Source organism: Nostoc sp. DSM 114161 (assembly GCF_052692665.1).
Genome location: NZ_CP195141.1, coordinates 4,156,872 through 4,272,214 on the forward strand (window position 1 = coordinate 4,156,872; position 115,343 = coordinate 4,272,214).

General features: G+C 41.3%; 90 protein-coding genes, 1 tRNA gene and 4 pseudogenes (1 of these 95 only partly in view). 63 read left to right on the forward strand and 32 right to left on the reverse strand.

Features of this window, described 5'->3' with window-relative positions:
- Positions 1-320 precede the first annotated feature (320 nt).
- Entirely contained in the window at positions 321-1,475 is a 1,155-nt protein-coding gene (locus tag NSTC745_RS18055; protein WP_445638371.1) for a glycosyltransferase, read from the forward strand.
- 200 nt (positions 1,476-1,675) lie between these two features.
- Here NSTC745_RS18055 and NSTC745_RS18060 read toward each other — a convergent pair whose 3' ends face one another.
- Positions 1,676-2,962 carry a hypothetical protein gene (locus NSTC745_RS18060; protein WP_445638372.1) on the reverse strand — a complete coding sequence of 429 codons (1,287 nt, stop codon included), beginning with the start codon at positions 2,960-2,962 and terminating at the stop codon, positions 1,676-1,678.
- Between the two features lie 39 nt (positions 2,963-3,001).
- Positions 3,002-4,828: a fatty acyl-AMP ligase gene (locus tag NSTC745_RS18065; protein ID WP_445638373.1), complete on the reverse strand. Its 1,827-nt coding sequence runs from the start codon at positions 4,826-4,828 to the stop codon at positions 3,002-3,004.
- 161 nt (positions 4,829-4,989) lie between these two features.
- On the opposite strand from NSTC745_RS18065, the gene NSTC745_RS18070 reads away from it, so the two are divergent.
- Together NSTC745_RS18070 and NSTC745_RS18075 are read left to right on the forward strand one after the other, a co-directional pair.
- Entirely contained in the window at positions 4,990-5,505 is a 516-nt protein-coding gene (locus NSTC745_RS18070) for a sterol desaturase family protein (protein WP_445638374.1), read from the forward strand.
- 76 nt (positions 5,506-5,581) lie between these two features.
- On the forward strand, positions 5,582-5,800 hold the full coding sequence (locus tag NSTC745_RS18075; RefSeq protein WP_445638375.1) for an IS4/Tn5 family transposase DNA-binding protein: 219 nt from the start codon (positions 5,582-5,584) through the stop codon (positions 5,798-5,800).
- A 31-nt stretch (positions 5,801-5,831) separates the two neighbouring features.
- Here NSTC745_RS18075 and NSTC745_RS18080 read toward each other — a convergent pair whose 3' ends face one another.
- From NSTC745_RS18080 to cheB, 3 genes and pseudogenes are all read right to left on the reverse strand, one after another.
- The gene (locus NSTC745_RS18080; RefSeq protein WP_445638376.1) at positions 5,832-5,963 is read right to left on the reverse strand and encodes a hypothetical protein; all 132 of its coding nucleotides are present in this window, start codon (positions 5,961-5,963) and stop codon (positions 5,832-5,834) included.
- A gap of 47 nt (positions 5,964-6,010) precedes the next feature.
- Entirely contained in the window at positions 6,011-6,427 is a 417-nt protein-coding gene (locus tag NSTC745_RS18085; protein ID WP_445638377.1) for a response regulator, read from the reverse strand.
- Positions 6,428-6,456: 29 nt separating this feature from the next.
- Positions 6,457-7,345, reverse strand: a pseudogene (gene cheB / locus NSTC745_RS18090) (chemotaxis-specific protein-glutamate methyltransferase CheB).
- Positions 7,346-7,650: 305 nt separating this feature from the next.
- On the opposite strand from cheB, the gene NSTC745_RS18095 reads away from it, so the two are divergent.
- Positions 7,651-7,785 (forward strand): hypothetical protein, encoded by a 135-nt coding sequence (locus NSTC745_RS18095; protein WP_445638378.1) that lies wholly within the window; start codon positions 7,651-7,653, stop codon positions 7,783-7,785.
- A gap of 44 nt (positions 7,786-7,829) precedes the next feature.
- Here the strand turns inward: NSTC745_RS18095 and NSTC745_RS18100 are convergent, their stop codons facing one another.
- From NSTC745_RS18100 to NSTC745_RS18115, 4 genes are all read right to left on the reverse strand, one after another.
- Positions 7,830-8,597: an SDR family NAD(P)-dependent oxidoreductase gene (locus tag NSTC745_RS18100; RefSeq protein WP_445638379.1), complete on the reverse strand. Its 768-nt coding sequence runs from the start codon at positions 8,595-8,597 to the stop codon at positions 7,830-7,832.
- A gap of 521 nt (positions 8,598-9,118) precedes the next feature.
- Positions 9,119-9,805, reverse strand: a complete 687-nt coding sequence (locus NSTC745_RS18105) for a DUF6745 domain-containing protein (protein WP_445638380.1) — start codon at positions 9,803-9,805, stop codon at positions 9,119-9,121.
- 11 nt (positions 9,806-9,816) lie between these two features.
- On the reverse strand, positions 9,817-10,164 hold the full coding sequence (locus tag NSTC745_RS18110; protein ID WP_445638381.1) for a hypothetical protein: 348 nt from the start codon (positions 10,162-10,164) through the stop codon (positions 9,817-9,819).
- A gap of 53 nt (positions 10,165-10,217) precedes the next feature.
- Positions 10,218-11,303, reverse strand: coding sequence for a RuBisCO accumulation factor 1 (locus NSTC745_RS18115; RefSeq protein ID WP_445638382.1), 1,086 nt, complete (start codon positions 11,301-11,303; stop codon positions 10,218-10,220).
- A 282-nt stretch (positions 11,304-11,585) separates the two neighbouring features.
- Here NSTC745_RS18115 and NSTC745_RS18120 point away from each other — a divergent pair, with 282 nt between their 5' ends.
- From NSTC745_RS18120 to NSTC745_RS18135, 4 genes are all read left to right on the forward strand, one after another.
- A complete protein-coding gene (locus NSTC745_RS18120) occupies positions 11,586-12,542 on the forward strand; it encodes a response regulator (protein ID WP_445638383.1) in 957 nt (318 codons plus the stop codon).
- Between the two features lie 117 nt (positions 12,543-12,659).
- Complete coding sequence (ubiE, locus tag NSTC745_RS18125) at positions 12,660-13,355, forward strand: bifunctional demethylmenaquinone methyltransferase/2-methoxy-6-polyprenyl-1,4-benzoquinol methylase UbiE (protein WP_445638384.1); 696 nt, start codon at positions 12,660-12,662, stop codon at positions 13,353-13,355.
- 123 nt (positions 13,356-13,478) lie between these two features.
- Complete coding sequence (locus NSTC745_RS18130; protein WP_445638385.1) at positions 13,479-14,714, forward strand: DUF445 domain-containing protein; 1,236 nt, start codon at positions 13,479-13,481, stop codon at positions 14,712-14,714.
- A gap of 377 nt (positions 14,715-15,091) precedes the next feature.
- The gene (locus tag NSTC745_RS18135; protein ID WP_445638386.1) at positions 15,092-16,987 is read left to right on the forward strand and encodes an aspartate kinase; all 1,896 of its coding nucleotides are present in this window, start codon (positions 15,092-15,094) and stop codon (positions 16,985-16,987) included.
- A 182-nt stretch (positions 16,988-17,169) separates the two neighbouring features.
- On the opposite strand, the gene NSTC745_RS18140 is transcribed toward NSTC745_RS18135, so the two are convergent.
- A complete protein-coding gene (locus tag NSTC745_RS18140) occupies positions 17,170-18,048 on the reverse strand; it encodes a hypothetical protein (protein WP_445638387.1) in 879 nt (292 codons plus the stop codon).
- A 376-nt stretch (positions 18,049-18,424) separates the two neighbouring features.
- On the opposite strand from NSTC745_RS18140, the gene NSTC745_RS18145 reads away from it, so the two are divergent.
- The 5 genes from NSTC745_RS18145 (at position 18,425) to NSTC745_RS18165 (ending at position 25,977) form a co-directional block, all read left to right on the forward strand.
- Positions 18,425-20,491, forward strand: a complete 2,067-nt coding sequence (locus tag NSTC745_RS18145) for a tetratricopeptide repeat protein (RefSeq protein ID WP_445638388.1) — start codon at positions 18,425-18,427, stop codon at positions 20,489-20,491.
- A gap of 765 nt (positions 20,492-21,256) precedes the next feature.
- Positions 21,257-22,639, forward strand: a complete 1,383-nt coding sequence (hemN, locus tag NSTC745_RS18150) for an oxygen-independent coproporphyrinogen III oxidase (protein ID WP_445638389.1) — start codon at positions 21,257-21,259, stop codon at positions 22,637-22,639.
- Positions 22,640-23,129: 490 nt separating this feature from the next.
- Positions 23,130-23,408, forward strand: a complete 279-nt coding sequence (locus NSTC745_RS18155; protein WP_096539000.1) for a GlsB/YeaQ/YmgE family stress response membrane protein — start codon at positions 23,130-23,132, stop codon at positions 23,406-23,408.
- Positions 23,409-23,582: 174 nt separating this feature from the next.
- A complete protein-coding gene (locus NSTC745_RS18160) occupies positions 23,583-24,272 on the forward strand; it encodes a manganese catalase family protein (protein WP_445638390.1) in 690 nt (229 codons plus the stop codon).
- 964 nt (positions 24,273-25,236) lie between these two features.
- Positions 25,237-25,977 carry a DUF3891 family protein gene (locus NSTC745_RS18165; RefSeq protein WP_445638391.1) on the forward strand — a complete coding sequence of 247 codons (741 nt, stop codon included), beginning with the start codon at positions 25,237-25,239 and terminating at the stop codon, positions 25,975-25,977.
- Positions 25,978-26,175: 198 nt separating this feature from the next.
- Here NSTC745_RS18165 and psaK read toward each other — a convergent pair whose 3' ends face one another.
- A complete protein-coding gene (gene psaK, locus NSTC745_RS18170; protein ID WP_445638392.1) occupies positions 26,176-26,436 on the reverse strand; it encodes a photosystem I reaction center subunit PsaK in 261 nt (86 codons plus the stop codon).
- A 600-nt stretch (positions 26,437-27,036) separates the two neighbouring features.
- On the opposite strand from psaK, the gene NSTC745_RS18175 reads away from it, so the two are divergent.
- The 5 genes from NSTC745_RS18175 to NSTC745_RS18195 all read left to right on the forward strand — a co-directional run bounded on the left by NSTC745_RS18175 (position 27,037) and on the right by NSTC745_RS18195 (position 31,395).
- Positions 27,037-27,477: a SufE family protein gene (locus NSTC745_RS18175; RefSeq protein ID WP_445638393.1), complete on the forward strand. Its 441-nt coding sequence runs from the start codon at positions 27,037-27,039 to the stop codon at positions 27,475-27,477.
- 117 nt (positions 27,478-27,594) lie between these two features.
- Positions 27,595-28,509: an alpha/beta fold hydrolase gene (locus NSTC745_RS18180; protein ID WP_445638394.1), complete on the forward strand. Its 915-nt coding sequence runs from the start codon at positions 27,595-27,597 to the stop codon at positions 28,507-28,509.
- A 387-nt stretch (positions 28,510-28,896) separates the two neighbouring features.
- Complete coding sequence (locus NSTC745_RS18185; RefSeq protein WP_445638395.1) at positions 28,897-29,868, forward strand: CobW family GTP-binding protein; 972 nt, start codon at positions 28,897-28,899, stop codon at positions 29,866-29,868.
- A gap of 89 nt (positions 29,869-29,957) precedes the next feature.
- Positions 29,958-31,001, forward strand: coding sequence for a WD40 repeat domain-containing protein (locus tag NSTC745_RS18190; RefSeq protein ID WP_445638396.1), 1,044 nt, complete (start codon positions 29,958-29,960; stop codon positions 30,999-31,001).
- 124 nt (positions 31,002-31,125) lie between these two features.
- On the forward strand, positions 31,126-31,395 hold the full coding sequence (locus tag NSTC745_RS18195) for a hypothetical protein (RefSeq protein ID WP_445638397.1): 270 nt from the start codon (positions 31,126-31,128) through the stop codon (positions 31,393-31,395).
- A gap of 346 nt (positions 31,396-31,741) precedes the next feature.
- On the opposite strand, the gene NSTC745_RS18200 is transcribed toward NSTC745_RS18195, so the two are convergent.
- Positions 31,742-31,828 (reverse strand) — tRNA-Ser (locus tag NSTC745_RS18200).
- A 104-nt stretch (positions 31,829-31,932) separates the two neighbouring features.
- Here NSTC745_RS18200 and NSTC745_RS18205 point away from each other — a divergent pair.
- From NSTC745_RS18205 to NSTC745_RS18250, 10 genes are all read left to right on the forward strand, one after another.
- Positions 31,933-32,301, forward strand: coding sequence for a 2Fe-2S iron-sulfur cluster-binding protein (locus tag NSTC745_RS18205; RefSeq protein ID WP_445638398.1), 369 nt, complete (start codon positions 31,933-31,935; stop codon positions 32,299-32,301).
- 51 nt (positions 32,302-32,352) lie between these two features.
- Positions 32,353-32,898 carry a thermonuclease family protein gene (locus tag NSTC745_RS18210; protein ID WP_445638399.1) on the forward strand — a complete coding sequence of 182 codons (546 nt, stop codon included), beginning with the start codon at positions 32,353-32,355 and terminating at the stop codon, positions 32,896-32,898.
- 245 nt (positions 32,899-33,143) lie between these two features.
- Entirely contained in the window at positions 33,144-33,956 is an 813-nt protein-coding gene (locus NSTC745_RS18215; protein ID WP_445638400.1) for an inositol monophosphatase family protein, read from the forward strand.
- Positions 33,957-34,117: 161 nt separating this feature from the next.
- Positions 34,118-35,077 carry a J domain-containing protein gene (locus tag NSTC745_RS18220; protein ID WP_445638401.1) on the forward strand — a complete coding sequence of 320 codons (960 nt, stop codon included), beginning with the start codon at positions 34,118-34,120 and terminating at the stop codon, positions 35,075-35,077.
- Positions 35,077-36,288: an ATP phosphoribosyltransferase regulatory subunit gene (locus NSTC745_RS18225; RefSeq protein ID WP_445638402.1), complete on the forward strand. Its 1,212-nt coding sequence runs from the start codon at positions 35,077-35,079 to the stop codon at positions 36,286-36,288. Before NSTC745_RS18220 ends, NSTC745_RS18225 begins: the two co-directional genes overlap by 1 nt.
- A 25-nt stretch (positions 36,289-36,313) precedes the next feature.
- Positions 36,314-36,535 carry a hypothetical protein gene (locus tag NSTC745_RS18230; protein ID WP_445638403.1) on the forward strand — a complete coding sequence of 74 codons (222 nt, stop codon included), beginning with the start codon at positions 36,314-36,316 and terminating at the stop codon, positions 36,533-36,535.
- A 14-nt stretch (positions 36,536-36,549) separates the two neighbouring features.
- Positions 36,550-36,777 (forward strand): indolepyruvate ferredoxin oxidoreductase subunit alpha, encoded by a 228-nt coding sequence (locus NSTC745_RS18235; protein WP_445638404.1) that lies wholly within the window; start codon positions 36,550-36,552, stop codon positions 36,775-36,777.
- 104 nt (positions 36,778-36,881) lie between these two features.
- Entirely contained in the window at positions 36,882-37,610 is a 729-nt protein-coding gene (locus NSTC745_RS18240) for an ABC transporter ATP-binding protein (RefSeq protein WP_445638405.1), read from the forward strand.
- A 156-nt stretch (positions 37,611-37,766) separates the two neighbouring features.
- The gene (locus tag NSTC745_RS18245) at positions 37,767-38,234 is read left to right on the forward strand and encodes a putative molybdenum carrier protein (RefSeq protein WP_445638406.1); all 468 of its coding nucleotides are present in this window, start codon (positions 37,767-37,769) and stop codon (positions 38,232-38,234) included.
- A 201-nt stretch (positions 38,235-38,435) separates the two neighbouring features.
- The gene (locus tag NSTC745_RS18250; protein ID WP_445638407.1) at positions 38,436-39,158 is read left to right on the forward strand and encodes a carbonic anhydrase; all 723 of its coding nucleotides are present in this window, start codon (positions 38,436-38,438) and stop codon (positions 39,156-39,158) included.
- Positions 39,159-39,357: 199 nt separating this feature from the next.
- Here NSTC745_RS18250 and NSTC745_RS18255 read toward each other — a convergent pair whose 3' ends face one another.
- A complete protein-coding gene (locus NSTC745_RS18255; RefSeq protein ID WP_445638408.1) occupies positions 39,358-39,609 on the reverse strand; it encodes a hypothetical protein in 252 nt (83 codons plus the stop codon).
- 406 nt (positions 39,610-40,015) lie between these two features.
- Here NSTC745_RS18255 and NSTC745_RS18260 point away from each other — a divergent pair, with 406 nt between their 5' ends.
- The 3 genes from NSTC745_RS18260 to NSTC745_RS18270 all read left to right on the forward strand — a co-directional run bounded on the left by NSTC745_RS18260 (position 40,016) and on the right by NSTC745_RS18270 (position 43,500).
- Complete coding sequence (locus tag NSTC745_RS18260) at positions 40,016-41,524, forward strand: UbiD family decarboxylase (protein WP_445638409.1); 1,509 nt, start codon at positions 40,016-40,018, stop codon at positions 41,522-41,524.
- Between the two features lie 511 nt (positions 41,525-42,035).
- Positions 42,036-42,572 (forward strand): SH3 domain-containing protein, encoded by a 537-nt coding sequence (locus NSTC745_RS18265; protein ID WP_445638410.1) that lies wholly within the window; start codon positions 42,036-42,038, stop codon positions 42,570-42,572.
- Positions 42,573-42,684: 112 nt separating this feature from the next.
- On the forward strand, positions 42,685-43,500 hold the full coding sequence (locus NSTC745_RS18270; protein ID WP_445638411.1) for a DUF4058 family protein: 816 nt from the start codon (positions 42,685-42,687) through the stop codon (positions 43,498-43,500).
- A gap of 131 nt (positions 43,501-43,631) precedes the next feature.
- On the opposite strand, the gene NSTC745_RS18275 is transcribed toward NSTC745_RS18270, so the two are convergent.
- A complete protein-coding gene (locus NSTC745_RS18275; RefSeq protein WP_445638412.1) occupies positions 43,632-44,090 on the reverse strand; it encodes an endonuclease domain-containing protein in 459 nt (152 codons plus the stop codon).
- Between the two features lie 519 nt (positions 44,091-44,609).
- Here NSTC745_RS18275 and NSTC745_RS18280 point away from each other — a divergent pair.
- The 3 genes from NSTC745_RS18280 (at position 44,610) to NSTC745_RS18290 (ending at position 50,153) form a co-directional block, all read left to right on the forward strand.
- Positions 44,610-46,250 (forward strand): tetratricopeptide repeat protein, encoded by a 1,641-nt coding sequence (locus NSTC745_RS18280; protein ID WP_445638413.1) that lies wholly within the window; start codon positions 44,610-44,612, stop codon positions 46,248-46,250.
- Positions 46,251-46,561: 311 nt separating this feature from the next.
- Positions 46,562-48,544 carry a heavy metal translocating P-type ATPase gene (locus NSTC745_RS18285; protein WP_445638414.1) on the forward strand — a complete coding sequence of 661 codons (1,983 nt, stop codon included), beginning with the start codon at positions 46,562-46,564 and terminating at the stop codon, positions 48,542-48,544.
- 928 nt (positions 48,545-49,472) lie between these two features.
- Positions 49,473-50,153 carry a hypothetical protein gene (locus NSTC745_RS18290; RefSeq protein WP_445638415.1) on the forward strand — a complete coding sequence of 227 codons (681 nt, stop codon included), beginning with the start codon at positions 49,473-49,475 and terminating at the stop codon, positions 50,151-50,153.
- A gap of 203 nt (positions 50,154-50,356) precedes the next feature.
- On the opposite strand, the gene NSTC745_RS18295 is transcribed toward NSTC745_RS18290, so the two are convergent.
- Entirely contained in the window at positions 50,357-53,257 is a 2,901-nt protein-coding gene (locus NSTC745_RS18295; RefSeq protein WP_445638416.1) for an NHLP bacteriocin export ABC transporter permease/ATPase subunit, read from the reverse strand.
- 7 nt (positions 53,258-53,264) lie between these two features.
- Positions 53,265-55,592 (reverse strand): NHLP family bacteriocin export ABC transporter peptidase/permease/ATPase subunit, encoded by a 2,328-nt coding sequence (locus NSTC745_RS18300; protein WP_445638417.1) that lies wholly within the window; start codon positions 55,590-55,592, stop codon positions 53,265-53,267.
- A 63-nt stretch (positions 55,593-55,655) separates the two neighbouring features.
- Between NSTC745_RS18300 and NSTC745_RS18305 the strand changes: the two genes are divergently transcribed.
- Positions 55,656-55,967, forward strand: coding sequence for a hypothetical protein (locus NSTC745_RS18305; protein ID WP_445638418.1), 312 nt, complete (start codon positions 55,656-55,658; stop codon positions 55,965-55,967).
- Here NSTC745_RS18305 and NSTC745_RS18310 read toward each other — a convergent pair.
- Together NSTC745_RS18310 and NSTC745_RS18315 are read right to left on the reverse strand one after the other, a co-directional pair.
- Positions 55,964-57,403: an NHLP bacteriocin system secretion protein gene (locus tag NSTC745_RS18310; protein WP_445638419.1), complete on the reverse strand. Its 1,440-nt coding sequence runs from the start codon at positions 57,401-57,403 to the stop codon at positions 55,964-55,966. The two genes, NSTC745_RS18305 and NSTC745_RS18310, sit on opposite strands and share 4 nt — an antisense overlap.
- A 273-nt stretch (positions 57,404-57,676) precedes the next feature.
- Positions 57,677-62,389 (reverse strand): amino acid adenylation domain-containing protein, encoded by a 4,713-nt coding sequence (locus tag NSTC745_RS18315; RefSeq protein ID WP_445638420.1) that lies wholly within the window; start codon positions 62,387-62,389, stop codon positions 57,677-57,679.
- 170 nt (positions 62,390-62,559) lie between these two features.
- Between NSTC745_RS18315 and NSTC745_RS18320 the strand changes: the two genes are divergently transcribed.
- A complete protein-coding gene (locus NSTC745_RS18320; protein WP_445638421.1) occupies positions 62,560-63,666 on the forward strand; it encodes an alpha/beta fold hydrolase in 1,107 nt (368 codons plus the stop codon).
- 493 nt (positions 63,667-64,159) lie between these two features.
- On the opposite strand, the gene NSTC745_RS18325 is transcribed toward NSTC745_RS18320, so the two are convergent.
- The 3 genes and pseudogenes from NSTC745_RS18325 to NSTC745_RS18335 all read right to left on the reverse strand — a co-directional run bounded on the left by NSTC745_RS18325 (position 64,160) and on the right by NSTC745_RS18335 (position 73,729).
- Positions 64,160-65,692, reverse strand: coding sequence for a glycosyltransferase (locus NSTC745_RS18325; protein ID WP_445638422.1), 1,533 nt, complete (start codon positions 65,690-65,692; stop codon positions 64,160-64,162).
- A gap of 392 nt (positions 65,693-66,084) precedes the next feature.
- Positions 66,085-69,360 (reverse strand): annotated as a pseudogene (locus tag NSTC745_RS18330) (non-ribosomal peptide synthetase); the annotation flags it as partial.
- 256 nt (positions 69,361-69,616) lie between these two features.
- Positions 69,617-73,729: a non-ribosomal peptide synthetase gene (locus tag NSTC745_RS18335; RefSeq protein WP_445638423.1), complete on the reverse strand. Its 4,113-nt coding sequence runs from the start codon at positions 73,727-73,729 to the stop codon at positions 69,617-69,619.
- Positions 73,730-73,916: 187 nt separating this feature from the next.
- Between NSTC745_RS18335 and NSTC745_RS18340 the strand changes: the two genes are divergently transcribed.
- The 4 genes from NSTC745_RS18340 (at position 73,917) to NSTC745_RS18355 (ending at position 77,990) form a co-directional block, all read left to right on the forward strand.
- Positions 73,917-74,114, forward strand: a complete 198-nt coding sequence (locus NSTC745_RS18340; protein ID WP_445638424.1) for a hypothetical protein — start codon at positions 73,917-73,919, stop codon at positions 74,112-74,114.
- Positions 74,115-74,518: 404 nt separating this feature from the next.
- A complete protein-coding gene (locus NSTC745_RS18345; RefSeq protein WP_445638425.1) occupies positions 74,519-75,031 on the forward strand; it encodes a GNAT family N-acetyltransferase in 513 nt (170 codons plus the stop codon).
- Between the two features lie 571 nt (positions 75,032-75,602).
- A complete protein-coding gene (locus NSTC745_RS18350) occupies positions 75,603-76,418 on the forward strand; it encodes an SGNH/GDSL hydrolase family protein (protein WP_445638426.1) in 816 nt (271 codons plus the stop codon).
- Between the two features lie 213 nt (positions 76,419-76,631).
- The gene (locus NSTC745_RS18355; protein WP_445638427.1) at positions 76,632-77,990 is read left to right on the forward strand and encodes a TrpB-like pyridoxal phosphate-dependent enzyme; all 1,359 of its coding nucleotides are present in this window, start codon (positions 76,632-76,634) and stop codon (positions 77,988-77,990) included.
- Positions 77,991-78,074: 84 nt separating this feature from the next.
- Here NSTC745_RS18355 and NSTC745_RS18360 read toward each other — a convergent pair whose 3' ends face one another.
- Complete coding sequence (locus NSTC745_RS18360) at positions 78,075-80,348, reverse strand: glycoside hydrolase family 10 protein (RefSeq protein WP_445638428.1); 2,274 nt, start codon at positions 80,346-80,348, stop codon at positions 78,075-78,077.
- Between the two features lie 246 nt (positions 80,349-80,594).
- Between NSTC745_RS18360 and NSTC745_RS18365 the strand changes: the two genes are divergently transcribed.
- From NSTC745_RS18365 to NSTC745_RS18390, 6 genes and pseudogenes are all read left to right on the forward strand, one after another.
- Entirely contained in the window at positions 80,595-81,053 is a 459-nt protein-coding gene (locus NSTC745_RS18365; protein WP_445638429.1) for a DUF3592 domain-containing protein, read from the forward strand.
- A 189-nt stretch (positions 81,054-81,242) separates the two neighbouring features.
- The gene (locus NSTC745_RS18370) at positions 81,243-82,781 is read left to right on the forward strand and encodes an FAD-binding oxidoreductase (protein ID WP_445638430.1); all 1,539 of its coding nucleotides are present in this window, start codon (positions 81,243-81,245) and stop codon (positions 82,779-82,781) included.
- Positions 82,782-82,951: 170 nt separating this feature from the next.
- Complete coding sequence (locus tag NSTC745_RS18375) at positions 82,952-83,659, forward strand: actin-binding WH2 domain-containing protein (protein ID WP_445638431.1); 708 nt, start codon at positions 82,952-82,954, stop codon at positions 83,657-83,659.
- A gap of 96 nt (positions 83,660-83,755) precedes the next feature.
- Positions 83,756-84,463, forward strand: coding sequence for an actin-binding WH2 domain-containing protein (locus NSTC745_RS18380; RefSeq protein ID WP_445638432.1), 708 nt, complete (start codon positions 83,756-83,758; stop codon positions 84,461-84,463).
- Between the two features lie 363 nt (positions 84,464-84,826).
- Positions 84,827-86,493, forward strand: a pseudogene (locus NSTC745_RS18385) (IS1634 family transposase).
- Positions 86,494-86,728: 235 nt separating this feature from the next.
- Positions 86,729-86,998 (forward strand): annotated as a pseudogene (locus NSTC745_RS18390) (transposase); the annotation flags it as partial.
- A gap of 82 nt (positions 86,999-87,080) precedes the next feature.
- Here NSTC745_RS18390 and NSTC745_RS18395 read toward each other — a convergent pair.
- The 3 genes from NSTC745_RS18395 to NSTC745_RS18405 form a co-directional block, all read right to left on the reverse strand.
- Positions 87,081-88,928: a vWA domain-containing protein gene (locus NSTC745_RS18395; protein ID WP_445638433.1), complete on the reverse strand. Its 1,848-nt coding sequence runs from the start codon at positions 88,926-88,928 to the stop codon at positions 87,081-87,083.
- 307 nt (positions 88,929-89,235) lie between these two features.
- The gene (locus NSTC745_RS18400; protein ID WP_445638434.1) at positions 89,236-89,817 is read right to left on the reverse strand and encodes a hypothetical protein; all 582 of its coding nucleotides are present in this window, start codon (positions 89,815-89,817) and stop codon (positions 89,236-89,238) included.
- A gap of 285 nt (positions 89,818-90,102) precedes the next feature.
- Entirely contained in the window at positions 90,103-90,651 is a 549-nt protein-coding gene (locus tag NSTC745_RS18405) for a pentapeptide repeat-containing protein (protein ID WP_445638435.1), read from the reverse strand.
- A gap of 445 nt (positions 90,652-91,096) precedes the next feature.
- Between NSTC745_RS18405 and NSTC745_RS18410 the strand changes: the two genes are divergently transcribed.
- Entirely contained in the window at positions 91,097-93,574 is a 2,478-nt protein-coding gene (locus NSTC745_RS18410) for an ATP-dependent helicase (protein WP_445638637.1), read from the forward strand.
- 305 nt (positions 93,575-93,879) lie between these two features.
- On the opposite strand, the gene recN is transcribed toward NSTC745_RS18410, so the two are convergent.
- Entirely contained in the window at positions 93,880-95,628 is a 1,749-nt protein-coding gene (gene recN / locus NSTC745_RS18415) for a DNA repair protein RecN (RefSeq protein WP_445638436.1), read from the reverse strand.
- Between the two features lie 430 nt (positions 95,629-96,058).
- Between recN and NSTC745_RS18420 the strand changes: the two genes are divergently transcribed.
- Together NSTC745_RS18420 and NSTC745_RS18425 are read left to right on the forward strand one after the other, a co-directional pair.
- Positions 96,059-98,053, forward strand: a complete 1,995-nt coding sequence (locus NSTC745_RS18420; RefSeq protein ID WP_445638437.1) for an ABC1 kinase family protein — start codon at positions 96,059-96,061, stop codon at positions 98,051-98,053.
- Positions 98,054-98,072: 19 nt separating this feature from the next.
- Positions 98,073-98,249, forward strand: coding sequence for a DUF6887 family protein (locus NSTC745_RS18425; protein ID WP_445638438.1), 177 nt, complete (start codon positions 98,073-98,075; stop codon positions 98,247-98,249).
- A 357-nt stretch (positions 98,250-98,606) separates the two neighbouring features.
- On the opposite strand, the gene NSTC745_RS18430 is transcribed toward NSTC745_RS18425, so the two are convergent.
- Positions 98,607-99,041, reverse strand: coding sequence for a hypothetical protein (locus NSTC745_RS18430; protein WP_445638439.1), 435 nt, complete (start codon positions 99,039-99,041; stop codon positions 98,607-98,609).
- A 188-nt stretch (positions 99,042-99,229) separates the two neighbouring features.
- Positions 99,230-102,217 (reverse strand): valine--tRNA ligase, encoded by a 2,988-nt coding sequence (locus NSTC745_RS18435; RefSeq protein ID WP_445638440.1) that lies wholly within the window; start codon positions 102,215-102,217, stop codon positions 99,230-99,232.
- A gap of 58 nt (positions 102,218-102,275) precedes the next feature.
- Here NSTC745_RS18435 and NSTC745_RS18440 point away from each other — a divergent pair, with 58 nt between their 5' ends.
- The 10 genes from NSTC745_RS18440 to NSTC745_RS18485 all read left to right on the forward strand — a co-directional run bounded on the left by NSTC745_RS18440 (position 102,276) and on the right by NSTC745_RS18485 (position 109,123).
- Positions 102,276-102,698: a GxxExxY protein gene (locus NSTC745_RS18440; RefSeq protein WP_445638441.1), complete on the forward strand. Its 423-nt coding sequence runs from the start codon at positions 102,276-102,278 to the stop codon at positions 102,696-102,698.
- Between the two features lie 40 nt (positions 102,699-102,738).
- Positions 102,739-104,004 carry an MFS transporter gene (locus tag NSTC745_RS18445; RefSeq protein WP_445638442.1) on the forward strand — a complete coding sequence of 422 codons (1,266 nt, stop codon included), beginning with the start codon at positions 102,739-102,741 and terminating at the stop codon, positions 104,002-104,004.
- Between the two features lie 14 nt (positions 104,005-104,018).
- Positions 104,019-104,981, forward strand: coding sequence for an N-acetylglucosamine kinase (locus NSTC745_RS18450; protein WP_445638443.1), 963 nt, complete (start codon positions 104,019-104,021; stop codon positions 104,979-104,981).
- A 348-nt stretch (positions 104,982-105,329) separates the two neighbouring features.
- Positions 105,330-105,818 (forward strand): hypothetical protein, encoded by a 489-nt coding sequence (locus tag NSTC745_RS18455; protein ID WP_445638444.1) that lies wholly within the window; start codon positions 105,330-105,332, stop codon positions 105,816-105,818.
- Positions 105,819-106,007: 189 nt separating this feature from the next.
- Entirely contained in the window at positions 106,008-106,757 is a 750-nt protein-coding gene (locus tag NSTC745_RS18460; protein WP_445638638.1) for an McrB family protein, read from the forward strand.
- Positions 106,748-107,803: an McrC family protein gene (locus NSTC745_RS18465; protein ID WP_445638445.1), complete on the forward strand. Its 1,056-nt coding sequence runs from the start codon at positions 106,748-106,750 to the stop codon at positions 107,801-107,803. Before NSTC745_RS18460 ends, NSTC745_RS18465 begins: the two co-directional genes overlap by 10 nt.
- A gap of 37 nt (positions 107,804-107,840) precedes the next feature.
- The gene (locus NSTC745_RS18470; RefSeq protein WP_445632650.1) at positions 107,841-108,044 is read left to right on the forward strand and encodes a hypothetical protein; all 204 of its coding nucleotides are present in this window, start codon (positions 107,841-107,843) and stop codon (positions 108,042-108,044) included.
- A gap of 19 nt (positions 108,045-108,063) precedes the next feature.
- A complete protein-coding gene (locus NSTC745_RS18475; RefSeq protein WP_445632651.1) occupies positions 108,064-108,336 on the forward strand; it encodes a winged helix-turn-helix domain-containing protein in 273 nt (90 codons plus the stop codon).
- A gap of 52 nt (positions 108,337-108,388) precedes the next feature.
- Positions 108,389-108,925 (forward strand): IS630 family transposase, encoded by a 537-nt coding sequence (locus tag NSTC745_RS18480; RefSeq protein WP_445632652.1) that lies wholly within the window; start codon positions 108,389-108,391, stop codon positions 108,923-108,925.
- 66 nt (positions 108,926-108,991) lie between these two features.
- Positions 108,992-109,123 carry a hypothetical protein gene (locus tag NSTC745_RS18485; RefSeq protein ID WP_445638446.1) on the forward strand — a complete coding sequence of 44 codons (132 nt, stop codon included), beginning with the start codon at positions 108,992-108,994 and terminating at the stop codon, positions 109,121-109,123.
- A 296-nt stretch (positions 109,124-109,419) separates the two neighbouring features.
- Here NSTC745_RS18485 and NSTC745_RS18490 read toward each other — a convergent pair whose 3' ends face one another.
- The gene (locus tag NSTC745_RS18490) at positions 109,420-110,730 is read right to left on the reverse strand and encodes an FGGY-family carbohydrate kinase (RefSeq protein WP_445638447.1); all 1,311 of its coding nucleotides are present in this window, start codon (positions 110,728-110,730) and stop codon (positions 109,420-109,422) included.
- Positions 110,731-110,887: 157 nt separating this feature from the next.
- Between NSTC745_RS18490 and psaM the strand changes: the two genes are divergently transcribed.
- Both psaM and NSTC745_RS18500 read left to right on the forward strand, forming a co-directional pair.
- Positions 110,888-111,019, forward strand: coding sequence for a photosystem I reaction center subunit XII (gene psaM, locus NSTC745_RS18495; protein WP_096538979.1), 132 nt, complete (start codon positions 110,888-110,890; stop codon positions 111,017-111,019).
- Between the two features lie 358 nt (positions 111,020-111,377).
- The gene (locus tag NSTC745_RS18500; RefSeq protein WP_445638448.1) at positions 111,378-111,788 is read left to right on the forward strand and encodes a slr1601 family putative cell division protein; all 411 of its coding nucleotides are present in this window, start codon (positions 111,378-111,380) and stop codon (positions 111,786-111,788) included.
- Between the two features lie 167 nt (positions 111,789-111,955).
- On the opposite strand, the gene NSTC745_RS18505 is transcribed toward NSTC745_RS18500, so the two are convergent.
- Complete coding sequence (locus NSTC745_RS18505; protein ID WP_445638449.1) at positions 111,956-112,678, reverse strand: tetratricopeptide repeat protein; 723 nt, start codon at positions 112,676-112,678, stop codon at positions 111,956-111,958.
- A 632-nt stretch (positions 112,679-113,310) separates the two neighbouring features.
- On the opposite strand from NSTC745_RS18505, the gene NSTC745_RS18510 reads away from it, so the two are divergent.
- Both NSTC745_RS18510 and NSTC745_RS18515 read left to right on the forward strand, forming a co-directional pair.
- Positions 113,311-113,775, forward strand: coding sequence for a hypothetical protein (locus NSTC745_RS18510; protein WP_445638450.1), 465 nt, complete (start codon positions 113,311-113,313; stop codon positions 113,773-113,775).
- A 6-nt stretch (positions 113,776-113,781) separates the two neighbouring features.
- Positions 113,782-114,339, forward strand: a complete 558-nt coding sequence (locus NSTC745_RS18515) for a glutathione S-transferase family protein (protein WP_445638451.1) — start codon at positions 113,782-113,784, stop codon at positions 114,337-114,339.
- Positions 114,340-114,523: 184 nt separating this feature from the next.
- On the opposite strand, the gene NSTC745_RS18520 is transcribed toward NSTC745_RS18515, so the two are convergent.
- Together NSTC745_RS18520 and NSTC745_RS18525 are read right to left on the reverse strand one after the other, a co-directional pair.
- Entirely contained in the window at positions 114,524-115,015 is a 492-nt protein-coding gene (locus NSTC745_RS18520; protein WP_445638452.1) for a YajQ family cyclic di-GMP-binding protein, read from the reverse strand.
- A 158-nt stretch (positions 115,016-115,173) separates the two neighbouring features.
- Positions 115,174-115,343 carry the end of an MAPEG family protein gene (locus tag NSTC745_RS18525; protein WP_096538973.1) on the reverse strand. 226 nt of this gene lie beyond the right edge of the window, so only the last 170 of its 396 coding nucleotides appear in the window; the start codon falls outside the window, past its right edge; its stop codon occupies positions 115,174-115,176.

Genomic DNA, 115,343 nt, shown 5'->3' on the forward strand with positions numbered 1-115,343 from the left:
TAATCGTAGGGGCACAACATGTTGTGCCCCTACTTCATTTAGCTGAAATAGGCTGTAATATCAGGTTCGGTTAAACACTTATGATATCTGTAGGTTGGGTTGAACGGCAGTGAAACCCAACATGAATCTAGATAAGCGTGTTGGGTTGAGGAACGAAACCCAACCTACATTGATAAATTTTATTATAAGTAATCACCCGAACTTGATATAACTTTTTAACAGGAAATGATATAACATTCTGAATAATTCTAAATATCATCCTTTAAAATTCACCCTGACTTTCACATCATAAATTACGCCAATACCAAATCCTGATAATTATGAGTGATGAAAAAACTTTTTCGTTGCATATTTTTACACTCAATGCTGGTGGAGGTCACTACGCCACCCTCAAAGCTTTAAGTGCGATCGCTATTCAACAAAAACGACCTTGGCAAATTACTGTTACAGATATTGGCGAATTATCAGAATCGATAGATCCCTATAAAAAGCTGTTCGGTTCTGATGGTAATGAACTCTATAACGAAATGATTGGTACAGATTGGACATGGCTACATCCAGTGATGATGTTTTTTGATAAATTCTTCATTCGGCTGTTGCATCCCATTGGGGTAAAATTGGGCGAACAACATTGGCGAAAGCAAACTCCCCCCGATTTAGTGATTTCTTTAATTCCCCTCTATAACTTACCAATTTGGGAGAGTCTGCAACGAGTTAAACCTAACACGCCAATGGTTACAATCATGACTGACTTTGCAGATATTCCACCGCATTTTTGGGTAGAACCAAAGATTCAAAGTTACTTGATTTGTGGAACCGATCGCGCCATTAACCAAGCGCGTTCTTTAGGTGTTTCAGAAGAATACATTGTACAAACTTCAGGAATGATTGTACATCCCCGTTTCTATCAACCGATGTCAGTAGATCGCCACATTGAAAGAGAGCGTTTAGGATTAGAAAAAGACCGATTAACGGGAATCGTTTTGTTTGGGGCGAAAGGTTCTGCAACAATGCTTGATATTGCTAAGTCCTTAGATTGTATTAGCGATCGCGTGCAGTTAATTTTTCTGTGCGGTTCCAATCAAAAACTTGCACAAGCATTGCAAGAACGCCCAACTAAGTTACGCCAACACGTGCAAGATTTTACTGATGAAGTGCCATATTTCATGAGTTTGGCTGATTTTTTTATTGGCAAACCAGGGCCTATGAGTATTAGTGAAGCGATGGTGATGAATTTGCCTGTCATTGTCGAACGCAATTCTTCAACACTTATGACTGAAAAATACAATGCTGAGTGGATATTAGAAAAACAAGTCGGTATGGCAATTAATAGCTTCCGCAATATTGCTTCAGCTGTGGAAGAACTTTTGAACCCTGAAAATTTGCTTCGCTATAAGGCGAATGTTGCGGCTATTCAAAATCAAGCTGTATTTGAAATTCCTGATATTTTACAACGTATTCTTGACACAAAATAAAAATTATTGTTATTAAAAATTTGTTTAATTCTGGTGATAAATTTGGTGTCAACTTAAGCTCAAACGCTTATCCCACATACGTTTTACCCCACCCCCAACCCCTCCCCTTAGCAAGGGCAGGGGAGGTTTTGCCTCAGCAAAGCCGGGGTGGGGTGCAATAACTGTGGAAATCATAACTAATTATGCGGACATGATATTATCTAAGCTTCAAGCGATCGCAATAATATTCTACGCAAATTTTCCTTTTGTTCTTCAAAGGTAGATGGATAGTTTTTCAGTAATGCATTAATTCGATTTTGGTATTGTTCTTTTTCTGCTAATAACCGCTTTATTTTCAACTTCAAATCTTGGCCATTTGTAAAGCATTCACCCAATTGATATTTCTCGATAAAGCTGATGGTTCCGCGGTCGTTAGCTGCTGCTTGTTTGGTAAGTAGCAATGGGGTGCGGGCTAGCATTGATTCTAATAAAACGCCTGCTGAAGGACGAGCTAAAATGATATCTACAGCAGACATCCATTCATGGAGATTATCTACAAAACCTAGCGATCGCACTTTACCATTTTGCTGTTGTTCGGCTATCTGCTCAACTTTAACTCGCAGTTTTTCATCTCGCCCACAAGCCACAACTATAACTAAAGAGTCTAAAAATAAGCTTTGTAAATATTTGAGATATTTTGTACAAAAATTCCCGCCAAAGCTGCCGCTGATGATGAGAATACAGGAATCTGTAGGGGATAGTTCAAAGCGATCGCGCAGTTGTTTTTGTTCTCTAATTTGAAAATGCTTTGCTTCCCGCAACGGGCCAATTACCTCGCAACGAGCCTGATTTTGAGGTTGATAATCTCTATCTATATTTCGATAAATTCGATTTTTTTGGTAGCAAATCACAAAATCATAAAAATATTTACCAATAAACCTAATTTGCTCGGATAATTTGCTGGAACAGGTTAATTCATCAGCCCAATAGGTAAGTGTGAATGGAAAACTTTGTACGGCGTTCGCAGTCTCGTGAAAATAGCAAATATGGATAGCATTTGCTGAAACTAAATCTATAAAAACAGCTAAATCTGTAATTACAAGAAAAAAGGGAATTTGCTTTTCCTTAGCCCAACTACCCAAGGATTTGCCAGCAGTATCCGCAGTACAAATGAGAATATTTGGTGCAATTTTGTCTAAAGTTTGGTGCATAGCTGCAACTGAGCTAACCTCACCGATGGGCAACAAAATAAACCGCATCAGATAATTAATTAGTACATCTGCCACATAAATCAAGTTATGAGCAATTAAAAAATTCCACGCACTAACCCAGGTTTTTGTTAATAGTTCGCTCACTGGATCTTGCAATAATTCAGTTATGGTGTATGTGAGAATTTCAAAATCAGAATTTTGTAAAATCTCATTGGCGAGAATATTAGCCATAACTTCATGACCCATTCCCGATCGCTCGTAGACAATTAAAATTTTAATTTTGGTAGCATCAGACATGAAGGTGCCCGGTTGAATTATGAATTATGAATTCTGCAATCAATCTTCTTCGATTCCTGGCAAACTAGTTAAATCGGTGGGATCTAATCGTTCGGAGGCAGGGCAGATCCATTGTTCAATCAAGGGTAGTGTCCCTGTTAAAAACTTGTCTCGACTGCGACGGCGTTGGACTTTGCCGCTGAAGGTTTTGGGCAAAGTAGCAGGTTTTAATAGAGCGATCGCATAAACTTCAACTAAATGCTGCATCAACATAGCTTGCCGAATAGCAGCAATTATCTCTGCAATCTGTTCGGAATTCAATGTGCGGAGGGCGTGGCGATCGATTTCTTGGACAATTACTAGTCTTTCTACTCCTTCCACATTTACGGAAAAAGCGGCGCTAGCATTGGCTGATAATGCCGGATGGCTGTTTTCTGAAGTTTGCTCTAACAATTGAGGATAAAAATTGCGTCCCCAAAAAATCATGATGTCTTTGAAACGACCAGTAATAAACAATTGGTCGTTGTGAATAAAACCTAAATCGCCAGTTCTTAGAAAAGGCCCATCGCCACTATCTGACAAATAAGCCTGGAATGTTTGCTCGGTTTCTTGGGGCCGATGCCAATAACTACGACTCAGCCCCAGCCCTTGTACCCAAATTTCGCCGACACCATCAGGCAAACAAGGAGTCAGAGTCTGGGGATTGACAATTATCGCGCGGTTTCCCGGCCACGGATGACCGCAACTCACCACCATTCGCGCTCTACTTTGTCCTTGTACCATCACAACTCGATTTTCTGACAAAGCTTGCTCATCTACAAACTGAATCGCTGATGGCTTTTTAAAAGCACCTCCAGAAATCCACAAAGTTGCTTCCGCCATCCCATAAGAAGGATAAAATACCTCTTCTCGAAAGCCATAAGGTGCAAATAAAGCCGTAAATTGTTCCAGAGTTTCAGGCCGTATAGGTTCTGCCCCATTGCCAGCGATTTCCCAACTACTCAAATCCAAATCTGGTATTTGTTCTGGTTTTACTCTGTGGATGCAGAGATCGTACATAAAATTAGGGCCGCCAGTGATGGTTGCTCTGTAGGTTGAGATTGCCTTGAGCCAACGACTGGGGTTTTGAAACACTGCTACTGGTGTCATTAAAGCAGCATGGCCTCCAGAATAAAGGGTTTGCATAATGGCAGCAACTAAACCCATATCATGAGTTAAAGGCAGCCAATTCACTGCCCGAAATTCCAAATGAGGAAATTTGCGTTGAAAATTGGCGCAGTTTTCTAACACATTGCTGTGGGTAATTGTGACTGCTTTGGGAATGCCTGTAGAACCAGAAGTGTATTGAAAATAAGCGATCGCATCGTCATCGATTTCTCGTTTCTCCCAGTTGCAGGCGTCATTCAAGTTAATTCCATCGCTGGCTATCCAAGACAAATTTTTGTTTTCTGCCGCATAATTTGGCGATTGAGTCAACCACTCTGACCATGAATTTTCTAACTTATTTACCAGTGCGCTAGTTGTGAGAGCAAAACTCACTTGACATTCTTGGACGCGAAAGCCAAAATCTGCCCATTCTTCGGCATTTTGAGGCGGTCTTGTGGGTATGGCGATCGCCCCAGCATAAAAGCAGCCAAACAAAGCTGCAACAAACTCCAGACAAGCTTTGAAAGGATAAACTAATAAAATGCGGTCGCCAACTGAAGTAACAGATTCGAGACTAGCAGCAATAGCACGAGCTTGTCGATCTAAGTCTTGATAGGTAAGGAAACCGGACTCAATTTCTCCATCTTTGAGAAAAGTGAAAGCTCGATCGCCTGGTTGTTTTTCGGCGCGATCGGCGAGAAGATCTATGAGAGATTTGAACGAAGAGGATAACACTGTCACAAAAATCTTATGATAAAGTGCAGAGCAAAATAATAATAATCGATTGCGATCGCACTCCTAAATGATTTGTGAAAAAATCTATTGCCTATTGCCTATTACCTGCCTCCACGACTATTTCGGAATGATATGGGTGTTTAAAGAAAGAAAATTCTGTAAAAAATATGTTGATTAATATTACACAAATCATAACCGCTTTGATAGCAGGCTTTCTGGTAGCCAGTCTAGGCGAATACTGGAGTCATCGCCTGATGCATAAATTCCCTAAAACTTGCCAATTTCACGTCGATCACCATGCAGACGGAACAGGACAGGGTGTAGTGAAAGAACTTCGAGATTATGTCCTTGGCGGTTTGCCGATACTATTGTTGACGATTTTAGTTCTCGACCGAATTGGGGCAAACTCGTACATTCAAATTAGTTGGGTAATTGGATGTTTAAGTTATGCCGTATTTGCAGCTTACGCCCATCAACTTCAACACGATAATCCCAAACTATGTTTCTGGTTAACTATGCCAGTTCACTATGTTCATCACGAACATCACCAATGGCATCACAACTTTGGTATTGGTGTTGACTGGTGGGATCGAATTTTTAGAACCTATAAACTTGTGAATTGGCAGACTGAGAGCCAGTTGCACCCTGAGGAGCGTGGATATTTACAAATCCGTTGGTGGTGATAGGAGGCAGGGGATTAAAGGGCTTGTCATTACCAACATCTTTTAAAGTGGAATTGGGGTGTAATAAAGTCAGAGTATGAAGTTAGAAAATTACACAGACCTCAATGCTTGGGCAGTTGAGCAATGGGGAGATGCCGAATTAGGGGATACTCGTCGTACACAAAGAGCGATCGCTATTGGTGCAGCCATAGCTGCTAACCCGCAAGCATCGCGTTGCTCCCCCTCTCTGAGCTGCCCGGAGTGCTTCAGTATGCAGACGGGCAATGTTTGCCAGTTCTCTAATAGTCCGCTCTAACCGCGCGATCGCCAAACACAAAAATAATTACTTACTTCTCAGTAAAACGCCAAACACCATCCCATTTCTCTAGAATATTATCTGATTGTAAAAGATAATTCACTCGACTCAGATATAAATCAGCAGTTTTGTCAGCAGAATTGACGCTTAAAACTTTTGACAAATAAACTTTTGCCTGTTCAAAATTTCCTTTATGATTTCTGCTTTAAATCAAGCCTCTGCTTCTTGTCGTTTGAGAAAGTTAATATAAGCTTTGGAATGGTAACGAATGCGAGCTATCAATTCTAGTGCGTTTGGCAGTTTTACCAAGTAGTCATTTGCCCCTAATTCAAATGCTTTAGCTTTAATAGTTGGTTCTTCTTTACTAGAAAGAACAATCAGGGGAATATTGACAGTGATAGCATCTTGGCAACGCAGAATTTTTACTAATAGTAAACCTTCCATCTGCGGCATTACTAAGTCTTGAACAATGACTGTAGGCTGACATTCTTTCACGAATTTGAGCGACTTCGTGGGGTCGTTACAGTAGTGAAAAATGATATCATCTTCCGGTTTTAGCATTCGCTGAATAGCTTCACAGATGATGGATTGATCGTCTATTAATAAAACTATAATTTTTTCTTCCATAGAAGGTAATACAAATTCAAACCCATGTATTATTTACTAGCAAAAGTTTGTAATAAATTCGCTCTTATAGATTCCAAAGATAATACCTGAACAGCAGCATTCAATTCTATAGCAGCTTTGGGCATTCCATAAACAATACAACTTTCTTGATTTTGGGCAATAGTATGCCAACCTTGGAGTTTTAAGGCATTTAATCCTTCTGCACCATCTTTACCCATCCCTGTTAGTAAAATTGCCGTTCCTTTTTTTTCCCAATTGAGCAAGACTGTGAAAAAATACATCTACAGAAGGACGATAAGGGTAATCAATAGGATTTTTAGTATAAGCTAAAGTTAAATCTGGTTTTAAACAAAGATGATCGTTGGTTCCTGCTACTAAAACTGTGCCTTTTTGTAAGCGATCGCCTACTACTGCTAATCTTACAGGTAAAGGTGTTTGTTGGTTTAACCAATCGGCAAAACCGCTAGAAAAATGGCTATCAACGTGCTGAATAATCGCAATAGCAGCATTAAAATTAGTAGGCAGTTTTGATAAAATCGTAGCTAATGCTTTTGGGCCACCAGTTGAAGCACCAATCGCTACTAATTGCGTGGATGTAAATAGTTTATTTTGATGTTCTAACTTGATGTCACTGGCTGGAGAACTATTTTTAGTTAATTTGGCGATTCTCGCTATTTTATCTAGTAATTTGTCACTCATTTCTAAAAAATTGTCTGTATCCATCACCGGAATATCAGCAACATCTAAAGCACCATAACCCATTGCTGCATAAACTTGAGAAATATTATCTTCTGTACTTCTAGTGACAATGAGAATTGCTGTAGGGGAATATTTCATAATATGCTGGGTTGCTTCTACCCCATCCATCACAGGCATTAGCAAACCCATTAATATTAGATTGGGCATTTTTTCTGACATTTTGTAATGGCTTCTTGACCATTATTGGCAGTCCAAATTAATTGATATTTAGGTACATTTTGGATGATACGCCGTAGTGTATTTAGAGCATTTGTTGTATCATTAACAATGGCAATTTTCATAGATTAGCTAATAGAGAATATACAAGCTTCGAGCAAATTTCTATCGTTATAACAAAATATATTACTTCTTATACCAATTCTGGATGAAGATGCGCCAAACTATAGAACCCATTTGAGATCTAAGAAGCAGGGTGGTTTCATACAAAGAGAGAAAAAAACTCCTTCATCCTGACAATGTTAGCTATGAGTGGTCGAGTCAGGATGAGGGAAATTGCCCGTTGGACAGGGGAACGCGGTAGCTATCGGACAATGGGGAAATTTTTTTCTACAGGCATTGAACCGCTACTAGCTCCTGTGATGACGATGACTTTGTTTTGAACGTTTAACATGTTTATTTTCCTTTCTATTCAAATTGCTACAAGTTAAAGAAACATCCCACCAGAGACTTCTATTCTTTGACCATTCACCCATCTGTTTCCTTCAGATAGCAAAGCGGCGATCGCACCTCCAATATCATCAGGTAATCCGACACGACCCAAGGCAGTTTGCGAAGCAATGAAGTTGTTAATTTCTGGATTGTCACGCACAGCACCATCAGCAAAATCCGTTTCAATCGCGCCAGGGGCTACCACATTCACGGCAATTTGTCTTTGACCAAGTTCCTTTGCTAGATATCGGGTTAAAACTTCTACAGCCCCCTTCATGGTTGCATAAGCCGCATAGCCCGGCAGAGAAAAACGGGCAAGACCAGAAGAAATATTCACAATCCTTCCTCCATCGTTGAGCAAAGGCAGAAGTTTCTGTGTCAGGAAGAAAACACCTTTGACATGAATATTCATTAATCGGTCAAAATCTTCCTCAGTTGTATCTGCAAAAGAGGCATAAATACCAATACCCGCATTATTAATCAGGAAATCAAAATGCTCTGTCTGCCATTTGTTTTGGAGTACTTGTTTGACTTGCTCTACAAAACCATCAAAGGCTTTAATGTTTGAAGTATCGAGTTGCAGTGCAAAAGCTTTACCACCAATTTCTTCAATGGAAGATACGACACTTTTGGCTGACTCTTCGTTGTTATGATACGTCAAGATGATACCAATCCCCATTCTCGCCAGAGCCAAAGCAATATTTTTGCCAAGACCTCTGCTTGCTCCTGTAACTAATGCGATTTTTGTCTGAGTTTGCATCATTGCCTTATTTTTTGATTATTTCCTCGAACTGCGTTCATAATATGATTGAAAACCAAAGTTTTAAATGCACAAAAATTGTATATTATTGCCTAATCCTCCAAAATCATAATCAGCGAATGAGCAAATCACTCCAAAAGCCAGTATGGTAACCAAGATACTCCAGCACACCATTATCTCAACGAATGCCAACAACTAGTAGCATTACTAGAGAAGCACACCAATAGCAAAGGAAACGGTATCCATAAAACACAGATAAATCAGCTGGAATTTGTGCGAGAATCTTCTGCTCCCACTTCTTGAATCGAAAATATCAATTATTATCTGTACTAAGTTCTATATCTCATAATCCGTAAGGTATGCACTGAGCTAACAAGTCCCCTTGCTGTTAAATGCTGAGAAATCAGCGGCATAACGACCCCAAACTCAGCAAAGGCAAAGGCGGGTAGTGACGCCTAACTATTTATTGGATTGATTTTTCCAAGAAACTATCTTGCAATATTTCAAAAAATCCAAAATTGATATTACGCCTCGATCGCCGGATTATAATCATTTGGATTATCAAAACCTGCAACCCAAGCAGCGGCTTGATGACAAGTTTGCATATATGGGGGAACGCGTAGGATATGAGTGTGTCCGGTAGATGGACAGCTGACTTTCAACACCATAAATGGCTCGTCATCCTCAAAAGGAATGCAGATAAGTTGACGTTCTCCACCCGCATCTCTATCTCGATGACGGACTAAGCCTCCTACTTGCTGCAAAAATCTCTCGTAGCCCAGCCGCTCAATCAGTACGCGGCGTAACTCAACGTTCTCTGTGTTGAGAATATCTTGCCCAGTTATGGAGTCAGATGCAAAAGCAATGGCATCACTCACCTGCACGCCTCGCCAGCGCAAGACGAAACCATGCCCTTCAGGTAAACTGGTAATTCCACTCCCAGCTAACTCAATCCAATGGGTGACATGGAGGCCTTTGGCAAGGGTCGTAAGGTTCGCGCAATCGCTAATATCCAGACTTTCACAGGTGAGATTTTCGGGTAAATCGTAAAGTTCCAACGCACCGCTTAAATCCAGATGACCTAAAACCCGCATTCCATCCCATGCGCGATGCTCAAGGATGAGCTTTCTTGCACTTTGGGCTGATACAGGCTCGTGGCTTTGCTGTGGACGCTGCTTAACTGGTCTATTCGGCACGCGCCCATTTGACATTATCTTCAGCATTAGTCCGCAACCTCTACGTAAGCTTCAGGGCGGTATTCACGTTGTCTCCAAACGCGGTAAAGCCCTTGGGGTAATTCGATCGCCCGATGTTCTTCATGAACTAAGGTAGCAGTTGGTTCTTTAACCTCAAGAAAAAGGTCGTTACCATTTACCCACAACTGAACAGCATGGGATTGGGATTGCTGAATGCGATGGCTGTGTCCTGTGAGTTCACCATGAGCCAAAGTCGCACCTACACTTTTTTGAGCGCCTACTGGTAAGCTAGCAATTCTTCTGAGCAGAACGTCACCATGTCTGTAGAGCATACCAGCTTGGTTAGTTTGGGTGTTATTACGGTTATTTACCATACCCTTATTATACAAGAATTTGGCCATTAGTTCTTTGCTAATGACCAATGACTTTATTCGTCAATTTGCCATGAATCTTTCGTTAATTCTTCATCGAGAATTTTCTTAGGACGCACAATAATAATGATTCTTCCTAGTAGAGGAATTTCTGGCTCCGTTTCAAACCATTGAAAATCTAATTCACCAGCATTTTCAACGACAAAGTAGTTGGAAGCATCCCATTGTCGCTGGGCGCGATCTACTACTACTAGTACTGATTCTATCCGAGTTTGGGGTTGGTTAGATAAGCGATCGCTAGAAGCTAATATCGCGACTGGATCTTCTGCTGCTAACAGTACTTGCCAACCCGGTAACGGCACCCAAGCTTGTTCGCCAGCAAACTTGACCATGCGAAATGGTTCAATTTCGGTAATTACGGGCACAGCCTGTAAATCTTGTCCTGATAATGGCAACTCGCCTACCACTGGCACCATTCGAGGCAATTGTTCTTCTGATTCCAAGCGATAAAAGGGTAAAATTGGAGCCGGACGCTTGGGAACGGTGGTAAAATCAGTCAGTAATTGTTCGATTTGTTTCCTGGCTGCTGGTGTGTGAGCGAAACGCAAACCTTTGGCTATTAAGCGCGATCGCTCCTGTAAATCTGAGTTTTGCCGTGCTAGTTTCCAACTTTGATAGGCAACTGCATCCCCAGGATGATTAGAAAATCCTTCTGGCAAAGTACGCAAATAAGAAAATTCTTTAACTGCTTTGGCAACTTCCCGCGCTTCATCAGCATCGAGTTTGTGAACGTAGATCAGTTCGGCTGCTGTGGCGCGTTCTTCTTGGGTGAGCAAACGTAATTCGTATAAAATATCACTACCACGCGTGCTGTAGTGCGATCGCGTGGCTTCGGAAGCTCCAAATTTTTCTAAAGAATTGTAAACTTGAGAACCAACAATCACCTGATTTTGTTGAATCGGCTCAAATCCAGTGGCTTCAAAAATTTCTTGGGGATTGTAGCCAGTTTTCTGCAAGGAGGCGATCGCTGTTCCCCATTCCACCCAGTTACCTTGCTTTTGCCTCAACTTTTGCAGTAATTGTGCTGCATCGTCGTTGGTAGTATTTTCGGAATTCTGAGTGTTGGGCGGTAGATCAGTCATAAATCGGTGTGTGAGCTTCAACTTGAGAGGTTGATTAATACCTCATGAGCAAGTTTTATTCTAATCTATGAACTGCCCACAGCTAATGTATTGGGTTTATTTGTGCTCAGTTCAACGCCATCGCCAAGATATTTCAGCCAGCAATTTTTCTCGTGCTGAACAATTAAATGTGTCTAAAAATATGATTTTACTCCGTAATAACCCATGACAAAATACTGCTCTTCTCGATTAAGCTTGGTATGGAATATAACAAGATAACCAAATATTTAAGGAAAATATCTTATGGATAATCCTAGCCTCGAAATTGAGAAAATCCAGTATCAAGTGATGACTCTTGAACGACCCAAAAAACTGAAAATTCTCGTGGTTGACGATGAGCCAGATAATCTCGATCTGCTTTATCGCACTTTTCGACGCGATTTTAATGTTTTGAAAGCTGATAGTGGGGTAAACGCCCTCCAAGTTTTGGCAGCGGAAGGCGAGGTAGCTGTGATTATCTCCGATCAACGGATGCCAGAAATGAAAGGAACTGAATTTCTTAGCAAGACGGTACCTCAGTTTCCCGATACAGTCAGGATAATTCTCACGGGATTTACTGATATTGAAGACTTGGTAGAAGCGATTAATGCCGGACAAGTCTACAAATATATTACCAAGCCTTGGGACCCAGGAGAACTCAAAGCGGTAGTCCAAAGAGCAGCCGAAACCTACGACTTGCTCAAGCAGCGTACAGAAGAGTTACGCCGCGCCCACGCTCAAATGGCACTGCTGAGTGTTTTGGTGCAGGTGACTCAAGCAGCTTCTAGCTTAGAAGAAACTCTTAGCCCAATTGCTAGAGCTTTTTCTGAAACTTTTGGTACCCAAGGCTGTATTCTACAACTTATAGATGGACATAATCTGAGTGCAAGTCAAGGAAATTACAGCGATACAAGGACAGTAGAAAATTGGCTTTCCCAAGACCCGCTCACCCAAGAAGCGATCGCCACAGGAAAAATCCAACTTTCCTTGAATATACCGAAAGACAGCAAATTAAATGATGCTGTTCACTACCAAAACTCAGGAGTGCAAGCACATTTAGTGATGCCGATTAGCTACCGGAATCAACTTTTGGGCGTATTATCACTACAGTGGAAACAACCGTGCATTTTGCGAGAAGATGAATTAAAGCTGATTGATTTATCAACGCAACTGGTAGCGATCGCTCTAACTAGTAGTCGCTGTCATCAAAGCATTGTGTAGTTGTCATTAGTCATTAGTCATTAGTCATTAGTCATTTGTGAAAACTAATCTCCAGTGCCCAATGCCCAATGCCCAATGCCCAATGCCCAATTCCCCATGCCCCATGCCCCATACCCAATGACTAACGAAATTCAGTCCATTTTTAACCGCATTGCTCCAGTTTATGACCAGTTGAACGATTGGTTGAGCCTGGGACAACACCGAATCTGGAAAGAAATGGCAGTGAAATGGAGTGCGGCTAAATCTGGTGATACTGCACTTGATTTGTGTTGCGGTAGCGGTGATTTAGCTTTACGTTTGGCTCGGCGCGTGGGAGCAACAGGACAAGTCTATGGAGTGGACTTTTCACCAAACCTGCTAGAAACTGCTAAAGAACGCTCGCAAAAGCAGTACCCCCGACCTGTTATCGCCTGGGTGGAAGCTGACGTGCTAAATTTGCCCTTCGACGATAATCAATTTGACGCCGCAACAATGGGCTATGGTTTAAGAAATGTTAAAGATATTTCCCGCAGTCTGCAAGAGTTATACCGTGTCCTAAAGCCGGGTGCTAAAGCTGCGATTTTAGACTTTCATCGACCGAGTAATCCTCAGCTACGCGGTTTTCAGCAGTGGTATCTAGACAATTTTGTCGTGCCGGTTGCTGATTATTTGGGCTTAAAGGAAGAATATGCTTACATCAGTCCCAGCTTAGACCGCTTTCCCATTGGCAAAAAGCAAGTAGAGTTAGCTCATCAAGTTGGTTTTGGGGCTGCCACACACTACCCCATTGCGAACGGTATGATGGGAGTGCTAGTAGTCAAGAAAAATGACTGAAGAGTTAGGAATTAAAACTTATGAATTATGAGTAATGATAAATTCTCATTGACAACTTATCATTCCTAACTCTTAATTCTTAACTCCTAACTCGTCACTCCTAAATCCCAAATCCAAAATCCTGTGGACTGGTCTCATCTTTGGCTTTATGTGTCTCCCCCTATACTGGGTGGAATTATCGGCTATTTCACGAATGATATAGCGATCAAAATGTTATTCCGTCCCTACCGAGCAATTTATATTGCTGGACGAAGAGTACCCTTCACCCCTGGATTAATTCCCCGCAACCAGGAACGTCTGGCTCTGAACATTTCTAATACAATCATGGGGTCGTTACTAACGCCAGAGGAATTACAAAATCTGGCGCGGCGTCTGTTACAAACAGAACGCGTACAAGGAGCAATTCTTTGGTTGTTGCGGCTGGCGATCGAACAAGTCAAAACAGATAAAAACCAGAAAAGTGCTAAAATTGTAGCGGGAATTTTGCGGGATTTATTAGGAGAATCCTTGCCAAGATTGTTGAAGGTTCTATCTCGGCGAGAAGACTTTTTAGAAGCGCAGATCAATCAAGTTTTTGACCAGATATTGCTGGAATTTCAATTGACTGAAGAACAAGCCACGCGGCTTGCTGATTGGTTATTGCAAGTGGTTTTACCGCCAGATGTATTGCGCCAAGCAATAGTTGATTTTTTGACCGATCGCACAATTCAAATTATTGATGAAGGCTTTCGAGAAAAAACCAGTGGTACTTACTGGGTAGTGGCAAATTTGTTTGGTTTACGTAATACTCTGACGCGACTCAGGACTTTTTGTTTAGATGAAAAAGAAGCCACCAATACTCGTTTGCAGGAATTAACTCAAGATTTGCAAATGCGCGAGCGCATTCGCAAATTATTGCAAAATTTATCATTACAAAACTTGCCGATTGGAACAGTCCGCCAGCTACGAAAGACAACACGCGAAAGCGTGCGTCATTACTTACAAACTAGTGGCAGCGATCTACTACAAGGATTAACTGATTCTGTGAATTGGGAAAATATTGCTGTAGTATTGTTAAACCGCTTGAGTACTTCACCTGTTGTCAATACTTCTTTAGAAGTGATGAGTCAAGAATTGGCTTTTATTTTAGAGAAGTATTTGGAAAAAGATTTAGAGGCAATTGTCGCACAAGTAATTCCAATTTTGTCGATAGATCAAGTGATAGTCGATCGTGTAAAATCAACTTCGCCGGCTGATTTAGAAGCTGCGATCGAAGGAATTGTCAAAAATGAATTGCAAGCAATTGTGAGTTTAGGTGGGATTTTGGGTTTAGTTGTCGGACTATTTCAAACAGGGTTTTTATTATTTAGTCAATTTTAATTTGGAAAAGGGAGTGGGGAGTAGTTAACTGTTGACTGTTAACCCCGAACAGGTAAGGGCGTTGGGGCGTCTTTCATTCCATCCATCGAAGGTATAGGGTGAAAGATGCCTTTTTATAAAAAATTTCTGACAAAATATCAATTTCAGATTTTTTGTGTCAATTGATTCTGATAAGTTAGTAAAGTAAATAAGCTATTACGCTTTAAAATTGCACAGTTACTCATAAGGTTCGTTGACTGTTGACACTTAACAGTCAACAGCCTACATGAAAAGATGTGCGGCTTTAGATGTAAGGGCAGCTTATTATAATACTTTCAAAGCTTCCTAACCCGGCGGGGGCGTTGAGCAAAACAGACACAATTGATTGGCTAAAAGTTATGGCGCTCATAGTTCAGAAATATGGTGGTACATCTGTCGGTTCAGTCGAACGCATTCAGGCTGTTGCACAGCGCGTTTATAAAACTGTCAAAGCTGGAAACTCCCTGGTTGTAGTGGTTTCAGCAATGGGCAAAACCACTGATGGACTCGTCAAACTAGCTAATGAAATTTCGCCAAATCCTAACCGCCGGGAAATGGATATGCTGCTTTCCACTGGCGAACAAGTCACCATTGCCTTACTCAGCATGGCGTTGCAGGAACTCGGACAACCAGCAATTTCTATGACTGGCGCTCAGGTAGGAATTGTTACTGAAGCCGAACACAGCCGCGCTCGGATTTTGCATATTGAAACTAGTCGCTTAACTCGCCACATCAAAGCAGGAAAAGTGGTTGTTGTAGCTGGCTTTCAAGGTATATCCAGCACCGGAGAAATGGAAATCACAACTTTGGGACGTGGTGGTTCGGACACTTCAGCGGTAGCTTTGGCAGCAGCATTACAGGCAAATTTTTGTGAAATTTATACAGATGTTCCAGGGATTTTAACTACAGACCCGCGCTTAGTTCCCGAAGCTCAGTTGATGGATGCCATCACCTGCAATGAAATGCTGGAACTAGCTAGCTTGGGAGCAAAAGTGTTGCATCCCCGTGCTGTGGAAATTGCTCGTAACTACGGCGTTCCCCTCGTAGTCAGATCTAGCTGGACGGATGACCCAGGTACTTGGGTTACCTCTGCCAAATCCCAAGGGCGATCGCTAATTAATCTAGAAATTGCCCGTCCAGTCGATGCTGTAGAATTTGATACTAATCAAGCAAAGGTCGCTTTATTGCGCGTTCCCGATAAGCCAGGTGTAGCAGCGAGGTTATTTGGCGAAATTTCCCGTCAAAAAGTAGATGTAGATTTGATTATTCAGTCAATTCATGAAGGTAATAGTAATGACATTGCCTTTACAGTGACAACACCGATTTTGAAACGAGCCGAAGCAGTAGCAGCAGCGATCGCCCCAGCCCTGAGAAGTCCATTCAATCCCAAATCTGACGAAGCCGAGGTAATGGTAGAACATAACATCGCCAAAGTTAGCATCGCAGGCGCAGGTATGATTGGGCGTCCCGGTGTAGCTGCGAAGATGTTCGCCACCTTAGCCGAAGCGGGCGTAAATATACAGATGATTTCCACCAGCGAGGTGAAAGTCAGCTGCGTAGTAGATGCAGCCGAATGCGATCGCGCCGTTACCGCACTGAGTAAAGCATTTGAAATTGAAGCAGGGGAGCAGGGGAGTAGGGGAGCAGAGGAGCAGGGGAGCAGGGGAGCAGAGGAGCAGGGGAGCAGGGGAGCAGAGGAGAGGACTTCCCCTCTGCCCCTGTACCCCTCTGCCCCTCTGCCAAATTGTCCTCCCGTTCGTGGTGTCGCCCTAGACTTGAACCAAGCGCGTCTGGCGATTCGCCAATTACCAGACCGACCGGGGATGGCGGCAAAGTTGTTTGGATTATTAGCACAACACAATATCAGTGTTGATATGATTATCCAGTCTCAACGTTGTAGGGTAATTGATGGTATTCCCAGGCGGGATATTGCCTTTACTGTCTCCCGGATGGATGGCGAAAATGCAAAACAGCTGCTCACCGAAGTAGCAGCAGAATTAGGATGGGGCGAAGTTGTTTTGGATAGTGCGATCGCTAAAGTAAGTATTGTCGGTACAGGTATGGTAGGACAACCAGGTGTTGCCGCTAAAATGTTTGAAGCCTTAGCCCAACAACAAATAAATATTCAGATGATTGCGACTTCAGAGATCAAAATTAGCTGTGTCGTGGCACAAGACCAAGGTGTTAAAGCTTTACAAGCTATTCATAGCGCCTTTGGACTAGCTGGCACTGAAAAATTTGTTGTGCCAGCGTAATCCAACGTGAATTCGATGTATCGGATTTTGACCTCACCCCCAGCCCCTCTCCTTCAAGGAGAGGGGAGCAAAAAGCCCGATTTTTCGTTACTCCTCCCTCTCCTCGAAGGAGAGGGAGGCTGGGTAGGTGAGGTTTTTATAATTCACGTTAATTAATGCTTCTCTGACTTTTTCAGCAAGACTTATTTATTTTTCGCTTGCCATCTTTCCATCATGGCTATGATTTCGGAGATTTCCCGTTCGCCACGCCAAACTAAATCAAGTTTTTTGAGTTGTTCGAGACTGATACCGCCATCCTCCTCAGTAATTCGGTGATATTCTGTATCTCCCATTGCTGCTAATAGATGTTGAAAAACGATCGGTTCATCAAACTGAGGATTTTCTTCCGGATCGTTGAGAATTAGCATTGCTCGTTCTTCGGGCAATCCTTGGAGGGTGCTTAGTATAAATCGTGTGGGAAAGTCTGCATCTTCAAGTTGAGGATGACGCGACACTAACCCAGCCACTAGTACTCCTAGATAAGCCGCTGCTTGAGAATTGCTTAATACCTGAATTTGTTGGATAGCAATTTCAGTTAAATTACTAAAAAATGTACACCCTAATTGCTGTTCAATAGCAATGATTCGATCTTGGCTTGCTAAAGGTTCTAACTGTGCTTCAAACAAAAATTTACGTTGCTCTGGCACTTGGGACAGTAAAATTTCCTTGGCGCGATCGCTCATCAAAAGTCTGCCATCAGAACCAAAGCTAAAGTCTTTACCTGGTTCTAAACCGCCATTTAAAAGAATTTGAAAAACGTTAGTTTGGGCTTTTTCTTGCATCTGTTCGTATTGCGCTTGCCCAAGAAAAATTCGACAAAACCAACGGTGAGTGTCAGAGTCGCATTCAAGCATTACCTGGTTAACTATCAAATTAGTTAACTTTTCTGTTCCCACAACTTTTTGCCAGTCTACAATCAAGCTACTAACAGTAGCTACATCGCGACGGTTCAGCGCCTCGATTAATTGGCGCTTTACAGTGGCCGCTAGGTCTTTCTTCTGCCCAAATCTGTTGATTTTCAATCTTCTAGACGCAGATATGTATCATTCGCTGCGCTATTTTTATCGCATTTGGGGATCGAGTGTCATGGGTGGGATTGCTGAAGAATAGGGATCAAAATAACCTGTTAATATTCTCAATCTTTGTTCCAAGTCTCATTTTATGCATACATCTTACTTAAGTCGGGTACTATATAACCGTATATATTTAGTCACATCTTACCCAAAAAGAAAAATATTAGTAGCAATAAGCAGTATTAGCTAATTAATCGGACTTATAAATGGGATTTTGCTATGATTATTTTTATTTTCAGAAATTTTTATATTTTAAAATTACCAGTAATAACACCTACACTATAATCAAATAAAATATTAGACTATAAGACTATATTTGATATTGATGGATAGTCATTTCCTAGATAGACGCTACCGAATACTAAAAGTTCTCAATGATGGGGAAAAGGCAAAAACGTATCTCGCAGAAGATGTTAATCTTCCTGCCAAACAATTTGTAGTCAAACGACTATATCTTTCTACAAGCAATCCCCAAAATTTAACAATCCTGCACCGCTTGTTGGCTAGCAAGGTAACAATTTTAGAGCAACTCGGACAAGAACACGACCAAATCCAGAAGCTAGTTGCTTATTTTGAAGAAAATGAAGAATTTTATTTGGTTGAAGAATTTATTCCTGGCAATCCTTTGACTGATGAAATTTTACCAACACAACCTCTAAGGGAAGACCAAGTAATTAGTTTGTTATCAGAGATATTAGAAATTTTAGTAGTTGTGCATAGCCGTGGAGTAATTCACCAAGATATTAAACCGGAAAACATTATTCGCCGTGATTCAGATAAAAAGTTAGTTTTAGTTGGCTTTAATACTATTAATGAAGTTAGCACGAATTCTAATGGTCTCGAATATACGCCTATAGAGCAAGCTAACGGCAACCTGAAATACAACAGTGATATCTATGCTTTAGGTATAGTTGCGATCGCCGCACTTCTCGGTTTGCCAACAAACGAAATATCTCATCTGCGAAGCCAGAAGAATCGGTTCACAGGTGAAATTGTTTGGCAGCACAAAAATTTAAAAATTAGCAACAAGTTAGCAAAAATTATTAATAAAATGGTGCGTTTTGACTATCGAAAACGCTATCAGTATGCGACTGAAGTTTTAGACGATTTAAAAAAGTTAACAAGTGCTGAAGGCGAACGCCAAAACCAGCATCAAAAATTATTCTTAGCCATGACCGGCATAGCTGGCTGTCTCACACTTGGTGTTGCAGGGTGGTTTTTGCAGTTACCAAAATCTGAAAGTAATGGTGAAAACAAATTATATCAAGAGGGAGTAAATAAATATGATATAGCAAACTATGAAGGAGCAGTTCAAGATTTTAGCCAGCTGATTAAATTAGAACCAAAAAACGCTTTGGCTTATAATAAGCGAGGCGATGCTTATTATCGGTTAGGAGACTATGAGCAAGCACAAGCAGACTCTAGTCAAGCAATTTTGCTCAATCCTCAAGATGCTAATGCCTATTATGACCGGGGATTTGCTTTGTATGAATTAGGCAAGTATAAAGAAGCGATCGCTGATTACACCCAAGCAATTAAGTTAAATTCTCAAGATGCATACGCTTATTATGGTCGGGGATTAGCCCGCGTTCAAATTAAAGATAATAAAGGGGCGCTTGGAGATTTTAGCAAAGCGATCGCCATCAAACCTGAGTATACTGAAGCCTACTTGCAGCGAGGTATTCTCCGCCGCCGTCTCAAACTTAAACAAGCAGCAATCCAAGATTTTGATAAAATAATTAAAATCAACCCTAGCGATGCCAAAGCCTATTATCAAAGGGGTTTAACTCAAGTTATTAATAATCAAAAAGATGCAGCCTTGAAAGATTATTCAGATGCAATTAACATCAACCCCAAATATATAGAAGCTTATCTAAATCGTGGCGATATTTATAGCGATTTAGGCAATAAAATAGCAGCTAATGAAGATTACAATACTATTTTAAAGCTAGATCCAAAATTTATTGCTGCTTACATCCACAGGGGTATTCACCGCTTTTCTTTCGGAGATTATAAAGGCGCTATTCAAGATTATAGTGAAGCATTAAAACTAGATCCTAATTATACCGCAGCTTACAATAACCGTGGTAACGCTTATCTCGAATTAGGAAATAAAAAAGCTGCAAATCAAGATTATTCACAAGCGATCGCTATTGATGCTAACAACGCCTTAGCCTATTATAATCGGGGCGTAATTCGCGCCAAACAGAAAAATAAACAAGGAGCGATCGCAGATTTCAAAAAAGCTGCAAAACTATTCCAAAAACAAGGCGAAAAAGCTAGTTATCAAGATGCCCAAAGGGAAATTGCAATTCTGCAAAACAAGTCAGTAGCAGGAAAAACTACTCGTCCAAAGTCTGGAAGAAGAGAGAAAAAAGGGAGTGGGGAGTAGGGAGTGGGGGTAAGGGCAGGGGAAGCAGGGGGGCAGGGGAGGCAGGGGAAGCAGGGGGAGAATGAAAATGGCTTCTTTGTGCTGTACTCCCTAATCCCCTTTGTTTGCCCAGCACGAAACATTAAAGCTTTTACACAAACCGACCGCTAGACTGTTTGCGCCGAATTCCAATCACCGCATATCCTTAACCCGGATTTCTTACTTGCGATAAATCCGGGCTAGCTGGTATGGCGATAGATCTATATAGTTGTGCAATTTACACTAGACTTATCCTTAATATTAGAAGCTTATTTATAAAGTAATTCTTAAGTTGGTGCGTCATATTGTATTTGTATCCAAAGCGATCGCACTTTATTTTTATAAGATTTGCTACATTTGCAAACTCAAATATAGTTAGTTTTTGAATAGAAATATTCCTGAAAAATCGGTAAAATTTGATATCAAAATTACATAGCAATTTCTAACTAAGTAAGACCGTGTATTCAAACTTTTAGCTTTTCAAATATAAATAAATTTTAATAACTCAATAGTTATGCAAATATTAATAGTTAAATAATCTTAGGACAAATAAAAACAGCTGGGATCTACATCAGCAGTGGTATTTGCTGGATAGATAATGCAGATCCCAATACGGTTCGGTTAAGATCCCCCCGCCTACGCCGACCCCTTTAAAAAGGGGGTAAAAGAGGGTTATAAGCTCTGCCTCCCCTGCCTCTCCTGCTCCCACTCTCCACTCCCCTCACACATTTATTGGAAAGTAACTCAATGGTTTTTCTATTACCTGGTGTCAAATTCGATCTGGATTTGATTCAAAAATATGACACTCGCGCACCCAGATATACAAGCTATCCACCGGCTACAGAGTTAGACGAAACATTTACCCAAACTGATTTTAAAGCTGCGATCGCCGCCTCGAATCAACGCAAAACTCCTCTTTCTTTATATTTCCACATTCCTTTTTGCCAAAGTGCTTGCTATTTCTGTGGGTGTAACACGGTAATTTCTAACAACAAGAAAATTGCTGAACCTTACTTAGACTATTTGGTTCAAGATATCAAAAATACCGCAGCCTTAATAGATTCAGAAAGAAAAGTGCTGCAAATTCACTGGGGTGGTGGTACTCCTAATTATTTGGAACGCGACCAAGTAGAATTTTTATGGAAAAACATCAATCGTCACTTCAACATTGACCCACAAGCGGAAATCTCAATTGAAATTAATCCTCGCTACATTGATAGAAACTATATTCTGTTTCTCAGACAAATTGGGTTTAATCGCATTAGTTTTGGCATTCAGGATTTTAATACGCAAGTTCAAGTAGCTGTGAACCGCGTTCAGCCTGAAGAAATGTTGTTTGATGTCATGAGTTGGATTAAAGAAGCGAAGTTTGAAAGTGTGAATGTAGACCTAATTTATGGTTTGCCTTATCAAACTCGCGAAAGTTTTCGGGAGACGGTGCAAAAAACTATGGAATTAGATCCCGATCGCATTGTTGTTTTTAATTTTGCTTATGTACCTTGGTTGAAACCAACGCAAAAAAATATTCCTCAAGAAGCTTTACCTCCAGCCGAGGAAAAGTTAGAAATTCTGAAAATGACCATTGAAGAATTGACGAATAACCAATATCTATTTATTGGGATGGATCATTTTGCCAAAACTAATGATGAATTAGCGATCGCTCAACGCAATGGCACTCTCAAGCGTAATTTTCAAGGCTATACCACCCATGCTGAAACAGAACTTTTTGGTTTTGGTGCTACATCCATCAGTATGTTAGAAGATGCCTATGCTCAAAACCACAAAGAATTAAAGGATTATTATCAGACAATTGCAGCAGGTAATTTACCTATTAGTAAAGGTATTAAACTGACTCAAAATGATATCATCAGACGAGATGCTATCATGTCTATCATGTCTCACTTCCAGTTACATAAGCAAGACATTGAAAATAAGTATCATATAAGTTTTGATGAATATTTCTCCGAGGAACTAGAGGCGTTAAAACCACTAGAAGCCGATGGTCTGGTGAGTTTATCAACAGATCGCATCCAAATCACAGATATCGGTAGATTATTAGTCAGAAATATTGCCGTAGTGTTTGATACTCATACAAGAACGCGAGAATCAAAATTTTCTCGTGCGATTTAAGGCAATAGGCAATAGATTTTTCAGGAATAATTTAGAGAACAAGAAGATCCCCGATTTCTTAAAGAAATCGGGGATCTGAAGCGTTTTTATATCTCCGCTCTACTGGATTCGGGGATCTAATTTTTCATCAACTTTACAACTCCAAAAAGTTAGATAAGCAAATTACATCTTCAGATAGATATAGCAACGCTCAAATTACCGATTTTTTTGAATAAATAGAAAGTTCTGTTCTTCTTCAAGAATCTAGTTATATAATCCACAAACTTGAATATACAAGTTCAAAATTTAATAATTGACGATCGCTTTTCGCTAGTAAAAACTTGGATTGGCAATTTTCTGCTATAAATGCCAAATGTCAATTCTCATATCCTTTAGATAGAGCCTCTTTTATCTAACTTTTGATTCAGCATTTATCCCATGTGATAGAAAAAATTGTGAATTAAAGTTGATAAATTATATACAAGTCTAATTGATGAGGTAATTATCGATTATGAGTATTATTGCTTGGGTAGTTTTAGGACTTTTAGCAGGTGCTATCGCTAAAGCTATTTATCCTGGTTATCAAGGCGGTGGTATTCTTTCCACAATGATTTTAGGTATCATTGGTGCGTTTATCGGTGGAAGTTTGTTTACATTGCTAAGAACCGGGACTTTGCAAATTACTTCGGCTGGCGCTGGCTTAACTATTCCCGGCATTTTAGTAGCTGTCCTTGGCGCGATTATTGCTATCTATCTATGGGGATTAATCAGAAGAAGTAGTAACGCATAATTGCTAAACGGCAGTTATTAATCTGAAATTACCGCTGGTATTTAATTCTTTCATAGTTTTCCCAATTGAGAAGCTATGCGAACTCAATCTTACCCCGATACATGTGAGAAATACTACTAGTAATTAAAACCAGTCCATCTATTTTGTCAAACTGTTTTTTGGAAGCTTAAATCTATGTTCTTTCACAAAAAAGATCCTATTCATGTAGTAAACGTTAAGGAACCAAACCCTCGTTATGCTCAATTACTTTTAGAGCAATTTGGGGGAGCGACCGGAGAACTAAGCGCAGCTTTGCAATATTGGGTTCAATCATTCCACGTAGAAAACGCTGGAATTAAAGATATGCTCCAAGATATTGCGATCGAAGAATTTAGCCATCTAGAAATGGTTGGCAAACTCATCGAAGTTCATACCAAAGATACCGATCAAACAGAAGCTTATAAAAGTACTCTGTTTGCAGTACGAGGTATGGGCCCTCACTTTTTAGATAGTCAAGGTAACGCTTGGACTGCAAGTTACTTGAATGAAGGCGGAGATGTAGTCCGCGATTTGAGAGCTAATATTGCAGCCGAAGCTGGCGCTCGTCAGACTTACGAAGAGTTGATTAAGCTAGCAACTGACGAAGGAACTAAAGAAACTTTAGTCCATCTTTTAACACGAGAAATTTCTCATACCCAGATGTTTATGAAAGCTCTAGATTCTCTGGGTAAGTTAACAGATCCCTTCTTTGGTAATGTTCAGCCAGATGAAACTGTTGCGCTTTACTATAACTTATCTACAAACGGTGGTAAAGATGAGCGCGGCCCTTGGAATTCTGAGCCAACATTTAAATACATTGCAAATCCCCTAGAAAGTCACTCTTAATTCCATAGTTTGCAGTTAGAACATGAGTGGATTTATAGCAAATATTTTTTGGCTTATTCTTCTTAGCTTTGAATGATTGCCAAGCTGTATTTGCTGATATTAATTTCCAGAGGACACACCATAGGGGCGCACATCTGTGCGCCCCTACGAATGGCTTTGAAGGAGGCAGGAGGCACGAGGTAACACCGTTTCGCTTTAAGGTTGATACATTTAGGCAAGTAGGGGAGCAGAGGGGAAAGAATTTGTATCAGGATTTTAGTGAAATGGTATAAGTAGGTGGACACAATTATTTAGAAGACGCATTTCGACTTCTCCCAAGGGGAGACGCTACGCGTAGCTTGCATCCCGTTCGCCCTTGGCGTTCCCGTACCCTGCGGGAAGCAAGCTAGCAAGAGCGTCTCCGTTAGGAGAAGGGTAGGGTACGCTCAATGCTCGATCGCTGAGAAGACGAGGGTTGAGTTTCGACTACGCTCAACTTCCGCGGAGTCGAAACCCGGCAACCTCTTTTTTAGTTTAATTTAGTGTTTCTACTTAGAAGGCTTTTATGTTTTACCTCGGTTGGGGATTGGTGACTCCTCAATAAGGAGAGCCAGCAAATTTTTAAATTGGCATTCTTGTCTTAAACCACAAGAAAAGCTAGCGATCGCGGCAGGAGTCTCCAGAGTAGTTTTCCTCCTGGCTTCCTTGATAAATATTCAGGCACACACAACGATACAGAGTGATGTTTCTGAATTCAGCAATTACAGCAGATTTAGTGAAATACGCCCCTTCAGTTTAGTAGATACAGCAGATTTCAACTTCGTGAAGTACAGAAATACCCCTCCCCGAACTCGCAAAGAGGGTTGGGGGGTGTACCTCATTTAGTTGCAAAACGCTGTAAGTATAAAGCTTATTTCACTTCTGAATTCTGCATTTTCTTTAATTCAACCCTAAATGAAAACTGTCGAGCAGGAGATTGATTTTTGTGATTGTCAACGCGACTCAAAATGGTTGGGAGATTATTTATCATCGTGCCCATGCTTTGTTAGCAGCTCAGCTAGGAGGACAATGGCGACGTAAAGATGCTCCAGTGCGATTATATGAAACAATAGCTGCAATTTCCCATCACGATGATTTAGAAAAAGAGTGGGAAGAAGATAATCTCACTGAAGCTGGTGCGCCAAGAGACTTCACTATGATGACAAAGAGTGAGATGGAAAAAGGTACTTACAAAGTTGCTAATTTGGCTAAGAATGCTCTTTACCGCGGACGGTGGGTAGCTCTATTAATTTCCATGCACATTAGTCGTTTAAATGAGCCAAGCCGGGGCCAGTCTCCAGAACTAGACAAACTTTTAGATGAGCAACTCGAAAATCAAAAACGTTGGCGCGAAGAACTAGGCATTGAAAAGGAAGAAGTTGACGCAGCTTACGCATTTATGCAATGGTGCGATCGCCTTTCTCTGATCCTCTGTCAGCATGAATTACCTGCTGATGAACGCTTTTTAGAAATTAGCAAGGGCCCTGACGATCGACGCTATGATATCATGCAGCGCAGCGATAAATCAGTTGTTGTCAAACCCTGGCCTTTCCAAGAAGAGAAATTCACAGTCAACATCGAAGCTTGCGACCTCTCCCAGATAAAATTTGAAAGCAATACCGAACTGACTCAAGCACTACAACAAGCCCCCATCAAGGTATTAGAGTGGACGTTTGTTAAAAGTTAGATACCTATGGCAGTTGTCAACTAACTTAAGATGTAAAGCGATCGTCAAATCCTGACTTCAAGAGAATTTTAAGTTTATTGCCTGTTGCCTAGAATCTTTACAACTCAGTATTGAATCAAAAAAGAGCCAGATAAGTAATTTTCTGGCTCAAAGCTGGAGACAAAAAATCATCAAATAACGGCTAACTTGAGCAAGAACCTAAAGTCTACCCAAATTATGCAGTCCTAAAATAGCGCCTACTCCTAAGATATGACCAAAGGCGGTAGTTGCTAATAAAGCAGGTGCACCAAAACCACCAAAGAAATTGGGTGATGGTAGTTTTGGTTCTGCATTTTGATACTTGATGGTTGATTTGCCAAAGGCAATGGCAATTATGTTGGCGATAATCATAGTCAAGCCAACGTAAGGACTCCATTCCAGGGGTGCGGTTGCAGCAGCAAGTAACGTTGAAGTAAACACTGATTTGCTCCTGAAATTTATTAATGATTGAAAATATAATCTGAAAATTCCCGAAGCTAATTCAAGACAATACCCGATATTGCATCAATATTTAACACTTATTCTTACTACTTAATATAATCTGCCCCACATTGAGTATTTTTGCCCCTAAAATCTGAATAAACAGTAGTACATTTGAACCGATTGCGATCGATTCATTAACTGTCAAATTGACTAGAGTATGCAAATAGCCCAACTTCAAGAAAAGAATTCAAAAGGCTGTAGTGGATGTCTTTAAGATTACAAATATCTTTGCATCAAACGACACATAGGTTTTACTCTTCGCAAACACTTACGTAATAGCTTAAAGCGGTATGAATCCAGATGTAGAGACTAGCAATTGCTAGTCTCTACAGGATTTTGAAATCATAGACAATCGTTTTCATACATGAAATCAGCAACGCCAAAAATCTCGCTAATATGAGTGCGTAGGCGTAGCCCGTCGCAGACATCGCGTCAACTATCTAGATTTGACAACTTCTAGTCAAGTTGAAGTACAGGCGCGATTCCTCTAAAGATAATTTACACTCAAGATGATAGCGATTATTTCCAGCTTCTGTTATGTCCTCAACTCTAGATTCTTTGCCACCTGCACTTGCTAAAATTGTCCAGCGCTTTCAACGCGCTTCCGAACCGAAGCGACGCTACGAACAGCTAATCTGGTATGCTCAGAAGCTCAATGAGTTCCCAGAAGCTGATAAATTACCTGATAATAAAGTTCCTGGCTGCGTTTCTCAAGTTTATATCACAGCAAGCTTGAATGATGGTAAAGTTGTTTTTCAAGGTGATTCTGATTCGCAGTTAACCAAAGGATTAGTCGGACTTTTAGTTGAAGGATTGAATGGACTAACACCAACTGAGATTGTGCAACTTACTCCAGATTTTATTCAAGAAACAGGTTTAAATGTTAGTCTTACACCTTCCCGTGCCAATGGGTTTTACAACATTTTTAAAACCATGCAAAAAAAAGCTTTGGAATGTAAGTTAGATCTACCTAACTAATAGTTGGGCATTGGGCATTGGGCATTGGGCATTGGTGAATAAACAAATGACTGATGACTAATAACTAATGACTAATGACTAATAACAAACAAATGACAAAGGAGAAAATTTAATCTCATGTCAACAAATTTATTATCTAGTGCTGCTGCCGTTGGATTTGGTGGAGTAGTTCAAGAATATCTCTGGAATTGGGAAAACCAGCAATTGCGCGTTGTTTATGAAACCCTTGGTAAAGGTTCGCCTCTATTGCTACTACCAGCTTTTAGTAGTGTTTCGACGCGTTTAGAAATAGGCGAACTTGCTAGATTATTAGCTCCCAATTTTCAAGTTGTAGCCGTAGACTGGCCTGGTTTTGGCGAATCTTCTCGTCTTAGTTTAAATTATCGACCCCAAATATATCAGCAATTTTTGTCAGATTTCGTCAACGCGATTTTTAAGACTCCAATTACTGTAATGGCGGCTGGTCATGCGGCTAGTTACGTCTTACAATTAGCTACCAAACAGCCTACTGCATTCTCAAAAATTGTGTTGTTAGCTCCCACTTGGCGCGGCCCTTTGCCGACGATGGGCGCAAGCGAGCAGATAGCTGGTATGGTGAGAGGATTAGTGCGATCGCCTATAGTTGGTCAAGCTCTCTACAAACTTAACACTACCCCTTCTTTCTTAAATTTTATGTACCGCCGTCATGTCTTTACTGACACGGCTAAACTTACACCCAGTTTCATCGATAAAAAATGGCAGACAACTCAACAACCAGGAGCGAGATTTGCTTCTGCTGCCTTTGTAACTGGAAATCTTGATGCTGTACGCCAGCAATCCGATTTTCTCCAACTCGTACAGTCTTTAACCGTACCACTGATGGTGGTAATTGGAGAATCCAGCCCTACCAAATCACGAGAAGAAATGAACGCTTTAGCAGCATTACCAGGAGTAAAAAGCGCCGTCATTCCTGGTTCTTTAGGACTGCATGAAGAATACCCCGCAGAGGTTTTAGCAGCAGTCGAGAATTTTTTGTTCAGAATTGAGAACTAAAATATTTGCAGCAAATTAATCCATTGTAGGGGCGTACAGCTGTACGCCCCTACCGACGTGTTTCTAGCAGGAATTTCCTAAAATGGTGTAAGAGTTTGTTTGAAAAGTGGTTAGCTGTGATTTTAATTACCCCCCTTAATCCCCCCTTGGTAAGGGGGGAAACAAAAAAATCTAGTTCCCTCCCCTTAGAAAGGGGAGGGTTAGGGTGGGGTAAAAAATATTTGATACATCAATCATGACTTTTCAAACATCCTCTAAAGCCTGTTTTACTTACCAATTCTGAATTCTGAATTCTGAATTCTTAAGCCAACTTCGCACAAAAAAATAAAAAGAATTATCATAGGCGATATTGATTATCCATAAGGTGAGAAAAAAGGAATTTAGAGTATGGTAGCTGACGTAAGCACAAATTCAGTTCCCGTTACAGTTCTTACAGGTTATTTGGGAGCAGGTAAAACGACTCTCCTTAATCACATCCTCACCTACGAACACGGCAAAAAAGTTGCTGTGATTGTTAACGAATTTGGGGAAGTGGGCATTGATAATCAGCTAATTATCGATGCCGATGAAGAAATATTTGAAATGAATAACGGCTGCATCTGCTGTACAGTTCGCGGTGATTTAATTCGCATCATTGGCAATTTGATGAAGCGACGTGATAAATTTGACCATTTAGTAATTGAAACAACAGGACTAGCCGACCCCGCACCAGTAATTCAGACATTTTTTGTGGATGAAGATTTGCAAAATCAACTGTCTTTAGACGCAGTAGTAACAGTTGTAGATGCCAAGCATATTTGGCAGCATTGGGATGCAGACGAAGCCCAAGAACAGATTGCCTTTGCCGATGTAATTTTACTTAATAAAACAGATTTAGTAGCCTCAGAACAATTGGACGAATTAGAAAAGCGAATTCGGTCAATGAATGCGATGGCAAAAATCTATCGTACCCGCAACTCTGAATTAGAAATGAATGCTTTATTAGGTGTGAAAGCATTTGATTTAGAACGCGCATTAGAAATAGATCCAAATTTCTTAGGTGAAGATGCCCACGAACATGATGAAAGCGTTTTTTCTATAGCTTTAGTAGAAAAAGGTGCAGTCGATGGCGAAAAATTAAACGCTTGGCTTTCTGAGTTACTGCGTACCCAAGGCCCAGATATTTTTCGGATGAAAGGTATATTAAATATCGCTGGAGAAGAAAATAGATTTGTATTCCAAGGAGTGCATATGATATTTGATGGCAGACCCGATCGCCCCTGGAAACCCAGCGAAACTCCGAAAAACGAACTAGTATTCATCGGTCGCAACCTTGATGCAGACAAACTCAAGCAAGATTTTCTTGCTTGTCTAGCTTAAATAAAAAGTTAGGAGTTAGGAGTTAAAAGTTATGAGTTAAAAACTCTTCACTCCTCACTCCTTACTCCTCACTCCCCCTTTTCAAAGATATGAACTTTATAACCAGCCAATCTAAACTATTTGAAGAACACTATTCGGGGATACTTGGAGATTATGTAACTGCGATCGCCTGGTCACCCCAAGGTAAAACCTTAGCAGCAACTTCCGCAATTGGAGAAGTTGTACTGTGGAATGATAGCGAACTGACAACCTTGCAAACTGGTAACGGTAAATCAGTAGATTGCCTTGCCTTTTCCCCAGATGGAAAATTTTTAGCTGTCGGCGGACAAAATGGACAAGTTAAAATTTGGCAAGACACTGAATTAATCGCCACATTAGAAAATGCGCCTGCATGGGTTGACAAACTAGCTTGGAATCACACCAGTAACCAACTAGCTTTTAGTTTGGGGCGTTACGTCCAAGTGTGGGATGCAAATACTCGTGAAATTGTTGTCACATTGAATTTCGATAACTCATCAGTCTTGGGAATAGATTGGCGCATTGACGGCGAGTACTTAGCCATTGCTGGTTATAAAGGAGTCAAGATTTGGCATAGTCAAAACTGGGATGACGAACCATACATTTTAGATATGCCTACCGTCAGCCTAGCTATGGCTTGGTCGCCCGATGGGAAATTCCTCGCTTCCGGAAATATGGATAGAAGCGTCACCGTTTTGGAATGGAACAATCCCGATCCTTGGGTAATGCGGGGTTTCCCTGGAAAAATTCGCCAATTGGCATGGTCAGAAGCGACTACAAACTTGGGTGCGCCAATACTAGCATCCTCTAGTGTTGAAGGTATCGTAGTGTGGGAAAAATTAGAAGATGATAACTTAGGTTGGGAAGCGCGAGTTTTAACTAATCATGTGGATGTGATTAATGCGATCGCCTTTGCACCTAAAAGCTTTCTTCTCGCTTCAGCTGGTGCTGATGGCTGGTTGTGTTTGTGGAACAATGCCAACGAAGTATCCCAAATAATCACAAGTGTTTCTGGAGGCTTTTCTAGCTTAGCTTGGCATCCCCAAGGCAAATTACTAGCCGCAGGCGGCGAAAAAGGCGAATTAATTATTTGGTCAGAAACTTTGCAACATTAGGAAAATAGAGGGCAAGGCATAAGCAGAATCAATGGTAACTCAGTACTTCGTACTGACCGCAGAGTATTGAACACCGTCAATTTATTAGCTATGCTGTATGAACAAACGTATACTTGTGTAAATTATGAACATAGCCAAACTGATTTTACTTGTCTGTCCTGCTTTTCTGGCATCCATATTAATGCTAGCCAATCCGGCACAAGCATCTAGTCTGAATGCATATACTACACCAGCGATCGCAGTAGTATCGACACAAGAAATTCCTAGTTTGGCAGCACCACAATTGATTCAAAAATCTAATCCGATTCTAGATCGACTCGGTTGCAATTGTGCCGAGTGTACTCAAGCACAGTTTGAGTTAATACAAGGCAAACTGCCATCTGTTGATTTTTAATCAGATTAGATCGATCGAAATTAATAGGGGCAAAGGAATACTTTGCCCCTATTAATTTTGATAAGCGAAAATTTAGTGTTGTGATTTTAAATAAAATCAATCAACCACATACACCACTTTTTAAACCAATACGGTTCAGTTAAGGATAAATGTAGGTTGGGTTGAGGCTTGGCGAAACCCAACAAACCCGATCGGATGTTGGGTTTCGTTCCTCAACCCAACCTACGCAAGAATCAGGTTTTTGGCTCTAACTGAACTGTATTGCTTTTTAAACCACTTTTGCGATGCATAAAACCTTAAAATAGTAAAGGGTAAAGCCCAAAGCCTTACCCTATATAGCTTATAGCGGAGAGACAGGGATTTGAACCCTGGAATACGTTTCCGCATTACAGCATTTCCAGTGCTGCGCCTTAAACCACTCGGCCATCTCTCCAGATGTCACGATTTACAATCTTACTCTAAAATTCCAAAAAATGCAAAGATAAAAAAAGATCTTTTAGGTTAATCTCAAAGTTCAAGTCCAAAACCCAAATCCAGATGTCCCGTAAATATACAATTCGAGTTCGCGATCGCGCCACTGGCAAAACATACACCCTAGAAGTACCAGAAGACCGCTACATTCTCCACACTGCCGAAAAACAAGGAGCAGAACTGCCGTTTTCCTGCCGTAATGGGGCTTGTACCACTTGTGCTGTGAGAGTGTTGTCAGGAGAAATTTACCAACCAGAGGCGATCGGATTGTCGCCAGAGTTGCGTCGGCAAGGTTATGCACTGTTGTGTGTGAGTTACCCCCGTTCCGATTTGGAAGTGGAAACACAAGACGAAGATGAAGTTTATGAACTCCAGTTTGGACGCTATTTTGGTAGGGGTCGAGTTAAAGCGGGTTTACCGTTAGATGAAGAATAGGATTTTGTTCGCACGCGAGGCAACACAGATGCAGAGGAGGAAATTACTGCTTTGACAGTGTATTTTGGTGACTGGGTGCGAAAAATAGCTATTTTGGCTTGTGTATTGCTTTTGGTAAGTTGCCAAGGTAAAAATCCGCTGCCAAACAATCAGGCGCAGGTAAAGGTAGCGCGGGTAGTTAACGGGCATAGTTTGGAAGTGTTAGGTATGGCCGAACAACCAAATCTGATTTCCCAAGTGCGCTTAGTAGGAATTGATGCACCAGATGTGCGACAGCGACCTTGGGGCGAACAAGCAAAAGAACAGTTAGAAAATCTCATTGGTGGTGCAGAACAATCAGTAACACTGGAGTTTGATTTAGAACCAAAAGACAAAATTGGACGAACTCTAGCTTATGTATGGAAAAATAAGATTTTGTTGAATGAGGAATTAGTCAAACAAGGGAATGCATTGTTCGTTGCGCGATCGCCTAATCACAAATATGACCAACGTTTAGAACGTGCCCAACAATGGGCTAGACTCATGGGGCAAGGAATTTGGAACCCAGAAAAACCCATGCGCCTTACTCCCGCTGAATTTCGCCGTCAAAATCTGTAGGGAGTGGGGAGTGTGGGGAGTGTGGGGAGATGGGGAGTGTGGGGAGATGGGGAGCAGGGGAGCAGGGGAGCAGGGGAGCAGGGGAGGTAGGGGAGCAGGGAAGAAGTAACAATAGTATTTCCCCTCTGACCCTCTGACCCTCTGCCCCTCTGCCCCTCCGCCCCTCTGCCCCTCCGCCTCTTCTGCCCAATGACTAATGACTAATGACTAATGACTAATGACTAATGACTAATAACTAATAACTAATGACTAATCTACAAATTTTTCTAGACATTGCGACAGAAGCGGCGTTAGCTGGTGGTGGTATACTCCAAGCTTATTTGGGTAAGTTAGAAGATGCGATTGTTGAAAAAGGACGCCCTGGTGATTTAGTCACCGCCGCTGATAAAGCCTCAGAAGAGTTGGTTTTAGAAATTTTGCGTCGCCATTTTCCGCAACATTCTATTCTCGCTGAAGAATCAGGAAAATTAGGCGATCGCGAAAGTGAATACCTCTGGGCAATAGATCCTTTAGATGGCACAACCAATTACGCCCATCAATATCCATTCTTTGCCGTTTCCATCGGGCTGTTAATTAATGGCGTTCCCCAAGTTGGTGTCATTTATGACCCCTTTCACAACGAACTATTTCGTGCCGCTGCTGGTTTGGGAGCAACGCGCAACCGCCGCCCGATCGCAGTTTCGACAACCTCAGAACTGAATAAAAGCTTGCTGGTAAGTGGTTTTGCCTACGATCGCCGCGAAACCTCTGATAACAATTACGCAGAATTTTGCCACCTCACCCATCTAACTCAAGGAGTCAGACGCAGCGGTTCTGCATCCCTGGATTTAGCCTATGTTGCCTGTGGACGCGTCGATGGTTACTGGGAACGGGGACTTTCACCTTGGGATATTGCTGCTGGTATCATTTTGGTACAAGAAGCTGGCGGCAAAGTTACCGCCTACGATGGCACTCCCTTAAAAATTGAATCAGGTAGAATTCTCGCCACAAATGGTCACATTCACGACACCACCAGCCGCGAACTTTTACAAGTTCCGCCCCTGTCAGCGTGGAAGTGAGCAGGGGAGCAGGAGAGATGAGGAGGTGGGGAGATGGGGAAAAATAACTAATGACCAATGACAAATGACAAATGACAAATAACAATTTGCTACTGACGGATCGCCGATCGAGCGAAGTAAACTAGAAAAAATCTAATTGCTCCTTTGGTGCAAATTACTATATGTCTTTGAAAATAGATCGTGGATTATTTAGATATGATTTCATAGATCATCACGCAATATTGTGCGTTCCAGTTGATGCGGATGTTAAAGATATTCGCAAACGCTATCTTCAAATCGCTCGCCGTTTACACCCGGATAGTAGTATTACTGAAACTCCCGAACAAAAACAGCTAGGTAATGAATTGTTATCTAAGTTGGTTAACCCAGCTTACGAAAAACTTGCTAACGAGCGCACTAGAACAGAATATATTTTGATTTTGTCGCAAATGGGCAAGCGGCTGGTACAAGAATCTACTTCGGTGACTTTACATACAGAATTAGGTAGACAGTTAGCTAATGCTGGTAATATCGATCATTCGTATAAAAGTGCGATCGCTAAACTCGCCCAAACCCAATATGATTCTCTAGAGCAAGCCCTCCAAGTCATTGCTCAAATTAGTGAGTTGAATTTGGTCTACCTAATGCGGAGTGCAGTTAAAACATCCCCACCACCACTATCAACTGCTCAACCAAAAGTTAACTCGGCTACACCTAAGCCAGATACAGCAAAACAGACATCACCAGCACCGCCAGCACCGCCAAAAGAAGACTCTGTTGTAGAACAGTATGTTCGTCGCGCTCAATCTTTGATTGAAAAAAACCAATTTACCCAAGCCAAAGTAGAGTTGCAGGAAGCTTTGAAGCTAGAACCGAAAAATAGTCACTGCCATAGCTTGATTGGAATGGTGTATTTGAAGCAAAATCAGCTAAAAATGGCAAAAATCCATTTTGACAATGCTCTGAAATTAGATCCTAATGACCAATTAGCGTCGCAATGGAAACCTAAAATAGATAAAGCTTTAGGACAACAACCTACCGATCGTAAGGTGACTTCATCTCCTAATAATGAAGATAAGCAACCAGATAAATCTGGTAATGGTGGTTTGTTCGGTGGTTTGTTTGGTGGGAAGAAAAAATAATGGTGTATCAACCAGCAGCGGGAGCCAGGGATTTATTACCCTTAGATGTGGCGAAAAAACGCTGGATTGAAGATAGATTACAACAAGTGTTTCATCGTTGGGGATATCACAGGATTATCACCTCGACTTTGGAACGGATGGATACCTTGATGGCGGGGGAAGCAATCCAGCGCCAAATGGTAATTCAACTACAAAATAGCGAAGACGATGAACTGGGCTTGCGTCCAGAATTAACAGCTTCTATTGCTCGCACTGTTGTGACTCGCATGGCAGGTGTAACTTATCCCCAACGGCTATACTACAATGCCAACGTATTTCGCCGCAGTTGGGAAAGTAGGCATAATCGCCAGCACGAGTTTTATCAAGCTGGAGTCGAGTTATTGGGTGCTGGTGGGTTGCTAGCGAATGCAGAAGTGCTGCTATTGGTAGCAGATTGTCTGGCTGCGCTGGGTTTGCGCCAATGGCACTTAATTTTAGGTGAAGCGGGAATTACCCGATCGCTGCTAAATGCTTTTCCTGTTAACTTACAAGATAAAGTCCGCAGTGCGATCGCTAATCTTGACCGCATCACTATAGATACCTTACCTCTAAGTGACGAACTACGCGATCGCGCCCGCATCATGATGGATCTGCGCGGGCCGAGTGCTGAAGTTTTGCAAAAAGTCAGTAGCTTGCAACTAGACGAACAACAACAACAAGCAGTAAACGATCTCAAATCCTTAGTAGAATTACTGGAATCAGAGAAAAAATTCTCCTTAATCCTCGACCTGAGCCTAATCCAGACCATAGACTACTACACTGGCATTGTCTTTCAAGTTGTTAATGATACCGCATCCCAAGCCCGAATTTTAGGGCAGGGTGGTCGCTACGACCAGCTTTTGGGGCTATATCATCCCCAAGGAGAAAACATCCCCGGAATTGGTTTTGTACTCAACATCGAAGATTTATACCAAGTTTTATTATCTACTGGGCAATTACCGCAGACAACGCCAGCTAGCAACTGGTTAGTAGTGCCAGAGACACCGAGTGCTGACGCTCCTGCCTTTGCATACGCGCAAAAACTACGAGATTCCACTCATTTGGTGCGAGTAGAAATGGATTTGCTCAGAAGGGATGCAGACGCCATCCGCGAATATGCACGCAATCGCGGCATTGCCCAAATCGCTTGGATTAAAGCTGATGGCTCACCAAAAATTGAATCATTGCGTTAAGTGAATTGGGCATAGGGCATGGGGCATGGGGCATGGGGCAGGTGTGGGAGGTGTGGGAGGTGTGGGAGGTGTGGGAGGTGTGGGAAAAAATCTTTCCCCCCTCTCTCCCCACACTCCCCACACTCCTCCATCCCCCTCTCTCCCCACACTCCCCACACTTCCTTGTCTCCCCTGCCCCCCTGCCCCTCCGCCCCTCCGCCCCTCCGCCCCCTCCCCTGCTAGGCTAGAAGTAGCCGATACAGAATAGAGGGAATCGAGAACATGCCGCACACAATTGTTACAGAAGTCTGTGAAGGCGTTGCTGACTGCGTAGAAGCCTGTCCGGTAGCTTGCATTCATGATGGCCCTGGCAAAAACGCTAAGGGAACTGATTGGTACTGGATTGACTTTACCACCTGCATTGACTGTGGTATATGTCTCCAAGTTTGCCCAGTCGAAGGGGCAATTCTTCCAGAAGAACGACCGGAGTTGCAAAAAACTCCGGAATAGTTCATAGTCAGTGGTCAGTTGTCAGTTGTTTTTTGCCAATGACCACTGACAAATGACAAATACTTCGGCTCCGCTCAGTACAAGCGACGAATCACAAACGACACATGACAAATGATTATTTACTAGAAGTTCAAAACGTCCACGCCGGATATATCAAAGATGTAGATATCCTACAAGGTGTGAATTTTCACGTTGCACCAGGGGAATTGGTAGCAGTAATTGGCCCTAATGGTGCTGGTAAATCTACTTTGGCAAAAACAATTTTTGGGCTTTTAATCCCTCACACTGGCGCAATTACCTTCAAAGGTGAAAGTATTGTGGGACTAAAGTCGAATCAAATCGTGCAAAAGGGAATGTGCTACGTACCACAAATAGTTAATGTTTTCCCTTCCCTGAGTATCGAAGAGAACTTGGAGATGGGTGCTTTTGTCCTCAATGTTCCTTTGAAACCACTCAAAGATAAAATATTTACTATGTTTCCTAGACTGAGCGATCGCCGCAATCAACGCGCTGGTACCTTATCTGGAGGAGAACGCCAGATGCTAGCGATGGGCAAAGCTTTGATGTTGGAACCGAGTTTGCTAATTTTAGACGAACCTTCTGCTGCTTTATCGCCAATTTTGGTAACACAAGTTTTTGAGCAGATTAAACAAATTAATCAAACGGGTACTGCGATCGTATTAGTAGAACAAAATGCCCGCAAGGCTTTAGAAATGGCTCATCGTGGATATGTACTAGAGTCTGGACGCGATGCTATCTCCGGCCCCGGTCAAGAATTATTGAATGACCCGAAAGTCGGCGAACTGTATCTGGGAGCAGGTAAAAGGCATTAGATAATTCAAAATTCAAAACTTGTACTGAGCGCAGTCGAAGTATTCAAAATTCAAAATTAATACAGCATAAGAGTTTCGTTGATTCGGAATGGGTTCTTTATTTAGGCCGTGCTGTACTAGAGAATAATTTACTCTGTAAGTTCCTTCATATTTAAAATGGCTAACAGCTTAAAAATAGTTTCTGGCGGTCAAACAGGAGCAGACCGCGCAGCTCTGGATTGGGCTATAGCTTATCAAATTCCCCACGGAGGCTGGTGTCCCAAAGGACGTAAAGCAGAAGATGGTGTTATTAATCCACGCTATAACCTAACTGAAACACCATCAGCTGAATATTCCCAACGGACTGAATGGAATGTCCGCGACTCTGATGGAACTGTGATATTTTCTATTACTAGAAAACTTTTTGCAGGCACTTTATTAACTGCTGAATTAGCTCAAAGATATGAGAAACCTTGTATACATATATGTAAAGAGCTAGCTCATGTAAATCCTGTCAACGAATTATTATTATTTATATCTAATTATAAAATACTAATTCTAAATGTTGCAGGGCCAAGAGCTTCAGAGGAACCAGAAGTATATCAGTTTGTGAAAAGTACTTTTGAAGAAGCTATTTTTTACTAAATACAGCAGATTCAAGTTGGTAAAGCACGCAACTTCAGTTTCAACACCAAGTATAAAACTTCTTTTAGTACTGAATTCTGGCTCCTGAATTCTGAATTCTGTTTTGTTAAATCACTCTTAAACCGTGTAACAGGGTACTCTTGCATTCTATTTACATCTGATATCTTCCTGATATTAAGAAAAATGTTGTCAGGTAGATTGATGAGTCAAATTAATGGATTCGTAGGGCGACGTTATTTCTTGAAATTCGCAAGCGTAATGGGTATTGGTACTGGTGCTTTTGGACATCGCTTTTGGGATACACAACAAGTTGCTGCGGCTGATGTTCATTCAGTTAACCCTAATCCAGTCAATGCTAATGAAGCTATTCAACGCTTGCTCAATGGTAATCAAAGATTTGTTAATCAACAACGCAAATATGCAGATCGATCGTTAGAACGTCTACAATTAGTTGCTAAAGCTCAGTATCCATTTGCTGCAATATTAGGCTGTGCAGATTCTAGAGTACCTGCGGAAATAGTTTTCGACCAGGGGCTTGGAGATTTATTTGTTGTGCGAGTGGCTGGCAATGTCGCCAGTGACATGGCTATAGGTAGTTTGGAATATTCTACAGCCGTATTAGGTTCGCAGTTAATTGTAGTTTTAGGTCATAAAAGATGCGGCGCAGTTACAGAAGCAATTAAAAACGAACCACTTCCTGGCAGAATTGGTTTTGTTGTTGAAGGTATCAAGCCGGCTTTAGCAAATCTAAAATTAACAACTGATAATACTAGTGATAATGCGGTTAAAGCCAATGTTAAATATCAAGCGAAAAAATTACAAGAAAGCTCAGGAATATTAGCAAAATTTATAGATGCTGGCAAACTCAAAATTGTTGGTGCTTATTACGATCTTGATACTGGTAAGGTCAATCTTGTTAATTGATCGTGTGTTATACGTATAATTTTGAGTTTCCGTCATATTCATATTCAAGTCTAAGGTATATAACAACCAGGGATATTAACTGAAAATTTGTCACAGCTTACTAATGAAGAAGAAAGATTTTGAAGCTGTATAAACCGACAACAAAAAAATAAAGTTTCTATGGCTGAAGTAAGGAAAATAATTATAAAAATTAGGTTAATTATTTTGAATGGGCTATTTTTACGAAAGCTCCACATAGAAAGCCAAGAAGCGAAACAAATATTAATGCGTCTAATACATCTAAATCGAAAACTTTTGGATAAACAACGCCACCAATGTCAACATAGGGATAAAGTAAGAGTTTGTGCTGAATTAAAAATAGTATAAAAAAGTAAGAAATTAGCTTTAATACAACAACAATAATAATGCTGAACAATCGATAAATTCCTATGTGGTGATTAGCTTTATTCATAAATTGCCTGTTAACCATGATTTCCTGTATACCTTTTATGAAGAAAACCAGAGGGTAGAAGCACAAAGATTTGTGTCGCTCTAAAGCTTGTAACAAATAAACCCAGTAGGGGTCACATAACAAGACCGCCTGCTGGGAAGGTATAGTTTATTCTGGCCATGTTTGATTAGGTTAGCGCTTATTTATCAAAAATAATGCCTATCCTCAGTTAGGATAACTAAAATGTTTGTAAAACTTAGTTAATAAACGTTAACAAACAGGTTAATTTACAGTTAAGGCTACATAGGGAGTAGAGAATAGACGGGCAGAGGAAGGACGGGAAACAAATGCCCAATGACTAATGACAAATGACTAATAATATAAGAAAGCGCTTCACACTTCTTAAATAATCTGCTTTACAAGAACTATGGCCAGAGACTTACGGGGATTCATTAAAATTCTAGAACAAAGAGGACAATTACGGCGGATTTCAGCTTTAGTTGACCCAGATTTAGAAATTGCTGAGATTTCTAACCGGATGCTACAGAAAGGTGGGCCAGGGTTGTTATTTGAAAATGTCAAAGGTGCTTCTTTCCCAGTGGCGGTGAATTTGATGGGAACTGTGGAAAGAATTTGCTGGGCGATGAATATGCAGCATCCAGAGGAATTGGAAACTCTGGGGAAAAAGTTGAGTATGCTGCAACAACCAAAACCGCCGAAGAAGATTTCCCAGGCGATAGATTTTGGTAAGGTGCTGTTTGATGTAGTGAAGGCGAAACCGGGACGGGACTTTTTTCCGGCTTGTCAACAAGTTGCGATTGAAGGCGATGATTTGGATTTAAATAAGTTGCCTTTAATACGTCCTTATTGTGGTGATGCTGGCAAGATTATTACGCTGGGATTAGTAATTACCAAGGATTGTGAGACTGGTACGCCAAATGTAGGGGTGTATCGCTTGCAACTACAATCCAAAAATACGATGACGGTTCACTGGTTATCGGTGCGGGGCGGGGCGAGGCATTTGCGAAAAGCAGCCGAACGTGGGAAAAAATTAGAAGTGGCGATCGCACTTGGTGTAGATCCTTTAATTATCATGGCAGCAGCTACGCCCATTCCTGTAGATTTATCAGAATGGCTGTTTGCTGGACTGTATGGCGGTTCGGGCGTGCAGCTAGCTAAGTGTAAAACTGTAGATTTAGAAGTTCCCGCAGATTCAGAATTTGTTTTGGAAGGAACCATTACACCAGGGGAAGTTTTGCCGGATGGGCCTTTTGGCGACCACATGGGTTATTACGGTGGCGTTGAGGATTCGCCTTTGATTCGCTTCCAATGCATGACACACCGTAAAGATCCGATTTACTTAACAACATTTAGCGGTCGTCCACCCAAAGAAGAAGCGATGATGGCGATCGCACTTAATCGCATCTATACACCTATTCTGCGGCAACAAGTCTCCGAAATTGTCGATTTCTTCTTACCAATGGAGGCTTTGAGTTACAAAGCGGCGATTATTTCCATTGACAAAGCATATCCAGGACAAGCAAGACGGGCGGCTTTGGCGTTTTGGAGTGCTTTACCACAATTTACTTACACTAAATTTGTGATTGTCGTGGATAAAGACATAAATATTCGCGATCCGCGTCAAGTTGTCTGGGCAATTAGTTCTAAAGTTGACCCAGTTCGGGATGTGTTTATTTTGCCGAATACGCCCTTTGATAGTTTGGATTTTGCTAGCGAAAAAATTGGCTTGGGTGGACGCATGGGAATTGATGCTACCACGAAAATTCCGCCGGAAACAGAACACGAGTGGGGCGCTACTTTAGAATCAGATCCAGATGTGGCGGCGATGGTAGATAGACGATGGGCGGAGTATGGTTTGGCAGAGTTGCAATTAGGAGAAGTTGACCCGAATTTATTTGGTTACGATATGAAGTAGTTTGATGTTCGTCACAGCAGTTATCAGATAACTGCTGTTATCAATGAATTTTTTACCCAATGCAGCAAGCAGAATTTATCAAATCTAAATTTAATGAATTGGTAAATTTTTATAAATCTCAGCATTAGTTTTTAATCGTCAAAGAAATAATATTTTCTAGGTTTGAAATACATTAATAATTTTATTTATTGTCTAATTATCAAACACTGATACTCGTTTATATTAACAATCTATTTCAGAATATTATCTCAATATTGACATAATATTGGGACTTATACTAATTCAATAAAGGTTAATAAATTTGGAAAGTTAGTATTGGTATTAGCTACACCATATACTGATATGTTCATAATCAGTTTTCTGGCTGTGTAACTTCATGGGCGATTCGCATAACTAAATTTTGTAAAATCGAGAGTTCTTACAGATGAAAATCGATTTTAATAATAATTACCATGTGAAATAGCAATATAACTCCAGCTTTGATTACTGATGCCAGGAGATTGGATAAATTATGGCCAAAAAAGTGAAAAATTCAGCAAACAAGTTCGCGATCGCATTGGCATTCAGTTGTATTAGTGTAATGCTAAGTGGTATAGCTAATCAAATAGCTTTAGCGAAATCAACTAATGTACAAAAATGCGATATTTTTGCCTACGTTACTGATACAGACCCGCAAGGTTTAAATGTGCGGAGTGGTGGAAGTACGAAAAATAGAATTGTAGGGCGAATACCGATTAATGAAACAGTTCAAGTTGTTGCGGCTGTTAAAAATTGGGTACAGATTACTAATGCTAGTTATGGTTTTCAAGGCACTGGATGGGTGTTTGTGCCAAACTTAGGTTTATCAACTCAGGGCTATGGTACTAATGGCGTAGAGGTTTATGCTAATAGCAATGAACAAAGCCGAAAAGTGGGAAGAATTGCTGCTAATACCCCTGTCAAATTGTTAGGCTGTCGGGGAGATTGGGCGCAGGTAGAATATCAAGGTGTTAAGGGTTGGCTGAAAAGAGAAGATCAATGTGGTGCAGCGCTGACTAGTTGTTCTTAAAATTCCATATCTGAGTACTACGAACAAGTGAGGCATAAGTGATAATTCTAATAAGCGGTTCCAGAATAATTGCCAACATTGGAACGCGACAATTTAGAATTTAAAACTGCTTATGCCTTCTCCATTTCCAGGAATGAACCCGTATTTAGAAGATCCTGCATTATGGCCGGGAGTACATGGGAGACTAACAGTAGCGATGTCTGACGACAAGCTGCTTCGCATCTACGCAGACTCATTATCTCCTCAACTGCGCCCTAAATATTTTGTCGCTATTGAAGAACGAATTTATCAAACTACTGGCCATGATAGACTTTTGGTTGGTATTCCTGATGTGATAATAAAAAATTCACAGACAGTAGTAAATTCTAAAATACCTAATGTAGCTGTAGCGGTACCTGCGGTTCAACCTAAAACGGTAACAGTTCCTATACCTGAGACAGTCAAAGAGAGATATTTAGAGGTGAGGAAGGTAGGAACAAAAGAAGTTGTGACAGCAATTGGAGTTCTTTCACCAAAAAATAAACGCCCAGGAGAAGGACGCGACGCATACGAAACTAAACGACAAAGAGTCTTGGGAAGCTTAACAAATTTGGTGGAAATTGATTTATTACGTGCTGGGGAACCAATGCTAGTTTTTGGTGATGGTACGCAAAATGACTACCGGATTTTAGTTAGTCGTGCAGAAAATCGTCCTCAATCTGATTTATATGCTTTTAATTTACAAGATGTAATTCCCTCATTTCCCTTGCCATTGCGAACTGATGATAGTGAACCTTTGGTAGATTTGCAGAATTTGTTAGCTGGGATTTATGACCGTGGAAGTTATGATTTAGTAATAGATTACAGTCAACAGCCAGCATTACAATTGTCAGAAGATAATGCAGCTTGGGTTGATGCATTATTAAGGGATAAAGGGCTAAGACTATAAGGGTTAAATCAATGCCTTCTATCTTTTTTAGAATGAACCCTATTTATAACATCCTGAATTATTTCTAGGATTACAAAACCAGATAATTTAGCCCCCTCCTCGCTTGCGGGGAGGGGGTTGGGGGTGGGGTTCTATCTCTCCAAGTAACCAGCAATATCCTCTAACACCCCCTCTATTCTTTCCAGAACATCCTCATTTCTAAATCGTACAACCTGCAACCCCAAACTTTCCAAAAACTCTTGACGTATCGCATCTTCCTGTTGTGTATAGTCGTGAATTTCGCCATCCACTTCCACCACTAACCGCGTTTCATGACAATAAAAATCGACGATAAAACGATCGATTGCTTGCTGACGGCGGAACTTGAAACCCAAAACTTGTTTGTGTCTCAACTTTTGCCAAAGTAACTTTTCTGCTGGAGTTGCTTCACGCCGCATTTGTCGCGCTAAGGGTTTAAGTTTTTTCCAAAGTTCATATGGCGTTTGCCAAACATTTCCCGGAACCCCACCCCCTAACCCCCTCCCCGCAAGCGAGGAGGGGGGACTGGAGTGAGGAATGGGATTTGGGTTAGGGTTTCGATCTTGGGACATTTGCGCTGTTTATGGCTAGCTAATTAATATTTGACGTATGTATTATTCCCTGCGATCGCGCCTTTCCCTAACTCTTCAAAACTGTGGCACGATCGCGATCGCCCCATATGAAAACCAAGTCAGTTTAGCAATGAATTATGGGATTGCGAAGTCAATTTCAAATTTCCCATTGTCAAATTACTTAAATATAGTCACCAATGGACAGAATTAGAAGCAAGTTCTAACCCATTTGCTACAGTAGTTATGGCTGATTTGAACTGTGAATACCTTAGAATAACTCCGGCAAATATATCAATAATTTAGTATTTCAATTCAACTGTAAAAATCGGTTAAATCTGACGATAACCTGCTATATCGTAATACGCTCACTTTCTGCAAATTTAATTGCATTAAATTAAATTAAGATTTAATATATAAGGTTAAGCAATTTTGGGGAATATCGCCCAAGCTAATTAAAAGGTTTACGCCGAATGAATATTTTAATAGAATAATCTCATCAAAAAATTCGCAGCAATCAAAATGGACTGGATTACGCTACTGCGATCGCTACAGTCTGATTTTATCAAAAGGTTAGCATCTGGTTGTCTGCTTCATTGTGAAACAGAAGGTCAATATAGTGAATTAACTATAATTTCAGGAGAAAGGTTAAAGACGCTACGGGAATTTTGCTGGCAAATGGCTGAGAAATATAAGCGCGTTTTGCCAGTTCGTGATGTTTTTCTTAGCTACCTTAAAGGAAAACTCGGTGAGGAAGTTGTCAAGGAACGTTTAACTGATTTTATTACCGAAGTCGATTATGAAAAGCGATTCGGAGGTGATGGTAAAATAGATTTTACCTTGACTTCTGACCCATCTATTGGTATCGAAGTTAAATCTCGTCACGGTAGTATTGACAGAGTTAGATGGTCAATTAGTTCTGAAGAAGTTGAAAAAAATGCAGTTGTAGTTTGCATTTTAATTCAGGAAGATGTGAGCGAGGCACAATCTGAATATCACCTTTTTTTAGCTGGCTTTCTCCCAACCCAAATGATTAAGTTGAAGACTGGCAGAATTTCATTTGGGATAGACCAGTTACTTTATGGTGGTGGTTTATTTTGCTATTTAGAACAGTTACAATCTTCTGTAAATCAGAACTATTTAAAGCAACAGCCACCAATTTACAAATATTTTCCAAAAAAAGAAACGCCACCTAAGCCAACTAATAATCAGTTGCTCAAATCTTCTTTTAAACCTGATGTAGAAAGCTATTTATATTCTCGTGATGAAGATTTAAGTTTACTTTATATAAAATTAGGTGATGAATCTTTTAAAAAAGGAGAATATGCAAATGCGATCGCTAGCTATAATCAAATCTTAGAAGTTAATCATAGCGATGCTGAGTTGTATTATAAACGAGGTTTAGCTCATTACCAAATAGGTGATTATGAAGCAGCGATCGCAGATTATTCTCAAGCAATACAAATAAATATTAATGATGCTAAATCTTATAATAAACGAGGTTTGGCTTTATATCAACTTGGAAGATTAGAAGAAGCAATTAATGATTATACCCAAGCTATTAGAATTAATCCTAACCTTGCCGTAGCTTATAAAAACCGCGCTGAAGCTCGTTCTCATACAGGAGATAACCAAGGAGCTATTGAAGATTATACGCAAGCTATTAAAATTAATCCCGATTATGCTGATGCTTATAAAAATCGTGGTATTGCTCGTTATTTACTAGGAACTCCACCAGTATTTTCCCAAGCAATCAAAATTAATCCTCAAGATGCTGTAGCTTACAAAAATCGTGGTAATGCTCGTTCTGATTTAGGAGATTTTCAAGGAGCAATTGAAGATTATACTCAGGCAATACAGATTAATCCTAATTATATCGATGCATATTACAATCGTGGTAATGCTCGTTTTGATTTAGGAGATTTTGAAGGGGCATTTGAAGATTATACCCAAGCGATCGAGATTAATTCTAATTATGCAGATGCTTATTATAATCGCGGCAATATCCGTTTAGAAATGGGAGATAAACAGGGAGCAATTGAAGATTTTCAAAAAGCCGCAGATATCTATCGTAAAGAAGGCAAGCTAGAAGCCCTCAAAGATACAAAACAAAGAATATTAGATTTAGAAATCGAAGAGTCATTAGATATTTTAAACTTTTAGGCTATTGGAAACGGGGTATTGGGCGTTGAGTATTATTTATTCCCTCTATTTCCCGATCTCCCAAAGCATGTTGAGTGAGATTGATACTTATTATCAAATTAAAATATTTAATAATTTTATAAATCTCAGTAATTGCTAAAAATCAATCGCAATATTTAACATGAAATCTTCTGAATTATTACTCCTGAGTTCTGAATTCTTATTTATTGATATTGATTATCTTTCTTAAAGAATTAACTTGTAAAAAGTTATTTTTTTGATTATCTTTAAAGAAAGGTTATACATCAAAAAACCTAGTATTATCAAAAAAAATGAAGCAAAAACTACATTCAGAATCTTCAGATTGTTGCAGTTGCGAACACGAGCATGATGAGAATCATAACCATCATCATGATGAGAATCATAACCATGACCACAATCATAATCACGGTGAAGAATTCAACCTTAAAAATGAGGTGTTTCCTTTAATAATCATTTTAAGTTTGTATGCGCCTGGTGTAATTTTTGAAAACCAATTGCATAATACACTCTACTCAATAGGTGAATATTTGGTGTTCATTCCTGCCTATTTATTAAGTGGATGGAGTGTTTTAAAAACTGCGGGACGCAATATACTTAGAGGTAGAATATTTGATGAAACATTTTTAATGACAGTAGCGACACTAGGAGCGATCGCAATTCATAAATTACCCGAAGCTGTGGGAGTTATGTTATTTTATAAAATTGGCGAATTGTTCCAAGATATTGCCGTCAGTCGTTCTCGTAATTCTATCAAAGCTTTATTAGAAATACGCCCAGACTATGCAAATCTTCAAACAGAAAATGGGCTAAAAAAAGTATCGCCAGACACAGTAAAAATTGGAGATATTATCGTCGTCAAACCAGGAGAAAAGATTCCCTTAGATGGGGGAATTATTGAAGGTAATTCTCAAGTTGATACATCTGCGTTAACTGGCGAATCTGTGCCGCGAACTGTGAAGCTGGGAGAAACAGTTTTAGCTGGAACAATCAATAAAATCGGTGTTCTCAGCATTAAAGTCACAAAACTTTTTGATGAATCTTCCATTGCTAAGATTTTAGACTTGGTACAGAATGCCAAAAGCAAAAAAGCCGAAACAGAGAAATTTATTACTAAATTTGCTCGATATTACACGCCCGTAGTAGTTTTTACATCTTTAGCAGTTGCTTTATTACCTCCTTTATTCATTCCTGGCGCAACTTCTTCAGAATGGATTTATCGCGCCCTGATTTTATTAGTTATTTCTTGCCCATGTGGACTAGTAATAAGTATTCCATTAGGTTATTTTGGAGGTGTTGGAGGTGCAGCTAAACGCGGTATTTTGGTAAAAGGTTCTACGTTTTTAGATAGCCTCTGTGCAGTCAAAACAGTTGTTTTTGATAAAACAGGGACTTTAACAAAAGGAGTATTTAAAGTTGTAGTAATAGTACCAAAAAATAATTTTACTCAGCAAGAATTACTGGAATTAGCTGCTAAGGTTGAATTGCATTCTAATCATCCCATTGCCCAATCTATCCGCAATGCTCACGGTAATAATATTGATGCATCTGATGTGAGAGATTATGAAGAGATAGCCGGTTATGGAATTAGAGCTAAAGTTGAAAATAAGGTAGCGATCGCAGGAAGCGATCGCCTATTACATAAAGAACGCATTGCTCATGATAATTGCCTAGTAGAAGGAACAGTTATTCATGTAGCAGTAGATAATATTTACGCTGGGTATATAGTGATTGATGATGAAGTTAAAGAAGATGCTAAACAAGCAATTCAAACACTCAAAAAGATGGGTGTAGAGAAAACAGTAATGTTAACAGGAGATAATCAAGCGATCGCTTCTCGAATTGCTCAACAAATTGGCATAGATATCTACGAAGCAGAGTTATTACCAGAACAAAAAGTCAATGCAATTGAAAAATTAATTAGCACCACCGACAAACATGGTAAAGTAGCCTTCATTGGCGATGGAATTAATGATGCGCCAGTGATTGCCAGAGCAGATGTTGGCATGGCAATGGGCGGCTTAGGTTCAGATGCAGCCATAGAAACTGCCGATATTGTGATTATGACAGATGCACCGTCAAAAGTTGCAGAAGCAATACAAATAGCTAGAAAAACTCGGCAAATAGTTTGGCAAAATATTGGGTTTGCTTTAGCAATTAAAGGTGTATTTATTGGATTGGGTATTTTAGGGATAGCAACAATGTGGGAAGCTGTCTTTGCTGATGTTGGAGTAGCAATGCTAGCAATTTTCAACGCAACTAGAGTGATGAAATGAAGAACTTAGAATTCAGAATTCAGAATTCAGGAGTCAGAAGGAGATTAAAATGCCCATTGATTGTTTGTGTTTGGTTTTCCCGTAATATCAATTCTGTATGAAGCTGCACATAATCAAGACCCCCCTGTAGTCTCCCCTTGGCAAGGCTACGATGTACACACAAGTTATCGAATCACTACCAGTCCTTGAATTACCCCACCCTAACCCTAACGCCACTTGCTTCTCCTGTCGGAGACGCTGCGCGAACAAGTCGGCAGAGCCGCCCAACGCAGTGGCTCCCCCTTGTCAAGGGGAGGGAACTGGATTTTCTTGTTTCCCCCCTTGACAAGGGGGGATTAAGGGGGGTAATTCGACTTGTGTATACACGGTAGCCTTAACAAGGGGGGACGGGGTAGCCGGGTGGTAAATGCCGCTTCACAGAGAAGCGATATAAAGTAGAACATTACAGCGCTTTTCAAGTAATTGAACTACACTACTCTCTACTCCTCGCCTCAATTGTGGTCTGAATACCAAAAAACTCATCTTCGTATAAGCCTAGAATAACCCGTTATAGAACAACTTAAGTTGAGCTTATACATGGACATGTTTTTCTCGAAATTTGTGTTTTTGTATAAATAAAACTAAAGTGGTTCTAGAACGACTTATTTGTTATTTATACAAAGTCATCGAATGATAAGTCAAAAAGAATTTTTTCTCGAACTACTTATTGTTAATTTATTAATTAAGACATTTTTCTCGATCTGACACCCTCTGAAGTGACAAATCAACATGTTTTTGCCAATCGGACATGTTTTTGAGCGAGTCATGAACATGTTTTAGTAGAGATCCTTAATAAAATCGGGAATCCGTGATTGCGAAACTGTAGAAGTTAAAACTCAAAAGTAATAATTGAAGAAACTATTACGATCGCATTCCGTCGAGGTATACCGTGAACTCATATATTAAAACGATCGCTACAGCTGCGTTAGCGTTGTTGCTAATTTCTTCTGCAAAAGAAGCAGTTGGATTAACCCCAAAAATCGATAGTTCAGTTACTATTGCTAAATCCCAACCATTAACAGACACCTTAATTATTCCTGGGGAAAGAGTCGGGCCGATAACACGCACAACCACCAAACAAGATTTAGTTAAGTTATTTGGTGCGTCTCGTGTTGTTGATAAAACCATTTCTGGTGCTGAAGGAATCGGTAGTTTTGCAGCTACTCAATTAAAGTTAGATCGAGGGCGATCGCTTTTGGTAGTCTGGAGTGATAAGACCCGTACCAAACCTCTGGATGTGCGTAACTTGGGTTCAGCTTGGAAAACCCGCGAAGGTATCGGCGTTGGAACCCCATTGAGCGAGTTACGCAAGAAATTAGGTAACTTTAAACTCTATGGATTAGGTTGGGATTACGGCGGTACAATTTTGTTAGATAGTAGCAAGTTATCTCGCTATCAAGGCAAAGTAATTTTCCGAGTAGACGCTGCTCCTAGCGCATACGAAAAGTTTCCCAATGACTACCAAGCAGTGTCTGGGGATGGTACTTTTTCCTCCAGCAATTCCCATTGGAAACCTCTGGGAATTAAGCTATCAGAAATTATCGTTGTATTGAACCCAAGCCAGGAATAATATTATGTTCGGGTGAATACTTATAATTACGCCTGATACCAATTCGAGAAAAAAATGAACCAGATATGTAGGTTGGGTTGAACGGAGTGAAACCCAACAAAGGTAAGACTTTGAGGTGTTGGGTTTCGTTCCTCAACCCAACCTACATCTTTTCCCCTTACCCCTTTCCCTTTTCCCATACCCAATGCCCAATGCCCAATCCCTTAAACATCACTCTCTAATTGTCTGGCTACAAGTCGGGCAAATAAACCTTCTTGGGCAATCAACTCTGAGAAGTTACCAACCTGCACCACATGACCTGCGTCAATTACATAAATCCGGTCTGCATCGCGAATTGTGCTGAGGCGATGGGCAATCACTACTCTGGTAGCATTTAATTTAGCTAAACTTTCAGTAACGATTGCCTGGGTGCGGTTATCAAGTGCGCTGGTTGCTTCATCCATTAAAATAATTTTGGGCTTGGAAACTAGCGATCGCGCAATCAACAATCTTTGCCTTTGTCCGCCAGACAGATTACTACCACTCTCAGCGATTATAGTATGCATTCCCATTGGCATTTGCTTGATGTCATCAGCCAAGCCTGCCATCTCTGCTGCTGACCAAGCTTCTTCTAGAGAAACCAAAGCCCCAGCTGTAATGTTCTTAAAAATCGAGCCTGTGCCAATTTTGCCATTTTGCAGCACCACCCCCAACTGTCGCCGCACAGCTTGGAGTTCCATCTGCGCCAAGTCTTTGCCATCATAGTAGACACTGCCTGTTAATGGAGTCTCAAACCCCAACAACAAGCGTAATATCGTTGATTTTCCACTTCCAGAAGGGCCGACAATCGCCACAAATTCTCCTGGTTCGGCATGGATACTGACATCATTGAGAATTAAGCCTCCATTTTCTGAGTAGCGAAAGCTGACACGATCTAAGGCAATTTGGCCGTTTAATCGACCTGGGTTAAGTTTAGCGGGATCGTATTCAGGCTGCGATCGCAATATCGGTTTTGCCCGTTCCCATATCGGTACAATGCCCCAAATCTCTGATACAGTATTGCTCAGGTCAATTACGCCTTTGAGAAAAATCGTCGCTGCATAATTAAAAGCAACAAATGTACCAAGTGTTAGGCGTGTCTGCATCAATAGCATGACACCGAAAATCAATATAGAATTTACCAAAGGCAGTGCTTCATTAAAGATGGAAACACCATCTTTTATTTGTTGCCAACTCGCCTTTAACCGGATCTGCTGGCTATACTTTTTTGCCCAAGCGGCAAATGCGCGTTCTTCTGCCATAGCTACCCGCAGCTTGGCGACACCGTTGATGAGTTGGACGCTAAGTCCCTGAATCGCGCCGTCGAGTTCTAGCTGTTTTTGTGATTTCTTGACTAATAAAAAGCTAGAAACAACGGTAAATACAGCGGCAAGGATTGTTAAACCAACTTCCACAAATGCTAATTGCCAGCTGTAAATAAACATCAAAACCAAGTTGAATAAGGCAAAAATTCCACTCAACAATGTTCTTTGAGTAGCACCGCTAACTTTTTGATGAATTTCCCTCACCGCCATCACGCGGTTAACCAAGTCTCCAGAAGTGTACTGACGGAAAAATCCCGGACTTAATCTCAGCAACCTATCCCAAATCGCTGGTTGCAATACGCTATTAGTGGCGCTTTCGATTCGTAGGGTAATAATACTTTGGGCAATTTGAAAAGCGAACTGTGCAAAAGCGACTGCAAACAGTATTAATCCAATTTGCCATAACAAAGGGCGATCGCCTTCGGGAATGGCATTATTGATTAAAATAGCCGTTGCTTGCGGCGCAACCATTCCCAATATCGTGCCTAATACCCCGACTAGACAAATATTAACGATGTCTTTTTCATAACCCTTGATTCCGAACCGCAGCAAGTCGATGGCGCTGAGTGCGACTTGGGGTAACGGTCGATACAAAATATATGCTGTGGCTGACAGTGTTTTTGCTAGTGATTCATTTACAGGCGTGCGAGTCCGCGCCACCGGGTTGAAGATGACATAATCACCATTATCTTTAGGCAACAACGCCACCGGGCGTTCCAATTCGGTATAAGCTAACATCGGCCCTTGGTCTTGACGCCACCAGTCGCCTGCCAAAGTCACCCGCCGAATGCGTACTTGGGATGCATTAGCGATCGCTGCCACCGGGTCATTAATAGCACCAAAATCGTCTGCGGGTGGACGAATCTTTATCCCTAACACTCGTCCAACTGCTCCCAGTGCTACTAATAAAGGCGGCCCTTCTTCCAAGAAAGCAGCTTCTGGCTCTGGTTGCAATACTGTTGCTAAGTCTGAGAGGGCGTTTTCTATTACTTGCTGATTAAATTGCTCTCGTTGCTGAAACTGAAGAAATTCTGCTTCTGCTTCCTTGCTTGCTAACAAACGAAAATATTCAAAAAAATAAGTATGGAAGGATACCAAACTTGTGAGTATTTCTTCGGTATTTTTGATATCTGCGGTTAGCAACATCCATCCGGTAACTGCATTTTCCGCCTCCAACCACATACCACTTGTAACTGGAAACATTGGCGAGGCAGAATTGAGCTTTAATTCTTCAACTCCCATCCAGCGAGTACTTCCCTGGTGCAACTTCACCCACACGAGTGTTTGTTGCCATAACACAGCCTCACCATTCGATAAGGAAAAATCCCGCTCAAATGCCTCTACAACATTTAATGGCATTGCCAAGACTGTTTGTTGGGCAGTTAGAGATTGTCCCAAATGGTTCGCCCAACCTTCTAAAAGTGCCACAGCTTGCGGATCTGCCGCTGCAACTTTTCTTACCAAATCAACTATTAATATCTGGCATAATTTAGTAGGTTCAATTGCGATCGCGACAAAACCCCATTGGCTTGGTGCTACTACTTCAGGTAACAACGCCGCACCGAACAATGCTTCACCTGCACTGACATGGAACAGATAGCGACGGCGTTCTTCAACAGCACTATTTTTCACTCTCGCTGCAAACACCGCCAATGTTCCAGACTCTACCACCCAGACTGTTTTTAGATCGTTTAACAGTAGTGGTTCGTTTGCTTGCAAAGAGTATAGTTTAGGAGAAGGATTCACCTGCGGGTTACTCATAGCTTAACTATGCTTCTGCTGAGTGAAGTAAGCGAACATAGGTTCCACCTTGCTGCCATAATTGCTCGTGGGTGCCACGCTGCACGATTTTACCTTGCTCCAACACAATAATTTCATGGCAATCACGAATTGTGCTGAGGCGGTGAGCTACTACAATACACGAACAACCACGCTGTCGCAAGTTACGGTTAATAATCAACTCGGTTTCGGCATCTAAGGCGCTGGTTGCTTCATCCAGCACTAACATTGTAGGATTCCTCACCAAAGCGCGAGCGATTTCTAGACGCTGGCGTTGTCCGCCACTAATATTCATCCCGCCTTCAATTAACTCAAAGTCATATTTACCAGGCAATGACGCGATCGCATCATGAATAGCTGCGTCCTGACAAGCTTTCACCAAATCAGCATCTGACACGGTATAATCCCAAAGCGTAATGTTTTCCCGCACAGTCCCAGCAAATAAAAAGATATCCTGCTCGACCATTGCCAACGAGTTAGCCAACACAGAACGCTGAATTTGCGATCGCCCTACACCATCAAAACAGATTTCCCCTCCCCAAGGCTGATAAAGCCCGCAAATTAATTTCGCAATTGTAGATTTGCCAGAACCACTACCCCCCACAAGCGCTATCCGTTCCCCAGGCTTGACAACTAAGCTCAAATTCTCAATTAAAGCAGGTTCTACCCGACTGTACCCGAAGCTGACATTTCGTAACTCGACGTTACCGTGTAATTGCCAGGGAGATGAGGGAGCAGGGGGAGCAGGGGGAGCAGGGGGAGCAGGGGAGGCAGGGGGAGCAGGGGAGGCAGGGGGAGCAGGGGAAGTGTGGGGGGAAAGATTTCTTCCCCATCCTCCCACACCTCCCACCCCTCCCACACTTCCTGCTTGCCCCATGCCCAATCCCCGATTTTCCTCCACTTCCAAATCAACAGGATTTTGCAACACATCATCAAGGCGGTTTAAGTCGGCTTCTAAATCTTGGAGTGTACTGCCGAAATTGACGAGGCTATTAACTGGTTCTAAGAAACTGATTGTTAAACTTTGGTAGGCAACGAGCATCCCAATACTGAGATTGCCGTTCATTACCCGTAACCCACCAACCAGCAGAATAGAAGCCGTGGTTAAGGCTGTCAAAATTGTGGGTAATGTGGTGAGAATTTGAGTTTGTAAGCCTAATTCCTGTTGGGCGTTGATTGCTTTAGCGTAATAACCAGCAAACCGAGCAAATAAATCTGATTCCAGCCCGGAAGCTTTGATGGTTTCTATGGATTGGATGCCGCTAACCGTTACACCACCGACTTTGCCATATTCCTGAGCTAGGCGCATATTGGCATCGACACGAGTTTGCGATAAAAATAGCAGAGCAAAGATATTGATGGCAGCAAAACCCAGAGCGATCGCACTCAACAATCGGTCATACTGAATCATAATCAGCAAATAAAAGACCATCATCACCGCATCAATGATTGTGGTTGCCAAAGGCCCTGAAAGTCTTTGCGCCACGCGGTCATTAAGTTGCATTCGGCTACTGATTTCTCCAGCAAAGCGTTGGTCATAAAACCCAATCGGCAATCGTAAAATATGCCAGAGAAACTGCCCACAAGTGCTAACTGACAACTTCACCATCAATCGCCGCAGGTAAGTCAACCGCAATCTGGCAAGCAACGCCCGCAATATAGTAGTTATACCCATGCCTAACAGTAAAGGCCGTAACCAGTCCTGCCGATCTTGGACTAAAATCTCATCGATAAACACCTGGGAAAATGCTGGCACTGCTAACCGAGGCAACGTTAACAGTAAACCTGCCAGGAAGCAAAAAATAATAGTTCCCCGTGAGTTTTGCAAGCGGCTACTTAAAGCGGAGATAATGTGATTTTTTTTCCCGCCCTTCTGAAAGTCTGCGCCTGGTTCCATTACCAGGACAACGCCAGTGTATGAGCGATCGAATTCTTCCCAACTAACCGTTCTCCGACCGCTAGCAGGATCGTTGAGGAAGACGCGTTTTTTGCTATATCCTTCTACCACAAGAAAATGGTTAAAATTCCAAAAGGCAATGTAGGGAAGACTAGTAGTTCTCACCTTTTCTAGAGGTACTTTTAAACCTTTGGCCTTGAGTCCATAGTTTTTAGCAGCTTTGACGATATTAAAAGCTTTGCTCCCATCCCGTGAAACACCACATTCTTCACGCAGTTTAGCTAGCGGTACAATCCGACCGTAATAATTAAGAATTATTCCTAAAGCAGCCGCACCACATTCCACCGCTTCCATTTGCAAAAGTGTAGAAGTGCGGACGCGGTTGGGAAATTTGGGTATGGGGGATTGGGCATTGGGCATAGGGGATGGGGCATTGAGCATGGGGCATTGGAGATATATTATGTGGAAGGGAAAAGTTAGTCTTTGATACTCGCGAACGAGTCTTTGATACTCGCCGATGAGTCTTTAATACTCGCGAATGAGTCTTTAATACTCGCCGACGAGTCTTTGATACTCGCGAATGAGTCTTTGATACTCGCGAATGAGTCTTTAATACTCGCCGACGAGTCTTTGATACTCGCGAATGAGTCTTTAATACTCGCGAACGAGTCTTTGATACTCGCCGACGAGTCTTTAATACTCGCGAACGAGTCTTTGATACTCGTGAATCCAATTGAGCCTTCCAGCTGTCTCATGCCCCATGCCCCATGCCCAATGCCCAATGCCCCAATTTAATAAATCCCAGTCCAAGAGCGTAGCATAGGAATAATATAAGAAATCGGTGCTTTTTCTCCAACTTTGACTTGGACAGAAGTAGTTGTCCCTGAAGATATTTTTACATCTGAACCATTAGAAGATGACCATTTGTAGCCACTAATTGATGTACTATTTTCTTCTAGTTCCACAAGAGCTTGTACTTTTGCTTCACCTTTACCTGCAAGAGAAGCGGCAATTTCTTTGTTACCAACGATCGCTGTGATATCTTGTGTCGTTACCGGAAAAGAAGAGATATTCGCAACGGTTCCGACAATACCACCTTCGCGTTCGCGTTTGGCAAAGCTGGGAGTCACTTGTACGGACATCCCTGGTTTAATTTGCTTACCGTCTTTATTGGCAAAGTAAACAAGACTCATCAGTTTTGAATTTGGCTGTTCGGCTTCGATTGACCCCAACCGAGTACCCGGATTCATCATTTGACCGGGAACAACACTCACTTCGAGAATGTGACCATTATATTTGCTGATGATTCTACTTTCTTGAGATAATTGCAGTTCTAATTGGGCAATTCGGCGTTTAACTTCTCGAATTTGATTGGCTTTGTCAATTTTTTGCTTGAGGTCTTGTTCTTGTAATTTAGTATTTTGAGTATTGAGTTCTTTAATTTTGGTTTTAATTTCGTCAATTCTATTAAGATTTTCGAGATATTCTCGTTGTGTAGTGGTTTCTTGAATTTCCAGATCCTTGAGTTGCACATCAATATCAGATAGTTCTGCTTGAGTATTGAAGTATTCCTGTTCGGCTTGCACTACCATATCTTGACTGATAACGCGATCGCCAAAAAGCCGACGACGATTCTCGACCCGTGTTTGCAGACTTTTGAGTAAGTAGTTAATTTGTTGTTTGCGAGAATTAATACTTTGACGTTTTTGAGCGATCGCTCTTAGGGTTTGGTCGCGTAACTTGGGCGCACTTTGCTCTCGGCGCAGATTATTTTCTAAATCCATTTTCTGCTGTCCGAGAGTAATAATCTGTTGGTCGATTAGCAGCTTTTGGAGCCTGTCAGTTTCTTGATTTTGAGTTTGGAGTTGTTGCAACTTTACTTGTTCTTGCTGTAATTGCTGCTTCAGCACCGATTGGTCGATGATACCCAGTACATCACCTTGTTTAATAACATCCCCTGGCTTCACCTTGAGAGTAAGTAACGGCCCAGAACTAGGTGCTTGAAATTCCACAACATGGTGGGGTTTAATCAAGATGCCTTGACCTGTGACAGCGAGGGGAATTTTACCAAACACACTCCAAACCCCAGCCACAGCAACCACAAAACCCATAGTAGCTAAAGTCAGCCAAGCTTGAGGCTTGACCACATTTATCGCTCGATCTAGTTGTTCCGGTGAAGATAAGCGGTCTAGCGCTTCTGGGCGGAAGATGTGGCTATGTTTGAGTTGCATTGTTCTCCTCCTGACTGACAGCGCCGAGATTCTCAAAGCTTTTAGAGTTCTAAGATAAATTGAAATCGGGGAAAACTAGGGGAGAACGAGCAGGAGGCAGAGGGCAGGGGGTTATCGATTACCCGCATCTTTCTTAACATGATTGGAATGTAGATGGTGAGAGGATAACAGAAGTAAATAAAGTTAGCAGAGTTGACAAAATCAACAAAAAGCGCAGTGGCTCCCCTTTTTAAGGGGTTGGGGGATCTGAGTGCCTAAGTCCTGAAAAATATACTAAAGCCCCATGCTCTCTGGGTTTATTGAAGATAACTTAACGCGGCGACTTTCACGCGATAGTGGTATCAAAGCTGGGGCTTGACTTCGATCGTTACTTTGTTTAAAGCTTTCTACTACCTTAGATAGTTCTGCAATTGTCGATGCCTCAAATACGCTACGCAAAGGTAACTCCACATGCAAGGTGTCGCGCACTCTAGAAACAAGCTGAGTTGCTAATAATGAATGACCGCCTAATTTAAAGAAATTATCGTGAATACCTACGCGCTTCAATCCCAAAACCTCAGCAAAAATTTTCACCAAAACTTGCTCTACAGGAGTTCGAGGTGCAATGTAATTTTCAGGCAATTGGAACTTGATGGCATCATGGAACGATCTTAAGGTGCGGCGATTGACTTTACCATTAGCTGTTAGAGGTAAAGACTCTAATACTACAAAACCTGATGGCATCATGTACTCAGGGAGTTTTTGAGTTATGTAAGTCTGCAACTGCGGCACTAACTTACGCGCTGCTTTGGCTTGCAAGGGATTATTAGCGTAAGATTGCCAGGGACGAGAGTGAGTAATGCGATTAAGAAAAATAGTTTTCTTATCTACTCTATCTTGATGTGTAAAAACTACATCATAATGCCCTGCACTACTTGAATCTGACCAAGTAATATCAACTTTATAAGGCACATTTAGCCCATAGAAATCTTCTGGATCTACTCCTAAATTGTTGAATGCTTGTAAAGCTTTACGTATTTGTCCTACAGTTTTAAAAGCTTCTACGTCTGCAAGCCATTCTGCTGTTTTAACTGCTGACATCACACGCGCATTAGGTACATTGATAATTTTGACAATTTCTGGTTGATTATCCATTAATAACTGATCCACTGCTGAGATTGTTAAATTATCTTCAGACCAGTTCAAGACTGAATAATTTACAGTCTTATTAACAGTTTCGTCATTAAGGTGAAGAATCGCATTGTAACGGAACTCAGTTAATTCATTGTGATGTTTACCCCGCATCAGTTGAATTTGTACATTATTAATTTGGGGAAAGCGTTCCTTGATTGCGGTAAAAAAAGCTGGGTCGATGACTAACTCTGGTTCTTGAAATATTTGCATTTTTAACCGTTGCTGCAACTCCAAACAGGTAAGGGAAGGTTCGGCTTGATATAGTTGCACTGACGCATGGAAAGCTTCCAAAAGTGGCAAACTACGCACATCTCCTATGAAGATAAAGCCACCTGGAGCAGTTGCTTTCACAGCACCTTCTAATACGGTAATTAGATAATCAATACTAGGAAAATATTGTACAACTGAGTTGAGAATTACTACATCAAAAGCTGCTGTTTCTATTTTCTCGAAATCAGTAGCTACTTGCTGATACAGCGTTACCTGGGGCATTTCTTGTTTTTGTAATTGCTGCTGAATGTAGTTAAGTGAAGCTGAAGAAAAGTCTGTTCCGCAATATTTTGTGCAACGAGGTGCAATTCTAAATAGAATTAAACCCGTTCCACAACCAATTTCTAACACTCGTTTGGGTTGTAAAGCCAAAATCTCCTCGACTTGGTTATCTACCCATTCACGCATCTGTTCTACTGGAATAGGCTGATTTGTATAACTACTATTCCAGCCTACAATATTCAATTGTGGCTCGGAATCAACAGGTTGATTGTAAGTTTCGTTATAGAGCATTTGCCATTGCGAAACTTGCTCATTCTGCAATTGAATTAATTGCGTATTCTCCTGTTTGCTGCTAGATTCTGTTTTTAGTACTACATAAGCTATTAGGCGCTTTTCCCCTTCATCCTCACGAATTATGACTACAGTTTGCTGTACTGCTGGATGCTGACTCAATACTGCTTCAATTTCTCCCAACTCGATGCGGTAGCCGCGAATTTTCACCTGTTCGTCGAGGCGGCCTAAAAATTCAATGTTACCATCTAAGCGATAGCGAACTAAATCACCTGTTTGATAAAGTCGGGCTTTGAAATTATTAGAAAAAGAATGCTCTATAAAGCGTTCAGCAGTTAAGTCAGGACGGTTTAAATAACCTCGTGCCAATCCATCCCCAGCAATGTACAATTCGCCTGGAACCCCAACAGGTACTGGTTGTAAATGTTTATTTAGTATGTAAAGTTGGGTATTGGCGATCGCCCGCCCGATTACAGGTGCTAAATTATCTTTATTATCAACAGAAATATGACCGGAAGTTGTCACAACTGTATTCTCTGTCGGGCCATAATTGTTAACTAACTGGAAAGTATGACCAGCTAAAGGATATTGATTTAGTTTATCTCCACCTGTGAGTAATATTCGTAAAGCTATGTTCTGCGGAAAATCTAATAATAAAATCTCTGCTAAGGGTGTTGGTAGAAAACAAATAGTTATTGCTTTTGATATTAACCAATCTCGTAGCTGTTCGGGCATTTGCCGCATTTGCTCAGCTACAAAATAAATGCTTGCTCCAATACTAAGATAAGGCCAAATTTCCCAACCGCAAGCATCAAAGCCAACTCCAGAAATTTGCGTTGCTCGGTCAATTGATGAAACTGCAAACGCTTTTTGATGCCAAAATACTAAATTTAACAATCCTCGATGTTCGATTTCAACCCCTTTCGGTTTTCCAGTTGAGCCGGAGGTATAAATAACGTAAGCGAGGTTATCTGCTGTAAGTTCACTAATAGGGTTATCTTCAATCTCTTGAGAAATAATCTGCCAATCTCTATCTAAAGAGATGATTTGTGAATTATAATTTTCTAGACGTTCAAGCTCTATTTTATCGGTTAATAAAACTGAAACTTGAGCATCTTCAAGCATAAAATTTAAACGTTCAGATGGATAGCTTGGATCTAAAGGTACATAAGCTCCACCTGCTTTCAGGATGCCCAACATCCCGATGACCATATCAAAAGAGCGTTCTACACAAAGCCCTACTAAAATTTCGGTTTTAACTCCTAATTTTTTTAGATAATGTGCAAGCTGATTACTGCGTTGATTTAACTCTTTGTAGCTGAGTTTTTTCTCGCCAAATACCAATGCTATGGAATCAGGATTCTGTTGTGCGGCGTCTTCAAATAACTGATGAATACACTTATCTTGAGGATAATCAACCTGGGTATTGTTCCATTCAATTAATAATTGATTTAGTTCAAATGCGCTTAAAATTGATAATTGGGCAATTGGTTGTTCTGGATTTGCAACTATACCTTCTAGTAATGTTTGGAAGTGTCCTAACATTCTGGCGATCGCAGCGTCATCAAATAAATCAGTGCTGTAAATTACAAAACCACTAATCCCTTCTGAACTATCTACCCATAACCCATTTTGAGTATTTGGTTCCCACAGGTGAAATTCTAAATCAAAGCGTGTTGTTTCCGTTTCAAATGGTAGCGTACTTAAAGTTAAATTCGGTAAATCTAATGAATTCATAGGCGCATTTTGCAGCGCAAAAACCACTTGAAACAGCGGATTTTGATTCAAATTACGTTCTGGGTGTAGTTCTTCTACGAGTTTTTCAAAAGGTAAATCTTGATGAGCATAGGCTCCTAAAGCTACCTCTTTAACTCGGCTCAATAATTCTCGAAAACTTGGGTTTCCTGATAGGTCGCTACGCAGTACTAAGCTATTGACAAAAAAACCAATTAATCCTTCAATTTCGCTACGGTTGCGATTGGCAATAGGCGAACCAATAGCGATATCTTCTTGTTGCGTATAGCGGTAAAGTAAAACTTTAAATGCTGCTAGTAGGGTGATAAACAAAGTTACCCCTTCTTGCTGTGCCAAAGCTAAAAGTGCTTCGCTCAAACTTTTTGATAATTGTAGAGGTTGCCTTGCACCTTGGTATGTTTGAGCAGCTGGTCTTGGCCTGTCGGTTGGCAGATTTAGCAGAGAAATGCCGTCTAATTGTTTGTGCCAATAACTTAGTTGTTTTTCTAATACTTCCCCTTGCAACCATTGGCGTTGCCAGTATGCAAAGTCTGTATATTGGATTGTCAGTTTTGGTAGAGAAGAAGGCTGATTGTTAGCATTGGCTGTGTAGAGTGTTGCTATCTCTTTTATTAGCACCCCAATAGACCAACCATCACACACGATGTGGTGCATAGTTAGCAGCAGGATGTATTGTGTTTCATCCAACCGCAGCAGTTTTACTCGCAGTAATGAATCAGTTGATAAATTGAAAGGAAGTTGAGCTTCTTGGGTAGCCAGTCGTCGTGCTTCTATTTCTCGTTCGGCTTGTGGTAGTTGCTGTAAATCTATTACTGGTAAGGGTATTGTAAGCGTCGGATTAATTACCTGAACTGGTTGCCCTGATTGTATAACAAAAGTCGTGCGTAAAGCTTCGTGTCGTCGCACGATTTCGTTAAAAGTTTGCTCTAGTGCGCCTAACTTTAGCGAACCTGTTAACTGTAGTGTGAGGGGAATATTATAGAAAGGATTATTAGGAATTAATTGGTCGAGAAACCACAACCTTTGTTGAGCAAAAGAAAGGGGAAGATTACGCGATCGCGAAATAGGCACGAGAGGTCTAAAGCTGCGATCGCTACTACCATTAGATGCTTTTAAAAATTCAATAATTTCTACTTTGCGCTGTTGAATTTCGGCACGCAATTCTGCCGTCAGAATTCCTTCGGGAGCGTTACAGCGAAACTTTTCATCATCAATAAAAACTTGAATATCTAAGCTGCGAAGATAAGATAAAAACTCAACAGTATTCAAAATCACACCCCTTCGCAACAGTTATTTCTTATTAGTTATTAACTAACCCAGCATTTTTATCACACTTACAGCACTGTACAAATCATTCTTGGGAGTGAAAGTTGGGTGATTCTAACTATGTTATGAACCTAAAAGCAGTTAATCAAGATATTACAAGGTTTAGACTCATGATATTCATGCCTCCTAATTTTCTACTTGTATGGCTGGTTCAACTGCTGTCGGTTGCGGTACTCGGTGGTGGAATCTACATTCTCTATGAGTGGTACGAAGGAGAACTTGTAGGAACATCCTACTTAGTGGCTGGATTAATAATGGTTCTGTGGTCTTTTGGCGGTCGTTTTATCAGTTTGCCACTGCTGCGCCGTCCGGGAACCGACGAGCCTAAGTTTATGCGTAGCAAAACCGTGCAGCGTTTGTCACGGCCGGATGGTAGCGTATTGCAAGTAGAGTTTTTTGGGCCTGAGGATGGTCAACCGATTATCTTGTCACATGGTTGGGGGCCGAACAGTACTGTATGGTATTATGCCAAGCGACAACTAAGCGATCGCTTCCGAATAATTGTTTGGGATTTACCAGGGTTAGGAAAATCCTCGAAACCGAAAAACAACGATCATTCCCTAGAAAAATATGCCCGTGACTTGGAAGCTGTTATTGCCATAGCAGGGGATAAACCTGTTATCCTGCTAGGGCATAGCATGGGTGGAATGATTAATCTGACATTCTGTCGCCTGTTTCCAGAACAATTAGGGAGTCGGGTGGCTGGTTTAATTCTTGTGGATACTACTTATACCAATCCCGTAAAGACTTGTATCTTTAGCGGTGTGGTACGTAAATTACAGAAGCCGCTGATTGAACCTGTGCTGTACCTCACTATCGTGCTGTGGCCGATTTTTTGGTTGATGACTTGGCTTTCGTATTTCAATGGTTCGCTGTACATCAGCGTAGAACTGTCTGGATTTACGGGTACAGAAACACGGGGTCAACTAAATTTTGCAGCTTTACTATCAGCATTGGGTTCGCCTGGGGTTCTGGCTCGTGGCACCCTGGCAATGTTTAAATTTGATGAAACAGACACACTTGCAAGTATTAACGTGCCTGTGTTGGTTGTTTGTGGTGCTTCAGATATAGCAACTAAACCTGTGGCAAGCGATCGCATGAAAGCAGAATTGCCTTACTCTCAAAAAGTTACCATCCAACCAGGCGGACACATGGCATTGATGGAACAAAACCAGCAGTTTGCCGAAGCCGTTAGTAATTTTTGTACTGTGGCTACTCATAGCTGAGATCGCTAAACTCAAGGTTAAGGACTTGCAAATAAAAAATGTCCAATTAACTCTAGTCGGGTGGCAATACGGTTCGGTTAAGATCCCCCCGCCTACGGCGACCCCCTTTTTAAGGGGGTAAAAGAAGGTTATAATACCATTTCACAAAAAATCTGATACAGATATAAACCCTGAAAGCTTGGGTCCATCTAAGTTTTTTAATTGTGAATTGTGAATTGGTAAGTAGAAGGACTAAATTAAACCTAACTTGAGGTTGCCGGGTTTCGACTTCGCTGAAGTTGAGTTTCGGCTACGCTCAACTTCCGCGTAGTCGAAACTCAACCCTCATTTTCTCAAGGTTCGAGCATTGAGCGCAGCGATGCCCTGAGCTTGCCGTTGGCGAAGCCTCTCGTAGAGAAGGGTCGAAATGCGTCTTCTAAATAATTGTGTCCACTTACTTATAAGCCCCCCAATTTATCGGGGGGTTGGGCGGATCTTCGAGGAATAAGGTTATTTAAACGCTAGAGGTAGTTAGTAACCTTTGGTTAGATCCAAAGTAGAGGTCGTTCAATTCTTCCAAAGAAACATCAGCCTGGGATTCTGGATTCAAGAAGTAGGGATGGATGGGAAGGAGTTCGGGACGGGGATGGGTTTCTGGTGAAGACACAATCTCCTCAAGCAAACTCAGGTAGTTTTCAGCAGTAGATTCCCAAGTGTATTTCTTTAACACCCGTTGTTGACCAGCCTGGGCAAAATACTCCCACTCGTTGGCATCACATAACAATCGCTCCAAACCCCGCGCAATATCAGCAGGATCTTCTGGATCGACGAGTACGCCAAATTCCTTATTTCCTTGCTGGAAGCTTTCGCTAGGGCCGCCGTTCTTGGTTGCTACCACCGGTAAACCTGCTACTGCTGCTTCTAAGGGAGCAAGTCCAAAGGGTTCGTAGAGTGCGGTCAAGGCGAATACCGAGCGGCGTTTAACCAAAAATCGATATGTTGCTGCCAGTGACTCTTGAGATTGATCTGACAAGCCAAATGCACCGATCTTTCCCCACAGGTCGTTTTCTTTGACGACCTCCCGAATGGGGGTTAATACTTCTTCGGTCATGTCGTCAGTAGTCGGCTCTCGTAAAGGATCGTCGAGTCCCCCTGTAATTAAGATCAAGTTAGCTCGTTCTTGGAGTGTTGGACTCATAGCGAAGGCTTGCACCAGCCCTAATATATTTTTTTTCAGTTCCAATCGACTGGATGCAACGATCGCTGGCAACTCTCGACGTGACTCGGCAATATCTCGCGCCAATCGCTCTTGAATGAATTCTTGGGTAGCCTCTTCGTTTTCGGAACGCGCTTTTGCACCGAAAATCGAAAAATCTGCTCCTGGTGGAATCACTGCAAAGCGATCGTCGTTGTCTACATCCACTGCACCACCATAGACTCGGTGAGAATACTGTTCAAAGCGTTCCTGCCGCGTACTGGTGATATTGATAGCCGAGCGATTCATACTCAAGCGTTCGGCTAAGATGCGATATTTGAAGTGGAATTGCTCGTCTATTTCTGTAACATTCTCCGGGGTGACTTCTAGTTTGTCCATCTTTTGAGCGCCGAGAGAATGAGCAGTAAAGGTAAATGGTATGCCTGCCTCTTGCTCAATCAAAACACCGCACAGTCCTCCATCACCGTAGTGGGCAGTCATAGCATCGGGTAAGCCACCCTCTTGCTGATAGAATTGCAGAATGTTGGGTATCCAATCTTTAACCAGATGAGTCCACAATAACTCTTTTGGCAAAAACTCTTTTGGCCCGGCTGGTAAGCGGATAATGCGGAGGTTATCGACCCCTGGATAGGTGTCGATCGCTTCGCCAAATTCTGCCCACTCTGGATCGATGATTTGACGGGTAATGATATCAACTTTGTGTCCCTGCTGAGCTATGGCTATAGCGACTTGCTTAACATAGATCAGCTGGCCCCCAAAATCTGGGTGTTTCGTTATGTGGCTATTGGCAGAATCAAAATTGCCTTGAGGGTTAAGAAATCCAATGTGCATCGCCCACTTCCTAATACAGGTTGATTTCTACTAGAGATTGTTGCCAAAAACGGCAGCACAACACCTTAGCGAGCTTGTTAAAAACTCCCAAGACTGAAAAACACAACCAATCAGGCTGTACATAAATACGATCGACAAATAAGTCAAAGGGTTTTTATTGGTTCCCTTCAGCTTAAACCCAGCTTATCCGCGCATTTTTTCCTATGTTTAAATTAATCGGTACTGTACCTGACGTACATATACCGGATGGCATAAATTAGATCTCTTGCAAAAGTTCTTTTTGTAAGAGGTGGGAAAAGGTTAAAGGGGAAAGGGAAAATAACAAACCTTTCCCCCTTTTCCCGACTTCTGCAAGAAGTCTATTGTATGGCGATCGCTAATTTCGGCGTTGTTCAAAATTCCACTTCTTCTCGTTCTTTTGCTATAGTTTCAGCCTTACTTCTAGCTTTAGCTACCCAAGACTTTGCATCAATGTATTTAGCAAGTTGTTCGACTGTTGGCGCTTCAAATAAATTGCGTACAGCCAAATCTATTTGGAAGGTGTCACGGATGCGGGAAGTTAGCTGAGTCGCCAACAGAGAATGACCCCCCAATTCAAAGAAATTGTCGCGGACGCCTACTTGCTCTTTTCCCAAGACTTTAGCCCAAATTTCTGCTAGTAACTCTTCAAGTTGCGATCGCGGTGTCACGAAATCTTGATAATTGAAAGTAATTGTCTCAGGTGTGGGTAAAGCACGGCGATCGATTTTGCCATTAGGTGTTAAAGGTAAAGATTCCAATATCGCATAAGCTTTTGGAATCATGTATTCTGGTAACTTTGATTTCAAAAATTCTCGAATTAACGACGCAAAGGTTTGTACGTTTTGGCTCGGTATTTGTTCGTCGTTGGCAACAATATAAGCCACTAAATATTTATTATCAGGTACGTCTTCTCTAGCAATGACAACAGCTTCTCTCACTCCTAAATGTTGACTCAACACCGCTTCTATCTCTGACAATTCGATGCGGAAACCGCGAATTTTTACCTGATTGTCAATGCGACCTAAAAATTCAATATTGCCATCTATTCCATACCGAGCTAAATCACCCGTCTTATAAAGGCGTGTTTTTAGTTTATTACTAAAAGTTTGAGTAATAAAGCGTTCAGCAGTTAATTCACTGCGATTGAGATATTCTCGCGCCAGTCCTTCTCCACCTATATATAATTCGCCAGTAACGCCAATCGGCACAGGCTGTAAATACTTATCTAATATATATATTTCTGTGTTAGCGATCGGACGACCAATAGGTAAATATGTCTCTGATTCTGCTAATTTTTCTACATAATAATAAGAAGAAAATGTTGTATTTTCTGTCGGGCCATAAACATGAATTAAATGCTTTGGCGCACCATATTTGATAATTTTTTTAACCCATCTTATATCGACAGTCTCGCCACCAAATAGTAAAGATTTCAAGGTTGCGAAAGCTTGGGGAACATCTCTAGCAATCTGTTGAAACAAGGCAGTAGTCAAAAACAGAACATTAATACCTTTCTCTCGTAACTGTAATGAAAATTCGTGAGGCGAAAGAGTTACATCTTTACTAATTCCCACAAGTTGAGCGCCATTAAGTAAGGCTCCCCAAATCTCAAACGTCGCTGCATCAAAAGAAGTGTTTGAGGCTTGGGCGATTATATCAGATGGTGATAATTTTATATAGTTCGTATTACACACTAATCGATTTACAGCTTTATGAGGTATAGCCACTCCCTTGGGTTTTCCTGTAGAACCAGAAGTGTAAATAACATAAGCTAAACGATCGCTATTTAAATCGCTTTTAGGGTTGTCTTCCTTTTCTTGGTTAATAATTTTCCAATCTTTATCTATACAAATAATTTGATTTGAGAAATCTGGAAAATGCTCAAGCAAGTTTTCTTGTGTTAGTAATACTGAAACTTGAGCATCTTCCAGCATAAAATTTATGCGTTCTTGGGGATAGCTGGGGTCTAATGGAACATAGGCTCCCCCTGCTTTCAGAATACCCAGCAACCCAATAATCATTTCTATAGAATGTTGAATACAAATGCCGACTAAAACTTCTGAAGCTACTCCTAATTTTTTTAAATAGTGTGCTAGTTGATTGCTGCGAGTATTCAACTCTTGATAAGTGAGTTGCTCGTTAGCAAAGTTTACTGCTATAGAATCAGGATAATGCTGTGCTTTTTCTTCAAACAATTGATGAATACATTTATTTTGAGGATAATCTGCTTGGGTGTTATTCCATTCCATTAATATTTGATGTAGCTCAAATTCATCTAATAATGGTAAATTAGCAACTCGTTGTTCTGGATTTGCAACAATCCCTGATAACAGAGTTTTAAAATGTTTGAGCATTCGGCTAATGGTGGCTCTCTCAAACAAATCTGTGTTGTAAACTATTACACCTCGCAAACCTTCAGAATATTCCCAGCTTCCACCCCATAAGCTTCTAAAATCGTCCGAACACTTCCACAAATGCAGTTCCAAATCGAAACGCGTTTTTTTCAAATCAATATTCATAAAGCTAGGTACTAACCCAGGCAACTCTAGTGCTGACATTGGCGCATTCTGAAAACCAAACACCACTTGAAATAGTGGATGTTGGCTCAAGTTTCGCTCTGGATGTAGTTCTTCAACTAACTTTTCAAACGGTAAATCTTGATGGCTGTATGCTCCTAAAGTTACCTCCCGGACTCTGCTTAATAGTTCTCGAAAATTAGGATTTCCAGATAAGTCACTTCGTAGTACTAAACTATTGACAAAAAAACCAATTATTCCTTCAATTTCGCTGCGGTTGCGGTTAGCAATTGGCGAACCTAGCGCGATATCTTCTTGATATGTGTAGCGGTAAAGTAACGTTTTAAATGCTGCCAGCAGCGTCATAAATAAGGTAGCACTTTCTTGCTGTGACAGCTTTTCTAATGCATCAATTAGCTTTTTTGGTAACTCTAGAAATTGTGTTGCTCCTTGATAGCTTTGTATCGTTGGTCTTGGTTTGTCAGTAGGCAGATGCAGTATAGAAATACTGTTTAATTGCTCTCGCCAGTAGGCTAACTGGCTTTGAAGTACTTCTTTTTGCAGCCATTCGCGCTGCCAGTGAGCAAAATCGGCGTACTGAAGAGGCAGTTCTACTAGAGGAGAAAGCTGGTTTTGTGCAAAAGCAGCGTACAGCGTTCCCAATTCTTGAATCAGTATCCCAATAGACCAATCGTCGCAGATAATGTGGTGCATATTCAGTAATAGAATATGTTCTGTCTCACAAAGCACAAGCAGCATTACTCGCAACAATGGGCCGGAGGATAAATCGAAGGGATGTTCTATCTCTGCGGTAATAATACACTTTGCTTCAACTTCTTGTTTATCAGCTGGCAATTGCTGGAGGTCGAATACAGAAATAGGTATTGTTAAGGTGGGTGTAATGGCCTGTAAGGGTTGCCCATCCAACACTATAAATGTGGTGCGTAAGGTTTCATGACGACGCACGATTTCGTTAAAAGTTTGTTCTAGTGCGGCTAAGTTCAGCGAACCTGTTAAGCGAATTACTGTCGGCACATTGTAGATACTATTGCCGGGGATCAACTGGTCGAGGAACCACAGCCGTTGTTGAGCAAAAGATGGGGGAAAGACGAAGACTTCTTCAGAAGACATATGTTAGGGGGCAGGGGGCAGGAGGCAAAAGCTAGTTTTTATCAGGGTTTTAAAGTTTTGTATTTTACATTTAATTATCTCTTCCTACTTATTACAGGACTTATGCACACTCTACAAATCCTTGGCGTTCTCGGCGTCTTGGCGGTTGGATAAATTAAGCTTTTTGGTAATTTCTGCGTAAGTTTTGATATGAATTTATCTCACGCAGAGGCGCAGAGGCGCAGAGAGAAAGAGTTGAGAAGAGAGGTTTTGTATGTCAGTCTGATTTTAAATTTTGTGCTTTCTCGATGCAGGCTTTTAGCTGTGCAGCGAGAATTTGGATATGGGGTTTTCTTAGCATAGTTAGATGATTGCCGGGAATATGATGAATTTCAATTTTTCCCAGAGTTAGCCGATGCCAACCCATACTCGGATCTTCTTTGGTAATGCTTTGAACCTTTGTTCTGAAAAGATTAATTCCTTTAGGGTACGTTTGGGGAACGTAGTTGAGAACTGCTTGGCTATTGGCATAGAAAACACGAAGCATAGGACGAATTGCTAACTCGCTTAAAAGTCTTAACTTGGATTCTTTAGGTATAACGTTGACTGTGGCATCCTCTTTCAGGGTGAGATGAGAGAAGAGATTTGTTTGGAGCGATCGCACAATTTGATTAAAATTAGTCCACCGATAAGTTAAACTGTTAACTCTATCTTTGCTGATAGCGATAATTAAATACAAATAATCAAGAAAAAACGGCCATATATATCGCGCCACTGTAGTCAGCATAAACTTGAAACCATTACCCAAAGAAGGTATATTTCCTGGAATTGGTGCTAAAGTATCAAGCACAGCCAGTAAAGCCACTTCTTCGCCAGACTTTTGCAGTTGTTGAGCCATTTCATAAGCAACCCAACCTCCAAAAGACCAACCTCCTAAAAAATAAGGGCCTTCGGGCTGCACTTTACGTAATGCTTCAATATAATGGCTAGCCATATCTTCAATGCGAGTTAGTGGAGAACTTTTTCCGTCAAGTCCAATAGGTTGTAGCCCATATAATGGCTGATTTTTTCCTAAATGATTAGCTAATTCGTAATAAGGAAAAACAACACCAAAAATCGGATGAATGCAGAATAAAGGGGTGTTAGAACCAGCAGTTTGAATCGGAACTAAGGGCGACCACGGGAGAGAATCTGCTTTTGAGGATAGAGAAGTTGCTAAACTTTCTATTGTTGGATTTAAAAATAAGGTAGATAGCGGCAATTCGCGTTCAAATTGGTTGTGTATTCGCTTCATTAGGCGTACACTTAACAGTGAATCTCCTCCTAAATCGAAGAAGTTATCGTGAATACCCACACGGTCAACGTTAAGGATTTCAGCCCAAATTTTTGCCAACATTAGTTCGGTTGGAGTACGAGGAGCGATAAATGTTTTATCTATTGAGTAGTTAGCCGGAATGTCAAGTGCTGTTAGCGCACAACGATCGACTTTGCCACTAACTGTTAGCGGTAGAAAATCTAGCATTACAAAAGCTTTTGGGATCGCGTATTCTGGTAATTTATCTTTTAAAAATTTACCTAGTAAGGACGCGAAATTGTGGTTTTCTAAATTAGCAACAATATAAGCCATTAAGTATTTATCGCGAGAAACATTTTCTTTAACGATCGCTACTGCTTTTTGTACGCTTTGATGCTGACTCAGCACTGCTTCAATTTCTGACAATTCAATGCGGAATCCACGAATTTTTACTTGATTATCAATGCGACCTAAAAATTCAATATTACCGTCTGCTTGATACCGAGCTAAATCACCAGTTTTATAAAGTCGCTCTCCCTTTTTATCGTTAAAAGGATTGGGAATAAATTTTTCAGCAGTTAATTCTGGGCAGTTAATATAGCCTTGGGCTAATCCTTCACCACCTATGTATAATTCGCCTATAATTCCAATTGGTAAAGGTTGTAAATACTTATCTAATATATAAATTTGGGTGTTAGCAATAGGACGACCAATTAGTATTTTTTCACTCTGAGGTTTAATTTCTGCAACGGTTGACCAAACCGTTGCTTCAGTAGGGCCATAAGCATTAAAAAACCGACGTTGAGAGTTACACCAACGTTTTACAATATCATCGGTGCAGGATTCGCCTGCACAAATAATAGTTTGCAATGCTGGAAGTGATTCTGTAGGTAGTACTGCTAACACTGCTGGCGGCAGGGTGACGTGAGTAATAGATTTTTCGCGCAAAAATTTTAGCAAAGGTTGTCCGGGTAGAAGCGATTCTTTATTTAACAAATAAAGACTTGCTCCTGTTTGTAGTGCCATGACAATCTCAAAAATTGAGGCATCGAAACTTAACGAGGCAAATTGTAGAATGCGGTTATTTGGTTGGATGTTAAAAACCTGAATCTGAGCTTTTGCTAAGTTGGATAATCCTTGATGCTGTAGTAAAACACCTTTAGGCTTTCCTGTTGAACCAGAGGTGTAGATAACATAAGCTAGGTTGTCAGATGTTACGCAGGTGGTTGGGTTTTCTTGGCTGTGTTGTGTAATAATCGCCCAATCTTTATCTATGCAAACTATTGGATTTGAAAAGTTTTCAAAATGCTTGAGTAATTTTTCTTGTGTCAGCAATACTGAAACTCTTGCATCTTCTAAAATAAAGTTAAGACGCTCTTGAGGTAAGCTTGGTTCTAAAGGTAGGTATGCTCCACCTGCTTTGAAGATGGCTAATAGTGCGATTATCATCTGTGGCGAACGCTCTACACAAATACCAACTAAAACATCAGGAAGTACACCCATTTTTTGCAAGTGACGTGCAAGTTGATTCGCTCGGATATTTAATTGTTTATAGCTGAGTTTTTCGTTACCAAATACTAGTGCGATCGCATCAGGAGTTTTTTCCACCTGCGCTTCAAATAACTGATGAAAACATTTGTGTAGGTACTCTATTTTCGTATCATTCCAATCAATTAATAAGTCTTGCCGTTCTTCCACAGTCAGCAAAGATAAATCTGAAAGCCGCTGTTCTGGATTGGCAACAACGCTTTCTAGCAGCGTTTGAAAATGTCCCAGCATTCGAGTAATAGTTGTCTCATCAAATAAATCCGTGCTATACACTACTTGCCCTTTCAAACTTTCCAAGTCCCGCCACAGATGAAACTCTAAATCAAGCTTTGCAGTTTTGCTGTCAAATTCAAATAACGAAAGTGTTAACCCAGGTAACTCTACCGCATCTATGGGAGTGTTTTGAAGACTAAATACAACCTCAAAAAAAGGATGATGGCTCAAATCTCGCTCTGGTTGCAGTTCCTCTACCAGCTTTTCAAAGGGTAAATCTTGATGGCTGTATGCTCCTAAAGTTACCTCTCGCACTCGATTTAATAATTCTCGAAATGTCGGGTTACCTGAGAAATTTGTACGTAGCACCAAGCTATTAACAAAAAAACCAATTAATCCTTCGAGTTCGCTATGGTTGCGATTAGCAATAGGCGAACCTACTGTAATATCCTCTTGCTGCGTGTAACGATAAAGCAAGGTTTGAAATGCTGCCAGCAGAGTCATAAACAAGGTAATGCCTTGTTGTTGGCTAAATCCTTCTAGCGCCTGAGTTAAATCTTGCGGTAGTTCCAAAAATTGTTTTGCACCCTTATAAGTTGGAACTGGTGGCCTTAATCTGTCTGTGGGGAGATTGAGTATTGAAATTCCGTCTAACTGCTTTTGCCAGTAAGCTAACTGAGTTTGTAATGGCGAAGTGCCGTTTGCGCCTACACCTTGCAGCCACTCTCGCTGCCATTCGGCGAAATCTGCATACTGAATGGGTAGCTCTGGCAAGGACGCCGGCTGATTTTCTACAAAAGCTTTGTATAATATTCCCAATTCTTTAATTAGCACTCCAATTGACCAACCATCGGCAACAATGTGATGGAGATTTAACAGCAGCATATATTCTGCTTCATCTAGTTGTAGTAGCTTTACTCGCAGTAATGGCCCAGTGGTGAGATTGAAAGGACATTGAGCCTCTTGGGTAACGATTTGTTGCACTTGTGTCTCACGTTCTTGGCTCTTGAAATTGCGTAGGTCTATTAAAGGAAGAGGTATGGTTAAACTGGGTGCAACTGCCTGTACTGGTTCCTCCACCATCACAAACGTAGTGCGTAAAGTTTCGTGGCGACGCACAATTTCGTTGAATGTCTGCTTTAAGGCGGTGAAGTTGAGCGAGCCTTTCAGCCGAAGTGCTGTTGACACATTGTAAAATGGATTGCCAGGTGCTAACTGGTCGAGAAACCACAATCGCTGCTGCGCGAAAGAAGTAGGAAAAACGAAAACCTCGACTTCTTCAGAAAAATTGAGTTCTTCATCATCTGCAAGATTAGTGAGAATATATTGACTCATAAGTAAATGGCAAACAGTTCTGGTGGAATTTGTGGAAACTTTTTCTCAGCCCATCGATTTATTAAAAGTGGACGCTACTCTAAGAAAGCTTACAATGAAAAGTTCAGATTTATTGAAGTCCTTGAACGTAATCATCAGACAATGGCTTGTATACATACAATAAATCGTCTGTAAAAATCTCAAAATTATGCTTAAAAGAATCTTGAAAGATGTCATTCAATTTTTAGGCTTAATGTCTTTATTAGGAATTGGAACATTTGGTTTCTACATGGCAATGGTAGCGTATCAATTATGCCAACTTGACAGGCAGTGTCCTCTGTACCAATTTCAACAACCACAATTAACTTCTCTGGAATACCAACAGCCCAAAATCCCAAGCGAATAAATAGGTGCTAGCCCATAACATCAGAGAACCTTGCCTTTGAATGTTTCTAATTAGGAACTCAGGTTCGTCAAGAGAAAAGCTTTCGCCTAACACATTCTCGACTAACAATTTCTCCGTTTCAGGGTCGTTAGAAGCTACATCCTTGACTGCAACGTGTTTTCAGTATTGCTCTGACAATAACATTTGAGATTTTGCAGAAAATTATCCTCACAAATTGATTTACTTATTTTGAGGATACAAAAATCTAATCACAAAAAACAGGGAACGGGCGACAGGTAGGACGTGCATAAGTCGCTGCGTAACCAATATTTAGAAGAAACGCGCACTATCCACTGGCAGTTTAACCGAAACTTTATGCAAAAATTAGAATCTAAACTAAAGCAATTTTGACGTTGAAAGAAGTTGTGATTAACCTACGCCCCGCTACCTCTGCTGATTTGGATTTGTTGCGATACTGGGATGAAAAACCTCATGTGATTTCCTCAGATCCTAACGACGATTGGCACTGGCAAGTGGAACTCGAACGCACTCCCGATTGGAGAGAGCAATTAATTGCTGAAATTGACGATCGTCCTATCGGATTTATCCAAATCATCGATCCAGCACGTGAGGAGAGTAAGTATTGGGGTGATGTCACCGAGGATATTCGTGCTATTGATATTTGGATTGGAGAAGAGACAGATTTGGGCAAAGGCTATGGAACGAAAATGATGCAGTTAGCAATTACCCGATGTTTTGCAGACTCATCTGTGACGGCTATACTCATCGATCCCCTAGCTAGTAATACTCGCGCCCACCGCTTTTATGAACGTCTTGGCTTCCAATTTATCGAACATAGAAGATTTGGTGACGATGAGTGCTTTGTTTATCGCCTGAGCCGAGCAAATTGGGATCATGAAACTGAGATGTGCAAATGATACAGCACATTAGGTACAGGTTATCGTAGGGGCTTTACAGCTGTGCATTGGTGTCAACTTAAGCTCAAATTGCCCCACAATCGTTTTACCCCACCCCCAACCCCTCCCCTTGCTAAGGGGAGGGGAGGTTTTGGCTTTAGACAAAACCGGGTGGGGTAACGCGGATCTTGATGGGAAGTGAGAGAACTGAATATCACATCTTTATAAGGGTTTAACGCTAAATTGACAACGGAATGTAGCCCTTTAATCTGTAGGGACGTACAGCTGTACGCCCCTACTCAACCCTCAGCACTGTTTTGGTGAGGAATTTGCTTAAGACAATTAGCAAAATCCACACCAGAAAGTATTCGGTTTGAGTCAGCAGCGAAAATAACCGCTTGTTAGCTTAGAGAAGTGCTAATTACAAACTCAATCCTTACTCACAGCGAGAACTATCAACAAGAGGTTTAAGACTATCAGTAAAAACTGTAGGTTTTAAGCTTTACAGAAAAGTTTGATGCGAAGAAAAAACTGGCTTTTAATAACAGGGTTTGCCCTTTTAATTTTGACTATGGTTTTGCACAAAGAATTTATGGATAAAACTCATACTGTCACGGGAATGTATATATTCGGCGATAGTCTTTCAGATACAGGAATGGTATTCCAAGCGACAGGAAGAATGTATCCACCTAATCCAACTTATTTTCAGGGGCGTTACTCCAATGGTCGAGTATGGATTGAGTATCTAAGCGATCGCTTGCATCTTTCCTCTAAACAAACTAACAATTTTGCTTACGGAGGAGCAACCACTGGCAGTACTAGCAATAGTTATGTACCTAGTTTACTCAACCAAGTGCAGTCATTTACCCAAACACAAAAAAAGGCTAATTCTGATGATTTGTATGTTTTATGGGCAGGGGCAAATGATTATTTGCAGGGGGTAAGCAATGCAACTGTTCCTGTAAACAATCTGATTAGTGCAACTAACTTGCTAACTGATATAGGTGTCCGAAAGATTTTGTTAGCCAATTTACCAGATTTGGGACAGCTACCTGCGACAAGAAGCACTACTAATTCTGTAAATTTGAGTGCATTAACACAAGCACACAATCAAGGCTTAAGACGCTCGCTCAAGGTATTGATTCAACAAAATCCCCAGCTTCAGATTGCGACTTTAGATGCTAACAGCTTATACCGAGATGCAATAACAAATCCAGCAGCATTTGGTTTTACAAATGTCATTGGTTCGTGTGTATCTAGCTCTAGTATCTGTAATCATCCAGAGCAATTTTTGTTCTGGGATGGCATTCATCCGACAACAGCGGCTCATCGCATTATAGGAGAAAAAGCTTTTACAACCATTCAAGAAGCAGGAATGATTCGTTCTGATTCGATATTGGTTCCATGAACAAGAATTCAGGAGTAGAGCGAAGGCGTTCTGCTCTTGAATTCTGTTTTCATAAATTTCCACTTACACAGAAAGTTAACCTTTTTCTTGGAAAATAAGAAATATAGCAGTTGAAGGATAGTTTCGGACATAAGCTGACCGTAAAACCCAGACACCAACAGACTTTCTTTGTCTGTTGCCTGCTATATGTTAATTTACCTGGATTAAGTTTATATGGAAACAATTAAATACATTCTCAGTGAAGACCAAATGCCAGCAGCTTGGTACAATATCCAAGCTGATTTACCGCAGCCATTACCGCCAGTTTTACATCCAGGTACTGGTAAGCCAATTACACCAGATGACTTATTGCCTCTGTTTCCCTTAGCACTAGTTGAACAAGAAGTTACTGTCGAAAGATGGATTGAGATACCGGAGGCAGTACGCTGGATTTATTGCCAATGGCGACCGACTCCTCTTTATCGTGCCCGTCGTTTAGAACAAGCTTTAGATACACCAGCTAAAATCTATTACAAGTATGAAGGTGTTAGCCCTTCCGGAAGCCATAAACCAAACACTGCTGTTGCTCAAGCATACTACAACAAAGAAGCAGGAGTAAAAAAATTAACTACTGAAACAGGTGCGGGACAGTGGGGATCGTCTTTAGCATTTGCTGGAGCATTATTTGGTTTGGAAGTGCTAGTTTACATGGTTAATGTTAGCTATCAACAAAAGCCTTATCGCCGCGCGTTAATGGAGAGCTATGGTGCTAGGGTAGTGGCAAGCCCCAGTCATGAAACCCAAGCCGGACGTAAGATTCTTACAGAATATCCCAACAGTACAGGCAGTTTGGGTATTGCCATTAGTGAAGCCGTGGAAGTAGCAGCAGCTGACGAACAAACTAAGTATGCTTTAGGCAGTGTTCTCAATCACGTACTACTACATCAAACAGTGATTGGACTGGAAGCACTAACTCAATTAGAGATGGCAGGAGATTACCCCGATATTGTTATCGGTTGTACGGGTGGCGGTAGTAACTTTGCCGGAATTGCTTTTCCATTTATCGGTGCGAAACTGCGAGGAGAACGAGATATACAAGTAATAGCTGTGGAACCAGCAGCTTGTCCCTCATTAACTCGCGGCAAATATGCTTATGATTTTGGGGATACTGCCCACCTGACTCCACTAACGAAGATGCACACTTTGGGTAGTGGATTTGTGCCGGAAGGCATCCATGCTGGAGGCTTGCGCTATCACGGTATGGCTCCTTTGGTCAGCCATATTGTGAATTTGGGATTAGTTCAATCGCGTGCTGAATACCAACTTGGTTGCTTTGCAGCCGGATTAACTTTTGCAAAAGCAGAAGGAATTTTACCAGCGCCAGAGGCGAACCATGCAGTCAAAGCAGCGATTGACGAGGCTTTACGTTGCAAGGAAGAAGGTGTTAGTAAAACTATCCTATTTAATCTTTGCGGCCACGGACACTTTGATATGCAAGCTTATATTGATTATCAAGCCGGAAAGCTTGTTGATACCGAATATAGTGCTGCTGAAGTGGCAATGGCGCTAGCTGGATTACCTGTAGTTCAGTAGTTATAGCAGCCAACGGGCAACAGGCAAACAACCCCACCCCGCACGCGGGGAGGGGGTTAAGGGGAGCCAGCGACAGATATGATATTACCGCCGACTCCGAAAACCTTGTTTTCCATTAACTTGGTCGAAGAGTACATCGTATTTATCAAAAAATGCAATTCCAGGATTTACAAATATACTCATTTGTGATTGTGGTGAGATACTCAAATTCCAGCGATTAAATCCGTCGCGATTTCCTGGTTTGAGACTGTAATCAAAAATGCCATTCATTGCCACTTTCACAGTATTTGCCGAACCCAGCACTCCTGGTTTGAGTTTTCCTGCTGTAGAAGCTGACTTGAATTCAGCTAAACCATTAATAGTTCCAGTATCAGCGATCGCTGCGGCATTACAAGAATTTTTGGCAGAACTTCCAGCAAGAGTTAAACAAACTTTGCCTAGCCGAGAGTCCCATCTGTTACCAGGTACGCCATTAATTTCGGGTTGTTGACTCCAAGAGGCTGTTTTGAAACCTGCTTGATTCTGGGCGGTTAAACCGAGAATTAGGCTGCCATTGCTGTTACTACCACCATTTCCGATGACAATAAATCCGTTACTCAGATTACCTGATAATTTTCTCAGCGGGTTATAGGGCAGTGACTTTTCAGAATAGTTGACACCAATAATACCGGAAAATGGCGCACCACTTTTTGCCGAACAATTGGGTTTTTGGGCACTACATTGGCGACTAGTAACAACCTGTACGGGAATCGGTTCTGCGGTGGGAATCAAACCAAACCGGACATTAGTATAAACTAATTCGCCTTCCAATACAGTACCATCACTTAATTCTTCCTTGATAGTTTGACCTGTTCTTTGGATGGGAGCATTACCTAAAAACTCTTGGGGAACTCTTAAGCCTGCTGAGCCTGTATCTAATAAAACACGTTTTGGTTGACCATTGGCGATCGCCACTTCCAAAAAATAGCCGCGAACGCGCTGACCGAGGGAAGGCTTTGGATATAAAGGCAGGGATACGGTGTTAAAAGTTGGCTGGCGGGGTGTGTTTTGAGAGATGTCGCGCAATGCTGAATTAGGAAAAAGAGCCGCAAACGCCGATTGGCGTTGGGGTGCTGGTTCGGGCGCGATATCCCAAAGGCTTTCATAGTAGAAAAAGCCGATACCTAAACCGCGCTGTTGCGCTGCTACTACCTGAGATTGGATTTGCGCTATGGAAACTGGACGATTTCGTAACCCCGCCATAATCCCAATACCAGTTGGGATGACTTGTTGAGTTTCTAAAATTTCTGGGCGGGTAATTTGACCGATAAAACTTTCCAAATCATTACGGTACACCTGCATAACTAACTCATCAACAATGCCCAACCTTACCCAGTTGAGCCAATCTTGCAGTTGCAGCTTGTAAGCAAAATCATAGTAATTAGGAGCAACTGAGAAGATAGCATTTGGTTTTTGGGCTTTCACACTTTGATAGAGGTCTACCATGAAGGCAGTAATTTTATCTGCCCGCCATTTTATCCATGCTTGGGCTTGGGGATTGGGTGGAGGAGGATTGCCAGTTTCTTGAGTATATAGACTAATCGTGTACTTATCGTAACCAAAATCTACGGGTAAACTCGTATGATCGTCAAATTGAACGCCATCAGCATTGTATTTCGTAATTACTTCCATCACGAGTTCGCGGATAAAGCTTTGCACTTGGGGGTGAAAGGGATTCAACCACGCTACTTCACCGGCAGCACTAATTGAAGTTTGAGTTCCATCCTGCTTTTGTGTTAGCCAATCTGGATGCTGTGACGCCAGTTCCGAAGTTAGAGGAACCATAAAACCAAATTCAAACCAGGGTATTGCTAGTAATCCTTGGCTGCGGGCTTGACTAATAATGTCTGCAATCACATCTTGCCCCTCTGTTCCCTTGAAGAAAAAAGGAATACCTTCTTTCTGCATGATGGCGCTGGGGTATTGTGTATAACCATCATTCCAGACTACGGGATAAACAGTATTAAAGTTTAACTTTCGCAGTTGGCTCATACCAGCTTGGACTTGTGAGCGATTTCTAAAAACGCTAAAATCGTTACCACTGAGCCACACGCCCCGAATTTCTTGGCGAGGTAATTGGGCAACAGCAGGGGCAAAGCTGTTGAGTTGCAATACTGCAAAGAATGATATTACACACAATAACGGCAGCAGACGCTTTCTCAAAAGCCACCAAGCTCGATCGCTCAAAGACCATATCTGTTGACGGGCTACACCAAGCTTGCTTAGACCTAGTACTACCCATCTCTTAACAGGTTTAAATAGTAAATTATTTAGAGTCGCATTAATTTTTCTGCTTTTTTCCCAAAACTGAGTTGTCATTACTTCTATTTACTAAACGTCGGTTAATTGGTTACATTCGATTCCATATAAATGTTAAATTGCCATACCAGGAAAACTGATACAGCAATTTAGCAGCAACATAGTTGACGCAGTTATAAGGTTACTAGTGCCAGAAAAAAATGTTTCAAATGTAGGGAAACTGTAACAAATAAAAACGATGACTGTTGAGTGTGAATGAGTGTGAGATGGTGTGATGAAGTTTATTGTTGTGGTATCCTTAAACCCATGAATTTCAAACCTCACCAAAGTACTTTTGACGAGAAACTCAGCGCAGGTATTGGGCTGTTCCTTGGGTTGCTGTTCGTTGGGGGCGGTTTTTGGGTGCGTAACATAACCGCGCACGAAATTGCAACGCTAAAGGAAACGCGGGGTACGGTGGTGGACAGCATCAGCCGTCGCGATCGCACCAGTAACAACAATCAAGAAAAAGAAACCTATGCACCAGTTATCGAGTTTCTAGCCAACGGCGAACGCACTCGCTTTACAGGCAGTTATGAGTCTTACCGTTCCAGCAACGGCAAGATAGTTGTGGTACGTTACGATCCCAAACAACCAATAAAGACTGCGCGTGTGGTGAATTCGCTTGAAGGCTTAGTACCTTGGGGCATGTTTGCTATGGGTGGATTCGCCGTTGTTTATAGCCTGGGCGCATTTTTGCCTGTACGCTGGTCTTCAGGTGAGTAACTAGTAGTCTGTTAACCCAAAAATGCGCTAGTGAGGGCTGGGGAAAGGGGAAGGGGTAAAGGGAAAAGGTTTTAAATCCCTTTCCCTTTCCCCTTTCCCCTTTACCCTTTAAAGAGCCAAGTTCACTATTGCGAACTACTATTAGTCAATTCTCAGGTAGCTTGGGAATATAGAGTTTAGATTTTCAAAATGTCTTTAACCGAAGAAATTCTTTCCCAACTACCGGGCGATGTTCTAGCAGGCTTGCGTCAGAGCGATCGCATCTTAACATCCCTAAGAGAAAATACTGCACCTATACCAACATTAGTTACAGAAAGTCAGCAGCCTTTAGGCGTTGCAGACTGGGATGTGCTTATCTGCGGTGGCACCTTAGGAATTTTAATTGGTTCGGCTTTAGCTGTGAAGGGGCTGCGGGTGGCGTTGATGGAACGGGGGATTCTGCGGGGGAGGGAACAAGAGTGGAATATTTCTCGTAAAGAATTAGATGTGTTCGTGGAATTGAATTTGTTGACTGAGGAGGAATTAGAAACTGCGATCGCCACTCAATATAACCCAGCACGAGTAGGCTTTCATGGTGGTACAGAAATTTGGGTAGAAGATGTTTTGAATATCGGTGTAGATCCTGTATATTTACTGGCTACATTAAAAACGCGATTTCTCAATGCTGGGGGAAAGTTATTAGAAAACACACCTTTTAAAGAAGCGGTGGTGCATCCAGATGGGGTGATGGTAAATAGCCAATTCAAAACTAGGTTATTAATCGACGCAATGGGACATTTTTCTCCCATCACACAACAAGCACGTCAAGGAAAAAAACCAGACGCCCTTTGCTTAGTGGTGGGAACTTGCGCTAAAGGTTTTCCGGAAAATAACTCAGGCGATTTGTTGTTATCATTTACATCTTTGCACAATCAGTGCCAGTACTTCTGGGAAGCCTTCCCAGCTAGAGACGGTAGAACTACTTACTTGTTTACCTACATGGATGCACATCCCCAACGCTTCAGCTTGTCAACTTTCTTTGAGGAATATCTGCGTTTGCTACCAGAATATCAGGGTGTGGAATTGAGTCAGCTGAAATTTCAACGGGCGTTGTTTGGCTTTTTTCCCAGCTTTCGCCAAAGTCCCCTCAAAACTCCTTGGAATCGCATTCTACCAGTGGGAGATAGCAGCGGTAACCAATCTCCGTTGAGTTTTGGCGGTTTTGGTGCGATGGTGCGTCACTTAAAGCGTTTAACATTTGGCATTGACGAAGCGTTGCAAACCGAACAATTATCAGCAAAAGCACTGTCACTGCTGCAACCGTATCAGCCAAGTTTGACTGTTACCTGGTTATTTCAAAAAGCCATGAGTGTTAGTGTAAATCAGAAAATTCCCCCAGATCGAATTAACCAACTACTCTCAGCAGTATTTGAAGAAATGCAAAAGTTAGGTACGCCAGTACTGAAGCCATTTTTACAAGATATAGTACAATTTTGGCCCCTGACGCAAACACTGTTAAAAACTAATTTCTCTCATCCAGAAATAGTTATCAAAATAATTCCCCAACTAGGTTTGGGAAGTTTGTTAGATTGGATGCTACATTACAGTAATTTAGGTATTTATACTACCTTATTTAAGTTAAGTCCAATGTTAGAAACATGGATGAAGAATCAACCAAGCGAACAACAATATTATTGGCATCGTTTGATTGATGCTTGGAAGTACGGCTCTGGTGGTGACTACTCATAACAATAGAATTGGTGAATTCAGGAGTCAAAAGTTAGAATGGTTGAAAAACTAATGGTTTTATACTTAGTGAATTTTGTTTAAATTATCAAGCTTGCATATCCAAGCCTGATTAATTCTGAATTCTGAATTCTGAGTTCTAATTAGATAGATAATATGTGTGTGAGGATAATATGATTGAACGGAAATCTGGGGGAATCAAATACTTTGCAGTACTGATTGGTTTTTTGCGCGATCGCCAAGGTTTTTTAGAGGAAGTTCGCCAAGGTACAAGATTACCAAATAAAATCATTTCTCTACTAGTTTGTAGTTCCTTATTCCTCGCCGTCTATGGCGGAATTATCGGTGCATATCATAGCTGGATGCAAGCTTTGTCTTCGGCCATCAAACTCCCAGCCCTTTATTTAATTACACTGCTGATTTGTATCCCAACGTTGTATTTTGCTAACGTTATTTTCGGTTCAAAGCGGACTTTTGGACAGCATTTAGCATTAGTATTGACCGCAGTTTCGGTGACTAGCGTACTTTTATTTAGTTTTGCACCTATTACCCTGTTTTTCTTACTGACTACCAATAATTACCAATTTTTAATTCTCTTAAATGTTTTTATTTTTGCACTAACTGGATTTATTGGTATTTCCTCGTTATATCAAGCCACGAGTTTAGTTTTAGAACAAGATGATGAAGGTAGCAAAACACGTCAGAAGATTTTACAATTTTGGCTGTTTCTTTATGCTTTCGTCGGTAGTCAGCTAGGATGGACTCTCAGACCATTTTTTGGCACGCCTGATTCTGCATTTCAATTGTTTCGCGAAAGAGAAGGTAATTTTTATCTTAGCGTGATTCAAGCTATCAGCTACTTGCTGGGAATTCGTCATTAGGGAAGAATTCAGAATGGGCTACGCCCCGCTGCGCTAACAGGAGTCACAATAGTCTAAAAATTAGTAATCATACCAAAGATCGACCAAAAAAGCATTATGTTGGAAAAGCAATCTCGCGGCGTTAAGCAATTTAATGTTTTGGTGAATTTACTACGCGATCGCCAATCATTTTTAGAAGAAATTCGTCTGGGAATAAGATTAGAAAATAAAATCAGTTCTTTGTTTGTAGCTAGTTCGATTTGCTTTGCCATCTATGGCGCAATTATTGGTGCATCCAACGGTTGGGCACAAGCATTATCCAGTGCTATCAAACTTCCCGCATTTTATTTATTAACACTAATAATTTGTTTTCCAACTTTGTTCTTTTTTAATGTTTTGTTTGGTTCGCGGAGTACTATTCAACAACATTTCGTTGTCTTGCTCACATCTGTATCAGTGATTAGCGTACTTTTATTCAGCTTCGCACCAGTTACACTATTTTTTCTGATAACTACCCCAGATTCTTATCAATTTTTCAAACTGTTGAATGTATCAATATTTGGAATCACAGGTATCTTTGGCGTGAAATTTCTTTATGAGGGGATACAATTACTTTCTCAACAAGATGAAGTAGGCAAAACAACCCGTACCACTATTTTAAGATTTTGGTTATTGCTTTATGCTTTTGTAGGTATGCAATTAGGATGGTTTTTTAGACCGTTTTTTGGTGCCCCTGGATCGCAATTTGAATTATTTCGAGCCGTGAAAGGAAACTTTTATCTTGATATAATAGCCGCGATTTCTGAAATTTTAGGTTTCCGTTAATTTAATACCAAAATTTGTAATAGAAAGCTTCACAATCTTTTTTAGGACTTGGCAAATTGGCAACTATTACAAAGATAACTGTGTTACTTTCAATATTATACAAGGTGTATTTGCACTTTCAAGCTATTGAGACGGGTTGCAACCCGTCTTTATTTATCGGTAGAACCCACATTCTGCACCTAAAACTGGCACACAGAGAAAGCAGTAAGTAAATTAAGACTACTGATAAAAATTGAGACGATAGAGACACAGAAATAAAGTTAATAGCCAGAATAGGGTAGAAGCCAAAAAGTAAATAAGATTAGCACTCTATAAGCTTCCATCATGAAAAGCTAAAAATAGTTGATGGAAAGTAGTGTGAAAATGAATTCGTCTTCGAGCATTGAAGTAAAAAATCTAAATCACCTGGGGATAATAGCAGGAATTATTAATGAAATAGGGTTGGTAGACCAAATAAATAAAATACTTGGACAGCACCCACAAGAAAAGGTAAGCGCGGGTCAGGCGGTCAAAGCAATGATAGTAAACGGGTTAGGGTTTGTATCTGGAACATTATATATGTTTCCGAAATATATGGATAGCTATGCCTGCGAACACTTGATAGGAGAAGGAGTATTACCAGAACATTTAAATGACGACAGGCTTGTTGAGTATTAGACCAATTATATTTAAAAGGATTAAGTGGAATTTTCACTTTGATAGCGTTAGCAGCAGTAAAAAAATATGGAGTGGATTTATCATCGCTACACTTAGATTCTTCTTCATTGCATCTGCACGGAGAATATAAAACTGGTTTACCCGAAGTAGCCTTTGAAAGAAATGGTTCCACAGAAAATGAAGATAAGCTCCTAGAGTTAGTACCACAACTAATAAATATAACTTATGGTTATTTAAGAGATCATCGACCAGATTTAAAACAATTTATTATCGAGTTAATTTGTAGTAGTGATGAGGATATTCCCATCTTTTTAAAAGCAGCGTCAGGAAATCAATCAGATACGAAAACTTTTGCCAAAACTCTCGTTAATTTTCGAGAGAATATTGATATAGATGCGTTAATGGTAGCAGACAGTGCATTATATAGTGCCGAAAATCTGAATTTGATGAAAAGCCTCAAATGGTTATGCAGAGTACCATTGACAGTGGGGTTAGCCAAGCAAATACTATTAGAAATAGACGACAAAGATTTAATCCAAAGTGAGATAGCAGGTTATTCATATATAGTCAAATCTAGTAACTATGCTGGAATCGAGCAAAGATGGCTGATAGTTGAAAGTCAAGAACGGAAAAAAGCAGATTTTAAACAGCTGATGCGCCGTGTTCAGCAAGCTCAAACAAATGCCGATCAAAAACTCACTAAATTATGTAATGAAGAGTTTGCTTGTCATCGAGATGCCAAAAAAGCGGCATTACATCTATCAAGGCAATTAAAATATCATCGTTTGACTGAAATTAAAATATCTAAAAAACAGTTAAAGTCAGAGAGTAAAAGCAAAAATAACTCTCAGACTAATTGGAAATATTGCTATCAGATTTCAGCGCGGCTAAAACAGGATAAAGAGGCAATCGAAATAGAAAATCTCGCTTCGGGAAAATTTATTTTAGCAACTAATGTTATTCATGAATCCCAACTGAGCCACTCAGACATGATTAAAGAATATAAAGGTCAACAATCATGTGAAAGAGGATTTGCGTTTTTCAAAGACCCTTTATTCTTGACAGACAGCATATTTCTCAAGTCACCGGAGCGCATTGAAGCGTTATCTATGATTATGGGTTTATGTTTGTTGGTTTATACTTTAGGGCAACGACAATTACGTGAAAGTTTATTGGCTCAAAACAAAAAAATCGCAAACCAATTAGGTAAACTGACACCCCGCCCCACTCTCAGGTGGATATTTCAATGTTTCCAAGGTATCCATTTATTAATTGTTAATGGTGTTTCACAAATATCAAACCTCTCTGATGAAAGATTATGGATATTACAATTCTTTCCTAATGCTTGTCGTCGCTACTATTTATTAGTTTGATTATCATTTTACTTAAGCTTTCCTTTTATCAACTTTTGCAAGAGTTACTCACTCTATTTTCAGTAACTCTACTTTTTTATGCAGTATTTTTTATAACCATCCATTTTTTCCGAACTCCAGCTTGATTTTTGACTTTCCATCCCTCATGACTTTGGTTTTTATTAAAAACTAGCTCCCAAATTTCTTGTCATTTCTTTTGTGACAGTTTTAGGTGCGGAATCAGGGATATAAACTTTTACAAGACTTCGGAATTGAATTTTTTGCTAAACCATGCCGCAATATGAAGAACAAGGTGATGTGTCTTCACGACAAGCTTTTGTCCCGTAAACGCTCCATCATTGAAACCATCAACGACCAACTTAAAAACATTTCCCAAATTGAACATTCCAGACATCGTAGTCCTATTAATTTTTGTGTTAATGTTCTGTGCGGATTAATTGCTTATTGTCACCAACCTAAGAAACCTAGCCTTCAACTTGAGTGGCTTTTACCTTCAGATATTTAACCCGAACTGAGGTTACATAGCTTTCGTCCATTTAATTCAACTATATTGAATTTTGAATTACTTACAATCTTCTAACATCAATTCAATTGGTAATGGTGGGTTGCAGAAATCGCTTAATTTCACCGCAGGCAATATAAGACTTGCCATCAGGGCCGATTTTGATTTCATCAACTACGTAAAGCATTCCTTCTTCGCGAACCGATCGCGGAAAACGCATGTTCCAATTCGGTTCATACCCGTCAGAAACTACTCTAGCACGTAGCTTACTGCCATCTTTGACACATTGAACGAGAACACCATCCTTGACAATATCAGTTGTGGGTAGGTCGGCAGCACTAGCAGGGCCTTTGGATGCTTTACCTGTGCTAGTTGACCTCGATTGTCTGGGAGCAACGAAGATATCTGCTTCGCCAGGTCGAGTCAGGCGGGTTATGTTACCACGCACGCGGTAGAAAGAGCCATCAGTTGAAGGTTCTAGTCCTTCAACTACATAGCGTGCGCCTTCGGCACGAATCGCTCTAGGAAATTGGACATTCTTGGTGGAATCGTAGCCATCGGATATGACTTTGATTCGCAGCTTACCGCCTTCACGCACACAGTGTAGTTCTACGCCTGAGCCGACTTCATTGACAACCGGCATCGCATAGATTTCATCCCCAGCCGTGACGCCACGAGCCGCTAAATCGCTACGATTGCGGGTCATTGTCTGGTAACTCTGATCCCGCAGTTCTTTACGTCCGGCATTACCCAAGGCTTTTTGGGCGATGCGACCCGCGAAATATTCTAGCTGATCTATCTCTTCAGCAATTTCAAAATTCTCATTTAACCCTTTATCGCGCAAATCTTTCACTAGCGATCGGAGAATTTGCTCAGCTTCTTCATGTTTGCCATGCTCGGCTAAATCAAGGGCTGTCTCTTTAGCTTTAGCGATGGTGAGGCGGCTGAGTTCAAGGATGATATGGCTCGAAGAAGCGAGGGCTGCTTCTTCAATAGTGCCGACTTTGGCAACGACATCCGCTGTGCCGGAGACATTTTGAATCACGTCATTTTGCACAACATCAGCACTGTAATGTATCTTCATCACAGGTAATTCGCCAATTTGAGCAGCGGATATCTCTAAACTCAATCCCAAAAGTTTGTCTTCACCCTCATAAAGTTCTCCCAAGGCGATCGCAGTTTGACCAGCTTTATTCTGGCTAACTTTAGCCAAACTTAAGGTATCTATCAGCTTGACACCATCAGCCAACTCAACTGTCACCTTGAGATTCTGTCCTACTACTGCTCTGAGACTATCTAGCTCAATGCTAAACACTTCAGTTGCTTCATCGATGCTCTGAATGAAGTAGAAATTGCCGTTAGCCGCCCTTGCCATCCCAATCAGCAAGTCTTCATTGAACCCCCGATCGAAACCTAAGGTAGTTGTGGTGATGCCTTCCTCAGCTTTTTGCCCCGATGTTGTCGTCAGTACTTTCGGGTCTTGAATACCCATATTGGCGTGACCATCGGTCAGCAGGAGAACGCGGTTGATTTTTTGCGGATCGAGTTGCTTTTTGACATGTTCGCAGCCTTTGAGCCATCCGCCAGATAGGTTAGTAATACCGCCTGCTCTGACTTTTTTAATAGAATTTTTGAGTCCAGCTTTGTCTTTCACAGGCTGGGGTGTTACAACTGTGTCCACCTCATCGTCATAAACAACCACTGAGAGAATGTCCTCTGGCTCAAGTCGATCCACCACAGACTCAGCGGCTCTGAGGGCATGATGCAAGGGAGCGCCTGCCATAGAGCCTGAGCGGTCAATTACCAATGAAAGATTCAGGTTCCGTCGAGGAGATTCAGCTACATCAGCACGAAAACGTAGCAGAATATTAGTCTTTAATGAAGAGCCTGCGGGTAGGATAGCCTGGTCAAAGTCGTAACTTGTCTTGAGCATTTTGTATACCCCTTTGAGTTGTCTGTGATGAGCTAAAAGCCTTATGCTGCTCGGATAGCCAGTGCTGTTTTTAGTTTACCCAGAAACCAGTGTGTTCAGTGTCAACTAGAACATTGAATGTAAAGTTTTATATCTATGTTATGAGCGATCGCCATATCAGTTTGAAAAAACAATGCCATAGATAGGGTACTTAGTAAAATTTTATGCAACTAGACAAGCTAATCAGCCAATTAGCGATGAATAAGTATTAAACTTTGCTCATAAATGCAGGTAAATTTTTATTATTCTAAATAAATTAAACTTATAACTATCTAATTATCAGTTGCTTCTCGTAAAGTAGATCTACTTTATTTTTAGGATTATATTTATAACGAATAGATTGAAACAAATTAGGGTTGATAATTTTAATATATCCATACCTTTCATTGTGAATAAATACCTTTGATTCATAGGCTTCTGCAATTGATAAAATCATGTTAGTAAGGCTGGTGTATTTGACAATTATCTCTGGCTCGTCGAAACCAATTGTAATTATTGGCAATTCTTCTAAAGTTTCACAGACTGCAAAATAATATTCTGCACTATCTTCATTAGCAAATATAGGAAATGCTTTGATATCTGAATCGAGAAAATAGTCTTTAAAATCTTGATATAATGTCAGCGAACCATTCAGAGAAAAAAGTGATGCTCCACCAAAAATACTATTATTGCTACCATTACGCCATTGAAAAATTTCGTAAACTTCGCGTGATAATTTAAAGGGTAAATCTCCGATTTTTTTAGTTATTTCACCATAGCTTAATCCTGGTGATAAAGAAGAAGCAATGTCAGTATAATGTTCATCTAACCAAATCAATATTCGATTGAGTCCTTCTGTAAGAGATGACATGAGCTTAGATAAGCATGATAAGTTTAAGTTGAGGATAATTTTATTTTAGTGTGCGTCAAAGAAAATCTAACCACACAAAACACAAAGGAATAAGAGTTTGAGAGGTTTTTGGGTAAGCAAAAATTGTAGCTTGGGTTGAGGCTCTGCGAAACCCAACATCGATACGGGTGTTGGGTTTCGTTCCTCAAGCCAACCTACTCCTAATGCACTATTTTAGCCTTGTCACGCTACTACATCTTTTTGAATTTTCAGCTTTTCAAGTCACACTAAAGCAGGACTCAGGTCTTACTGCACAGCACCAAACTTAGTGACATCTCCATTATAGGTAGTTCCGTCAGGCATCAAAGCATTAAACAGATCTGCCCCAGATAGCTTAGTTCCCTTAAGCGTTGCTTCTGGTAACTTTGCATTTCTCATGTAGCTACTGGAAAAATCCGCTCCCGATAGAATAGCTCGAGAGAAAATTGCTGACCTTAACTTGGCATTTTTTCCGACGGCATTAGACAAATCTGCATCAGAGATAATGGCCTCTGTTAGATCTGCATCGGTTAAATCCGCGTTTAATAACTTTGTGTTACTCAAAAGAGCATTATATAAATCTGCCCCAGTAAGCTTAGCCCCCGTTAGGTTGGCATTCGACCAGTCGGTTCCCATCGAGATAGCCCCTGATAGATTAGCTTTCGTTAGATTAGCTCCTTTGAATTTTGCGTCATTAAGTAGGGCGCCAGAGAGATTTGCGTTGGATAGATTTGCCCCATCGAGTGCGCTGCCATATAAATCCCGATTTGACAAATCGGCTCCTGATAGATCGCATTGAACACAGGCGTTAGTCACAAGCAACTTTTCGTAATCTGTGCTAACGAAAGCGTCAGCAGGCAAACTAAAGATCGTTAAGCTAACGAGAATCGCGAGGGCAATAGTAGAGAGTCTACGAAACCAAGATTTAATGCTCATGTTTGACCTTAGAATAAGAGTCTTTTTGAAATTTTGTCAGTGCAAAAGCCTGTTCTAGTCTTTGGCTTGAAGGCTCTAGCTTGATAAATGCGAACAGCGTAAGTCGCTTGAAATGTATACAAGCACACTTGACGCTTTTTAATTTTTCAAAATTTAAATGAAAATGCAAGGACAGTTAAGACAGTTAAAAAAATTTTTCTAATTTTTTTAGAATTGTTGGGTCGAGTTTGGATTAACCGCAATAATTATAAAAAGACTCGTTGAAAACCCTTGAGGATGTGTCTCGGAGCGTGGCTTCAAGACACGTAGCAAGAGGGAGTGCCAAATTCAAAACAATAACCTCACTGTTACCGTGCCTCAAGAACATCTCGATTCAGAAGTATTGGAGCGATCGCCCGTGTCATCTCTACGGGCAGAAGCTATTGCACGCATCCGCAATAGTCTGCGTCCCGGACAGCAACAAATGGCTGATTGGCAATCTGGGCCCCTAGCTATTTCTGCTGTTCCTGGGGCAGGCAAATCCACTGGGATGGCGGCGGCGGCGGCGATCGCCATCGCACGTCAGTACGAAGGTTTTGCCCAGTCGGGTTCCTCCTCCCGCCGTCAGTTGGTGGTTGTCACCTTTACTCGCTCCGCTGCTGCCAATATTAAAGCCAAAATTCGTAAATACTTACGAGAGGATTTATCTCTACCTCAAACAGGCTTTTTTGTCTATACCTTGCATGGTTTAGCGTTGAATATTGCCAGCCGCCATCCCGATTTATCAGGGTTGCAGTTAGAATACGCCACATTAATTACACCAACCCAAAGTCATCGGTTTATCCGCACAGCGGTAGAGCAATGGATTGCGAATAATCCAGAGCGATATTTGGGCTTATTAGAAGGTCATCAATTTGACGGTGAAGAAACAGAAAGGTTACGTCGCCAATCGGTATTGCGGACAGAAGTCTTACCGGAATTAGCTAATACAGTCATCCATGAAGCGAAAAGTTCTGGAATATCGCAAGAATTGTTGCAACAGTGGAGTCAACAAACCACAGATCGATATGCAATTTTGAGTGTAGCAGCGGGATTGTACGAACAATATCAAAACTTAATGCGATCGCGTGACTTCATTGACTACGATGATATGATTTTAGCCGCACTGCGGGTTTTAGAAAACGACAGTGCCCGCCGCATCGAGCAAAACCAAGTATTCGCGGTCTTTGAAGACGAAGCCCAAGATTCTAGCCCGCTACAGACGCGGTTGTTGGAGATTTTGGCGAGTAATGAGGGAGATGGGAAGATGGGGAGATGGGGAGATGGGGAGAGAATTTCACCCTATCACTCCACCCCATCACCCCAACCCTCCCCCACTCCCGACTCAGCACTCAACTTGGTGCGGGTCGGCGACCCCAACCAGGCGATTAACTCGACGTTTACCCCAGCCGATCCGATTTATTTTCGGCAATTTTGTGAGGAGTGCGATCGCATTCAACGATTGGCGACGATGGATCGAGCCGGTCGCAGTACCAGAATAATTATTGAAGCTGCTAACTTTGCTCTCAAATGGGTCAATAATCAGTGGTCTGCAACAAACCCCCAATCCCCATTCCCTCATACTGATAACCGACAAGTACCATTTCGCTTACAAACCATTCTTCCTGTTGACGCTAGCGATCCGCAAACTAATGCTAACCCAGCACCAGTAGGTTTAGGGCTGGAATTGTACGCTCCGCGCGATATTTTTCACACTGTTGAATTGTTATCTCAAAGAGCGATCGAGTTATTTGGCAAAGATCCAACAAAAAATAGTGCAGCGATTTTAGTGCGCGAAAATCGCCAAGGACGATGGCTAGCTGAGGCTCTAGCACCTGTGTGTAAGGAGCATAATATTACACTTTATGATGTGGGAGAACGCGATCGCCGTTCTCATGTACCCCAAGAAATTTTGGCATTGCTGCAATTTTGCGATCGACCCCACTCTCCCGATTACCTCAAAGCCGCACTAGAAGCATTGGTGCAGCGTCAGTTAATTCCTACCCAAGACCTCAACGCCCTTGCTAGTCTCCCAGAAGAATTTTTGTATCCCAGCCCCCTAGCAGCGCCGCAAGCAGAACCAGTACAAAAAGCTGCACATTTGTGTCGGAGTTTACTCCGCGCTCGTTTGGAACTGCCTCTGTATCAGCTAATTTCTTTCCTCGCTTTGACCTTAAATTACGACCAGGCAGAATTGGCAACTGCTGATAAACTCGCAGAACGGGTAAACCAGCAGATAGCTAGCAATAGTTCAATGAGGTCAATGCTGTCAGCTTTGAGTGAAATCGTCAGTTCTGAACGGTTTGAACCAGTGGAAACCGAAGATTCAGAAGAACGTTACACCCGTCGGGGTCAACTGACGATTATTACTATGCACAAAGCCAAAGGTTTGGACTGGGATTACGTTTTTATCCCCTTTCTGCACGAAAACTTAATTCCTGGGAGATTTTGGGTTCCTCCCCAAAGCCAGTTCTTAGGGGATTTTACCTTATCAGAAGTAGCCCGCGCCCAAATTCGTGCTGCTCTGCACGGAGAATCTACCATACCAGATGTGACACAAGCATGGGAGCTAGCAAAGCAGTTAAAAACATCAGAAGAGTACCGTTTACTCTACGTTGCCATGACACGAGCAAAGGTTTTGTTATGGATGTCTGCGGCGCACAAAGCCCCCTTTACTTGGAGCAAACCAGAAAATTTGCAAGAACAAGCCCCTTGTCCAGTTTTTGGAGCATTAAAGCGCCAATTTCCTCAATGTGTCGTCACTTCGGCGATGATAGCCAAATAAATCTCGCTAATTCTATAGCAAGGGACTGGGGAGATAGGGAGATGGGGAGATGGGGGAGTAGGGAGTAGGGAGTGATGTAGTTCAATTACTTGAAAAGCCCTGCAAGATACTCAGATGCTGCAATAATTTTCTTATCGCTCTTCCGTCAGTCTTAGAAAAATTAACGAATTTTCGCCGTTTCAGCCAACGAAAAATTAAGGTTTTACCCCAGAGTAATGGAAGAGCTTTATACCAAGTTGCAATCAGATATAGTATTTCTCCCCCTGCTCGCCTATCTCCCTATCTCCCCATCTCCCCAGTCACCTTTACGTCTGCTCCCTGCGACGATGGTTAGCGGCTTGCAATAACAAAGATTCGGCAAAAGCGATCGCGTCACTTGCCGATTTTCCACCAGCTAATTGTGCTAGTTCTTCCCGGCGAGTAGTTAAATTATCTAAAGCAGTAACTCGTACAACGGTACGCTGCTCCACGCTACCATTGTTAGCTTTTTTACCTTTACCTTGATTAATAATTTGCTTATCCACCCGGAAATGGCGGTCTGCCATTGCTGCAACTAAGGGCTGGTGGGTAACACATAATACTTGGTTGCGTTGGCTGAGTTGGTGTAATTTTTCGGCGATCGCTTGGGCAACTCTTCCAGAAACCCCCACATCAATTTCATCAAATACCATTGTCCCGGCTGCATCGACCTGAGAAAAACAAGCTTTTAAAGCCAGCAAAAAGCGGCTCATTTCCCCACCAGAGGCAATTTCTGTTAAAGGTTGCAGTGGTTCTCCGGGGTTGGGACTAAACATAAAGGTAATTTTATCTGCTCCCATAGCACTTGGAGAAGTCGGCAAAATTTCAACTTGAAATTTCACCTTTTCCATTGCTAAAGGTTTGAGTTCGGATATCAAACGCGATTCTAAATTAGCAGCCGCTTTACTACGGAGTTGAGTTAATCGATCGCTTGTTTCGGTGAGTTTCTCAAAACACGCCTTTTCTTGCTGTTCTAAACTTTCAATAGATTGTTCGCTGTCATTGAGTTGAGCTAATTCTGATTGGATACGCTGGTAATAGGCGATCGCTTCTGTTAATGTCGGCCCGTACTTGCGGCAAATTTGCTTTAATTCCCGAACCCGTTCTTCTACTTCTTGTAACCGTTGGGGATCGGCTTCTAAGCTGTCGCCATAAGCGTTAATCTGCCTTCCAACTTCCATAACAGCTGCTTGGGCATCCCTCACCAATTCCAATAAAGGTTGCAGTTGGGTGTCGTATTCCACCATGTCATTTAATGTCGCTTCGCTGTCTCCCAATAAATCTGCGGCGGCGGGAGTTTCATCATCGTTTTGATACAAAGCCTGATAAATTTTGTAGCTCATTTGTTGCAAATCAACTACATGATTCAGACGTTCGCTCTCTTGTGCCAACTGTTCCAATTCATTCGGTTCGCTAAGATTTGCTGCTCCCAATTCTTGCACTTGATAGGTAAGCAAATCGAGTTGTTGCAAACGTTCCCGTTCTGATGTCCGGCGTTTTTCTAGTGCTAAATGCGCTTGTTGGTAAGCACTAAAGCTAATAGCGACCTTTTGCCGTTGCTGCATTAACGAGTCACCGCCGTACAAATCCAACCAATCGCGGACTTGGGCAGATTGTCCCACTTGCACAGTTTGACCTTGAGCCGTGATTTCCACCAAGCGATCGCGCAATCCCGCCATTACCTGCCGATTTACCAACACACCATTCACCCGCGATCGGCTGCGGACATTACTAGCTGTGGCGCTGATTTCTCGGCTAATAATTACAGAATTTTCATCAAGTAAATCGATTTCCTGTTCCGTCAGCCAAGCAGCTAAAGGCGGGTTGGAAGTGAAAGTAGCTTCTACCATTGCCCGACTCGTCCCTGTCCGAATCACTCGACTAGAGACTTTACCGCCCAAAGCAGCATCAATAGCATCCAAGATAATCGATTTTCCAGCGCCAGTTTCACCCGTTAACACATTGAGTCCCGCGCCAAACTCCAATTCTAGTTCGTCAATCAGGGCAAAGTTTTCAATTCGCAAGCAAAGCAACATCTAGCCAAAGTCTCCTTCCATTGTGCTAAGTGCCCAGTCGTGAGTACGAAGAAAATTTCGGAGTTAGTTAGTAAGGCCGCATGTCTTTACTTTAAGACTTAGCACTTTTAACTCAGCACCGAGAAAGGCAGCAATACCTACTACTATTAAATTAATACGCCCATATTAGTGTAGCAAAGCAATGAACAGTGGGGAATGGGGCATAGGGCATAGGGCATGGGGAGATGAGGACATGGCTTCGCCTTGGGGAAAGGTAAAAGGTAAAAGGGAAAAGGAGGGATCTTTCCTTTCCCCCTTCCCCTTTCCCCTTTCCCCTTTCCCCCTGCCCCTTATCCCCAGAGGGGGCCCCACCTTCCCCTTTGCCCGATGACCAATCTTCAACATATTGTTACAATACTTAACATCCTCATTCTCAGCGGTGGCCTTCCCTATGATTGTTAAGACACTTCCCCCTAATTCCGGATCGATTCAGGAGGACAGTCGCAACGGCAAAACTAGCCCAGGCGAACTGCATATTATTGATGTAGTACCAGAAGAAAATGGTACGCAAAGCTTGGTAGTGCAATCGCCAAGACTTTTAGCAGCCCGAAGGGATACTCAAACAGCTGAACCTGAGACGCGTTACAATCCTTTGGAGATAGCGGCGCATTACCAAAACCGACCGCTGCAAGTTTTGGGGCGAATTTTCGCGGTGTTGAGGCCAACACTTTCCTTTGTGTTTGGGTTGTGGTCTGATAGTAAACGGGGAATTGTTGTCAAAAATGACCGCCGCCGAGCCGTTCAGCTACGAGAATTACTAACGAGACTGGGGCCTGCTTACATCAAAATTGGCCAAGCCTTATCCACCAGACCGGATTTGGTTCCCCCCGTATATCTAGAAGAATTAACTAGGTTACAAGACCAATTACCGCCTTTTCCTAACGAAATTGCTTACCAGTTTATTCAAGAAGAATTAGGCGCACCTCCCCAAGAGATTTACGCCGAACTATCGCCCCAGCCAATTGCTGCGGCTTCCTTGGGACAAGTTTACAAAGGTAAGCTCAAAACTGGTGAAGAAGTCGCCGTTAAAGTTCAGCGTCCGGACTTAAGAGAGCGGATTACCATTGATTTGTATATCTTGCGTAACCTTGCTGCTTGGGTACAGAAAAAGTTTAAACGGGTACGCAGCGACTTAGTTGGGATTCTTGATGAATTAGGCGATCGCATTTTTGAAGAAATGGATTACATCCATGAAGGCGAAAATGCCGAACGATTTTTCGAGTTATACGGTCATATAAAAGACGTTTACGTTCCGAAAATTTACTGGGAATATACAAATCGTCGCGTTTTGACGATGGAGTGGATTAACGGCACTAAATTAACCCAAACAGCAGAAATTCGCGCCCAAGGTATAGATGCTCGTTATCTAATTGAAGTGGGGGTGCAGTGTTCCCTACGCCAGCTACTAGAACATGGATTTTTTCACGCCGATCCCCACCCTGGTAATTTGTTAGCAACAACCGATGGCAAATTAGCTTATCTCGACTTTGGGATGATGAGCGAGATTAAACCACCCCAGCGTTATGGTTTAATTGAAGCGATCGTTCACGTGGTTAACCGCGACTTTGAAGGCTTAGCAAAAGACTACGTTAAATTAGATTTCTTATCACCAGAAACAGATTTAACACCAATTATTCCTGCTTTTGCTAGAGTATTTGCTGATGCTCAAGGAGCCACTGTTGCTGAACTCAACATTAAAAGTATCACCGATGAATTATCGGCTTTAATGTATGAATATCCTTTCCGGGTACCGCCCTACTACGCTTTAATTATTCGTTCCTTGGTGACCTTAGAAGGTATTGCAATATTTATAGATCCGAATTTTAAAGTTCTCAGCGAAGCTTATCCTTACGTTTCTAAACGTCTGTTAACAGACCCAGCGCCAGAATTAAGAGCATCATTGCAAGATTTATTATTTAAAGATGGCAGATTCCGCTGGAATCGTTTAGAAAATTTGTTGAAAAATGCGCGTAATAGTCAAGACTATGACTTTAATTTAGTGCTGAATCAAGGGATAGAATTTCTATCATCTGAACGCGGCGCTTTCATTCGCGACAAGCTGGTGGATGAATCTGTTAATGGACTTGATGCTTTAGGTAAAAATATTTTGCATAACTTTACCTATTTATTAAGAGAACGAGTAGGATTGACAGCAGTTAATGAAACTCCAGCTGCGACAGTTGAACAACAACAAACCTTGGAGCATATCAAACGTATATTGAATATTCTTCGAGAAACACGAGGCTTCGACCCAGTAGAACTTGCGCCTAAAATTGCTCAGTTATTGGTAAATCCTGGCGTACAGCGTTTGGGTCAACAAGTGGCCAGTCGCTTTACGCAAAAGGCTTTAGCTAGAGTAATTCGGCAATTATTGGCCTCGGAGTGAATGGAGAGGAGATTATAGGATGGGCGACTATTTAAATTTGTCAGAAAAAGAATTGCGGGAATACGTCAAAGCCAACCCCCAAGATGAAGAAGCATTTCAACATTTCCTCACCATCATAAGAGCCAAGCCAGGGCGGGTAGTAGTCAGTACTGATGAACAGCTAGAGCCAGAGCTTAGAAAAAGGCTGGCATTCTGACTGACTCCATGATCTAGCCCCTAAATTCCTCATACTCAACTGAGGTGCGTTGCGCTTTGCGACAACGCACCGTACTATTGTTTTATGTTTAATTAAGTTGAGCTACTTATTACTTTAAATCAGAACTTATACAATTTGAAATCAACCTTCAAATCAGTAATCCCGAATTGAAAATTAACCCTAAAGTTACTAATAGCGTTGGGTTTTAAGATTTTTGCTAATGGGCGCACATAATTAAGATAAAATAATCTTTAGCTTCTCATACTAATTTTCCAAAATTCAGCAACAGATTCCAACTCAGAAAGATTTTTGAAATCTGGTTCGGCTAATGTGTGAATTTTGAATTTTCAATTGATATCATTCCTCATCTTTGTGATAACCATTTTTTTCACGTTTGAGGCTTTCTTCTAAAGCTTGAATTTGTTCGCGTCTGGCTTCCAATTCCAGAGAACGCCGCGCTAAATCTTGGTTTTGCAACGTTAGGGATTGTCGCCAATTTTCTGCTCGTTCGGCTTCGTGCTGTAAAAATTCTGGTGTAATCCCGGTAGTGAGGTAGGTTTGTACTAAATGGAGTACCCAACCGGTAGCATCTTCTATTCTTTCAATATCGCCTGTGGCGGAAAGTTCGACTAAAACAAGCAAGTTTTCACTCATAGGATTTCCCTTTCCCAGCAGAATGAAAGCCTCTTCCGGAATTATCGCCCACAAGCTATCGACTTCCTGACGTGCTAATAAGCGTAACTGGTGCTGGTCTAAAAAATCATTTTTACGCACCTGGGCTAGATATAGCATGAGAGTTACTCCGCTTTAATTAGAAATTCAAAATTTAAAAAATTTTTTAATTAAAAAACAAGTGCAAACATTAGTTAAAAGAATGAAACCAGGTCATAGTCAGAAATTAAAAAAATGTAGAAAGGCTTATTTGTAGGTAGGTAATGGGTAATTAGCAATTAATTATTTTCCCATTACCTATTACAGTATTACAATCCTAAACCACGTAGGCGCTCGCGCAGAATTTCTGCTTGTTTTTCGGCTTCTGCTAAGGCATCTCTCGCTCCTTGAACCACGTCGGGTCTAGCTTTATCGACAAAATTCGGATTGTTTAATCTGGCACTCAAAGATTGAATTTCCGCTTCGGCTTTGGTGAGGCTTTTCTCCAGTTTGGCACGCACAACTTCGATATCGACTACGCCACTGAGGGGAATTACTACTTGTATTGTACCTATCACACCGGCGATCGCATTTTCCACTTCTTGTGCCTGTTGTGATTCTGTCCCTTGGAAAAACTGTCTCCATAGCTTTTGTCTAGCTTCACCAGTCAGTAAATTTTCCGTGACAAACCAACCTGCGTAAAGAAAACCAACCATTTCAAAGAAAGTTCCAATAATGGCAGTTTTATAAATCGCATTCCCCACAGCTAAACCTAACCTAGCAAAGACAATCGCCAAAATAGTTAAACCAATTATTTTCAACCCATTTTGAGGTTTTTTAGTAACAACAGTTTGGCTTTTTTGCTTGTCAGTAATAGTTAAAGTTTCAACCTTTGCCAAATCTTTAATGTAAATTTGTCCGGCCGTGAGGATTTGTCTTTCTTTTTCACTTTCAGTTTGTAAATTAGCTGTCACCTTCACCCCTGGTTTCACATCAGCTTCGGCACGCAAATTCCGAATTGTGCGGATAGTATCAATTAGCAATTCAAACTGTTCTTCTAATGCTAAATCTATCAGATTTGCATCTACCTTTGGATAGGCTTGTAAAGCCAGAGTTTGGGGCGAATCTCCTGGTTGTTGAGTGAGAGATTGCCAAATTTCCTCGGTAATATGAGGCATAAAGGGATGAAGTAGTTTTAAAATCCCTTCTAGTACGTAGGCAAGAGTTTGTTGTGCTACCCGTCGCGATGCGGGATCTGCATCTGGCTGGAGGCGAGATTTGACTAATTCAATATACTGATCGCAGAAATCACCCCAAATGAAGTCGTACAATCCCTTGGCTGCTTCTCCTAAACCGTAATTATCAATGTAATTGCTGGTTTGTTTGATGGTTTGATGATAACGGGAAAAAATCCAGCGATCGCTCAATTCAGTGCTGAGTGGTTGACCAAGTTGTGCAGGGGTTTGTCCATCCAAATTCATCATTACAAACCGAGCAGCATTCCACAACTTATTCGCAAAGTTGCGGGACGCTTCTACAGATGGCGATTCATCCTTTTTGCGATCGTACTCTAAGCGGATATCTTGTCCCGCCCCCGCCACTTCCTTAACTAAGGTATAGCGAAGCGCATCAGTACCATATTTGTCAATTAATAACAGCGGGTCAATACCATTACCTTTGGTCTTTGACATCTTCTGGCCTTTTTCATCCAGCACCAGACCGTGGATGTAAACAGTTTGGAAAGGCATTTTTCCAGTAAAATGCCCGCCCATCATTGTCATCCTGGCTACCCAGAAAAAGATGATGTCAAAGCCTGTCACCAAAGTAGTGGTAGGGTAGTAAGTTGTTAAATCCTGAGTTTGTTCCGGCCAGCCCATAGTTGAAAACGGCCAAAGTCCAGACGAAAACCAAGTATCTAACACATCTGGGTCTTGTTCTAACTTGACATTTTCGCCAAATTGCGCTTTGGCTTTCTCCCAGGCTTCCGCTTCCGATTTCGCCACCACAAACGGCGTGTTATCGGTAATTTGCCCATCGGTTTCACTGACAGCGTACCAAGCAGGAATTTGGTGTCCCCACCACAATTGACGAGAGATACACCAATCTTTGAGTTTTACTAACCAATCGCGATAAACCTTAGTCCAGCGTTGGGGGACAAACTCCGGTGAGTTTTGCTGGTCGAGGAATTCTAAAGTTTTGTCAGCGAGGGGGCGAATTTTGACAAACCACTGAGTTGAAAGTAGGGGTTCAATGGGTACTTTACCGCGATCGCTGTAGGGAACGGTATGCTTATAATCCTCAATCTTCACCAAAACGCCATCAGCTTCTAGGCGAGAAACGACATTTTTTCTCGCAACAAAGCGGTCTTGTCCTTGAAACTCCCCAGCATTGGCGTTGAGAGTGCCGTCTTTATTCATAATGTTGATTAACGGCAGATTGTGACGCTTACCCATATCAAAATCGTTCAGGTCATGGGCGGGAGTCACCTTTACGCAACCCGTACCGAAAGTGGGGTCAACGAATTCATCGCCAATGATGGGAATTTCTCGTTGTACAATGGGCAGGGTAAGAGTTTTGCCGATGAGATGTTTGTAGCGATCGTCATCGGGATTAACTGCCACTGCCGTATCGCCTAGCATCGTTTCCGGTCGAGTCGTCGCCACTTCCACAAAACCAGAACCATCCGTCAGCGGATAGCGGAAGTGCCAGAGATTGCCATTAACCTCTTGATTTTCCACCTCCACATCAGACACAGCGGACTGGGAAGCCGGACACCAGTTGACTAAATATTCACCACGATAAATTAAGTCTTCCTCGTAAAGGCGAGTAAATGCCTCAACAACAGCTTTGGATAAACCTTCATCCAGGGTAAACCTTTCCCGCGACCAGTCAGCCGAAACACCCAAGCGTCGCAATTGATTAACAATCGTTCCTTCAGACTCCGCCTTCCATTGCCAAGCGCGTTCTAAGAATTGGTCGCGCCCTAATTCATAGCGAGTCTTACCCTCAGTCTTGAGTTGCTTTTCCAGCATAGTATGTACGGCAATGCTGGCGTGGTCGGTTCCGGGTAGCCACAGGGTATTACGTCCCTGCATTCGGTGGTAGCGCACGAGGGTATCAATCAAGGCACTTTCAAAAGCGTGACCCATGTGCAAACTGCCGGTGACGTTAGGCGGGGGAATGACGATGCAGTAGGGTTCACCTTTATGGTTGGGGTCAGCTTTGTAAACTTGGTTATCTTCCCAGAATTTTTGCCACTTGGCTTCAGTGGAAAAGGGGTCGTAGAGACTTGGAAGATTGAGGATGGTTGCGGTCATGCGGGGAAAACTAAGGAAGGACTCTAATAAATTTTGCCACAGGGTTGGAGAGGGATTGATGGAAACGAACCGCAGAGGCGCAGAGAACGCAGAGAAAAGAGAGTTGGGGGAGAAGATGAATCAGCTTACAGGAAAAGTGATTGGGGCGGCAATTGAGGTGCATCAGGTGTTGGGGCCAGGGTTTTTGGAGGAGGTGTATAAGGAAGCGTTGATTATAGAATTTTTAAGGCGCGGGATACCTCATGAGTTTGAGAAGTTAGTAATAGTAAATTACAAAGGACATGAAGTAGGCAAGGGTAGATTAGATTTTCTAGTTGCCAAGTGTCTAATTTTGGAACTAAAAGCTGTCCAAAATTTAGCCCCAATCCACGAAGCTCAAGTCCTCTCATACATTAAAATGACTAATCACCCCCTAGCTCTCCTCATCAACTTTAACGTCCCCGTTCTCAAAGACGGCATCAAACGCATCATCCTCTCTTAATCCCTCTCTGCGCCCTCTGCGCCTCTGCGGTTCGTAATCCATGAAACATCAACCAACCTCCCCCTGGACATTCATCCCCACCCTGTATTTCACCTCTGGCATCCCTTACGTCATCATCAACACAGTTTCCGTAATCTTTTATAAAAAACTCGGAATAGATAACGCTCAAATTGCCCTATGGACAAGCTTTCTCTATCTCCCTTGGGTCATCAAAATGTTTTGGGGCCCAATTGTCGATATTTACTTTACGAAACGCAAATGGATAATTTACACCCAATTAGCCATGTTTGCTTGTTTAGGTTTAGTAGCCTTTTCTTTACAACTACCTAATTTCTTTTTCATCTCCCTCGCAGCATTAACAATAGGAGCCTTTATTTCTGCAACTTATGATATTGCCACAGATGGCTTTTATTTGCTAGCTTTATCTTCCGAACAGCAAGCCTTTTTCGTCGGCATTCGCTCGCTGTTTTATAGACTTGCTGTTATCTTCTGCTCTGGAATATTAGTAGTTGTAGCAGGTTACCTTGAAGTATCTCTTAACAACATTCCTCTGGGTTGGACTTTAGCTCTTGGTTTCTGCTCTTTAATTCTAGCAATCCTATTTGTTTTTCATCGCTTAGTTTTACCTGCACCTGAATTGGATAGTCAACGACAGTTAGAAGCTACAAAGAAAATAGATTTTTGGAGAATAATTAGTTCTTATTTTAATCAATATAAAATTATTAATATTATAGCCTTTATTTTACTCTACAGGCTTGGAGAGGCAATGCTTGTCAAGATGGCTTCTTTATTTTTATTGGACAAACCGGAAGTAGGAGGCTTGGGTTTATCAACATCAGATGTCGGATTAGCCTACGGAACATTTGGTGTAATCTCCCTGATTGTTGGAGGCATCTTAGGAGGCTTGCTCATTTCCAAATATGGATTAAAAAAATGTCTTTTCCCTATGGCTTTAGCATTAAATTTACCTGATATATTTTATGTGTATATGGCTTACACCAAACCTTCATTAGCGTTAGTATATCCTTTGGTTTCCTTAGAGCAATTCGGATATGGCTTTGGGTTTACAGCTTTTAGTGTTTACTTAATGTACATTTGCCAAGGTGAATACAAAACCTCCCATTTTGCTATCTCAACGGGCATCATGGCTTTAGGAATGATGCTTCCCGGATTAATTAGCGGTTATCTGCAAAAAGCACTTGGCTATCCACTCTTTTTTATTTTGGTCTGTTTGCTCACAATTCCTGGAATGATTGCTCTATTTTTTATACCTTTAAAAGAAGAATCAAAACTTGCAAATAATTAACTATTTCAGATATTATGCCTTATGTTTTGGGAATAGATGGCGGCGGTAGTAAGACAGTCTGTGTGTTAATGGACGATTCTGGTCAAGTTCTAGGACGCGGTGAAGCTGGGGGATCTAACTATCAGAGTATAGGTATTGAAGCTACTTTTAAATCAATTCAATTTGCAATTCAGGTTGCGATTAATGAAGCAAGACAAATTATAAATACTATTACTATTGAAGCAATATGTCTGGGTTTGGCAGGAGTAGGACGTGCATCAGATATCAAAGTAGTAAAAAATTTAGTGGTAGAGTTGCAAAATAGCAAAGTTTTACCTATTACTTGGTCATTACAACCAGAGAATATTGTCATTTGCAACGACGCTTTCATTGCTTTAGTTGGTGGAATTGGTCATGATGTGGGAATTGTGGTTGCAGTAGGTACTGGTTCCATAGTTTTTGGGCGAAATCAGCAGGGAAATACCAAGCGAGTCGGCGGCTGGGGCTATATTTTAGGAGATGAAGGTAGTGCCTATAAAATTGCTGTTGCTGGGATGAATGCTGCATTAAAATCCTATGATGGACGCGAGATGCCAACGAATTTAGTAGAGGCTTTTAAACAGCATCTTAATTTGGGAAATATAGAAGATTTAATAGAAGTAATATATCAGCGAAAATGGGGAGTGAAACAGATAGCTGCTTTAGCGCCAATTGTCGATTTAGCAGCCGATTCAGGTGATGAAATAGCGAATAATATAATTGATGAAGCTGTTCAAGAATTGGTAAAAGCTACATCTACAGTAATTGATGCTATTTTTATTCCAGACTCAATTTATGAAGTAGTCACAACAGGAAGTGTATGGCTAAGTAGATCCAAAATACATGAGACATTTTCAGCATCGATAATTAAGAAGTTTCCTTTTATTCAAGTTATTTATCCAAGGTTTGAGCCTGCTTATGGTGCTGGTTTATTAGCGTTGTACACAAATCAAAATTGACCTTGCTGTCATTAGCTCCTACACTGTAGCGCCGCAGCACCCGGTTACTTTCAACCCATAATTTGACGTTCTTTTACCATCATTGCGATCGCTTAATATCGCCAGTGAAAGTTTGTTGCGATCGCCTTAATACACCCAGTAAAAGCTGCATCTACAGTAAGGGACTTCCAACAAATAAATTATCCAATCTTGTAGGGTGGGCAAGATGCCCACCTTTAATTACTAAGCAACCACATATTATATCTTTGCGTGTTTTTACGCTAGCATTTTATTTATTAAACTCAGTACCATGAAATGACTACTGAGATAAAGTGGTAAAAATTTTTATTTTTAATATTTGGATTTTTTATGGATAATAATCAAAATTTAAAAACAATTTTTTCTTGTAATCCCTTTGAAGTAATTAAACAATACAAAAATAAGCATAAGGGTAAGGATAATAATATTTATAATTCTCAAGAATATAAAGATTTTCAAAACACAGTAAAGCAGCCTTTTACTAATTTTTGTTACTTTATACATCAACAAATACCATGTGAAATTGCTGCCAATAATTTTTATAAAATAATATCAGATAAATTAATTGACATAGATTTTACTATATTAGTATCCCCTTATAAAATCAGTTTGCACAAGTATTTAGATATATTTTCATTATTGTATATAGAATTAATAGATACAAATATAAGAATAAAATTTATAGATAGTGCAGGGGTATTTTTAGCCAGAAGTGTTGGAGAAAAAAATCCTGTTATAATAGCAAATATAATTGCGGAAAACGTTAAAGCCTTTGATCTTGGATCTAATGGTCATAGTTGTTATTTCAATCAAAAATAAATATTAAATTCTTGTCAAGAAGAACTAATTAATAAATTTAAAAAATGGTTTCAATATTACCTTCCGCTATTTTTACAAGCAGTATCTAAGAAGCCAATACCTACTGTTAGTCAACCTATATATAGGTTAGACCAATGTACTGAAGATACTGGAGTTTCCCAACTAGTTCTAGAACACTGGATACGCAGCATTAATCGTAAACTTCAAGCAGTTTTATATGGTTCACCTGGAACAGGAAAAACCTATCTTGCTGAAAAACTTGCTCAACACTTAATCGGTGGTGGTGACGGTTTCTCAGAACTGGTGCAATTTCATCCCGCATACTCTTATGAAGATTTCATTCAAGGCATCCGTCCTCAAAGCCAAAATGGAATATTAGCATATCCACTGGTTCCAGGAAGATTTTTAGAATTTTGTAAAAAAGCTGAGTTTCGTGAAGATGCTTGTGTTTTAATTCTCGATGAAATAAACCGTGCTAATCTTGCACAGGTTTTTGGTGAATTAATGTACTTGCTTGAGTATCGGGACAAAGAAATTCCACTAGCTGGCGGTAACAGGTTTCGCATCCCGAAAAATGTCCGTATTATTGGCACAATGAATACAGCAGATAAATCTATTGCCAATATAGATCATGCGCTACGCCGCCGCTTTGCATTTATTGAACTTTGCCCAAACTATAAGGTACTGCGGAGTTATCACCAAAAAAGAGGTTTGACAGTAGACAGATTAATTAACATTTTACAGCAATTAAATCAGGTAATAGCAGATAAAAACTACGAAATTGGTATTTCATTCTTTTTAACAGATAATCTACGTGATGATATAGAAGATATATGGCGTATGGAAATTGAGCCATATTTAGAAGAGTACTTTTTTAATCAGCTAGAAAAATTAGATGAGTTTCGCTGGGATAAAATTAAGGGTCGGGTATGGATATAAACCCAGGAAATCCAAGAATTATTGAACTTACAGAATACGAGAATAAATCATTTCAAATTGATGAAATACCCTATTCAGCCGGGGTTGAGTTATGTGAGAAATACAAAACACAAGTAGATATAGAATTTCCTACTCATAAAACAAGACAACATTGGAAACTCAAAGCTAGAGGATGGGTAGGTTACATTCCTATAACTCCTGAATGTCATCTAAAAATAAATCTCAAAGTACCTATCCAAAACCTCTTCGGAATGCTGGAATATGCCTACAATTTAAAAGGATTTTGTTTCCTCAAAGGGTTGATGGATTGTGAATCTTTAGACGGCTTTTATAATAATCTGGCTCAGATATTAGCCTATAAAGTTTTAGAACGGTGTCGCAAAGGACTATATCGTACTTACTTACCCAAAACAGAGCAGCTTTCTTATGTGCGGGGAAGGTTAGATGTGCAACAGGTAATTAAACAGCCGTGGAATATTAAACTTAAATGTGGCTACGAAGAATATACCGCTGATATTAAAGAAAATCAGATACTAGCATGGACACTTTATATTATTGGTCGTAGTAGTTTCTGCTCAGAAAGAATATCATCAACAATACGAAAAGCTTATCATGCTCTACAAGGATTAGTAACATTGCAACCTTGTAGTGTAGAAGATTGTATTGGAATACAGTACAATCGCCTCAATGAAGACTATCGACTATTACATAATTTCTGCCGATTATTTTTAGAGAATAATAGCCCCAGTTATGAAACGGGAAATTATAAAACCCTACCCTTTCTCGTCAATATGGCAGATTTATATGAATTTTTTGTTGCAGAATGGCTTAAGAAAAATACGCCGAAAGGCTATTGTTTTAAACAGCAATATTCGATAAAAATTAGTCAGAATCGACACCTCATTATAGATTTATTACTGTCTGATGCTAAAACTGGCAAAACAATAGCAGTTTTAGATACAAAGTATAAAGCTCTTGAACAAGCAGTAAATACAGATATTCATCAGATGATAATACCAATTCTGTATGAAGATGCGCCAAACTAGGTCAAACTTATAGATGGGTGCATTGAGTAACTTTGTGATGAGTCGTCCATTCCAAATTGAGATTTCAGAAAGCCAAGAAGAATTGGAGAAAGCTGTCAAACATGCCACCACGGCAAGCAGTAAAGAAAGATTACAAATGCTCTATTGGCTCAAGAGTGGTCAAGTTAGCAGCAGGCGATCGCTTGCAGAACGTTTAGGACGCTCTGGTAGCAACCATAACTCGTTGGGTAAGGAAGTATAAAGATCAAGGAACAAGGGGCTTGCTTGAAGTCAAACATGCACCCGGAAAAGCTCCGAGCATTATTGGTTCAGACTTAGAACGCTTGGAACAGCGGTTACAGGAGCCATCTGGGTTTACTAGCTATGGCCAAATTCAACAATGGCTCAAGAGCGAATTAGGGGTTTCACTTGCCTACAAAACAGTCTATGAAATTGTTCGCCAGCGTTTGGGTGCGAAGTTAAAAGTGCCTCGTCCTCAAAGTACCAAACAACACCCACAAAGTCTATCTCACTTTAAAAAAAACTGCCTTTAGCATTCAAATTCTTGCAGGAGGAATTTGGAGCGGGGAAACGATTGAGGTACTTGTGCGGAGCCGGAGACGCTCCGCCTCCGGTCAGGATGAAACACGTTTAGGATTAAAGACAATTGCAGGACGTTTGATTACAGCTAGAGGAGTTAAACCTGTAGGCTTAAGTCAATGGCAACGTGAAAATTTTTATTTATACGGAGTTGTAGAACCTCTAAGTGGATACAGCTTTTTCTATGAGTTCCCCTACCTGAATGCTGATTGTTTTCAACACTTTTTGAAGTTGCTATCTGCTGATCTTGGTGATGATATTGCGGTTATCCAGTTCGACCAAGGATCTTTCCACAAAGCTAAAGCTCTCGATATCCCAGATAACATTATCCCGATTTTTCAACCTCCTCACTCTCCTGAACTCAACCCAATTGAGCGGTTTTGGGAATTTCTCAAATCTCAACTCCAATGGGAAAATTGTAAAACTCTCACACAACTACAGCACAAGTTAACTGATGTCCTCAAAGAAATTACACCTTCGATGATTGCCTCTCTCACTTCTTACGACTTTATTCTTGAAGCCTTATTTAGCGCAGCTTCATAAAGAATTGGTATAAGCTACGCAAACACAACAAAATGTAGCCAAGCATTTTTAATATACCCCAAAGACTTGACACAGCCACTAGATATTAAAAGCGATCGAATCCGAGTCCGCAGCCTCACATTTTCCCTAGATGATAACCTCGATCGCGCAGGTCAAACCTTTTTAAAAAACCTTTTTCTTTTCTTAGAATTACTTTAAAATTAACTCCAATCATTAGTAAAGGGGATAGATGACATTCGCTTAACGCAAAGCACCCATCCCCGAATAGCTGCCCAGATCATGAAACCTGGAATCCTATAGTCCGGTATCTAATAATCCCAGTATCGGCCGAGATATCTTGATTGTCACCCGGATAGATACTGATTTAAAAGATATCTGTCGCGGGGTATAGGGAATTGAGAGTGTTGAGTGTTGACTGTTCGCTGCTGATTGAGGAGTTAAGAATTATTCTCCTTGTCTTCCTTGTCCCCCTTGTCTCCCCTGCCCCCATCTCCTCATCTCCCACACTTCTCACATTCGCCACACTCGTCACACTCCCTCATCCCTGTGTCCCTACCCACTTTTCCCATTGCCAACAATGCTGTCCCGTAAGCAGCTTCTGTATGTTTTGAGGCGATGACAGGCACTTCTAAATACCGTTTGCGAATTGCAGCCCAAGTGTCGTTTGCTGCACCACCGCCAGCGGTATAAATGCAAGTCAGCTTGTCTGCTCCCATTTTTTGTAATAATTCATACCCTTTTGTTTCTATACGCGCAATACTTTCTAACAATCCATGCAAAAATTCCACTGGGTTGTCTGGGCGTGGTTCCAATCTTGGGGGTAGATTGGGATCGTTTATGGGAAAGCGATCGCCTGCTTTTAACAATGGATAATAATCTAGTTCGCTGGCTTTTGATGCATCAATTTCACGGCTAAGGGTTACTAACTCAGCGTTGGTGAAAAATTTCTGTAGCACTGCACCCCCAGTGTTTGAAGCACCCCCAGTCAACCATAATTTACCCAACCGATGGCTATAAATTCCATACCGCGCATCCTCTACGCGGGTACGACTTAAAAGCTTTAGTACCAGCGTCGAACCTAAGGAAGTCACGGCTTCACCAGGCAATTTTGCCCCGCTGGCAAGAAAAGCGGCAATACTGTCGGTTGTACCAGTACACACCAAACAATCGCGCCGAAAACCAAAGTTATCTGCAATTTCAGAACGTAATTCTGCCACGGGAGTACCAGGTGGCAAAATTCTGGGTAGTTGAATCGGTATTTGCAACTTTTCCATCCATTCTGGGTATTTCAACTCTTCCACGTCATAACCTAGTTTTAAGGCGTTATGGTAGTCGCTAATGCCTAAATACCCATGCAGCAGAAACCCCAGCCAATCCGCTTGATGCAGGAAATATCTAGCTTGATTAAAAGAAGGTAACTGCTTCATCCAAATCAGTTTACTGAGGCTAGAGGTGGCGCTTAACACGGTATGATTGGGGGGCGCTACGCTCCTCAAATCATTTAGCACAGACGATCCCCGTGCGTCGTTGTACAGTAGCGGTGCATCTATTGGTTTGCCTGCGGCATCCACCAGCAAAACAGTGGAAGAAGTACCATTAATGGCGATCGCTTTAATTTCTCGCCGCAATCGTTGAGGTATCTGTTCCATCAGCGCAAACAAAGCCTCCTGCCAACAATTCGGCATCACAGCCATTGGCGAATCCTCAAAGGGATATCGCACCTCAGCTTGGATGCTAGCTTCCTCATCGATCGCTACACCACGTGCGCCAGATGTCCCGAAGTCGATACCCAAATACAAATTCATAGATTGATGAATTTTTTTAAAGGATAATAACTAAAGACTACTGACTCATAACTGCTTTTGTTGCATCTTGTAACAAGATCTTCCACGAACTTGGCAAAACAAGGAAAAGTAGTAAACGAACAGTTCAAAATCTATTCAAGTTAGGAGAATTTCAGCCATGCCTATCTTAGATACTCTGTACCTCGCTCAAGTGTCTTCTATCTCAGATACCCAAGTGTACATCGCTCTAGTTGTGGCGCTGATTCCAGGAGTTCTAGCTTGGCGTTTAGCCACAGAACTTTACAAATAAGGCTACGATGTGACACAGTTGAAAAGCTAATAATCCTGGCGTTACGGGGGTGCTATTTCCAAACGCTTAAGGCTTTACGCCTTGAGTAGTTATGAAGTTATGCACTTACGTAAGCCAGGTTATTTTTTAACTTGTACGGCACTTGTAGCTATTTTCCAAAAATGAAGTAAGATGACAGCTAAATCAAGCTTCACAAGTGCTGAGTAAAGTTAAAAGACTTGAACCACAAGATTCATAAGTACTAGTTCTTACTAATTACTTGTTCTCGAACACTCAGCACTGGTTCAAGACCGCAAACAAAACTAACAGCACCCTTGATAGTGCTTCCCTTCACTTAGAGAGGTTATTTTTTAGGATCATGAACGCTATTCAACCCTCCAGACCACCGTCACAACCGATACAAAAACGCCGGGTCATTCCTCGACCAAAGCGGCATCTTCGTCAACGTTCTTACCGAGTGATGGCGTTGGAAAGTACTGCCAAAATAGCTGTTAATCTTTTCATTACAGCGGCCGCCGCATCTGCTTTGACACAACTTTTGCCTTATCATTGGTCACAGCAAGAAAAGTTGCGAGAAATCCGTACCGAAGTCAAGCTGATAGAAGCACATGTCAACAATTTACAGGCAGAATTTAGCCGTAACTTCGATCCCCAGCAAGCTAAAAGTATTATGCAACAACAAGGGTACAGATTCGATCCCCGCCAGCGTCGAGTGGTGCTGATGAATCAAGATGGCAGAGCGATCGAACAAACAGATTTATTACCCTAAGATAAATATCGAATTTGGGATTATTCTGTTTGTTGTGATTTTGGCTAGCTATAAACTGAGCGAAAATTTATATTATTGCTAATAAATAACAGCGTCGCTATACTTCAATTTTAAATTCAAAATGAATTGTTCATTTTTGGAATTTTTAGTTTACCAGAATGGTTCATCTACCAATTAGGACGCTGAGGAGATAGCAGATCGTTAAGCCAATTTTCGAGCTGTAAACGCAAGCGATAACCAGCAACATCCTTACTGTTATTTACAGGAGATAGTTGAGTAAGGGCGCGACGATAATCAGCGATCGCACAATTCCAGTCACCCCAAAGATGGTAAGTTCTGCCGCGTTCAGCCCAAATATGACCTTCTAGTTGACCGAAAAGCAGTGCTACCTCAAAATTTTCAATAGCCTCTTCATATTGACCCAAGTCACGCAAGGTAATCCCTCTGTTAATCCACGCCCGGACATGACGAGGATTCAAATTAATCGCTTCATCATAGTCAGCAAGTGCTAGTGCTAATTCTCCACAAGCAGCATAGCAATTTGCTCGATTGTTATAAGCGCTGGCTAAATAAGGATTGAGTTCGAGGGCACTATTATAGTCACAAAAGGCTTTTTGCATTTCACCACTTTGGAAATAAATCAGCCCTCGGTTGTTGTAATTAATTGCATTGTAGGGATGGCGGAAAATTAGTTGGTTTAAAAGTGCGATCGCTTCAGTATAATTTCCTTCTTGAGCCAACTGTAAAGCATAAGACCGTAAGTGGCTGTCTGCTAATTCAGTGCGATCGTTTCTTCCCCGGTCTTGATGATTATTTATTTTATTGATAATCAGTTTTTTATATTGATTACTTTGATTGTCGCCAGAAGGTAAAAATGAGTGAATATTCATCTTTTTACGCCTAAAATGCCTGCTATATGGAATAAAATTCTAGTTTTATTTGTTATTGGCTTTACCACTATGTCTATTTTTAGAATATTGAATATTACCTGAAAGCCATCTCAAGAGAGAACTTAAACTACTCACACAAGTGGAAATTTACGCCCTAAATGACAATTGCTCCTCAAACCTAATCATGGATACTTCATCCCTAAGGTCAATTCCAGAAATAGCCAAGATAAATTTCGCGCTGAGGACTGAAAAAATGGCGTTGCTGATTTCATGTGTGAAAACGATTGTGCACGATCTCAAAATCCTGTAGAGACGTTGCAATTGCAACGTCTCTACATCTGGATTCATACCGCAATTCAGCAACGCCGAAAAATTGTTGTCAGTTCTCAAGTAAGGCAAGACCAGTCAAAAATTAAAAATCCTGTATTTCTAGGCTTTTGAAACATTTGGAATGCTATTCTTATTCCCGTCGCAATGTACAACGTAGTGAGAGCAACAAGTTGGTAGAATGCCAACAAGCTGTTCGTTCGTTCGTTACAGAGGACGCTGAGGGAAACAACAAGACAATGGGACGCGAATAACTCCAGTCCCCAATCCCCAGTCCCAATCCCTAAATTTTGAGAAATTTTCTGATGACAACTGCAATTTCTTATCCCAATGCTCCCGATTTAGCAGCCGATGATTACATTGTCATCGGTTTGGCAACTTGCTTCATCAAGGAAGATGGAGAAGTACATCAAATCGAAGTTATAGAACCAATTCCCTCTGCGGCTTTGGAAGCATTGTTAAAGGGCATTCCTACCTCTTACAAGCTGGCTTGTGCAACAACTTTGGCATCTGTGCTGGATGGCGACTCACAACTCTTGCCAGATGGCTTCCCCCAGTCGGCTCAGTTCGGTGAAGAATTTATCCCACGGTTGTTTGCAGCAGCTCGTACTTACAAACGTCGTGAATCTGCAAAATCCTTAATTCCTTTAGGTACAACCTATACTGACTTCAAGTATTCCGTTGACCGCAAGCGGGTGCTGAATGCCAATAGAGTTGTTACCAAAGAAGACAACGTTAAGCAGCATTCTCACACTCACAAAGTTCTTTAGGTAATTATGCTAAAACTTTACGGTGGCGCTCGTAGTCGAGCCTCAATTGTTCATTGGTATTTAGAGGAACTAGAAGTTCCCTATGAATTTGTCAAGCTTGACATGCAGGCGGGCGAACACTTACAGCCTGAGTTTTTAACCATTAATCCATTTGCAAAAGTTCCAGCAATTGTTGATGGAGATTTTCAGCTTTGGGAATCTGGGGCAATTTTGCTCTATCTGACAGAGAAGTATGGAAAAGTGCCCGGTTCGTTAGAAGAACGTGCTGCGATCTACCAGTGGGTCTTGTTTGCCAATTCCACCCTCAGTACAGGAGTTTTGGTAGAAGCAAATCGCGATCGCCAACTACCCCGTTTGTTGAATACGTTGAATGAAATTTTCAGTCAGCAATCTTTTGTACTAGGTAATGAATTCACCGTTGCTGATGTCGCAGTCGGCTCTATTTTGAATTACATTCCCTTAGTTATGAAACTAGATTTTAGTCCTTACCCAGCCGTGTTGAATTACATGAAGCTATTGGCTGAGCGTCCCGCATTTCAAAAAACTATCGGTGTAATGACGTAAAAGGAACTGGGGACTGGGGACTGGGGAGATAGGGAAGTGTGGGGGGATGGGGGAGTGTGGGGAGTGTGGGGAGTGTGGGGAGAAAGAGAATTTATGCCCTCCTCTCTTCCCACACCTCCCTCTCCTCCCACACCTCCCACACTTCCTGCTTGCCCTATGCCCAATACCCAGTACCCAATCCCTTTTACCGATAATTTGTAAATTGCAAAGCCACAGGGTAGTCTTCTTGTTTTAGTCGCTGAATTACAACTTGCAAGTCATCTTTAGATTTGGCAGAAACCCGCACAGCATCGCCTTGAATTGAGGCTTGTACCTTTTTGAATTCGTCACGAATCAATTTGGAAATTTGTTTGGCAATTTCTTGACTGATGCCTTTTTTGAGTTTAATTTCTTGACGCACGCGGTTACCGCTTGCTGATTCAATTTTGCCAAAATCAAAGATTTTCTGAGAAAGATTACGCTTAGCGGCTTTTTCCCGCAAAATGTTGTGTACAGAATCTAAGGTAAACTCGCTGTCAGTATTAACATTAATGCTTTGATCGGCTAACTCAACAGTAGTTTGAGTATCTTTAAGGTCATAACGGCTTTTGATTTCTCGCACAACTTGATCGACAGCGTTAACCAATTCTTGTTGGTCAAAGTCGCTCACAATGTCAAAGGAAAAAGTAGAAGCCATAAAGTATTTTGGATTTTAGATTTTGGATTTTAGATTAGCTATTGGGAGTAGGGAGTAGGGAGTTAGGAGTTAGGAGTTCCAAGTTATCCTCCCCACCTCCCCATCTCTCCATCTCCCCTACTCACCACTCCCCACTCCCCACACTCCCCACTCCCCAATTAACTATTTGCTTGGATGATGCTCAGGAAGATCAGAATAGCAGAGCTAAGGGAACCGATGGCAAACATCAGCGATCGCAAAATAGGTATATTCAAAATATAAAAAATTGAGTAAAGAAAACGCGCAGCCACAAAGGCGATCGCAGCCGTCGCTGCTGTAGAAGAATTTA

What these genes read in the sequence shown, in the direction of transcription:
- NSTC745_RS18110 (WP_445638381.1), bottom strand. Translation starts at nt 10,164, where the DNA reads ATGGTAAATAACCGTAATAACACCCAAACTAACCAAGCTGGTATGCTC.
- NSTC745_RS18075 (WP_445638375.1), top strand. Translation starts at nt 5,582, where the DNA reads ATGAAGTTAGAAAATTACACAGACCTCAATGCTTGGGCAGTTGAGCAA.
- NSTC745_RS18105 (WP_445638380.1), bottom strand. Translation starts at nt 9,805, where the DNA reads ATGTCAAATGGGCGCGTGCCGAATAGACCAGTTAAGCAGCGTCCACAG.
- NSTC745_RS18190 (WP_445638396.1), top strand. Translation starts at nt 29,958, where the DNA reads ATGAACTTTATAACCAGCCAATCTAAACTATTTGAAGAACACTATTCG.
- psaM (WP_096538979.1), top strand. Translation starts at nt 110,888, where the DNA reads ATGCCTATCTTAGATACTCTGTACCTCGCTCAAGTGTCTTCTATCTCA.
- NSTC745_RS18335 (WP_445638423.1), bottom strand. Translation starts at nt 73,729, where the DNA reads ATGAGTCAATATATTCTCACTAATCTTGCAGATGATGAAGAACTCAAT.
- NSTC745_RS18430 (WP_445638439.1), bottom strand. Translation starts at nt 99,041, where the DNA reads ATGCTATATCTAGCCCAGGTGCGTAAAAATGATTTTTTAGACCAGCAC.
- NSTC745_RS18275 (WP_445638412.1), bottom strand. Translation starts at nt 44,090, where the DNA reads ATGTCCCAAGATCGAAACCCTAACCCAAATCCCATTCCTCACTCCAGT.
- NSTC745_RS18095 (WP_445638378.1), top strand. Translation starts at nt 7,651, where the DNA reads ATGAGTGGTCGAGTCAGGATGAGGGAAATTGCCCGTTGGACAGGGGAA.
- NSTC745_RS18400 (WP_445638434.1), bottom strand. Translation starts at nt 89,817, where the DNA reads ATGTCATCTCTTACAGAAGGACTCAATCGAATATTGATTTGGTTAGAT.
- NSTC745_RS18205 (WP_445638398.1), top strand. Translation starts at nt 31,933, where the DNA reads ATGTCCCGTAAATATACAATTCGAGTTCGCGATCGCGCCACTGGCAAA.
- NSTC745_RS18270 (WP_445638411.1), top strand. Translation starts at nt 42,685, where the DNA reads ATGCCTTCTCCATTTCCAGGAATGAACCCGTATTTAGAAGATCCTGCA.
- NSTC745_RS18320 (WP_445638421.1), top strand. Translation starts at nt 62,560, where the DNA reads ATGCCTCCTAATTTTCTACTTGTATGGCTGGTTCAACTGCTGTCGGTT.
- NSTC745_RS18455 (WP_445638444.1), top strand. Translation starts at nt 105,330, where the DNA reads ATGGATAATAATCAAAATTTAAAAACAATTTTTTCTTGTAATCCCTTT.
- NSTC745_RS18115 (WP_445638382.1), bottom strand. Translation starts at nt 11,303, where the DNA reads ATGACTGATCTACCGCCCAACACTCAGAATTCCGAAAATACTACCAAC.
- NSTC745_RS18195 (WP_445638397.1), top strand. Translation starts at nt 31,126, where the DNA reads ATGAACATAGCCAAACTGATTTTACTTGTCTGTCCTGCTTTTCTGGCA.
- NSTC745_RS18360 (WP_445638428.1), bottom strand. Translation starts at nt 80,348, where the DNA reads ATGACAACTCAGTTTTGGGAAAAAAGCAGAAAAATTAATGCGACTCTA.
- NSTC745_RS18230 (WP_445638403.1), top strand. Translation starts at nt 36,314, where the DNA reads ATGGGGCATGGGGCAGGTGTGGGAGGTGTGGGAGGTGTGGGAGGTGTG.
- NSTC745_RS18135 (WP_445638386.1), top strand. Translation starts at nt 15,092, where the DNA reads ATGGCGCTCATAGTTCAGAAATATGGTGGTACATCTGTCGGTTCAGTC.
- hemN (WP_445638389.1), top strand. Translation starts at nt 21,257, where the DNA reads ATGGTTTTTCTATTACCTGGTGTCAAATTCGATCTGGATTTGATTCAA.
- NSTC745_RS18155 (WP_096539000.1), top strand. Translation starts at nt 23,130, where the DNA reads ATGAGTATTATTGCTTGGGTAGTTTTAGGACTTTTAGCAGGTGCTATC.
- NSTC745_RS18500 (WP_445638448.1), top strand. Translation starts at nt 111,378, where the DNA reads ATGAACGCTATTCAACCCTCCAGACCACCGTCACAACCGATACAAAAA.
- NSTC745_RS18085 (WP_445638377.1), bottom strand. Translation starts at nt 6,427, where the DNA reads ATGGAAGAAAAAATTATAGTTTTATTAATAGACGATCAATCCATCATC.
- NSTC745_RS18340 (WP_445638424.1), top strand. Translation starts at nt 73,917, where the DNA reads ATGCTTAAAAGAATCTTGAAAGATGTCATTCAATTTTTAGGCTTAATG.
- NSTC745_RS18235 (WP_445638404.1), top strand. Translation starts at nt 36,550, where the DNA reads ATGCCGCACACAATTGTTACAGAAGTCTGTGAAGGCGTTGCTGACTGC.
- NSTC745_RS18490 (WP_445638447.1), bottom strand. Translation starts at nt 110,730, where the DNA reads ATGAATTTGTATTTGGGTATCGACTTCGGGACATCTGGCGCACGTGGT.
- NSTC745_RS18505 (WP_445638449.1), bottom strand. Translation starts at nt 112,678, where the DNA reads ATGAATATTCACTCATTTTTACCTTCTGGCGACAATCAAAGTAATCAA.
- NSTC745_RS18515 (WP_445638451.1), top strand. Translation starts at nt 113,782, where the DNA reads ATGCTAAAACTTTACGGTGGCGCTCGTAGTCGAGCCTCAATTGTTCAT.
- NSTC745_RS18470 (WP_445632650.1), top strand. Translation starts at nt 107,841, where the DNA reads ATGAGTCGTCCATTCCAAATTGAGATTTCAGAAAGCCAAGAAGAATTG.
- NSTC745_RS18395 (WP_445638433.1), bottom strand. Translation starts at nt 88,928, where the DNA reads ATGCTCAAGACAAGTTACGACTTTGACCAGGCTATCCTACCCGCAGGC.
- NSTC745_RS18435 (WP_445638440.1), bottom strand. Translation starts at nt 102,217, where the DNA reads ATGACCGCAACCATCCTCAATCTTCCAAGTCTCTACGACCCCTTTTCC.
- NSTC745_RS18285 (WP_445638414.1), top strand. Translation starts at nt 46,562, where the DNA reads ATGAAGCAAAAACTACATTCAGAATCTTCAGATTGTTGCAGTTGCGAA.
- NSTC745_RS18175 (WP_445638393.1), top strand. Translation starts at nt 27,037, where the DNA reads ATGTCCTCAACTCTAGATTCTTTGCCACCTGCACTTGCTAAAATTGTC.
- NSTC745_RS18260 (WP_445638409.1), top strand. Translation starts at nt 40,016, where the DNA reads ATGGCCAGAGACTTACGGGGATTCATTAAAATTCTAGAACAAAGAGGA.
- NSTC745_RS18310 (WP_445638419.1), bottom strand. Translation starts at nt 57,403, where the DNA reads ATGCAACTCAAACATAGCCACATCTTCCGCCCAGAAGCGCTAGACCGC.
- NSTC745_RS18365 (WP_445638429.1), top strand. Translation starts at nt 80,595, where the DNA reads ATGAATTTCAAACCTCACCAAAGTACTTTTGACGAGAAACTCAGCGCA.
- NSTC745_RS18325 (WP_445638422.1), bottom strand. Translation starts at nt 65,692, where the DNA reads ATGCACATTGGATTTCTTAACCCTCAAGGCAATTTTGATTCTGCCAAT.
- NSTC745_RS18295 (WP_445638416.1), bottom strand. Translation starts at nt 53,257, where the DNA reads ATGAGTAACCCGCAGGTGAATCCTTCTCCTAAACTATACTCTTTGCAA.
- NSTC745_RS18100 (WP_445638379.1), bottom strand. Translation starts at nt 8,597, where the DNA reads ATGATGCAAACTCAGACAAAAATCGCATTAGTTACAGGAGCAAGCAGA.
- NSTC745_RS18380 (WP_445638432.1), top strand. Translation starts at nt 83,756, where the DNA reads ATGTTGGAAAAGCAATCTCGCGGCGTTAAGCAATTTAATGTTTTGGTG.
- NSTC745_RS18070 (WP_445638374.1), top strand. Translation starts at nt 4,990, where the DNA reads ATGTTGATTAATATTACACAAATCATAACCGCTTTGATAGCAGGCTTT.
- NSTC745_RS18250 (WP_445638407.1), top strand. Translation starts at nt 38,436, where the DNA reads ATGAGTCAAATTAATGGATTCGTAGGGCGACGTTATTTCTTGAAATTC.
- NSTC745_RS18145 (WP_445638388.1), top strand. Translation starts at nt 18,425, where the DNA reads ATGGATAGTCATTTCCTAGATAGACGCTACCGAATACTAAAAGTTCTC.
- NSTC745_RS18280 (WP_445638413.1), top strand. Translation starts at nt 44,610, where the DNA reads ATGGACTGGATTACGCTACTGCGATCGCTACAGTCTGATTTTATCAAA.
- NSTC745_RS18520 (WP_445638452.1), bottom strand. Translation starts at nt 115,015, where the DNA reads ATGGCTTCTACTTTTTCCTTTGACATTGTGAGCGACTTTGACCAACAA.
- NSTC745_RS18185 (WP_445638395.1), top strand. Translation starts at nt 28,897, where the DNA reads ATGGTAGCTGACGTAAGCACAAATTCAGTTCCCGTTACAGTTCTTACA.
- NSTC745_RS18440 (WP_445638441.1), top strand. Translation starts at nt 102,276, where the DNA reads ATGGAAACGAACCGCAGAGGCGCAGAGAACGCAGAGAAAAGAGAGTTG.
- NSTC745_RS18245 (WP_445638406.1), top strand. Translation starts at nt 37,767, where the DNA reads ATGGCTAACAGCTTAAAAATAGTTTCTGGCGGTCAAACAGGAGCAGAC.
- NSTC745_RS18450 (WP_445638443.1), top strand. Translation starts at nt 104,019, where the DNA reads ATGCCTTATGTTTTGGGAATAGATGGCGGCGGTAGTAAGACAGTCTGT.
- NSTC745_RS18420 (WP_445638437.1), top strand. Translation starts at nt 96,059, where the DNA reads ATGATTGTTAAGACACTTCCCCCTAATTCCGGATCGATTCAGGAGGAC.
- ubiE (WP_445638384.1), top strand. Translation starts at nt 12,660, where the DNA reads ATGACTAACGAAATTCAGTCCATTTTTAACCGCATTGCTCCAGTTTAT.
- NSTC745_RS18510 (WP_445638450.1), top strand. Translation starts at nt 113,311, where the DNA reads ATGACAACTGCAATTTCTTATCCCAATGCTCCCGATTTAGCAGCCGAT.
- NSTC745_RS18425 (WP_445638438.1), top strand. Translation starts at nt 98,073, where the DNA reads ATGGGCGACTATTTAAATTTGTCAGAAAAAGAATTGCGGGAATACGTC.
- NSTC745_RS18465 (WP_445638445.1), top strand. Translation starts at nt 106,748, where the DNA reads ATGGATATAAACCCAGGAAATCCAAGAATTATTGAACTTACAGAATAC.
- NSTC745_RS18255 (WP_445638408.1), bottom strand. Translation starts at nt 39,609, where the DNA reads ATGAATAAAGCTAATCACCACATAGGAATTTATCGATTGTTCAGCATT.
- NSTC745_RS18215 (WP_445638400.1), top strand. Translation starts at nt 33,144, where the DNA reads ATGACTAATCTACAAATTTTTCTAGACATTGCGACAGAAGCGGCGTTA.
- NSTC745_RS18350 (WP_445638426.1), top strand. Translation starts at nt 75,603, where the DNA reads ATGGATAAAACTCATACTGTCACGGGAATGTATATATTCGGCGATAGT.
- recN (WP_445638436.1), bottom strand. Translation starts at nt 95,628, where the DNA reads ATGTTGCTTTGCTTGCGAATTGAAAACTTTGCCCTGATTGACGAACTA.
- NSTC745_RS18225 (WP_445638402.1), top strand. Translation starts at nt 35,077, where the DNA reads ATGGTGTATCAACCAGCAGCGGGAGCCAGGGATTTATTACCCTTAGAT.
- NSTC745_RS18265 (WP_445638410.1), top strand. Translation starts at nt 42,036, where the DNA reads ATGGCCAAAAAAGTGAAAAATTCAGCAAACAAGTTCGCGATCGCATTG.
- NSTC745_RS18370 (WP_445638430.1), top strand. Translation starts at nt 81,243, where the DNA reads ATGTCTTTAACCGAAGAAATTCTTTCCCAACTACCGGGCGATGTTCTA.
- NSTC745_RS18160 (WP_445638390.1), top strand. Translation starts at nt 23,583, where the DNA reads ATGTTCTTTCACAAAAAAGATCCTATTCATGTAGTAAACGTTAAGGAA.
- NSTC745_RS18240 (WP_445638405.1), top strand. Translation starts at nt 36,882, where the DNA reads ATGACAAATGATTATTTACTAGAAGTTCAAAACGTCCACGCCGGATAT.
- NSTC745_RS18060 (WP_445638372.1), bottom strand. Translation starts at nt 2,962, where the DNA reads ATGTCTGATGCTACCAAAATTAAAATTTTAATTGTCTACGAGCGATCG.
- NSTC745_RS18220 (WP_445638401.1), top strand. Translation starts at nt 34,118, where the DNA reads ATGTCTTTGAAAATAGATCGTGGATTATTTAGATATGATTTCATAGAT.
- NSTC745_RS18300 (WP_445638417.1), bottom strand. Translation starts at nt 55,592, where the DNA reads ATGCCCAATGCCCAATCCCCCATACCCAAATTTCCCAACCGCGTCCGC.
- NSTC745_RS18445 (WP_445638442.1), top strand. Translation starts at nt 102,739, where the DNA reads ATGAAACATCAACCAACCTCCCCCTGGACATTCATCCCCACCCTGTAT.
- NSTC745_RS18355 (WP_445638427.1), top strand. Translation starts at nt 76,632, where the DNA reads ATGGAAACAATTAAATACATTCTCAGTGAAGACCAAATGCCAGCAGCT.
- NSTC745_RS18180 (WP_445638394.1), top strand. Translation starts at nt 27,595, where the DNA reads ATGTCAACAAATTTATTATCTAGTGCTGCTGCCGTTGGATTTGGTGGA.
- NSTC745_RS18055 (WP_445638371.1), top strand. Translation starts at nt 321, where the DNA reads ATGAGTGATGAAAAAACTTTTTCGTTGCATATTTTTACACTCAATGCT.
- NSTC745_RS18375 (WP_445638431.1), top strand. Translation starts at nt 82,952, where the DNA reads ATGATTGAACGGAAATCTGGGGGAATCAAATACTTTGCAGTACTGATT.
- NSTC745_RS18120 (WP_445638383.1), top strand. Translation starts at nt 11,586, where the DNA reads ATGGATAATCCTAGCCTCGAAATTGAGAAAATCCAGTATCAAGTGATG.